The organism is Streptomyces sp. NPDC020898, assembly GCF_044333925.1.
GTDB lineage: Bacteria > Actinomycetota > Actinomycetes > Streptomycetales > Streptomycetaceae > Streptomyces.
In genome coordinates, this window is sequence record NZ_JBIRRV010000020.1 from 1 (window position 1) to 115343 (window position 115343).

At 70.5% G+C, this 115343-nt stretch carries 102 protein-coding genes (1 of these 102 running past the window's edge); 48 read left to right on the plus strand and 54 right to left on the minus strand.

Annotated elements, in window-relative coordinates; genetic code table 11:
- On the plus strand, positions 1–262 hold a 262-nt coding region (locus ACH4TV_RS40140), incomplete at its 5' end, for a hypothetical protein (protein ID WP_398406293.1).
- Between the two features lie 174 nt (positions 263–436).
- On the opposite strand, the gene ACH4TV_RS40145 is transcribed toward ACH4TV_RS40140, so the two are convergent.
- The gene (locus tag ACH4TV_RS40145; protein WP_398406294.1) at positions 437–1444 is read right to left on the minus strand and encodes a stage II sporulation protein M; all 1008 of its coding nucleotides are present in this window, start codon (positions 1442–1444) and stop codon (positions 437–439) included.
- Positions 1445–1574: 130 nt separating this feature from the next.
- On the opposite strand from ACH4TV_RS40145, the gene ACH4TV_RS40150 reads away from it, so the two are divergent.
- Complete coding sequence (locus ACH4TV_RS40150) at positions 1575–2555, plus strand: RDD family protein (protein ID WP_398406295.1); 981 nt, start codon at positions 1575–1577, stop codon at positions 2553–2555.
- On the opposite strand, the gene ACH4TV_RS40155 is transcribed toward ACH4TV_RS40150, so the two are convergent.
- The 9 genes from ACH4TV_RS40155 to ACH4TV_RS40195 form a co-directional block, all read right to left on the minus strand.
- Complete coding sequence (locus ACH4TV_RS40155; RefSeq protein ID WP_398406296.1) at positions 2552–3169, minus strand: hypothetical protein; 618 nt, start codon at positions 3167–3169, stop codon at positions 2552–2554. The genes ACH4TV_RS40150 and ACH4TV_RS40155 overlap by 4 nt on opposite strands.
- A 161-nt stretch (positions 3170–3330) precedes the next feature.
- Positions 3331–4788, minus strand: a complete 1458-nt coding sequence (ahcY, locus tag ACH4TV_RS40160; protein ID WP_398406297.1) for an adenosylhomocysteinase — start codon at positions 4786–4788, stop codon at positions 3331–3333.
- Between the two features lie 317 nt (positions 4789–5105).
- Positions 5106–6083, minus strand: coding sequence for a cation diffusion facilitator family transporter (locus tag ACH4TV_RS40165; protein WP_398406298.1), 978 nt, complete (start codon positions 6081–6083; stop codon positions 5106–5108).
- A 137-nt stretch (positions 6084–6220) separates the two neighbouring features.
- Positions 6221–7372: a mannose-6-phosphate isomerase, class I gene (gene manA, locus ACH4TV_RS40170; protein WP_398406299.1), complete on the minus strand. Its 1152-nt coding sequence runs from the start codon at positions 7370–7372 to the stop codon at positions 6221–6223.
- Positions 7373–7447: 75 nt separating this feature from the next.
- On the minus strand, positions 7448–8578 hold the full coding sequence (locus ACH4TV_RS40175; RefSeq protein WP_398406300.1) for an SIS domain-containing protein: 1131 nt from the start codon (positions 8576–8578) through the stop codon (positions 7448–7450).
- 29 nt (positions 8579–8607) lie between these two features.
- A complete protein-coding gene (locus ACH4TV_RS40180; RefSeq protein ID WP_133928598.1) occupies positions 8608–8778 on the minus strand; it encodes a Trm112 family protein in 171 nt (56 codons plus the stop codon).
- A gap of 315 nt (positions 8779–9093) precedes the next feature.
- Positions 9094–10461 carry a phosphomannomutase/phosphoglucomutase gene (locus tag ACH4TV_RS40185; protein ID WP_398406301.1) on the minus strand — a complete coding sequence of 456 codons (1368 nt, stop codon included), beginning with the start codon at positions 10459–10461 and terminating at the stop codon, positions 9094–9096.
- A 150-nt stretch (positions 10462–10611) separates the two neighbouring features.
- Positions 10612–12228 carry an L-lactate permease gene (locus ACH4TV_RS40190; protein ID WP_398406302.1) on the minus strand — a complete coding sequence of 539 codons (1617 nt, stop codon included), beginning with the start codon at positions 12226–12228 and terminating at the stop codon, positions 10612–10614.
- Positions 12229–12369: 141 nt separating this feature from the next.
- Positions 12370–12795, minus strand: a complete 426-nt coding sequence (locus ACH4TV_RS40195; protein ID WP_398406415.1) for a DUF3499 domain-containing protein — start codon at positions 12793–12795, stop codon at positions 12370–12372.
- A gap of 274 nt (positions 12796–13069) precedes the next feature.
- On the opposite strand from ACH4TV_RS40195, the gene ACH4TV_RS40200 reads away from it, so the two are divergent.
- Complete coding sequence (locus tag ACH4TV_RS40200) at positions 13070–13519, plus strand: metallopeptidase family protein (RefSeq protein WP_398406416.1); 450 nt, start codon at positions 13070–13072, stop codon at positions 13517–13519.
- Positions 13520–13528: 9 nt separating this feature from the next.
- Here ACH4TV_RS40200 and ACH4TV_RS40205 read toward each other — a convergent pair whose 3' ends face one another.
- The 3 genes from ACH4TV_RS40205 to ACH4TV_RS40215 form a co-directional block, all read right to left on the minus strand.
- Positions 13529–15016: a DUF5719 family protein gene (locus tag ACH4TV_RS40205; RefSeq protein WP_398406303.1), complete on the minus strand. Its 1488-nt coding sequence runs from the start codon at positions 15014–15016 to the stop codon at positions 13529–13531.
- On the minus strand, positions 15013–18687 hold the full coding sequence (locus ACH4TV_RS40210; protein WP_398406304.1) for a glycosyltransferase family 2 protein: 3675 nt from the start codon (positions 18685–18687) through the stop codon (positions 15013–15015). The genes ACH4TV_RS40205 and ACH4TV_RS40210 overlap by 4 nt, the downstream gene beginning before the upstream one ends.
- 174 nt (positions 18688–18861) lie before the next feature.
- The gene (locus ACH4TV_RS40215; RefSeq protein WP_010034659.1) at positions 18862–19125 is read right to left on the minus strand and encodes a WhiB family transcriptional regulator; all 264 of its coding nucleotides are present in this window, start codon (positions 19123–19125) and stop codon (positions 18862–18864) included.
- A 686-nt stretch (positions 19126–19811) separates the two neighbouring features.
- Here ACH4TV_RS40215 and ACH4TV_RS40220 point away from each other — a divergent pair.
- The 4 genes from ACH4TV_RS40220 to ACH4TV_RS40235 all read left to right on the plus strand — a co-directional run bounded on the left by ACH4TV_RS40220 (position 19812) and on the right by ACH4TV_RS40235 (position 23791).
- Positions 19812–20312: a cysteine dioxygenase gene (locus tag ACH4TV_RS40220; RefSeq protein ID WP_398406305.1), complete on the plus strand. Its 501-nt coding sequence runs from the start codon at positions 19812–19814 to the stop codon at positions 20310–20312.
- Positions 20313–20371: 59 nt separating this feature from the next.
- On the plus strand, positions 20372–21331 hold the full coding sequence (gene cofD, locus ACH4TV_RS40225) for a 2-phospho-L-lactate transferase (RefSeq protein WP_398406306.1): 960 nt from the start codon (positions 20372–20374) through the stop codon (positions 21329–21331).
- Positions 21328–22689, plus strand: a complete 1362-nt coding sequence (locus ACH4TV_RS40230; protein ID WP_398406307.1) for a coenzyme F420-0:L-glutamate ligase — start codon at positions 21328–21330, stop codon at positions 22687–22689. The genes cofD and ACH4TV_RS40230 overlap by 4 nt, the downstream gene beginning before the upstream one ends.
- A 115-nt stretch (positions 22690–22804) precedes the next feature.
- Entirely contained in the window at positions 22805–23791 is a 987-nt protein-coding gene (locus ACH4TV_RS40235; RefSeq protein ID WP_398406308.1) for a DNA-3-methyladenine glycosylase family protein, read from the plus strand.
- A gap of 175 nt (positions 23792–23966) precedes the next feature.
- On the opposite strand, the gene ACH4TV_RS40240 is transcribed toward ACH4TV_RS40235, so the two are convergent.
- Together ACH4TV_RS40240 and ACH4TV_RS40245 are read right to left on the minus strand one after the other, a co-directional pair.
- Complete coding sequence (locus ACH4TV_RS40240) at positions 23967–25049, minus strand: sugar phosphate nucleotidyltransferase (protein WP_398406309.1); 1083 nt, start codon at positions 25047–25049, stop codon at positions 23967–23969.
- Positions 25050–25157: 108 nt separating this feature from the next.
- The gene (locus ACH4TV_RS40245) at positions 25158–26576 is read right to left on the minus strand and encodes a peptidoglycan recognition protein (protein ID WP_398406417.1); all 1419 of its coding nucleotides are present in this window, start codon (positions 26574–26576) and stop codon (positions 25158–25160) included.
- Between the two features lie 110 nt (positions 26577–26686).
- Here ACH4TV_RS40245 and ACH4TV_RS40250 point away from each other — a divergent pair, with 110 nt between their 5' ends.
- From ACH4TV_RS40250 to ACH4TV_RS40265, 4 genes are all read left to right on the plus strand, one after another.
- A complete protein-coding gene (locus tag ACH4TV_RS40250) occupies positions 26687–27445 on the plus strand; it encodes a TIGR03089 family protein (protein ID WP_398406310.1) in 759 nt (252 codons plus the stop codon).
- A gap of 178 nt (positions 27446–27623) precedes the next feature.
- Positions 27624–28853: an LCP family protein gene (locus ACH4TV_RS40255; RefSeq protein ID WP_398406311.1), complete on the plus strand. Its 1230-nt coding sequence runs from the start codon at positions 27624–27626 to the stop codon at positions 28851–28853.
- 223 nt (positions 28854–29076) lie between these two features.
- Complete coding sequence (locus ACH4TV_RS40260) at positions 29077–30828, plus strand: LCP family protein (protein WP_398406312.1); 1752 nt, start codon at positions 29077–29079, stop codon at positions 30826–30828.
- A 165-nt stretch (positions 30829–30993) separates the two neighbouring features.
- A complete protein-coding gene (locus ACH4TV_RS40265) occupies positions 30994–32682 on the plus strand; it encodes an LCP family protein (RefSeq protein WP_398406313.1) in 1689 nt (562 codons plus the stop codon).
- A 69-nt stretch (positions 32683–32751) separates the two neighbouring features.
- On the opposite strand, the gene ACH4TV_RS40270 is transcribed toward ACH4TV_RS40265, so the two are convergent.
- Positions 32752–33801: a glycosyltransferase family 2 protein gene (locus ACH4TV_RS40270; RefSeq protein ID WP_398406314.1), complete on the minus strand. Its 1050-nt coding sequence runs from the start codon at positions 33799–33801 to the stop codon at positions 32752–32754.
- Between the two features lie 150 nt (positions 33802–33951).
- Here ACH4TV_RS40270 and ACH4TV_RS40275 point away from each other — a divergent pair, with 150 nt between their 5' ends.
- The 3 genes from ACH4TV_RS40275 (at position 33952) to ACH4TV_RS40285 (ending at position 37128) form a co-directional block, all read left to right on the plus strand.
- Entirely contained in the window at positions 33952–35412 is a 1461-nt protein-coding gene (locus ACH4TV_RS40275) for an LCP family protein (RefSeq protein ID WP_398406315.1), read from the plus strand.
- 155 nt (positions 35413–35567) lie between these two features.
- Entirely contained in the window at positions 35568–36872 is a 1305-nt protein-coding gene (locus tag ACH4TV_RS40280; RefSeq protein ID WP_398406316.1) for an LCP family protein, read from the plus strand.
- A 58-nt stretch (positions 36873–36930) separates the two neighbouring features.
- Complete coding sequence (locus ACH4TV_RS40285; protein WP_398406317.1) at positions 36931–37128, plus strand: hypothetical protein; 198 nt, start codon at positions 36931–36933, stop codon at positions 37126–37128.
- A gap of 133 nt (positions 37129–37261) precedes the next feature.
- On the opposite strand, the gene ACH4TV_RS40290 is transcribed toward ACH4TV_RS40285, so the two are convergent.
- The 3 genes from ACH4TV_RS40290 to ACH4TV_RS40300 form a co-directional block, all read right to left on the minus strand.
- Entirely contained in the window at positions 37262–38302 is a 1041-nt protein-coding gene (locus ACH4TV_RS40290; protein WP_398406318.1) for a tyrosine-type recombinase/integrase, read from the minus strand.
- On the minus strand, positions 38268–38846 hold the full coding sequence (locus ACH4TV_RS40295) for a hypothetical protein (protein WP_398406319.1): 579 nt from the start codon (positions 38844–38846) through the stop codon (positions 38268–38270). The genes ACH4TV_RS40290 and ACH4TV_RS40295 overlap by 35 nt, the downstream gene beginning before the upstream one ends.
- A gap of 161 nt (positions 38847–39007) precedes the next feature.
- Positions 39008–40165 carry an acyl-CoA dehydrogenase family protein gene (locus tag ACH4TV_RS40300; protein ID WP_398406320.1) on the minus strand — a complete coding sequence of 386 codons (1158 nt, stop codon included), beginning with the start codon at positions 40163–40165 and terminating at the stop codon, positions 39008–39010.
- 212 nt (positions 40166–40377) lie between these two features.
- Between ACH4TV_RS40300 and ACH4TV_RS40305 the strand changes: the two genes are divergently transcribed.
- The 6 genes from ACH4TV_RS40305 to ACH4TV_RS40330 all read left to right on the plus strand — a co-directional run bounded on the left by ACH4TV_RS40305 (position 40378) and on the right by ACH4TV_RS40330 (position 46873).
- Positions 40378–41721, plus strand: a complete 1344-nt coding sequence (locus tag ACH4TV_RS40305; RefSeq protein WP_398406321.1) for a UDP-glucose dehydrogenase family protein — start codon at positions 40378–40380, stop codon at positions 41719–41721.
- 489 nt (positions 41722–42210) lie between these two features.
- Positions 42211–42954, plus strand: coding sequence for a hypothetical protein (locus tag ACH4TV_RS40310; RefSeq protein ID WP_398406322.1), 744 nt, complete (start codon positions 42211–42213; stop codon positions 42952–42954).
- Positions 42951–44294, plus strand: a complete 1344-nt coding sequence (locus tag ACH4TV_RS40315; RefSeq protein ID WP_398406323.1) for a copper resistance CopC/CopD family protein — start codon at positions 42951–42953, stop codon at positions 44292–44294. Before ACH4TV_RS40310 ends, ACH4TV_RS40315 begins: the two co-directional genes overlap by 4 nt.
- A gap of 27 nt (positions 44295–44321) precedes the next feature.
- Complete coding sequence (locus ACH4TV_RS40320; protein WP_398406324.1) at positions 44322–45458, plus strand: plastocyanin/azurin family copper-binding protein; 1137 nt, start codon at positions 44322–44324, stop codon at positions 45456–45458.
- 123 nt (positions 45459–45581) lie between these two features.
- Complete coding sequence (locus ACH4TV_RS40325; protein WP_398406325.1) at positions 45582–46091, plus strand: hypothetical protein; 510 nt, start codon at positions 45582–45584, stop codon at positions 46089–46091.
- A complete protein-coding gene (locus ACH4TV_RS40330) occupies positions 46088–46873 on the plus strand; it encodes a plastocyanin/azurin family copper-binding protein (protein ID WP_398406326.1) in 786 nt (261 codons plus the stop codon). The genes ACH4TV_RS40325 and ACH4TV_RS40330 overlap by 4 nt, the downstream gene beginning before the upstream one ends.
- Positions 46874–46877: 4 nt before the next feature.
- Here the strand turns inward: ACH4TV_RS40330 and ACH4TV_RS40335 are convergent, their stop codons facing one another.
- A complete protein-coding gene (locus ACH4TV_RS40335) occupies positions 46878–47387 on the minus strand; it encodes a CGNR zinc finger domain-containing protein (RefSeq protein WP_398406327.1) in 510 nt (169 codons plus the stop codon).
- A gap of 114 nt (positions 47388–47501) precedes the next feature.
- On the opposite strand from ACH4TV_RS40335, the gene ACH4TV_RS40340 reads away from it, so the two are divergent.
- Both ACH4TV_RS40340 and ACH4TV_RS40345 read left to right on the plus strand, forming a co-directional pair.
- A complete protein-coding gene (locus ACH4TV_RS40340) occupies positions 47502–47861 on the plus strand; it encodes a VOC family protein (protein WP_398406328.1) in 360 nt (119 codons plus the stop codon).
- A 35-nt stretch (positions 47862–47896) separates the two neighbouring features.
- Positions 47897–48301, plus strand: a complete 405-nt coding sequence (locus tag ACH4TV_RS40345) for a VOC family protein (protein WP_398406329.1) — start codon at positions 47897–47899, stop codon at positions 48299–48301.
- Between the two features lie 37 nt (positions 48302–48338).
- Here ACH4TV_RS40345 and ACH4TV_RS40350 read toward each other — a convergent pair whose 3' ends face one another.
- Positions 48339–49544, minus strand: a complete 1206-nt coding sequence (locus ACH4TV_RS40350; RefSeq protein WP_398406330.1) for a membrane dipeptidase — start codon at positions 49542–49544, stop codon at positions 48339–48341.
- A gap of 358 nt (positions 49545–49902) precedes the next feature.
- On the opposite strand from ACH4TV_RS40350, the gene ACH4TV_RS40355 reads away from it, so the two are divergent.
- Complete coding sequence (locus ACH4TV_RS40355) at positions 49903–50757, plus strand: helix-turn-helix transcriptional regulator (protein ID WP_398406331.1); 855 nt, start codon at positions 49903–49905, stop codon at positions 50755–50757.
- A gap of 331 nt (positions 50758–51088) precedes the next feature.
- Here ACH4TV_RS40355 and ACH4TV_RS40360 read toward each other — a convergent pair whose 3' ends face one another.
- The 5 genes from ACH4TV_RS40360 to ACH4TV_RS40380 all read right to left on the minus strand — a co-directional run bounded on the left by ACH4TV_RS40360 (position 51089) and on the right by ACH4TV_RS40380 (position 54597).
- Entirely contained in the window at positions 51089–51367 is a 279-nt protein-coding gene (locus ACH4TV_RS40360) for a hypothetical protein (protein WP_398406332.1), read from the minus strand.
- Positions 51368–51402: 35 nt separating this feature from the next.
- The gene (locus ACH4TV_RS40365) at positions 51403–51621 is read right to left on the minus strand and encodes a DUF397 domain-containing protein (RefSeq protein ID WP_398406333.1); all 219 of its coding nucleotides are present in this window, start codon (positions 51619–51621) and stop codon (positions 51403–51405) included.
- 123 nt (positions 51622–51744) lie between these two features.
- Positions 51745–52923, minus strand: a complete 1179-nt coding sequence (locus ACH4TV_RS40370) for a dipeptidase (RefSeq protein WP_398406334.1) — start codon at positions 52921–52923, stop codon at positions 51745–51747.
- A gap of 4 nt (positions 52924–52927) precedes the next feature.
- Positions 52928–53461 (minus strand): 5-(carboxyamino)imidazole ribonucleotide mutase, encoded by a 534-nt coding sequence (gene purE, locus ACH4TV_RS40375; protein ID WP_398406335.1) that lies wholly within the window; start codon positions 53459–53461, stop codon positions 52928–52930.
- On the minus strand, positions 53458–54597 hold the full coding sequence (locus tag ACH4TV_RS40380) for a 5-(carboxyamino)imidazole ribonucleotide synthase (RefSeq protein ID WP_398406336.1): 1140 nt from the start codon (positions 54595–54597) through the stop codon (positions 53458–53460). Before ACH4TV_RS40380 ends, purE begins: the two co-directional genes overlap by 4 nt.
- A 154-nt stretch (positions 54598–54751) precedes the next feature.
- Between ACH4TV_RS40380 and ACH4TV_RS40385 the strand changes: the two genes are divergently transcribed.
- Positions 54752–55297, plus strand: a complete 546-nt coding sequence (locus ACH4TV_RS40385; RefSeq protein WP_398406418.1) for a GtrA family protein — start codon at positions 54752–54754, stop codon at positions 55295–55297.
- Positions 55298–55308: 11 nt separating this feature from the next.
- Here the strand turns inward: ACH4TV_RS40385 and ACH4TV_RS40390 are convergent, their stop codons facing one another.
- Both ACH4TV_RS40390 and ACH4TV_RS40395 read right to left on the minus strand, forming a co-directional pair.
- A complete protein-coding gene (locus ACH4TV_RS40390; protein ID WP_398406337.1) occupies positions 55309–56583 on the minus strand; it encodes an ATP-binding protein in 1275 nt (424 codons plus the stop codon).
- Positions 56584–56742: 159 nt separating this feature from the next.
- Positions 56743–57420, minus strand: coding sequence for a response regulator transcription factor (locus ACH4TV_RS40395; RefSeq protein WP_318320350.1), 678 nt, complete (start codon positions 57418–57420; stop codon positions 56743–56745).
- A 480-nt stretch (positions 57421–57900) separates the two neighbouring features.
- Here ACH4TV_RS40395 and ACH4TV_RS40400 point away from each other — a divergent pair, with 480 nt between their 5' ends.
- Positions 57901–58059, plus strand: coding sequence for a hypothetical protein (locus ACH4TV_RS40400; protein ID WP_398406338.1), 159 nt, complete (start codon positions 57901–57903; stop codon positions 58057–58059).
- Positions 58060–58225: 166 nt separating this feature from the next.
- The gene (locus tag ACH4TV_RS40405; RefSeq protein WP_398406339.1) at positions 58226–58414 is read left to right on the plus strand and encodes a hypothetical protein; all 189 of its coding nucleotides are present in this window, start codon (positions 58226–58228) and stop codon (positions 58412–58414) included.
- Positions 58415–58514: 100 nt separating this feature from the next.
- Here ACH4TV_RS40405 and ACH4TV_RS40410 read toward each other — a convergent pair whose 3' ends face one another.
- The 6 genes from ACH4TV_RS40410 to ACH4TV_RS40435 all read right to left on the minus strand — a co-directional run bounded on the left by ACH4TV_RS40410 (position 58515) and on the right by ACH4TV_RS40435 (position 63783).
- Positions 58515–59813, minus strand: a complete 1299-nt coding sequence (locus ACH4TV_RS40410) for a hypothetical protein (protein ID WP_398406419.1) — start codon at positions 59811–59813, stop codon at positions 58515–58517.
- Between the two features lie 44 nt (positions 59814–59857).
- Entirely contained in the window at positions 59858–60940 is a 1083-nt protein-coding gene (locus ACH4TV_RS40415; RefSeq protein WP_398406340.1) for a hypothetical protein, read from the minus strand.
- The gene (locus ACH4TV_RS40420) at positions 60937–61782 is read right to left on the minus strand and encodes a hypothetical protein (RefSeq protein ID WP_398406341.1); all 846 of its coding nucleotides are present in this window, start codon (positions 61780–61782) and stop codon (positions 60937–60939) included. Before ACH4TV_RS40420 ends, ACH4TV_RS40415 begins: the two co-directional genes overlap by 4 nt.
- Positions 61783–61808: 26 nt before the next feature.
- Entirely contained in the window at positions 61809–62579 is a 771-nt protein-coding gene (locus tag ACH4TV_RS40425) for an LPXTG cell wall anchor domain-containing protein (protein ID WP_398406342.1), read from the minus strand.
- Between the two features lie 125 nt (positions 62580–62704).
- Complete coding sequence (locus ACH4TV_RS40430; protein WP_398406343.1) at positions 62705–63181, minus strand: ATP-binding protein; 477 nt, start codon at positions 63179–63181, stop codon at positions 62705–62707.
- 215 nt (positions 63182–63396) lie between these two features.
- Positions 63397–63783, minus strand: coding sequence for an STAS domain-containing protein (locus ACH4TV_RS40435; protein WP_398406344.1), 387 nt, complete (start codon positions 63781–63783; stop codon positions 63397–63399).
- Positions 63784–64100: 317 nt separating this feature from the next.
- Here ACH4TV_RS40435 and ACH4TV_RS40440 point away from each other — a divergent pair, with 317 nt between their 5' ends.
- The 3 genes from ACH4TV_RS40440 to ACH4TV_RS40450 all read left to right on the plus strand — a co-directional run bounded on the left by ACH4TV_RS40440 (position 64101) and on the right by ACH4TV_RS40450 (position 67847).
- Complete coding sequence (locus tag ACH4TV_RS40440) at positions 64101–65030, plus strand: RNA polymerase sigma factor SigF (RefSeq protein ID WP_398406420.1); 930 nt, start codon at positions 64101–64103, stop codon at positions 65028–65030.
- A gap of 195 nt (positions 65031–65225) precedes the next feature.
- Positions 65226–66812 carry a ricin-type beta-trefoil lectin domain protein gene (locus ACH4TV_RS40445; protein ID WP_398406345.1) on the plus strand — a complete coding sequence of 529 codons (1587 nt, stop codon included), beginning with the start codon at positions 65226–65228 and terminating at the stop codon, positions 66810–66812.
- Positions 66813–66965: 153 nt separating this feature from the next.
- Positions 66966–67847: a hypothetical protein gene (locus ACH4TV_RS40450; RefSeq protein ID WP_398406346.1), complete on the plus strand. Its 882-nt coding sequence runs from the start codon at positions 66966–66968 to the stop codon at positions 67845–67847.
- Between the two features lie 13 nt (positions 67848–67860).
- On the opposite strand, the gene hutI is transcribed toward ACH4TV_RS40450, so the two are convergent.
- The 4 genes from hutI to hutU all read right to left on the minus strand — a co-directional run bounded on the left by hutI (position 67861) and on the right by hutU (position 73629).
- Positions 67861–69117, minus strand: a complete 1257-nt coding sequence (gene hutI / locus ACH4TV_RS40455) for an imidazolonepropionase (RefSeq protein WP_398406347.1) — start codon at positions 69115–69117, stop codon at positions 67861–67863.
- 47 nt (positions 69118–69164) lie between these two features.
- On the minus strand, positions 69165–70520 hold the full coding sequence (locus tag ACH4TV_RS40460) for a formimidoylglutamate deiminase (protein ID WP_398406348.1): 1356 nt from the start codon (positions 70518–70520) through the stop codon (positions 69165–69167).
- Complete coding sequence (locus ACH4TV_RS40465) at positions 70517–71719, minus strand: allantoate amidohydrolase (protein ID WP_398406349.1); 1203 nt, start codon at positions 71717–71719, stop codon at positions 70517–70519. The genes ACH4TV_RS40460 and ACH4TV_RS40465 overlap by 4 nt, the downstream gene beginning before the upstream one ends.
- Before the next feature lie 245 nt (positions 71720–71964).
- Entirely contained in the window at positions 71965–73629 is a 1665-nt protein-coding gene (hutU, locus tag ACH4TV_RS40470) for a urocanate hydratase (RefSeq protein WP_398406350.1), read from the minus strand.
- 116 nt (positions 73630–73745) lie between these two features.
- Between hutU and ACH4TV_RS40475 the strand changes: the two genes are divergently transcribed.
- The 5 genes from ACH4TV_RS40475 to ACH4TV_RS40495 all read left to right on the plus strand — a co-directional run bounded on the left by ACH4TV_RS40475 (position 73746) and on the right by ACH4TV_RS40495 (position 77755).
- A complete protein-coding gene (locus tag ACH4TV_RS40475) occupies positions 73746–75185 on the plus strand; it encodes a diaminopimelate decarboxylase (RefSeq protein ID WP_398406351.1) in 1440 nt (479 codons plus the stop codon).
- 243 nt (positions 75186–75428) lie between these two features.
- Positions 75429–75848: a hypothetical protein gene (locus tag ACH4TV_RS40480; protein WP_398406352.1), complete on the plus strand. Its 420-nt coding sequence runs from the start codon at positions 75429–75431 to the stop codon at positions 75846–75848.
- Complete coding sequence (locus ACH4TV_RS40485) at positions 75845–76792, plus strand: transcriptional regulator (protein WP_398406353.1); 948 nt, start codon at positions 75845–75847, stop codon at positions 76790–76792. Before ACH4TV_RS40480 ends, ACH4TV_RS40485 begins: the two co-directional genes overlap by 4 nt.
- A 34-nt stretch (positions 76793–76826) precedes the next feature.
- Complete coding sequence (locus ACH4TV_RS40490) at positions 76827–77354, plus strand: roadblock/LC7 domain-containing protein (RefSeq protein ID WP_398406354.1); 528 nt, start codon at positions 76827–76829, stop codon at positions 77352–77354.
- 26 nt (positions 77355–77380) lie between these two features.
- Entirely contained in the window at positions 77381–77755 is a 375-nt protein-coding gene (locus ACH4TV_RS40495; protein ID WP_398406355.1) for a hypothetical protein, read from the plus strand.
- A 28-nt stretch (positions 77756–77783) separates the two neighbouring features.
- Here the strand turns inward: ACH4TV_RS40495 and ACH4TV_RS40500 are convergent, their stop codons facing one another.
- From ACH4TV_RS40500 to ACH4TV_RS40535, 8 genes are all read right to left on the minus strand, one after another.
- On the minus strand, positions 77784–78305 hold the full coding sequence (locus ACH4TV_RS40500; protein ID WP_398406421.1) for a hypothetical protein: 522 nt from the start codon (positions 78303–78305) through the stop codon (positions 77784–77786).
- 217 nt (positions 78306–78522) lie between these two features.
- On the minus strand, positions 78523–79434 hold the full coding sequence (locus ACH4TV_RS40505; protein ID WP_398406356.1) for a MurR/RpiR family transcriptional regulator: 912 nt from the start codon (positions 79432–79434) through the stop codon (positions 78523–78525).
- Positions 79431–81113, minus strand: coding sequence for an aromatic amino acid ammonia-lyase (locus ACH4TV_RS40510; protein WP_398406357.1), 1683 nt, complete (start codon positions 81111–81113; stop codon positions 79431–79433). Before ACH4TV_RS40510 ends, ACH4TV_RS40505 begins: the two co-directional genes overlap by 4 nt.
- A gap of 155 nt (positions 81114–81268) precedes the next feature.
- Positions 81269–81619 carry a DoxX family protein gene (locus ACH4TV_RS40515; RefSeq protein WP_398406358.1) on the minus strand — a complete coding sequence of 117 codons (351 nt, stop codon included), beginning with the start codon at positions 81617–81619 and terminating at the stop codon, positions 81269–81271.
- A gap of 114 nt (positions 81620–81733) precedes the next feature.
- Positions 81734–82327, minus strand: a complete 594-nt coding sequence (locus ACH4TV_RS40520) for a TetR/AcrR family transcriptional regulator (RefSeq protein WP_398406359.1) — start codon at positions 82325–82327, stop codon at positions 81734–81736.
- Between the two features lie 66 nt (positions 82328–82393).
- Positions 82394–83485 carry an SMP-30/gluconolactonase/LRE family protein gene (locus ACH4TV_RS40525; RefSeq protein ID WP_398406360.1) on the minus strand — a complete coding sequence of 364 codons (1092 nt, stop codon included), beginning with the start codon at positions 83483–83485 and terminating at the stop codon, positions 82394–82396.
- Positions 83486–83541: 56 nt separating this feature from the next.
- Positions 83542–84357, minus strand: a complete 816-nt coding sequence (locus ACH4TV_RS40530; RefSeq protein ID WP_398406361.1) for an oxidoreductase — start codon at positions 84355–84357, stop codon at positions 83542–83544.
- Positions 84358–84569: 212 nt separating this feature from the next.
- The gene (locus ACH4TV_RS40535) at positions 84570–85397 is read right to left on the minus strand and encodes an enoyl-CoA hydratase/isomerase family protein (protein ID WP_398406362.1); all 828 of its coding nucleotides are present in this window, start codon (positions 85395–85397) and stop codon (positions 84570–84572) included.
- A gap of 330 nt (positions 85398–85727) precedes the next feature.
- Between ACH4TV_RS40535 and ACH4TV_RS40540 the strand changes: the two genes are divergently transcribed.
- The gene (locus ACH4TV_RS40540) at positions 85728–88511 is read left to right on the plus strand and encodes an ATP-binding protein (protein WP_398406363.1); all 2784 of its coding nucleotides are present in this window, start codon (positions 85728–85730) and stop codon (positions 88509–88511) included.
- A gap of 47 nt (positions 88512–88558) precedes the next feature.
- Here ACH4TV_RS40540 and ACH4TV_RS40545 read toward each other — a convergent pair whose 3' ends face one another.
- The 4 genes from ACH4TV_RS40545 to ACH4TV_RS40560 form a co-directional block, all read right to left on the minus strand.
- Positions 88559–89479: an alpha/beta hydrolase gene (locus tag ACH4TV_RS40545; RefSeq protein WP_398406364.1), complete on the minus strand. Its 921-nt coding sequence runs from the start codon at positions 89477–89479 to the stop codon at positions 88559–88561.
- A gap of 185 nt (positions 89480–89664) precedes the next feature.
- Positions 89665–90621, minus strand: coding sequence for an alpha/beta hydrolase (locus ACH4TV_RS40550; protein ID WP_398406365.1), 957 nt, complete (start codon positions 90619–90621; stop codon positions 89665–89667).
- Between the two features lie 139 nt (positions 90622–90760).
- Positions 90761–91786 carry an NADPH:quinone reductase gene (locus ACH4TV_RS40555; RefSeq protein WP_398406366.1) on the minus strand — a complete coding sequence of 342 codons (1026 nt, stop codon included), beginning with the start codon at positions 91784–91786 and terminating at the stop codon, positions 90761–90763.
- 32 nt (positions 91787–91818) lie between these two features.
- Positions 91819–93564, minus strand: coding sequence for a CocE/NonD family hydrolase (locus tag ACH4TV_RS40560; RefSeq protein ID WP_398406367.1), 1746 nt, complete (start codon positions 93562–93564; stop codon positions 91819–91821).
- A gap of 221 nt (positions 93565–93785) precedes the next feature.
- On the opposite strand from ACH4TV_RS40560, the gene ACH4TV_RS40565 reads away from it, so the two are divergent.
- The 3 genes from ACH4TV_RS40565 (at position 93786) to ACH4TV_RS40575 (ending at position 97296) form a co-directional block, all read left to right on the plus strand.
- Positions 93786–94976 carry an FAD-dependent monooxygenase gene (locus ACH4TV_RS40565; protein ID WP_398406368.1) on the plus strand — a complete coding sequence of 397 codons (1191 nt, stop codon included), beginning with the start codon at positions 93786–93788 and terminating at the stop codon, positions 94974–94976.
- Positions 94977–94992: 16 nt separating this feature from the next.
- Entirely contained in the window at positions 94993–95424 is a 432-nt protein-coding gene (locus ACH4TV_RS40570) for a hypothetical protein (protein ID WP_398406369.1), read from the plus strand.
- A 108-nt stretch (positions 95425–95532) separates the two neighbouring features.
- Positions 95533–97296: a helix-turn-helix domain-containing protein gene (locus ACH4TV_RS40575; RefSeq protein ID WP_398406370.1), complete on the plus strand. Its 1764-nt coding sequence runs from the start codon at positions 95533–95535 to the stop codon at positions 97294–97296.
- 22 nt (positions 97297–97318) lie between these two features.
- On the opposite strand, the gene ACH4TV_RS40580 is transcribed toward ACH4TV_RS40575, so the two are convergent.
- The gene (locus ACH4TV_RS40580) at positions 97319–97864 is read right to left on the minus strand and encodes a MarR family winged helix-turn-helix transcriptional regulator (protein ID WP_398406371.1); all 546 of its coding nucleotides are present in this window, start codon (positions 97862–97864) and stop codon (positions 97319–97321) included.
- A 246-nt stretch (positions 97865–98110) separates the two neighbouring features.
- Between ACH4TV_RS40580 and ACH4TV_RS40585 the strand changes: the two genes are divergently transcribed.
- The 10 genes from ACH4TV_RS40585 to ACH4TV_RS40630 all read left to right on the plus strand — a co-directional run bounded on the left by ACH4TV_RS40585 (position 98111) and on the right by ACH4TV_RS40630 (position 111252).
- Positions 98111–98614, plus strand: a complete 504-nt coding sequence (locus tag ACH4TV_RS40585) for a flavin reductase family protein (protein ID WP_398406372.1) — start codon at positions 98111–98113, stop codon at positions 98612–98614.
- Between the two features lie 65 nt (positions 98615–98679).
- Positions 98680–100146 carry a 4-hydroxyphenylacetate 3-monooxygenase, oxygenase component gene (gene hpaB / locus ACH4TV_RS40590; RefSeq protein ID WP_398406373.1) on the plus strand — a complete coding sequence of 489 codons (1467 nt, stop codon included), beginning with the start codon at positions 98680–98682 and terminating at the stop codon, positions 100144–100146.
- Positions 100146–101591, plus strand: coding sequence for a fumarylacetoacetate hydrolase family protein (locus tag ACH4TV_RS40595; protein WP_398406374.1), 1446 nt, complete (start codon positions 100146–100148; stop codon positions 101589–101591). Before hpaB ends, ACH4TV_RS40595 begins: the two co-directional genes overlap by 1 nt.
- Positions 101588–102520 carry a 4-hydroxy-tetrahydrodipicolinate synthase gene (dapA, locus tag ACH4TV_RS40600; protein WP_398406375.1) on the plus strand — a complete coding sequence of 311 codons (933 nt, stop codon included), beginning with the start codon at positions 101588–101590 and terminating at the stop codon, positions 102518–102520. Before ACH4TV_RS40595 ends, dapA begins: the two co-directional genes overlap by 4 nt.
- On the plus strand, positions 102517–104025 hold the full coding sequence (hpaE, locus tag ACH4TV_RS40605) for a 5-carboxymethyl-2-hydroxymuconate semialdehyde dehydrogenase (protein WP_398406376.1): 1509 nt from the start codon (positions 102517–102519) through the stop codon (positions 104023–104025). Before dapA ends, hpaE begins: the two co-directional genes overlap by 4 nt.
- On the plus strand, positions 104022–105026 hold the full coding sequence (gene hpaD, locus ACH4TV_RS40610; RefSeq protein WP_398406377.1) for a 3,4-dihydroxyphenylacetate 2,3-dioxygenase: 1005 nt from the start codon (positions 104022–104024) through the stop codon (positions 105024–105026). The genes hpaE and hpaD overlap by 4 nt, the downstream gene beginning before the upstream one ends.
- Positions 105027–105222: 196 nt before the next feature.
- Entirely contained in the window at positions 105223–106191 is a 969-nt protein-coding gene (locus ACH4TV_RS40615; RefSeq protein ID WP_398406378.1) for a helix-turn-helix domain-containing protein, read from the plus strand.
- A gap of 490 nt (positions 106192–106681) precedes the next feature.
- Positions 106682–108010, plus strand: coding sequence for an MFS transporter (locus ACH4TV_RS40620; protein WP_398406379.1), 1329 nt, complete (start codon positions 106682–106684; stop codon positions 108008–108010).
- A gap of 276 nt (positions 108011–108286) precedes the next feature.
- On the plus strand, positions 108287–109819 hold the full coding sequence (locus tag ACH4TV_RS40625) for a GMC family oxidoreductase (RefSeq protein ID WP_398406380.1): 1533 nt from the start codon (positions 108287–108289) through the stop codon (positions 109817–109819).
- Entirely contained in the window at positions 109816–111252 is a 1437-nt protein-coding gene (locus tag ACH4TV_RS40630; protein ID WP_398406381.1) for an aldehyde dehydrogenase family protein, read from the plus strand. Before ACH4TV_RS40625 ends, ACH4TV_RS40630 begins: the two co-directional genes overlap by 4 nt.
- 236 nt (positions 111253–111488) lie before the next feature.
- Here ACH4TV_RS40630 and ACH4TV_RS40635 read toward each other — a convergent pair whose 3' ends face one another.
- The 3 genes from ACH4TV_RS40635 to pdxA form a co-directional block, all read right to left on the minus strand.
- A complete protein-coding gene (locus ACH4TV_RS40635; protein WP_398406382.1) occupies positions 111489–112169 on the minus strand; it encodes an SDR family NAD(P)-dependent oxidoreductase in 681 nt (226 codons plus the stop codon).
- Positions 112166–112993, minus strand: a complete 828-nt coding sequence (locus ACH4TV_RS40640; protein WP_398406383.1) for a DeoR/GlpR family DNA-binding transcription regulator — start codon at positions 112991–112993, stop codon at positions 112166–112168. Before ACH4TV_RS40640 ends, ACH4TV_RS40635 begins: the two co-directional genes overlap by 4 nt.
- Before the next feature lie 81 nt (positions 112994–113074).
- On the minus strand, positions 113075–115343 hold the 3' portion of the coding sequence (pdxA, locus tag ACH4TV_RS40645) for a 4-hydroxythreonine-4-phosphate dehydrogenase PdxA (protein WP_398406384.1). Its footprint extends 86 nt past the window's final position; only the last 2269 of its 2355 coding nucleotides appear in the window; its start codon lies beyond the right edge, outside the window; it ends in the stop codon at positions 113075–113077.

Below are 115343 nucleotides of genomic sequence, written 5' to 3' on the forward strand. Positions count from 1 at the left end.
CACGCTGTTGAGTTCTCAAGGAACGGACGCTTCCTTCGTACTCACCCGAGACAATCTCTCAGGCTTTCCTCCGGGCAGTTTCCCTTCGGTCTTGCGTTTCCAACCTTACCAGACTGTTTTCCGTTCCGTTTCCGGTCAGGATTTTGATCCAGTAGCCGTTGAAGGGGCTTTGCCTATTCGGTTGCCTTCCGGCTCCCTTTCGGCGAGTCCGACTTTATCAGAAGTTTTTGGCCGGACTAACCAGCCGTTCATTCCTGAGTAATCGGAAGATGGCCCTCAAGAATCAAAGTTCTCGAGAAACCCATAGATTTTCACTGTCGCCACCGAACCTGTCCGGCTCCAGGCAACTGCTCTAATCTACCTCCCCACCAGCTCCGTGTCAACGGCTCTTGTGGGGCGAGGAGGAGACTAGCAGCCCGGTCGGCGTGTCCGCACATCAGGCAGCCGTGGGTACAGCGGCGCTGCGCTCGATCTCCTCAAGGTCACCCGTCTCGCCGACCCGTGCCGCCCGACCGCCGAGGACATAGACGTACGCCAGGAAGGCCAGTTCGGCGACGACCCCGATCGTGATGCGGGCCCATGTGGGCAGGCCGGACGGGGTGACGAAGCCTTCTATGGCGCCCGAGACGAAGAGGACCAGGGCCAGGCCTATCGCCATTCCCAGGGCCGCTCGTCCCTCTTCGGCGAGCGCTGTGCGGCGGGAGCGTGGGCCCGGGTCGATGACGGTCCAGCCGAGACGCAGACCCGTACCGGCCGCTACGAAGACAGCGGTCAGTTCCAGCAGGCCGTGCGGCAGGATCAGGCCGAGGAAGGTGTCGAGTCGGCCCGCCGAGGACATCAGGCCGAGGCCGACTCCCACGTTGAGCATGTTCTGGAAGAGGATCCAGATGACCGGAAGGCAGAGGAAGACTCCCAGGACCAGGCACATCGCGGCGGCCTGGGCGTTGTTCGTCCACACCTGAGCGGCGAAGGAGGCGGCGGGATGACTGGAGTAGTACGTCTCGTATTCGCCGCCGGGGCGAGTGAGGGCGCGCAGTTCGTCGGGGGCCGCTATGGAGGACTGCACTTCGGGGTGCGTGCCTATCCACCACCCCAGGAGGACCGCCACCGCCGTGGAGATGAGCGCAGTGGGGACCCACCAGTGGCGCGATCGGTAGACCGCCGCGGGGAAACCGTGGGTGAGGAAACGGGTCACGTCGCGCCAGGAGGCGCGGCGGGTTCCTGTCACGGCACTGCGCGCGCGTGCCACCAGTTGGCTGAGCCGGCCGGTCAGCTGCGGGTCCGGGGCGCTCGACTGGATCAGGGAGAGGTGGGTGGCGGTGCGTTGGTAGAGGGCCACGAGTTCGTCCGCCTCGGCTCCGGTGAGGCGCCGCTGGCGGCGCAGCAGTGCGTCCAGGCGGTCCCACTCGGCGCGGTGGGCGGAGACGAAGACGTCGAGGTCCATCGTTTTTCCTGCTCCTCGGCTGTTCGTCGACTGCACGTCGTGGGTGTCGGCTTGTCGTACTGCGGCGCGATGCGCCTTCAGCTTGGCAGACTGGACGTTCCGGGGGCAGGTCAGGGGAAGGACGGCAGGCGTGAGTGAGCTGGTTACGGGTGAGGCGGTGGCGTTGGAACTACGCCCCGCGAAACTGCCCAGCAGGGCGCTGGCCGTCTTGCTCGACCTTGTCGTGGTTGTGGCGGTCTACACCGCCGTCACGATTGTTCTGGTCATATCCACGGCTTCTCTGGACGAGGCGGCGCAGGTCGCCCTGTCCATCGCCGCGTTCATTCTGGTGCTGGTGGGCGCTCCGATCGCGGTGGAGACACTCAGCCATGGGCGCTCGCTCGGCAAGATGGCGTGCGGTCTGCGGGTCGTACGGGATGACGGCGGGCCGATCCGTTTCCGGCATGCGCTGGTGCGGGGTGCGGTCGGTGTGGTCGAGATTCTGATGACGCTCGGGGTCGTGGCCTGCATCGCCTCGCTCGTTTCGGCGCGGGGGCGGCGGCTCGGTGATGTCTTCGCGGGCACGCTCGTCGTACGGGAGCGAGTGCCCGTCGGCCAGACCGCCTTTGTTCCTCCGCCGCCGCCCTGGTTGTCCGGACGGTTCGCGGAGCTCGATCTGTCGGCCGTTCCCGACGGTTTGTGGCTGGCCGTACGTCAGTATCTGACGCGGATGCGGCAGCTGGATCCGCAGGTGGGCTGGGCGATGGCCGAGCGGCTCGCTTCGGACGTGGCGGCGTGTACAGGGACTGCGGCGCCGCAGGGTGTGCCACCGGCGGCCTATCTGGCGGCTGTGGTGCAGGAACGGCAGGTACGGGAGGCTCGGCGGGCGTTCGGGGGCGGGGCGGTGTCCAGAGGGCCCGGGATGCCTGGTGGGCCTGGTTCGTTCGGGGCTCCGGCGGCGCGGCCGTCGGTTGCCGTTCCCTATCCGGTGGGCACCGCTCCGCAGCCGGCGGGTGGGGGTTCGGTCGGTACCCCGGCACCGGCCGCGGTCACCGAAGCGGCGCCTGTCACTCGGCCTCCGGGCGAGACCGGCGACCGTCGGCCCTCCAGCGGGTTCGCGCCGCCCGCCTAGTCGGCGAACGCCGACGGTGGGGACTCGAGGTGTTCCAGCTCGATGCCCGGTGCGGCGAGGACCACGTCGCCGGCGATGTGCACGGCGTGCTGTTCGCCCGTGTCCAGGGCTGTGACCTGGTATTCGTCCACGGTCAGGGGGCCGTTGTCAGTGGCGTGTGCTTCTCTCTTCACCAAGGCCCAGGACTGGTCCACGGTGCGCGGGGCGAGGACCGGGTCCGTGAGGGCGACGAGGCGTACGCGGGTCGCGGAGGAGGAAGGGGTGAGGCGCAGGAGGCGGGTCGTGGCCACCAGGAACGCGGGGGATGTACCGGTGAAGGCGTGGGCGGGCACGTTGCCTTCGGTGGCGTGAGTGCCGGTGGGGTCGGTACGGACCCAGGTGACGCCGTCGAGTGCGGCACCACGGACCTGCCAGCTCGCCGCGTGGAGTTCCAGGCGGATGGGGCGGCCCAGGTCGTCGAGGGTGAGGTCGACGGAGCCGCTGTGGTCGCCCGACGGGGTGGTCAGCTGGGAGACGTAGCGCCAGCCGGAGGGGCCGGGGGCGCAGTGGAAGTGCTCTTCTGCGAGGGGGGTGTGATCGTGCGGATCGTGGAGCGAATATCGGCCGCGGGGCATGGGGGTCCTGGTTGTTTCGGGCTGTTCCTTGAGTCTGTGAGTTCTTGAGCCTCGGCAAAGGGCAGGCCCCCGGCACGGGGGTGCGGGGGCCTGCCTCGGAGGACCTGCTGGTGGTGAGCGCGTCAGTGCACGGACGCGCTCACCACTGGTGGGGTGCGGACTCAGTAGCGGTAGTGGTCCGACTTGTACGGGCCCTCGACCTCTACACCGATGTACGAGGCCTGCTCGGGGCGCAGCGTCGTCAGCTTCACGCCGAGCGCGTCGAGGTGGAGGCGGGCGACCTTCTCGTCGAGGTGCTTGGGCAGCACGTAGACGTCGGTCGGGTACTCGTCGGGCTTGGTGAACAGCTCGATCTGGGCCAGGGTCTGGTCCGCGAAGGAGTTGGACATCACGAACGACGGGTGACCGGTGGCGTTGCCCAGGTTCAGCAGGCGGCCCTCCGACAGCACGATGAGAACCTTGCCGTCGGGGAACTTCCAGGTGTGGACCTGCGGCTTGACCTCGTCCTTGACGATGCCCGGGATCTTCGCCAGGCCGGCCATGTCGATCTCGTTGTCGAAGTGGCCGATGTTGCCGACGATCGCCTGGTGCTTCATCTTGGCCATGTCGCCGGCCATGATGATGTCCTTGTTGCCGGTCGTGGTGATGAAGATGTCGGCCTTGTCGACGACGTCGTCGAGGGTCGCGACCTGGTAGCCGTCCATCGCCGCCTGCAGCGCGCAGATCGGGTCGATCTCGGTGATGATCACGCGGGCGCCCTGGCCGCGCAGGGACTCCGCGCAGCCCTTGCCCACGTCCCCGTAGCCGAAGACGACCGCGGTCTTGCCGCCGATGAGGACGTCGGTGGCGCGGTTGATGCCGTCGATCAGGGAGTGGCGGCAGCCGTACTTGTTGTCGAACTTCGACTTGGTGACGGCGTCGTTCACGTTGATCGCCGGGAACAGGAGGGCGCCGTCGCGCTGCATCTCGTACAGGCGGTGGACGCCGGTCGTGGTCTCCTCGGTCACGCCGCGGATCTCCGAGGCGAGCTGGGTCCACTTCTGCGAGCCGTCGGTGATGGTGCGGGTCAGGACCTCGAGGACGACGCGGTGCTCGTCGGACTCGGCGGTGTCGAGGGAGGGGACCTTGCCGGCCTTCTCGTACTCGACGCCCTTGTGGACGAGCATGGTGGCGTCGCCGCCGTCGTCCAGGATCATGTTCGGGCCGCCGGTGGGGGTGTTCGGCCAGGTCAGGGCCTGCTCCGTGCACCACCAGTACTCTTCCAGGGTCTCGCCCTTCCAGGCGAAGACCGGGATGCCCTGCGGGTTCTCGGGCGTACCGTTCGGGCCTACCGCGATGGCGGCGGCCGCGTGGTCCTGGGTGGAGAAGATGTTGCAGGACACCCAGCGGACCTCGGCGCCCAGGGCGACCAGGGTCTCGATCAGGACGGCGGTCTGCACGGTCATGTGCAGCGAGCCCATGATGCGGGCACCGGCCAGCGGCTGGGTGGCGGCGAACTCCCTGCGGATCGACATCAGGCCGGGCATCTCGTGCTCGGCGAGGGTGATCTCCTTGCGGCCGAACTCGGCCAGGGAGAGGTCTGCGACCTTGAAGTCCTGTCGGGCGTCGACAGTCGTCATTACGGGCTGCTCCTCAAGGTTGGGGCGAGGTGGGTACGGCTGGTCTGCGCGACGGCGGACACAGGGGTGCCCGAAGAGGGCACAGGCATGCCCGGATACGCGCAGCGCAGTCCGTCGGAGGCCCTCTCTCCCTCGGCCGGTCCCGGTGGGACCGCCCGACCGCCATCAGCAGCGACGTCTGGCTCCGTCCCAAGCTACACCTGTCGGCCCGGCCGTCCCCAGTCCGCCTACGAACACATCAGGACAGATCAAGACTCGTCGAGGCGTCACACAGACGTGTGGGGACGCACAGCACGGCTGCGGGAGTTGCCGGGAACTCAGTGGGCGGCGGGGTGACTCGGGCCACCGGGGGCTGCTTCCTGGTCGGGGCCCTTGGCGGCTTCCGCCTCGCTGTAGATGTCCGGTTCCAGGTAGACGACGCGGGCGATCGGGACGGCGGCGCGGATGCGGGACTCGGCGGCGTTGATCGCGGCGGCCACCTCGGCGGCGGTGTCGTCGTGCTGGACGGCGATCTTGGCGGCGACCAGGAGTTCCTCGGGGCCGAGGTGCAGCGTGCGCATGTGGATGATGCCGGTGACCGTGTCACCGTCGACGATCGCCTTCTCGATCTTGACGACCTCCTCCACGCCGGCGGCCTCGCCCAGCAGCAGGGACTTGGTCTCGACGGCCAGGATCAGGGCGATCAGGATGAGCAGGATGCCGATGCAGAGGGTGCCGATGCCGTCCCAGACGCCGTCGCCGGTGGCGAGGGCGAGGCTGACGCCGCCGAGGGCCAGGATCAGGCCGACGAGCGCGCCGAGGTCTTCCAGGAGGACGACGGGGAGTTCGGGGGCCTTGGCGTGGCGGACGAAGTCCTTCCAGGACTGCTCGCCGCGCAGGGGGTTGGACTCCTTGATGGCCGTACGGAAGGAGAAGGTCTCGGCGATGATCGCGAAGACGAGGACGCCCACCGGCCAGTACCAGTGCTCGATCTCGTGCGGGTGCTGGATCTTCTCGTAGCCCTCGTAGATCGCGAACATGCCGCCGACCGAGAAGAGCACGATGGAGACGAGGAAGGCGTAGATGTACCGCTCGCGGCCGTAGCCGAAGGGGTGTTGCGGGGTCGCCTCGCGTTTGGCCTTCTTGCCGCCGAGGAGGAGCAGGCCCTGGTTGCCGGAGTCGGCGAGTGAGTGCACGGACTCTGCGAGCATCGACGACGAGCCGCTGAAGAGGAACGCCACGAACTTCGCTACCGCGATCGCGAGGTTGGCGGCGAGTGCCGCCACGATCGCCTTGGTGCCGCCTGACGCGCTCATGTGTTCGCGTTGTCCCTTCAGTACGTACGCTGCCCGGGCTTTGCCCGCCCTTTGCCGGTGGGCCATTGTTGCAGTCCCCTCCGACAACGACACGCCAGGTTGCCGAACAGGCCCGGGCTACCAGCCCTCACGTGGTGTCAGACGACGACTGTCGCCCGGAAGACCGTGCCGGGGCCGGACACTTCGGCCTTCTCGTTCGCCGGTACGAAGACCGACTGGCCGGGGGCCAGTTCGAGCTCTCCGGTACGGACCGAGCCGGCCGTGCAGAGCAGGATCTGCGGGGTCGGGAGGGTGAGGTCGCGGGCGGGCGTGCCCTCCGGGATGACGTACCGGGAGAGGCGGAACTCGTCGATGGGGGTCTCGTAGATCTCCTCGCCGTCGGGGGACGCCTCCGGGCGCAGTACGCCGGGGTCGCTCGCCTCGAAGCGGACGATGCGCAGGAGTTCGGGAACGTCGACGTGCTTGGGGGTCAGACCGCAGCGCAGGACGTTGTCGGAGTTGGCCATGATCTCGACGCCGAGGCCGTTGAGGTAGGCGTGCGGGATGCCGGCGCCGAGGAACAGGGCCTCGCCGGGCTGGAGTCGGACGTGGTTGAGGAGCATCGCGGCGATGACGCCGGGGTCGCCGGGGTAGTGGTGGGCGATGTCCGCGTACGGGGCGTAGTCGCCGCCGAGGCGGGCACAGGCGGTCGCGGCCTCGGTGACCGTGCGGGCCATGTCCTCACGGTCGGCGCCGAGTACGGCCGTCAGGACCTCGCGCAGCGCCGCCTCCTCGGGGTGGGCGCGCAGCAGGTCGACGTACGGCTTGAGGGAGTCGACGTCCAGGCCCGCGAGGAGGTCGGCCACCTGTGACGGGTCGCGGAAACCGCACAGACCGTCGAACTCGGTGAGGGCGCAGATCAGTTCGGGCTTGTGGTTGGCGTCCTTGTAGTTGCGGTGCCCGGCGCCGATCGGGATCCCGCGGTTCTCCTCGTCGGCGTAACCCTCCTTCGCCTGGGCGAGGTTGGGGTGCACCTGGAGGGAGAGGGGGGCACCGGCCGCGAGGATCTTGAGGAGGAAGGGCAGGCGGGGGCCGAACTTGGCGACGGCCGCCGTGCCGAGTTCGCCCTGCGGGTCCGCGTCGATGACCTCGACGAGCGTGCCGCGCCCGGTGCGCGAGGGGGCGCCCGGGTGGGCGCCCATCCACATCTCCGCCTGCGGTTCGCCGGTCGGCTCGGTGCCGAGGAGCGCCGGGATGGCGGTGGTGGAACCCCAGGCGTAGGGGCGGATGGTGTTGTCGAGGCGGTCCATACCGGTCTTTCTGCGTGCAGATCAAGAGCAGGTCAAGAAGGGGGTGGTTCAGCTTCGGAGGGGCGTGTACGTGGTTCAGGTGCCGGCTGTCAGTGCCAGGTATACGGCGGCGAAGTCCGTGGTGGCGATCAGTTCCGCCAGGGTCTCCAGTTCGGCGCCGTCCTCCGGTTCGAGTTCGCTGATCGCCGTGTCGTGGCCGAGGGCGAGTTCGCGGGCGGACGGCGCGGCGCTGAGGCCGCCGGCCGGGCGGTCGCGGAGCAGCACCACGCGCGCGTGCAGTGCGGGCGCCTCGGTCACGCGGTCGCGGAAGAAGTCGTCGGGGTCGGCGCCCGCGGCGAGCCGGCTCGCGAGCAGGGCACCGTGCGCGGCGAGCGCCTCGGGGAGCTCGGCGGCGAGCGCGGGACGGCCGGCCAGTTCGGCGAGGGCGGCGGCGAAACGGCGGCCCGCGGGCCCGGCCGAGGTGCCCTCCGTCCAGATCACCGGGAGCGTGTCCGCGAGTTCGGCGGCGAGGGTCTTGGCCGGATTGCTGTACGTCGCGATGGCCGGGCCACACCGTTCGGCGATGTGGTCGAGGCGGTCGGCGACCTTCTCCAGGGCGTCCGGCGGGGCGGTGAGCAGGCCGGTGCGGTCGAGGAGGGCGAGCAGCGGGGTGAGCAGGGCCCACAGGACGCCGGGGGCGGATGCGGCGAGCGGCTGGTCCTGCTCGTACGGGGCGGTCGCCATCCGGATGAACAGGCCATGGGCGGCGCCCTGCACCGTCTCCGCGAGCGGGGTGCCGGCGGGCGCGACGGCGACGACCGTGCAGCCTCGGCGGTAGGCCTGCTCGGCGAGCAGGGACAGGCCCGGCTCGGTGCCGTCGGGGGTGGCGATGAGGAGCAGGTCGACGGAGCCTGCCCAGCCGGGCAGCTCCCAGCGCAGCGCGCCTGCCGCGGGGGCGACGCCGGTGGGGGCCAGGCGGGTGACCGGGCTGGTCGCGCCGGCGAGGGTGCCGAGCAGGTCGGCGACGCAGGTCGCGGCGGCGCCGGGGCCGGCGATCAGGACGGCGCGGGGGCGGCCGTCCGGTTTCAGGTTGTTGATGCCCGCCTCGGCCGCGTGCCGCGCGGCGGTGCGGACGCGGGCGCCTGCTTCGGCGGCGCCGCGGAGTAGGCCGCGGCGGTCTGCTTCCGCCAACGCCTCGGGGGCGTCGAGCAGCGATTCGTCGAGCATGGGTGGCACCTCCGATCGCCGGGTCGGCCTTACGCGGGGCGGCGGGCCTCGTCGACGAGCAGTACGGGGATTCCGTCCCGGACGGGGTACGCCAGGCCGCAGTCCTGGCCGGTGCAGATCAGCTCGGTCTCCTGCTCCTTGAGGGGAGCGTGGCAGGCCGGGCAGGCGAGGATCTCCAGGAGGCCGGCTTCGAGCGGCATGTGGTGTCCCTTCGGGGTGCGCTGGTGTGGCCTGGTCAGGGTACCGCCGTGGGGGGCGGGGTGCCGGGGTGGGCGTGGGTGGGGTGAGGGTGGTTTCGCCCCCGCCGCCCTTACCCGTCCCATCCCTTCCTGGGGGCTGTGCCCCCAGACCCCACCTTCGCGCCGAAAGCGCTTGTCCTCAAACGCCGGACGGGCTGGATGGTGCCGGCCTGCGCTTGAGGGGTACCGCCTGGGCTGGATAAGCGGCGGGGCCGGGTGGGTGGGAAAGAAGCTGGAGGTATCCGGCCTCGGCTGGGATCGTGCAGCCCGGCAGGGTCAGGCTCGGATGATGGACAGGACCTCGTCCCGTAGCTTCGCCATCGTGCTCTCGTCGCGCGCTTCCGCGTTCAGGCGCAGCAGGGGTTCCGTGTTGGACGGGCGGACGTTGAACCACCAGTCCGTCGCGGAGACCGTCAGGCCGTCGAGCTCGTCGAGTTCGACGCCCTCGCGGCCCTCGTACTCCGCCCTGATCGCGGCCAGACGGGCTCTCTGGTCGTCCACCGTGGAGTTGATCTCGCCGGAGCCCGCGTACCGGTCGTACTGGGCCACCAGAGCCGACAGGGCGCCGTCCTGGCCGCCGAGCGCGGCGAGGACGTGCAGGGCGGCCAGCATGCCCGTGTCCGCGTTCCAGAAGTCCTTGAAGTAGTAGTGCGCGGAGTGCTCGCCGCCGAAGATCGCGCCCGTGCGTGCCATCTCCGCCTTGATGAAGGAGTGGCCCACGCGGGTGCGGACCGGTGTGCCGCCCTGCTCGCGGACGACTTCCGGGACCGACCAGGAGGTGATCAGGTTGTGGATGACCGTCCCGGAGCCGCCGTGGCGGGCCAGTTCGCGGGAGGCCACCAGGGCCGTGATCGCCGACGGTGAGACCGGGTCGCCGTTCTCGTCGACCACGAAACAGCGGTCCGCGTCGCCGTCGAAGGCGATGCCCAGGTCGGCGTTCTCCTCGCGGGCACGCTTCTGGAGGTCCACGAGGTTGGCCGGGTCGAGCGGGTTGGCCTCGTGGTTCGGGAACGTGCCGTCCAGCTCGAAGTACATGGGGACAAGGGTCAGCGGCAGGCCGGCGAAGACCGTCGGGACCGTGTGGCCGCCCATGCCGTTGCCCGCGTCGACGACGACCTTCAGGGGACGGATGGACGTCAGGTCGACGAGCGAGCGAAGGTGCGCCGCGTAGTCCTCCAACGTGTCACGCTGCGTGATCGTTCCCGGTGTCACGGGCTCCGGCTCCGGGGCGCCCGAGTCCAGCCAGGACTCGACCAGTTCACGGATCTCCGTCAGGCCCGTGTCCTGGCCGACCGGTGCCGCGCCCGCCCGGCACAGCTTGATGCCGTTGTACTGGGCCGGGTTGTGCGAGGCGGTGAACATGGCGCCCGGCAGGTCGAACGCACCCGACGCGTAGTAGAGCTGGTCCGTGGAGCACAGCCCGATCTCGGTCACGTCGACGCCGCGTGCGGCCGCCCCGCGCGCGAAGGCCCGCGACAGGCCGGGCGACGAGGGCCGCATGTCGTGTCCGATCACGATCGCGTCCGCCCCGGTCACCTGGACGAAGGCAGCGCCGAACAGTTCCGCCAGCGGCTCGTCCCACTGGTCCGGGACCACCCCGCGTACGTCGTACGCCTTCACGAGCTGCGACAGATCTGCAGACACGGCGAACCTCCTGAAAGTCCTATCGGTCGACACAAAGTACCCGCCCGCACTGACAGCACGTCGCGCGGAAGCCCGTACCCGCATCAGGACTTCGGGCCGCCACCCCCTCCGGACACGGGCGCCGTCTTCTCCCCCGTCACGCTCGCGCCCTCAGGGCAGCATCCAGCCCAGCACCACCGTGCTCTGCCCCACCACGATCAGGCACATCACCAGCAGGAGCCCCACGCTCCAGGGCAGCACCTTCCGCAGCAGGTCCCCCTCCCGGCCCGCGAGCCCGACGGCCGCGCACGCGATGGTCAGGTTCTGCGGCGAGATCATCTTCCCTAGGACACCGCCCGAGCTGTTCGCGGCGGCGAGCAGTTCCGGGGACAGTCCGGACTCGCGTGCCGCCGTCACCTGGAGGGCGCCGAAGAGCGCGTTCGCGGAGGTGTCCGAGCCCGAGACGGCGACGCCGAACCACCCGAGTACCGGTGACAGGAAGGCGAGTCCGGCGCCCGCCGCCGCCACGAAGTGGCCGATGGTGGCCGCCTGTCCGGACAGGTTCATGACGTACGCCAGAGCCAGTACCGAGGTCACGGTGAGGATCGCGAACCGCAGTTCATATACGGTCGCCGCCCATTCCTTGACCGCCACGCGCGCGTGGACCCCGATCACCACCGCCGTGCACACTCCGGCGAGCAGCACGAGCGTGCCGCCCGTCGAGACGATCGGCCAGGTGTAGACGTTGCCGCCGACCGCTTCGCCCTCCGGATCCACGACGTTCAGGAAGGGCCAGTCGTACGTCCGGGTCGCTCCGGCCAGCCAGTCCTTGACCGGGGGGATCTGCGCCACGGAGAAGATCGCGACGATCAGGGCGTACGGGGCGTAGGCGCGCAGTACTTCGGGGCGCGGGTCCTCCTCGTCGAGGTCCTCGCTGCGGACGCCGGTCAGGACGGCGACGCGTACGGGTTCGGCGGCCGGCCTGCGCGCCTGGGGTACGGCCATCAGGGCGCCCGCTCCGGCCAAGGCGGCGCCGATGTCGGCGAGTTGCGCGGAGACGTAGTTGGCGGCGGCGAACTGGGCCACGGCGAAGGCGAATCCGCAGGCGAGGGCGGGCACCCAGGTCTCGCGCAGCCCACGGCGGCCGTCGACGAGCCAGACGAGCACCAGGGGGACGACGAGAGCGAGCAGCGGGGTCTGGCGGCCGACCACGGAGGCCACGGAGTCCAGTGGCAGGCCGGTGACTTGAGCGAGTGTCACGACCGGTGTGCCCATCGCGCCGAAGGCAACGGGCGCCGTGTTGGCGACGAGCGCGACGACCGCCGCGCGCACCGGTTCGAAGCCGAGCGCGACGAGCATCACCGAGCAGATCGCGACCGGCGCGCCGAAGCCGGCGAGCGCCTCCAGGAGGGCGCCGAAGCAGAAGGCGACGACGAGGGCCTGGATGCGCGGGTCGTCGGACAGACGCCCGAAGGAGCGCCGCAGGATGTCGAAGTGGCGGGTGCGGACGGTCATCCGGTACACCCACAGGGCGTTGACGACGATCCACAGGATCGGGAAGAGGCCGAACACGGCCCCCTGCGCGGCACTGGAGAGCGTCTGGTCCACCGGCATGCCGTACGCGAGGCAGGCGACCAGGGCGGCGGCCAGGAGGCCGATCAGGCCCGCCCGGTGGGCCTTCATGCGGACGCCGCCCAGCAGGACCAGGACGATGACGAGGGGCAGGGTCGCCACGAGGGCGGACAGGCCGAGCGAGCCGGCGACGGGTTCCAGTTCCTGGACGTACACGGGCGCCTCCCCGGATTCCGCGATGCGGAAAGCGATTTCTCACGGGTGACGGAATGGTCGTGTCCGCAACAACCTCACGTCAATGCGCGTGCACCACTCAATGAAATCGCCGTACGGAGCCCGATCCCCTTGCGGGCGGGCTCAGTTGTCCGGTGAGCGCAGTACCCGCAGGTGCCCGCGGCGCGGTGCGACCTCGCGCGGGTCCGCCGTGCGTGCCCCGCCGCCGGCCTCGGCCGCCCGCCCCTGCGGACGGGCCGCCTCGCGGACCGCGTTGGCAAGCGCTTCCAGGTCGTCTCCACTGGGCCGCGCGGGAGCGGAGGAGTCCAGGAGCCGGACGACCTCCCAGCCGCGCGGCGCGGTGAGGCGCTCGGAGTGCTCGGCGCACAGGTCGTAGCAGTGGGGTTCGGCGTAGGTGGCGAGCGGGCCGAGGACCGCGGTCGAGTCGGCGTAGACGTACGTCAGCGTCGCGACGGCGGGACGGCCGCAAGCGGTGCGCGAACAGCGACGTACAGGGCTCACGACGTTGGACGGTACCGCACTCTTGAACGGGCTGCGACGACTCCCCACCAGGTCACCCACCCGTGTCGTGGTGTGAAACCGCCCACACATGTTTTCCGGGACACCTCGTTGACCTGGGGCGACATCGGGTCACGAGATACCGAACAGCCCCGATTCTGATCATCAATTGACATAAAGCGCGTCAATCGCCATCAGATCAACCCTCCGGCAGGGGTGCGAAATCGAGCCCGACCTTGGCTGAAACGATCACCTTCGGGATGCCCTACGGGCGCAGCGTGCCCGGCACCCGTGCGGTGGTCGCGGGGACTACTCTTCGTCAGTGATGGACAACCCCGTACCGCCCCGCGCCGCAGGCCCCGGCCCCCGCCGCCGTGATCGCCACGGTCGTGGCATGCGCGGCCCCGTGGCGCCGCCGCAGGTTCCGCTCTCCGCGAGCCGCGCCGAGGCGTTCGCGGATCTGGTGCAGGACTCGGTGGAGCGGCTGGAGCGGCGGTGGCCGCAGCTCTCGGACATCGACTTCCTCGTCCTCGACGTGCCGCAGCTCGAAGGCCCGCCCGAGGCGTGGGCCGACGAGACGGTCCCCCTCGGGGGCACGATTTCCGCCCGCGAGGGTCACCCCGCGCGCGTGGTGGTCTATCGCCGCCCGGTCGAGATCCGCACCAAGGGCCGCGACGAACGCGCGGCCCTGGTCCACGAGGTCGTCGTCGAGCAGGTCGCCGAGCTGCTGGGGCTCACCCCGGAGACGGTGGATCCGCGGTACGGCGAGGACTGACACCTCGGATCACTTCTGGAGGACCGACAGGTCCTGCTCCGCGTCCGGTACAGCGACCGTCCCCCGGTCGTCCGGGAGCGTCTGGATCGTGAACGCGGAGAGACCGCCCGCCGGGGCCACCAGGGTCCTGGACGCGTAGACGGCTCCCCCGGAGACATGCTCGACCGTCAGCGCGTACGTGCCCTTCAGGCCGGCCGGGACGGGGAGTTCGACGTCCTGGGTGGTGCCGCCCTTGATCGTGTACGTCTTCGTCGCCGCCGTACCGCCCTCGCTGCCCGCGGACGCCGTGACCTTGACCTGGGCGGCGCGGCCCGGGGCGGTCAGGGAGAGCGTGGTGCCCTTGGCGGCGTTGTCGGCGACCGTCGCGCGCGCGGTGACCGGGCCCGTGGCCGGGATGAACGCGGTTTCCTGATTGGCGCCCTTGCCGCGTACGACCTTCAGGGCGGCGACGACCGGCACCGAGGTGTCGGTCGGGGTGAGCACCAGGGAGCCCGCCTCGCCGCGGGTGAGGTCGCCGAGGTCGACGGCCGCGGTCATGCCCGCCTTGATGTGCAGCGTCTCGTTCCCTGCCGGGGTGATCAGGCCGGTCGGGGAGGCGAGGCGGACCTTCAGGTCGGCGTCGCTGTCGCTGGGCGTGAAGGCGATCAGGCGTACGGCGGTGGCGTCCTTGGGGATGCCCGGCAGGACCAGGCTGCCGGCCGGTTCGGTGGACGCGGTCAGCCAGTCGCCGCCGCTCTTGGCGTCCAGTGCCTGGACGGCCGCGCCGACCCGGCCGCTGCGCACGTTCACGTGCACGGTGAGGTCGGCCTGCGGTTCGTCGGTGAGCGTGGACAGCAGGATCGGCTCGCTGCCGTGGGCCGGGACCGTGATGCCCTCGCCCACCTCGGACTTGAGGTTGCCGTCCTTGCCGTACAGCTCGACGTCGACGACCGCGGCGGAGTCGTCCGGGTTGATCAGGTGCACGTAGTCCGTGCGGTCGGGGGCGGTGCTGGCGCCCGGGAACCAGAACTCGGTGTCCGGGACGGTGCAGTTGATGCCCAGCAGGCCGCGTCCGTTGCCCGCGGCGACCTGGGTGGTCTCCTGTACGGCCCAGCCCGGCGCGAACCTGCCCTCGGCGGTGCCGACGAGCGCGGGCGCGTCACCGCCGGAGACGTCCCCGGTGACCGGCTTGCCGGGCTCCTTGGGTGTGAGGACGGGCTTGGCCGCCTTCACCTTGCCCTTCGCGCCGGCAGCCGACTCCGTGGTGGCGGCGGCCAGTTCGGCCTTGCCGTCACTCCCGGTGCCCTCGGTGACGGGCGTGAAGGACGTGTACGACGTCTCCGCGAGGTCGGAGGTGCTGGGAGCCGGGCAGAGCAGGCTCGTGCGCTGTACGGGCTGCTGGGCGGCTGCCTCGGCGGTGCCCGCGCCGGCCGCGTCCGGTGTGCTCAGGGCGGCGAACCCGGTGACGGCGGCGAGCGCGGCCGTGCCGGCGATCAGGGAGATGGTGGTGCGGTTCACTGCTGGCTCCCGTCGGGGCGCTCACCCTGCGGGTGGGGCTGTGGTGGCTGCGCCGGGTCGTACGCCGTCGGGTCGTAGCCCTGGGTGTACGTCTGGTCGTACGCCGTCGTCTGGGGCGAGCCGCCGTACGCGTACGGGTCGTACTGGCCGTTCTGGTACGGGTCCCCCTGGTACGCCGGGTCGTAGGTGCCCGCCGGGTACTGCTGGGCGTTCTGGTACTGGTCGGCGCCGTAGCCGTCGTACTGGGTGCCGGCGTAGGCGGCGGTGTTCCATTCGTCGCCGTACGGCTGCTGCTGCGGGACCGCGGCCGGGCTCTCCTCCGAAGGAGGAGAGGTGGTGTCCGACGGGAACTCGCCCGGCTGGTCGGCCTGTTCGTCCTGGTCGGCCTCCGCCTGGGCGCGCAGGCGGCGGGCGCGGCGGCCCTCGCCGGTGGTGGCCTGGGCGGGGATCTCGCGCTCTTCTTCGGGGAGGTCGTCGTCGACGTCCCGGCGCCGGCCCGGCAGCGCCATGACGACAAGGACGAGGGCGAGGGCGCCCTGGGTCCACAGCCAGGCCGTGTGACCGATCGGGGTGTCGAAGGTGACGTCCAGTTTGCCTCCGGAGGAGGGAAGTTCGAAGCCCTGGGCCCAGCCGTCGAGGGTGGTGGGGGTGAGGGGCTTGCCGTCGAGGGTGGCCGTCCAGGCCTCGTCGGCGGAGTCGGCGAGGCGCAGGACGCGGCTGCCGGAGCCGGCGGGGACCGTGGTGTGGATCTCGACGGGACCGGCGGCGACGGCTACCGGTTCGCCGGAGCCGGACGCCGGGACGACGGCGGCGCGCGAGACCTGCCGGTCGACGCGCCACAGCGCGCCGCCATCCTGCTGGCTGAGCCTGCTCAGGCCGGGCGTCGCGTCCAGGACGCGGCTGACCTGGCGGGGCGCGCCCTTGTGGACGAGGACGTAGCGCACAGCGAAGCCGCCGAGTTCGTCGGCCTGGTCGGCGCCGGAGCCCGCGACGAGGTTGGCGACGACCTTGTCGAGCGCGGCGTTCTCGCCGGCCTGCGCCGCCAGCTCGCCGTCGCCTAGGCGGGCGCCGGAGCCGCGGACCAGGGTGTAGCCGACGCGGGAGGTGGAGTCACTGGCGAGGACCAGGGTGCGGGCCTGGTCGCGGGTACCGCTCTCCTCGGCGACGAACGCGGGCACCTGCACGGGGTCGCGTCGCTCCAGAGGGCCGTCCGCGCCGCGGATCATCCAGCCGGCGGCGACGAGCAGCGGGCCCGCTGCGGCGGCGAACGCGATCAGCGCGGCGACCGGCTGGCGCCAGCCGAAGCTCTGCTCGGCCACGCGCGAGCGTGCCCCGTCGGCGCCCAGCGCGGCGGCGGCCAGGAGGGCGAGGCCGTAGACGAGGGTGGCGGGTCCGGCCCAGGCCGAGCTGTTCGAGAGGACCGCGAAGACGAGCGCCACCAGGGCGACCGCCCAGGCGGTCCAGATCCCGAACTGGCGCTCCGAACGCAGCAGGGCGGCCAGCGCGGCCAGCACGACGCCGATCAGCATCAGCCCGCTGACCGTGCCGGGGCCGCCCGGGCTGGCGCCGAGGAGGTCGAGGGCGGTGGCGGAGCCGGAGCCGTACTCCAGACCGGCTTCCTGGAAGAAGCCGAACGGGAGCAGGGACAGCGACCAGGGGGCGAGGACCAGCATGGGCACGCCGAGCTGGGCCAGGAAGCGGAGGCCGTAGGCGGTGATCTCACCTCGTCGTACGGCGAGGAGCGCGACGCCGAGCAGCAGGGCGATGGGCCACACGATCGGCGTGAACGCGGTGGTGATCGTCAGCAGCAGGGCGTACGCCCAGGTGGCGCGCCAGCTGCCGCGCGCTCCCGAGGCATGCGTCAGGCCGCTCGCCGCGACGCCCGCGCGGGCCGCCAGCGGCAGCAGGACGGCGAGTACGGCGGTGCCGAGCCGACCGCCCGCCAGGGCACCCGCGGCGGCGGGCAGGAAGGCGTAGACGACGGCCGCCCACGCGCGCAGGAGCCGTGATTCGACGAGCGGTCGGGAGGCGAAGTAGGCGGTGAAGCCGGCCAGCGGCACCGAGGCGATCAGCAGGAGGGTGACCGCGAGGCCCGTCGAGCCGAACAGGGTGGAGGCGAGCATCGCGACGAGCGCCAGATACGGCGGCGCCGACGAGGTGTCGCCCGCGCCCACCGGATGCCAGGCGTCCAGATAGCGCGCCCAGAGTTCGGCGGAGTCGGCCGGGGCGGGCAGCAGCGCGCCGCCCGCGAGAGCCCCGCCGCCGAGCAGTTCGCGGCAGGCGACGAGCGAGACGAGCAGGAGTGCGACGAAGAGCACCGGGCCGGGTTTGCGGGCGATGCGCTTGAGGCGGACGAACTGCTCGACCTCCAGGAAGTCGGCGTCGTCCCCGCCGGGCCCCGACTCGACGGCCCCGCCGTGCCGTCCGGCACCGGAGGTGACCTCGGGGTCGGAGCGGCCGCCGAACTCGGCGGCGGCCTGTTCGATGGTGGCCCGCACGGTCGCGCCGGGTGGCGGGAACAGTGCGCGCAGCTCACCCTTGTCGATCTGGGACACGCCTCTGCGGCGGCGCCCGGCGATGATCCGCTCGGGGCGCAGCAAGGTTCCCAGAAGCCCGCGGATCTCGTCGACGGCCTGTCCGGGCGCCTTGCCGACCAGATACGCCACCGTGCGCAGCAGCGTGCCGAGAACCACGCGCAGCAGCACCCAGGGCAGCTGTGCCGTACGGCTGTTGACGAGCAGGGTGTAGACGGCGCCGGCCTTGTCGACCTTGTGCGGGGACGCGGAGGTGCGGCCCACGCAGTCGACGGTGCGGCGCTCGCGGGAGGATGCCTCGGCATGCCGTACGACCGCCTCGGGGGCGACGAGGACGCGGTGGCCGGCGGCGGTGGCACGCCAGCACAGGTCGACGTCGTCGCGCATCAGGGGCAGCCGGCGGTCGAAGCCGCCGAGTTCGTCGAAGATGTCGCGCCGTACGAGCATGCCCGCGGTGGACACGGACAGCACCGGGCGGACGTGGTCGTGCTGGCCCTGGTCCTGCTCACGGCGGTCCAGGCCGGTCCAGCGGCGGCCGGAGTTGGCGATGGTCACGCCGACTTCGAGGAGCTGCCTGCGGTCGTACCAGCCGCGCAGTTTGGGGCCGATGACCGCGATGTCGTCCCCGCGGCCCAGCTCGTGCTCGTGCTCCACGACCCGCAGCAGCTGGGCCAGGGCGTCCGGGTCGGGGGCGCAGTCGTCGTGCAGCAGCCACAGCCATTGGACCGGCTCCCCGTGGGGAAGCTCCGGCATGTCGTACGCGTCGTCGCGCCAGCTGCGGGTGACGGGGTCCCAGCCGCTGGGGCGCTTCAGGTACGTCAGCTCATCCGGGGTGAGGACCGGCGCGGTGCGGTTGGCCTCCTCGACGGCCTGGCCGAAGCCGGTACGGCGGGCGAGGTGCAGTACGCGGTCGGCGCCGAGGGCGTCGGTGAGCAGCTGGGCGGACTCGTCCGCGCTGCCGGTGTCGGCCGCCGTGACGTGCTGGACCGGGCGCTCCTGGCCGAGCAGCCCGGCGAGCACCTCGGGCAGCCAGCGGGCGCCGTCGTGGGAGACGAGCACCGCGGTCACCACGTGACGCGGGAACTCGGGCGTGGCGGCAGTGCCGTGGTCGGCTGCGGTATGGCTGTGCACGGACATCGAGGTACGGGCCCCGGTTCGGTGGACTGTGGTGGACGCCTGTGCCCTGTGTGAGCGGCGGGGCGTCTCGGACGAGCAGCCACACTATCGGCTGGGCAACGCGGCGGCCCGCCGCCTGTGGACAAGCCACCCGCGACGGGCCGTTCGTTACCTGCGAACCGGGTGCCGTACGCCTCAGACGGCGGCCTTCTTCAGCCGGCGGCGTTCGCGTTCGGACAGGCCGCCCCAGATACCGAAGCGTTCGTCGTTGGCGAGGGCGTACTCAAGACACTCGGAGCGGACCTCGCAGGCGAGGCAGACCTTCTTGGCCTCGCGGGTCGATCCGCCCTTCTCGGGAAAGAAGGACTCGGGGTCGGTCTGGGCGCACAGCGCGCGCTCCTGCCAGCCGAGTTCCTCGTCCGCGTCGTCGACCAGCAGTTGCTGCACCGTCTCGGTCATGTGCGCCCCTCGTCTGTCTTTCGCGTCCCCGTGAGGTTGCCGTTGCCCGATATCGGCCGAACGACACGAGTGAAATTACAAGTGTGCTGCTCCGGGCGAGTCAAGCCGAGATCTGCTATTGGGCCTCTTATTCACTCTGCGGAACCAAGGCCATGCGGAAAGTGTTCAAATCGGCATATACCTTGACAGACAAAGGAGGCCCGGGAGGACGACCGTCCCCGCACAGAGCCTGTACAGGTGAGGACGCCCAGGAGTTCGATCTCGTTCCGTCGGGATCGCAGTGAGGTCTGTGCGCCCGGTTGTGCGCCATGTGTCCCGGTGGGCACACGAACAAACCTTTCGCCTCGGAGGTGAACCGGATGGGGTGAAACATGTCCCACATACTGGGTGTCGAGTTGACAGTGAAGGTGTGAGCCGGTGTCCTTGTGGGCATGCTCGCGAACTTGGCACTCACCCCGACCCGCCCCGCGCGGTCCCTCGGTGCTGCCCGTGCTCGCTGTAGCTGTTGTTGCTGTCCCAGCTGTTGAGCCCAACGCGCTCCGGCTGCCTTTGAGTCCACCGCGACTCGGCTGCTGTTCCCCCCCGGCCCACACCAGGGCGACGCCTTTCCCGCCCGTGACCCGGGCGGACGGTACGCGACATCCAGCCAGCCCCCACACTTCTCCCGCCGAGGACCTCCGCACCCCATGAACAGCGACAGCGACCTTCAGATCGCCGGCGACATCCTCGAAGTACCGCACCTCCTCCAGGCCCCGCGCGAGCACCCGGCCACCGTCGCCGACTTCGTCGGCCTGGCCCGCACCATCGCCGCCGACCGCTCCCAGTGGGAGCACCTCGTCCAGTACGACGCCACGTCCCGCTGGTACCACCGGCTGCGCACCGGTCCCGGCTACGAGGTGTGGCTGCTGTCCTGGGTGCCCGGGCAGGGCAGCGGGCTGCACGACCACGGCCGTTCGTCGGGCGTCCTGACGGTCCTGGACGGACTGCTGACCGAGCGGACGGAGCGGGGCACGCGCGCGTTGCGGGCGGGCGCACAGCGCGTCTTCGCTCCGGGGTACGTCCACGAGGTGGTCAACGACGCCCTCGAACCGGCCGTGAGCCTGCACGTCTACTACCCGGGTCTGACCGAGATGCCGATGCACGCGGCGCGCTGCGCGCCGTCGGCCGCCGTGACCGTGACCGGCTGAGACCAGGGTCTCGCGACCGGGCCGATGCGTTGTCGTACCCGCCTGCAAGACTTGCCCTCATGCGCATTGTGGTTCTGGCAGGCGGCATCGGCGGTGCCCGGTTCCTGCGCGGTCTTCAGCAGGCCGTGCCGGACGCGGACATCACCGTCATCGGCAACACCGGGGACGACATCCACCTCTTCGGGCTGAAGGTCTGCCCCGACCTCGACACGGTGATGTACACCCTCGGCGGCGGCATCAACGAGGAGCAGGGCTGGGGGCGGGCCGACGAGACCTTCCAGGTGAAGGGGGAGCTCGCGGCGTACGGCGTCGGGCCGGAGTGGTTCGGGCTCGGCGACCGGGACTTCGCCACGCACATCGTGCGGACGCAGATGCTCGGCGCGGGCTTTCCGCTGAGCGCCGTCACGGAGGCGCTGTGCGACCGGTGGAAGCCCGGGGTGCGGCTCATCCCGATGTCCGACGACCGGGTGGAGACCCATGTCGCCGTCGAGGTGGACGGCGAGCGCAAGGCCGTCCACTTCCAGGAGTACTGGGTGCGGCTGCGGGCCTCCGTCCCGGCCGAGGCCATCGTGCCGGTCGGTGCGGAGCAGGCGAAGCCGGCGCCGGGTGTCCTGGAGGCGATCGCCGACGCCGACGTGATCCTCTTCCCGCCGTCCAACCCGGTCGTGTCCATCGGCACGATCCTGGCCGTGCCCGGCATCCGCGAGGCGATCGCCGAGGCCGGGGTGCCCGTGGTGGGCCTCTCCCCCATCGTCGGGGGCGCGCCCGTGCGCGGGATGGCCGACAAGGTGCTCGCGGCGGTCGGCGTGGAGGCCACGGCCGCGGCGGTCGCCGAGCACTACGGCTCGGGGCTGCTGGACGGCTGGCTCGTCGACACGGTCGACGCGGGCACGGTGGAGCGGGTGGAGACGGCCGGCATCCGCTGTCGCGCCGTACCGCTGATGATGACGGACGTGGAAGCGTCGGCGCGGATGGCGCGTGAGGCGCTCGCGCTGGCCGAGGAGGTGCGGGGCGCTTGAGCGGCGGACTTTCCGGAGCGGGTGGCGGGGGCGGGGATCCGACCCCTGAGGGTGCCACCGAGCAGGCCGGGTACCGGGTCTGGGCGGTGGACGGGCTGCCCGAGGTCCGGCCCGGGGACGATCTCGCGAAGCTCATCGCCGCCGCCGAGCCCGGGCTGCTCGACGGGGACGTGCTGCTCGTCACCTCGAAGATCGTGTCCAAGGCCGAGGGGCGGATCGTCGAGGCGGCGGACCGGGAGGCCGCCATCGACGCCGAGACCGTGCGGGTCGTCGCCCGGCGCGGGCCGCTGCGGATCGTCGAGAACCGGCAGGGGCTGGTGATGGCCGCGGCCGGGGTCGACGCCTCCAACACACCTTCCGGGACCGTGCTGTTGCTGCCCGAGGACCCCGACGCGTCCGCGCGGGCCGTCCGGGACGGGCTGAGAGACGCCCTTGGCGTCAACATCGGGGTCGTCGTGACCGACACCTTCGGGCGACCCTGGCGCACGGGGCTCACCGACGTGGCGATCGGCGCCGCGGGCGTGCACGTACTCGACGATCTGCGCGGGGGCACGGACGCGCACGGCAATCCGCTCTCCGCGACCGTCGTGGCGACCGCCGACGAGCTGGCCGCCGCCGGGGATCTGGTCAAGGGCAAGGCATCGGGGCTGCCCGTCGCGGTCGTGCGCGGGCTGCCCCAGGTGGTGGCCGAGGGCGACGGCGAGGGGGCGCGGGCCATGGTGCGCGACTCCCGCGACGACATGTTCCGGCTCGGCACCTCCGAGGCCGTACGGGAGGCGGTGACCCAGCGGCGTACGGTGCGGGCGTTCACGGATGAGCCCGTCGACCCCGGTGCGGTACGGCGGGCCGTCGCCGCGGCCGTGACCGCGCCCGCCCCTCATCACACGACGCCCTGGCGCTTCGTACTGCTGGAGTCGCAGCGGTCGCGGACCGAGCTGCTCGATGCGATGCGGGATGCGTGGATCGCCGATCTGCGGCGGGACGGGAAGAGCGAGGAGTCCGTCGAGAAGCGGGTGCGGCGGGGTGATGTGCTGCGGGCGGCGCCGTATCTCGTGGTGCCCTGTCTGGTGATGGACGGGTCGCACACGTACGGGGACGCGCGGCGGGACGGGGCCGAGCGGGAGATGTTCGTGGTCGCGACCGGGGCCGGGGTGCAGAACTTCCTCGTCGCGCTCGCCGGGGAGCGGCTCGGGTCGGCGTGGGTGTCGTCGACGATGTTCTGCCGGGGGGTCGTGCGGAAGGTGCTGGGGCTGCCGGCGGGCTGGGATCCGATGGGTGCGGTCGCGGTCGGGCATCCCGCGGAGGCGCCTCGCCCTCGGGTGGATCGGGATGCGGGGGCGTTCATCGAGGTGCGGTGAGCAGCTTGGTGGGGTGGAAGAGCTGAGTGGCGGGGGCGGCTGTTCCTTGTGTGCTTTTCTGTTCAGCGGGTGCCCTTTGTCCATCCAGTTGTCCATCCAGCGCTAGGAGCGGTTCGTGGCAGGACGGTTCGCTCCTCGGCCTTCCCGGCCTACGCGTACGACGGTGCGCGGTGGGCATGTCGTCGTGCCGGGGCGGACGCGGACGTGGGTGCCCGGTGTGCCGCTCGACGTCGGGCTGGTTCTGGGGCCGTTGCGGCGAGGGCCGGGCGACCCCACGTTCCGGGCGGCGCCGGACGGATCCGTGTGGCGGGCCAGCCGTACGCCTGCCGGGCCCGGGACGCTGCGGGTCGCGTTGCGGGACGGGGTGGTCCAAGGGGAGGCCTGGGGGCAGGGGGCCGAGTGGTTGCTGGAGCAGTTGCCCGAGTTGCTGGGGGCGGCCGACGATCCGGAGGTGTTCGCGCCCCGGCACCGGGTTGTCGCGCTGGCACGGCATCGGCGGCCGGGGTTGCGGCTGACGCGGACCGGGCTGGTCATGGAGTCGCTGATTCCGTCCGTGCTGGAGCAGAAGGTCACGACCGTCGAGGCTTACCGGGCTTGGCGGTTGCTCGTACGGAAGTTCGGGGAGCCTGCGCCGGGGCCCGCGAGCCTGGCCCCAGGGTTGTTCGTGGTGCCCGCGGCTCGGGACTGGGCGCTGATTCCGTCCTGGGAGTGGCATCGGGCCGGCGTCGACAACAAGCGGGCGTCGACGATTCTGCGGGCGGTTCGGGTCGCGGGGCGGCTGGAGGAGGCCGTGGGGATGGATGCGGAGCGGGCTCGGGCGCGGTTGGAAGTGGTTGTGGGGGTGGGGCCGTGGACGTCGGCGGAGGTTGTGCAGCGGAGTCATGGGGCGGCGGATGCGGTGACTGTGGGGGATCTGCATCTGCCGGGGATCGTCGGGTTCGCGCTGGCCGGGGACCGGGACGCGGATGATGACGTGATGTTGTCGTTGCTGGAGCCGTATGCGGGGCAGCGGCATCGGGCGGCTCGGTTGATTCTGCTGAGTGGGCGGGTGCCTGCGAGGCGGGGGCCTCGGATGCCTGTGGGGGATATCGGGCGGCTGTGAGTTCGGGGCGGGGGTGGTTTTTCGCCCCCGCCGCCCCTACCCGTCCCATCCCGTTCCTGGGGGCTGCGCCCCCAGACCCCCGCTTGTCGGCCTGAACGGCCTCGTCCTCAAACGCCGGACGGGCTGGAGATGCCGGTCGGAGTGGGGGTGCCGGTCGGCGTTGAAAAGTGGGTGCCTACTGGTCCGACGAGAAGCGGAGTGCTCCCGCTGGGATTCTTGCGTCGCACCAGACCCGTACGCCCTCCCTCAGTTCGTTGTCGGCGCCGATGATCGCGCCGTCGCCGATGACCGTGCCCGTCAGGATCGAGCGTTCGCCTACGCGGGCCCTCGTGCCGATCAGGGAGTTGGTGATGACCGCACCCGGTTCGACCACCGCGCCCGCCAGGATCGTGCTGCCCGAGACGCGTGCGCCCTCCGCCACGAACGCGCCCTCGCCCACCACCGTGCCGCCGGTCAGTTTGGCGTCGGGGGCCACTCTGGCCGAGGGGAGGATCAGCCGGTCCCCGCAGCGGCCGGGGACGGCCGGAGACGGGGCCCGGCCCAGGACCAGGTCCGCCGAGCCGCGGACAAAGGCGGCCGGCGTGCCCAGGTCCAGCCAGTACGTCGAGTCCACCAGACCCTGGAGATGTGCGCCCACAGCCAGGAGATCAGGAAACGTTTCTCTTTCCACCGAGACCGGGCGGCCCGCGGGGATCGTGTCGATGACCGAGCGACGGAAGACGTATGCCCCCGCGTTGATCTGGTCGGTGACGATCTCCTCCGGGGTCTGCGGCTTCTCCAGGAACGCTGTCACCCTGCCCGTCTCGTCCGTCGGGACCAGGCCGTAGGCCCGTGGGTCCGTCACGCGGGTCAGGTGGAGGGAGACGTCCGCCGACGTCGACTCGTGGGTGCGGACCAGGGCTCTGATGTCCAGGCCCGTCAGGATGTCGCCGTTGAAGACCAGGACAGGGTCGTCCGGGCCCGAGTGCAGACGCGAGGCCACGTTGCGGATGGCTCCGCCCGTGCCGAGAGGCTCGTCCTCGGTGACGTACTCGAGGTGGAGGCCGAGCGACGAGCCGTCGCCGAAGTGCGGTTCGAAGACCTCGGCCAGGTAGGAGGTCGCCAGGATGATGTGCTCCACCCCCGCCGCTCTCGCTCTCGCCAACTGGTGTGTGAGGAACGGGACCCCGGCCGCCGGGACCATCGGCTTCGGGGTGTGCACGGTGAGCGGACGCAGTCGGGTGCCCTTGCCGCCGACCAGGAGGATCGCTTCTGTCACCTGTCGTCTCTGCTTCCTGCCGGGACCGACCGAAATGTCGTTCGGTCGGCCAGTGTATGCAGACCGTTTGTATGCAGAACCGCTCTCCGGTGTTACGGATGAAAGTCCTCATCGCCCCTGGTACTTGGCCGCCGTCTTGCGCGCCGAGCCGAGCTTGCCGTAGAGCAGTCGGCCCGGGCACTCGGTGGCGAATCCGTCCCGGTGTCCGGAGATCACGTTCAGTCGTACGTTCTTTCCCTTTGGGTAGAGATTGCCACCACCTGACTTCAGGTATGTCTTTCCGTTCGGATTCACCCCGAACAGTCCGAGCTTCCAGGCGGTGAGCCGGGCGATCGCCCCCACTGCCGCTTTGGACGGCTTGGAGCTGGCGAAAGTTCCGAGGACGGCGATCCCCATGCTGTCGGTGTTGAAACCGAGCGTGTGTGCGCCCATCACGGCCTTCGCCACACCGCCGGCGCGCCCCTCGTAGATGTTCCCGCACCGGTCGACGAGGAAGTTGTAGCCGATGTCCCGCCAGCCACTGCTCACCACGTGGTAGCGGTAGATACCGCGGATGACGGACGGAACCTGCGAACACCAGTACTTGTTGCCCGAGGCCGTGTGGTGCACGAAGGCCGCCTTCACCTTCTTCGTGTAGACGAAACCGCGCTCGCGCAGCGACTCGTTGGCACCCCAGCCGCGTCGCGTGACGATCCGCGGGCGCGGGCCGATGTACGGCTTCGCCCGTTGTGCCTGCTGAGCTGCCTGGGCCGCCTGGGTCTGCTGTCCCGGCTCGGCTGCTTGCTCCGCCTGTGCCGCCTGGGCTGCCTGCCGTTCCGTCTCCTGTTTGTTCAGGGCCGGGATTTCGGTGGCGTCCAGCGGGGCGAGGTCGGCGTTCACGGCGGCCGACTCCATGGACGCGGTGGAGTACTCGGGTTCCGCCCCCCTCGGGTTCCGTGGTCGCTGCACCTCGGGTGCCGCGCCCGGGTCCACCAGTTCGAGGCGCAGGCCCGCGGGGAGGGGAGAGCGGGCGCCCGGGGCGCGTTGCTCGCCGTCCGCCCGTACCCGTACCTCCACGCCGTCCGAGTCGCCCACCCACAGCGGTGCCGTGGAGCCGCGGACCCGGCCGGAGGTGCGTTCGGCCGCGTCGGGGTCGGCCGCGTGTTCGTGGTTGTGTGTCTCGACGTCCTGCCAGCCGGACCAGCGGGCGCCGCCCACTTCCCGGGTACGGACCTGGACCCGGCCGTACAGCTCGGTGTCCGGGTTGTCCCAGACGACACCGACGAGCGAGAAGTGCCGTACGTCCGGACGGAACAGGCCCTGTTCGGCGGCGGAGCCGGGGATGCGGTTGCCGGGGCGGGGGGTGAGCGGGAGCGACTGGGTGCTGCCGGGGACGGCGGGGGACACCGCTGCCGCTCTTGCCTCGGCGGGTCTCGCCGCGGCTGAAGCCGGGGTTGTGGGCAGGGTCAACGGAAGCGCCAGGGCTGTTGCACACGTGACGCCGATCGAGGAAGCAAGATATCCACGCATGCCCCTGATCCTGGACATAGTCATACATATCTGTCCATCGCGGAATTGACGGGCCGTCGGGCAGGTTGGCCCGAACCGGTGTCCCCGACCGTCGGCCCGCACCCACGGCCACGCGTACCCTTGCGCGGGTGATTGCCACCGACCGCACCCCTGCCGACCTGCTGCGTTCCGCGCTCGCCGCGGACCCCGCGCGCCCCCTGGTGACCTTCTACGACGATGCCACGGGCGAACGAGTCGAATTGTCCGTGGCCACCTTCGCCAATTGGGTGGCCAAGACCGCGAATCTCCTCCAGGGCGAGCTGTCCGCCGAACCGGGTGACCGGGTCGCGCTGCTGCTGCCCGCGCACTGGCAGACGGCGGTGTGGCTGCTGGCGTGTTCGTCGGTGGGCGTCGTCGCGGACATGGCGGGCGAGCCCGGTGCGGCCGACATCGTCGTCAGTGGGCCCGACACGCTCGACGCGGCGCGTGCGTGCTCCGGTGAGCGGGTCGCCCTCGCGCTGCGGCCGTTGGGCGGGCGGTTTCCGCAGGCGCCGGCCGGCTTCGCCGACTACGCGGTGGAGGTGCCGGGGCAGGGGGACCGTTTCGTGCCGTACGCGCCCGTCGACCCGGAGGCGCCGGCGCTGATCGTGGCCGGGCGGGAGTTCAGCGGGGCGGAGGTTGTGGAGCGGGCGGGGGCGGACGCGGTGGGGCTGGGGCTCATGGGGCCCGGGTCACGGTTGTTGTCGGGGCTGGGGTACGACACGTGGGAGGGCGTGAGTGCGGGGTTGTACTCGCCGCTCGCGACCGGGGGGTCTGTGGTGTTGTGCCGGCATCTGGAGCGGGTGTCTGAGGATGCGGTGGCCAAGCGGGTGGAGGATGAGCGGGTTTCGGCTACGCGCCGCGGGTAGATGCTTGATTTCCGGGTGCAGCCCGGTGGGGGCTTGTCGCGCAGTTCCCCGCGCCCCTAGGTATGCCGGTGCCGGCCTGCGTTCATTCGTTCAGCCCAATAACGGGCGCCCTCACCCCGTCGTCCGCGCCATGGTCGTAGGAGCACGTACGCGTACGCCATGAGGGGTGGGCCGAGCCGTGACCGACACCATAGGCGTCCTTGGGCCGGGCACCGGTGCCACCGGGCTCGTCGGTCGGCGGCGGCGTTGGCTGCGGTGGGCGGCTCTTGGGGGTGGTCTGCTCTCGCTGGTCACCGTCGGGATCGGTCTGGCGGTCTACGCCAAGCTCGACGGGAACATCACCCCGGATCACGATGCCGCCGCCGAGCTCGCCCGGTACGAGAAGGAGCGACCCACCTCGCTGGTGCGCGGGGCGCGGAACATTCTGCTGATCGGGTCCGACTCACGGGCCGGTGACGGCAACGGGAAGTACGGGCGGGACTCCGGGACCGAGCGGTCGGACACGACCATCCTGTTGCATCTCGCCGCCGACCGGCGCAGCGCCACCGGTGTCTCCCTGCCCCGCGATCTGATGGTGGACGTGCCGGGTTGCCGGCGGCCGGACGGGAGCCGCAGCGCACCTCTGTTCGCGATGTTCAACTACGCCTTCCAGCAGGGCGGTTCGGCCTGCACGATCCGTACCGTCGAGATGCTGACGGACATCCGGATCGACCATCACATGGTGGTCGACTTCCACGGTTTCAAGGACATGGTCGACGCCGTCGACGGGGTCGAGGTGTGTCTCGCGGAGCCGGTCGACGACCGGGAGGCCGGGCTGCGGCTGCCCGCCGGGAAAGTGACGCTCGACGGCGAGCAGGCGCTCGGATATGTGCGGGCGCGGAAGTCCCTCGGCAATGGGAGTGACACCGCGCGGATGGACCGGCAGCAGCGGTTTCTCGGGGCGCTGGTCAACAAGGTGCAGAGCAATGACGTCCTGCTGAACCCGGTCAAGCTCTATCCGGTGCTCGATGCCGCGACGTCCTCGCTCACCACCGACCCGGCTCTGGCCAGTCTGCGCGGTTTGTACGAGTTGGTGCGCGGTATGCGCGACATCCCTACCGAACGTGTGCAGTTCCTGACCGTTCCGCGGGAGTCGTACGCCCACAACGCCAATCGTGACCAGCTTGTTGAGCCGGACGCGGCACGATTGTTCGCGCGGCTGCGGGCGGATGCGCCGGTCGTCGTCTCGGAAGAAGTGCCTGTTCCGGAGGAAATCCCGGTTCAGGGTGATTCCGTCGCACAAAGTAGTGAAGTGCGCCACAACTATGGATACGAGTTCGACGGAAAGGCCGCCGCCGAGCACTCCGCGGCCCCCTCCCCCGTACCCACTTTTCGCGGGAACACGGCCGCGGAGGACGCCTGCGGGTAAAGCACTCGCCAAGTCGGCGAACCTTAGTTCCAAGAAATGGGTGGATTGCCCAGTTGTAGGGACGTGGAATTTGTCACCGTCGTCACTTGACGCCCAACTGGCCGGATAGTGTGAGCGATCCGGTGCGCTAGGACACCTGTCGTGCGCGAACCGGAGACCGAGACCCGAGCGCCTTTGGAGGGGGAAAGGCGCCGCGTGGCCCCGACGGAGGATTCAGACAACCGTGGACGCGCAAGGCCGTGGGCAGGCGGGCGACATCGACCCCGCAGACCAGTGGGTGCTCAACCCGAGCACTGGCGAATACGAACTGCGACTGACTCCCTCCGCACCGCAATCAGCGGTCCCGGGACCTCGTCGGGCAACACCCGCCAACGCGGGTGCGGCGCGCGGGCGTTCGGCGGCGCCGGAGCGGGAGCAGGAACGAGAGACGCACGGGGTGCCCGGGCAGGTGCCGCCGCCGAGAAGGCGACGCGGTGTGCCCGAGGAACCGCTGCCCGGGCGGCGCCGGTCGCGCGCCCCGCAGCAGAAGAAGAAGTCGAAGGCCAAGAAGGTGCTGCTCTGGACCGGCGGGACCATGGCCTTCGTCATGGTGGCCGCCACCGGGGCCGGCTACTGGTACCTCAAGCACCTTGAGGGCAACGTCCAGACGACCGACGTCGGCACGGCGGGCAAGTCCGGGTTCAGCAAGGACGAGGCCTTCAACATCCTGGTCATCGGTACGGACAAGCGCACCGGTGCGGGCAACGAGAGCTACGGCGACGCGGGCAGCGTCGGGCACGCGGACACGACGATCCTGCTGCATGTCTCCAAGGACCGGACGAACGCGACCGCGATGAGCATTCCGCGTGACCTGATCGTCGACGTCCCGGACTGTCCGACCAAGCTGGCGGACGGGACCGAGAAGATCATCCCCGGCACCCAGGGCGTCCGCTTCAACACCAGCCTCGGACAGGACGGGCGCGACCCGGGCTGCACCATGCGTACGGTCAAGGAGGTCACCGGCATCTCCGTGGACCACTTCATGATGGCCGACTTCAACGCGGTGAAGACGCTGACCACGGCGGTGGACGGGGTCGAGGTCTGTGTGCAGAACGCCGTCAACGACAAGGAGTCGAAGCTCAAGCTGCCCGCCGGCAAGTCGACGGTGGAGGGCGAACAGGCGCTCGCCTTCCTCCGTACGCGGCACAGCTTCGGCAACCAGGGCGACCTGGACCGCATCAAGGTGCAGCAGCAGTTCCTCGGCTCGCTGATGCGCAAGATGTCCTCCAGCGACACCCTGACCAACCCGGCCAAGCTGCTGAAGCTCGCCGAGGCGGCCACCAAGGCGCTGACCGTGGACACCGGTATCGGCAAGGTCTCCACGCTCAAGGACGTGGCGCTGGAGCTGAAGAAGGTGCCGACGAAGAACATCACCTTCATGACCGTCCCGGTGATCGACAATCCGGCGGAGAAGGTCCGGGCGACGGTCGTCGTCGGACCGACGGCTCCCGAGGTGTTCAACACGATCGCGAACGACGTGTCGTTCACGGCGGTCAAGCAGCAGAAGGCGAAGGAGGCGGCTGCCGTCGCCGCCCGCCTCAAGGGAACCCAGTCCGCCGCCTCCGACGTGCGGGTGCGGATCCTGAACGGCGGCGCTGTCGCCGGTTCCGCACAGGAGACTCTCAACTATCTGCAGAATGATGAGGGTGTGACCAAGTCCGAGAACGCGGGCAACGCTCCGGCGGAGCTCGCGAAGACGACGCTGGAGTACGCGTCCGACCAGGCGGACCAGGCCCGGAAGCTGGCCGCCATCATGGGGCTGTCCGGTTCGGCCATGAAGCCCGGCAAGAGCGTGACGAACGCCCAGGGACTGCCCACCATGACGCTGACCCTGGGCAAGGACTTCAAGGGAGCCGGCGTCTCGCTCACCGCGCCGGCGAAGGCACCGACCGTGGAAGGGCAGTCCACGGCGGACAAGGCGCAGTGCGCCAGCTGAGCACGCCGTCCGGCTGAGGGACGTCCTGACTGATGGGGCGTCCTGGCTGACGGGGCGTCTGCGCCAGATGTTTTTGGTGCGCCGATCGACCTGACAGGCCTGCCTTGCGTCCTGGGACGCGAGGCAGGCCTGTTCGGCGGCGCGAGGGGTGGGGAAGGCAGGGGAATGACACAGAGCAGCGTGCAAGGGGAGGGGACGCGACCAGGCGTCCGGCCTGCTCGCGTTCCGGCGCAGAGAAAAGGCTCGCACGGCTCGTACGAGGGGGAGGGCGGCGCCGGAGACGACGGGAACGGGGAGGGCGGCGCCGGCGGTAGTGGTGACGGTCCGGGGAACAGACGCCCGCGGCCCGGCAGGCGCAAGGTGCTGCGCTGGTCGGCGGCGACCCTCTCGGTGCTGATACTCGGCACGGCCGGCGCCGGATACCTCTACTACGAGCACCTGAACAGCAACATCCAGAAGGGCAAGCGCAGCAGCGGCGACTCCAAGGCGCAGAAGACCGAGCCGAACGCGGCCGGGCAGACTCCGCTGAACATCCTGCTGATCGGCTCGGACAGCCGTAACTCCGACGCGAACGTGGCGCTGGGCGGCAGCAGGGCCAACCGGGGCAACCCGCCGCTGGGCGACGTCCAGATGCTGATCCACCTCTCCGCCGACCGCAGGAGCGCGGCCGTGGTGAGCATCCCGCGCGACACCCGCGTCGACGTTCCCAAGTGCACGGACCCCGACACCGGTGAGACGTTCGCGGCGACCAACGACATCATCAACACCTCGCTGGCCCGGGGCGGGGCCGGCTGCACGCTGGCCACCTGGCAGAACCTCACCGGGGTCTACATCGACCACTGGATGACGATCGACTTCGCCGGTGTGGTGCAGATGGCCGACGCCATCGGCGGCGTCGAGGTCTGTGTGAACCAGAACGTGTGGGACCACCCGCTGCCCAATGCGTCCGGTGGCTCCGGGCTCAAGCTCAAGGCCGGCAAGCAGAAGGTCCAGGGCAAGACGGCGCTGCAGTGGCTGCGTACCCGGCACGCCTTCTACAGCGACCTGGGGCGTGCCAAGGCCCAGCACATGTACATGAACTCGATGATCCGCACCCTGAAGGCGCAGAACGTCTTCACGGACGCCGGGCGGCTGACGAGCCTCGCCGAGGCGGCCACCAAGTCGCTGACGGTGTCCGAGGAGCTCGGCTCGGTCAAGGAGCTGTACGACCTGGGCATGCAGCTCAAGTCGGTGCCGACCGACCGCATCACGATGACGACGATGCCGACCATTGTGGACCCCGAGGACGCGAACCATCTGGTGCCGGCCGACGCCGACGCCGAGACGATGTGGACGATGCTCCGCGACGACATCTCGTTCGACGACAAGGGCGGCGCCACGGCGTCGAAGGCCCCGGCCGCCTCGGCCTCGGCGACCGCTTCGACGGACCCGGCGGCCGATCCCGGCAGGATCGGTGTGCTCGTGCAGAACGGCACGCGGACGGCGACGCTCGCCGCGGCGGGCGGCCGGGCGAGCGAGATCGGCGAGATCCTCGTGGGCAAGGGCTTCACGAACGCGGCGGCGGACAGGTCGGGTTCACTGTCCGTGGACAAGACGGTCGTCCGCTACCCGAGTGCGGACCTGGCGGGCGACGCCCAGCTCGTCGCCAAGTCCCTGGGGATTCCCACGAGTTCGGTGAAGAAGTCGACGGACGTCTCCGGTGTGACGGTGATCGTGGGCGCCGACTGGCGCGAGGGCGCGGCCTATCCGAAGCAGACCGCGCCGAAGGCCGGCCAACTGCCCGACACCGCCGACGCGGTGGTCGGTTCGGACACCGACGCGTGCATGGATGTGTACTCGCCCTACCAGTGGTAGAGGAGACGAACACATGAGTCGGGGCCTGCCGTTGGTGACGGACAGGCCCCGACTCGTTGTGGTTCGGGCTCAGTTGGCGTTCGCGCCATCTCGTACGGCGGGTCGGCGGGCCGCGATCACCTTGCGGGCAAGCGACTTGGGGCTCGTCAGGAACCCCCAGCCCCAGCACATGTGCATGGTGGCGAGGGCGACGGGGATCTGGAGCCGCGCCTTCAGCGAGAGTCCCTTGCCCGCCGGGACCGAGCCCGCCGCTATCGCCGCGAGGTAGCCGCCGGGGATCAGAAGGGCCCACGGGGTCAGTACGGCGCCCAGCAGCACGCCCGCCGCTATGGCGACCACGGCGGTGGGCGGGGCGAGGTAGCGCAGGTTGATGGAACCCTCGTGGTAGCGGGCCACGACATGGCGCCAACGCCCGTAGTCCTTGTACTGCTTGGCCAGCGCGCGCACGGAGGGCCTCGGCCGGTACGACACCCGCAGCTCGGGCGAGAACCAGATGAGGCCGCCCGCCTCGCGGATCCGGAAGTTCAGCTCCCAGTCCTGGGCGCGGACGAACTCCACGTTGTAGCCGCCCTGTTGCTCGAGAGCGGCCCGTCGGAAGACCCCGAGATACACGGTCTCGGCGGGCCCGGCAACGCCTCCCGTGTGGAAGGCGGCGTTGCCGACGCCGATCTTCGAGGTCATCGCGGCGGCGACCGCGTGCTCCCAGGCGTTCTCGCCCTCGGCGTGCATGATCCCGCCGACGTTCTGCGCGCCGGTCTCGTCGAGGAGACGTACGGCGGTCGTGATGTAGTCCGGCGAGAGCATGCCGTGGCCGTCGACGCGTACGACGACGGGGTGGCGGGACGCCTTGATCGCGGCGTTCAGCGCGGCGGGCGTACGGCCGGTCGGGTTGGCGACGGTCTGGACGCGCTTGTTCGTGTCGGCCGTTTCGCGGACCAGCTCGGCGGCGATCTCGTCCGTGCGGTCCGTCGACGGACCGAGGGCGATCACGACCTCCATCTCGCCGGCGTACTCCTGGGCGAGGATCGCTTGGACGGCTCCGCGCAGATGCCGTTCCTCGTTGAGGACGGGCATGATCACGGACACGGCGGGCAGCTGCACGTCGGGCTTGGCGTTCATAGGGGGCTCACGTTACCGCGAACGGGGGACCCCTACGCGCGCCGCCCGCCCCCTGAGCCGGGCCGCAGATCGTATGGGCCTACGGTGCTCACGGTTCCCACGTTCGGCCCCACTCCCCCCGGCCAGCAGCCTTCGCGGAGGTGTCCCCCCATGCCCGCATCACCCGCCTCCCCACGCCCACCGCAGCGCCGGCCACGGCCGTCGTCCGGACGTCCGCGTCCCCCCGTACGGCGGAAGAAGCCCCGCTGGGCCATGCGGGCGGTGACGACGCTGTCCGTCGTGGTGCTCGCCGCGGCCGGGATCGGGCACGCGGTGGTCACCAGCCTCGACGCGGACATCGCCCGCGTGGACCCCTTCAAGGACATGAAGAACCGTCCGCAGGCGGGCCACGGCATGAACGTGCTGCTGGTCGGCACCGACGCCAGGGAGAAGATCAGCGAGGCCGAGCGGCGCAAGTACCGGCTCGGCGGCGCCCCCTGCCACTGCACCGACACGATGATGATCGTGCACATCTCGGAGGACCGGCAGCGGGCGAGCGTCGTCAGCCTGCCCCGCGACTCGTACGCCGAGACGCCCCCGCACACCGACCGCACCACCGGACGCCGGCACGGCGGCCACGTCATCAAGCTGAACGCGGCGTACGCGGAGGGCGGCCCGAACCTCACCGTGCGGACGGTGGAGCACATGACGCGCGTGAAGATCGACCACTACCTGGAGATCGACTTCACCAGCTTCATGAAGACGGTGGATGTGCTCGGGGGCGTGGAGATCTGCACGACACGGCCGCTGAAGGACTCGTACACAGGGCTGGACCTGAGTGCCGGTACGCATGAGCTGGGCGGTGGGGAGGCGCTGCAGTACGTCCGTTCCCGGCACGCCGACGGCTCCTCCGACCTGGGCCGGATGCAGCGCCAGCAGCGCTTCATGGCGGCGCTGATCGCACAGTCCACGTCGTCCGGGGTGCTGCTGAACCCGATGAAGTTCCGGGACATCACGCGGGCGGTGCTCGGGTCGGTGCGCGCGGACAAGGAGTTCGGCACGGGTGAGCTGCTCGACCTCGGGCGGGCCATGCGGAACTTCTCCCCGTCGTCGTCGGAGTTCACGACCGTGCCGATCGGGCGGATGGGGTACGCCGTGAAGGGCATCGGTTCCACGTTGAAGTGGGACGACGCGAAGGCGGGCCGGCTGTTCCGCGCCCTGCGCGAGGACGAGCCGCTGTCGGTGCGCCGCGCCGCGAAGAGCAAGGGCGGGGGGCCGGTACGGGTGGAGGTGGCCCCGCAGCAGATCCGCGTCCAGGTCGAGAACGGGACGCTCACGGCAGGGCTCGGACGGAAGGTGGACCGGGCGCTGGCCGCGACCGGGTTCCGGACGACCCGGGTGCCGGTGAACGCGCCGGACCGGGAGACGCTGCGCACGGTGATCGCGTACGACCCCCGGTGGGACCGTTCGGCGAGGTCGCTGGCGGCGGCGTTGCCGGGGAGCTCGCTCCGGGTGGTGCGCGGACAGGGGGCCGTGCTGAAAGTCACGGTCGGGGCGGATTACCGGGAGGTGCGGAAGGTTCGGGTCGGGGAGTTCGGGGTGACCACGGGAGATCAGGCGGGGTGCAAGTGAGGGAGGCGGGGCGGCGCGGCGATTTTCCCAGGCCTCGGCCACGGGCCGAAAACTCCCGTACAAGTGGGCGATTTGTGTCAGCTTCGCAACAGCACTGCTCCTAATTTCCTTCGACCCTTGTATCGGGTACTGCCTGGCACTGCACACTGGTCCGCATGAACGATTGGCCCGACGCGTGGTCCGACGACAACCGAAACAACCGGTACGGACGCGGCAGCGCGAACGCACAGCCCGAGGGTGCGCGCGTGATGCGGCAGGTCCAGCGCGGCCAGGGTGGCCAAGGCGGCCAGAACCCCGCCGCCCCGCCGTACGGGGGCGGGGTCCCGCAACAGCAGCAGTACGCCGGTAGCCAGGGCTACGGCCAGGACCCGTACGGGAATCCGGGCGGGAACGACGGCTACAACACCGGCCAGGTCTACGGCGGCGGTGGCCCGGGCGGGCCCGGTGCCATGGGGGGCGGGCGTGGCGCCCGGCCCGCGCCGAACTGGCGCAAGCGCATCAAGTGGACCGCGATCACGGTGGTCACGCTGCTGGTCGTGGTGTCCGTCGGTACGTATTTCTGGGCCGACTCCAAGCTGAACCGCCAGGTCGACCTGTCCAAGGTCATCGACCGGCCGGACGCGGGCGAGGGCACGAACTACCTGATCGTCGGTTCCGACAGCCGCGCGGGCCTGTCCGACGAGGAGAAGAAGAAGCTGCGCACCGGGTCCGCCGAGGGCAAGCGCACGGACTCGATGATGATCCTGCACACCGGCGACAACGGCCCGACCCTGGTCTCCCTGCCCCGTGACTCGGACGTGGAGATCCCGACCTTCGTGGGCTCCGAGTCCGGCAAGACGTTCAAGGGCACGGGCCGGCACGTGAAGCTGAACGCGGCGTACGCGGAGGACGGGCCCGAACTGCTCGTCCGTACCGTCGAGTTCAACACCGGTCTGCGCATCGACCACTACGTGGAGATCGGCTTCGCCGGCTTCGCGAACATCGTGGACGCGGTCGGCGGCGTGGAGCTCACCATCCCCAAGGGCGGGATGAAGGACACGAAGTCCGGCGCGAACTTCACGGCGGGCAAGCAGACCCTCAACGGCGAGCAGGCGCTGGCCTTCGTCCGTACCCGGTACGCCCTCGCGGGCAGCGACCTCGACCGTACGAAGAACCAGCAGAAGTTCCTCGCGGCGCTGGCGAGCCAGACGGCGACGCCGAGCACGATCCTGAACCCGTTCAAGCTGTATCCGACGATGAGCTCGGGCCTCGACACCCTGATCGTCGACAAGGACATGGGCCTGTTCGACCTGGCCGACATGTTCTGGGCGATGAAGGGCGTCACGGGCGGCGACGGCACGTCCATGAACATGCCGATCTCGGGCTCGACCGGCGGCAACCTCGTCTGGGACAAGGCGAAGGTGAAGACGCTGGTCGACGAGCTGAAGAGCGACTCCAAGGTCACGGTCACGGGCAACTGAGCCCGGCGTGACGATTGCCGACGACCGCCATCGACTATCGACTGGAGCAGGAGCGTCCGTGTCCGGGGAAGCCATCAGTAAGCGCACCACGGCGGCCGTCCTCACCGTCGTCGCCGTGCTGCTGCTGGTCGGCGCCGTGGTGGTGTTCGTGGTCGGCGGAACGCCGCACAGAGGGGCCGCTGCCCTTCTGTCCGGGGGCGGCTTCGCCCTTCTCTGCTTCTCCCGGGCGGCGCAGGTACTGAACCGAAGTAACTGAAGTACGGGACACCGTCTGCCGGTGGAACCTGTTCGCCCCTGCCCGTCAGGCAGGGGCGAACAGGTGTGTAACAACCCGTATGGGCACGGGTCACCGGTTTACCGGTGACGGGCAGGGTCGTGGTGAGCGACTGTCACGCCACGCCGAACAGCCCTGTCGTCGGACCCGCCCCCTCCGTTGGGCGCGCAAGCCCGAGGGTGCCGTCCATGGCCAGTCGGGCGCGGTCCGGAGCATCCGGCATGAGATCTCCGTAGTACCGCTCCGTGAAAGTGACGGATGAGTGGCCGAGCCACGCGGAGACCTCGGTCACCGGCACGCCCTGGGACAGCAGAGACGCAGCGTAGAAATGCCGGAAACTGTGCGGTTTGAAGTAGTCGACGTCGGCTGCGGCCAAGGCGGGCTTCCAGATCCTGGAGTACCAGTACTGCTGGTACAACAAGCCGGTGCCTGTGACGTTGCTGAACAACAGCTCTTCCGGACCCCAGGTTTCGTACTGCCTGAGGTGCCTGCGTACGGCCATGGACACCACCTCGGGAAGCGGGACGTCTCGCCCCTTGTCCCCTTCCTCGCGCCATTTGACGTGACGAAGCTGCATCCTGCCGTACTTCCCTGATCCGGTGTCGCCGTCACAGGCGACCTGCCGGTCGACGACAATTGTCCTGTCCTTGAAGTGGATCCGGTCACGCCCGATCCCCATGGCCTCACCGAGCCGCAGGCCGCACCCTGCCATGAGCCAGAGCATTCCGCGATACCGGTCAGGCGCCGCACCGATGACAGCGTGGACCACTTCTGGGCTGGGAATGTGCACCTCGGCCCGCTGATCCCGATGCTCCCTCGCACGACTGAACGGGAGGCCCACTCCCTTGCAGGGATTGGTCGCAGCCAGACCCTCATCCATCGCCCACGCGAAAACGGACATGAGGATGTTGAAGCGGAACCTCGTCGTGGACGGTTTGTACGCCCGCGTGTGCATCATCCATGTCACCCACTCCTCGATGTCCGCCGGAACGAGCGTCCCCATGGCTCTCGTCCCGAAGAACGGGGCAATGCTTCGGCTCAGCATCGTCCTGTACTGCTTGACACTGCTGTTCTCCAAGCCACGTGTCGTCGCCCATCGCTCGAAGACCACGACAAGCAGCTCATTTCCGGTCCGGCCGGTCTCGGTTCGGCTCATGTTCTTCCCCCTCCAGACATCGCCTGGCCTTACTGGTCAGACGGTCAGCGGGCTTACCTGGCGACCCGTCGAGAAACCCCATTGCGCGCGCCCGGCGAATACGGCCGCTGATGGTGTTCCGGCTCATCCCCCACGCTGTCGCCAGCCGCGTGATCGGGCTCCGGTATCCCTGCTCCACCAAACGGATGTACTCACGGGACATCAGGGCGTAGTCGTGATCGGTCTCGACCCTGTCGAGTACGGCGCCAGCTTGCGAACCGTCGATCGAACCGCCCAGTCGCGCGCGTAGCTCTTTCGTCGTCCTGCGGATCTCCGCCATGGAGATGGACCGCATGAGTTCCGCTGTGATGCCGTCCGTTCCGACCGCGGCGTCGAGATCAGCCGGCGGATCGATACGAAGGCTGGAAGGGCCGTCCCACGGTGCACCCAGGATGCTCACCACGGTCAGCCTCCAGCCATGCAACTCGGCCTCATGGACGAGTTTCTCTCCGTCCACGCGCCATCCCTCGGGCAGTTCGACGTCGTCTCCACGTTCACTGGTCACCCCTCGAACGTAGCGCGACACACAGCAGCCGCCACGTGCCGGGTGGCCCCCGGACACACCATGAAGCGTACGACATGAAACACGACTCCATCCAGGTTTCATGTCTTTCACCCTCGCAAAAAGAAGGCGCCTGGAAGGGCGCCTTCTTTGTGCACGTCCCCTTACGGCAGGTTGCGGGCCATGACCACCCTCTGGATCTGATTCGTCCCCTCGTACAGCTGCGTGATCTTCGCGTCGCGCATCATGCGCTCCACTGGATAGTCACGCGTGTATCCGTAACCGCCGAGCAGCTGGACCGCGTCCGTGGTGACCTCCATCGCCACGTCCGAGGCGAAGCACTTGGCGGCAGCCCCGAAGAAGGTCAGGTCGCCGTCGCCGCGCTCCGACTTCGCCGCCGCCGAGTAGGTCAACTGACGAGCCGCCTCCAGCTTCATGGCCATGTCGGCGAGCATGAACTGGATGCCCTGGAAGTCGGCGATCGGCTTGCCGAACTGCTTGCGCTCCTTGACGTACCCCTTGGCGTAGTCGAGGGCGCCCTGCGCGATGCCCAGGGCCTGCGCGGCGATGGTGATGCGGGTGTGGTCGAGGGTCTTCATCGCGGTGGCGAAGCCGGTGCCCTCGTCGCCGATCATGCGGTCGGCGGGGATGCGGACGTTGTCGAGGTAGACCTCGCGGGTCGGGGAGCCCTTGATGCCGAGCTTCCTCTCCGGGGCGCCGAAGGAGACACCCTCGTCCGACTTCTCGACGACGAAGGCCGAGATGCCCTTGCTGCGCTTCGTCGGGTCGGTCACGGCCATCACCGTGTAGTACTCGGACTCGCCCGCGTTGGTGATCCAGCGCTTCACGCCGTTGAGGACCCAGAAGTCGCCGTCGCGGACCGCCTTCGTCTTCATGCCGGCCGCGTCCGAGCCCGCGTCGGGCTCGGAGAGGCAGTACGAGAACATGCCGTCGCCCTTGGCGAGCGGTGTCATGTACTTCTTCTTCAGCTCCTCCGAGCCGGACAGGATCACCGGGAGGGAGCCGAGCTTGTTGACGGCCGGGATGAGGGAGGAGCTGGCACAGACCCGCGCCACCTCCTCGATCACGATCACCGTGGCGAGGGCGTCCGCGCCCGTGCCGCCGTACGACTCGGGTACGTGGATGGCGTGCAGGTCGCCGGCGACGAGCGCGTCGTGGGCCTCCTGGGGGAAGCGGGCTTCCTCGTCCACGATCGCGGCGTACGGCAAGATCTTCGCCTCGGCCAGGGAGCGGATCGCGTCTCGGAGCATGTCGTGCTCCTCGGACGGGCGGTACAGGTCGAAATCAGCCGATCCGGCCAAGGTCTCTCACGCTCCAAAGACGCTGTGTGACGCAGGCTAACTACCGTTAAGTAACCCAAATTTTAAGGGCACACCCACGTGACTGATACGTGAGCTTGGCGACAGGGCGAGAACGCAGGGGGAGAACACTGGGGAATCTGCCCGGTGCAGGGCCCCGAAACGCCCCGACTATGCTCGCCATCGCACGTACGGCCCCCACCTCAGGAGCACCCATGGCTCTCAAGATCACCGTGATCGGCACCGGATATCTCGGCGCCACACACGCCGCCGCCATGGCAGAACTGGGTTTCGAGGTGCTGGGGCTCGATGTCGTCGCGGAGAAGATCGACCTGCTGCGGCGCGGACAGGTCCCCATGTACGAGCCCGGGCTCGAAGAGCTGCTGCGCAAGCATGTCGCGGGGATCGAGGGCTCCACCGGCCGGCTGCGCTTCACCATGGACTGGGCCGAGGTCGCCGCCTTCGGCGACATCCACTTCGTCTGCGTGAACACCCCGCAGAAGCACGGCGAGTACGCCTGTGACATGTCGTACGTCGACTCCGCGATCGAGTCCCTCGCCCCGCATCTCACCGCCCCCGCTCTCGTCGTCGGCAAGTCGACCGTGCCCGTCGGCTCGGCGGACCGGCTCGCCCGCAGGATCGCCGAACTGGCGCCCGCCGGCGAGGACGCGGAGCTGGCCTGGAACCCGGAGTTCCTGCGCGAGGGCTTCGCCGTCCAGGACACGCTGCACCCGGACCGGGTCGTGGTCGGCGTACGGAGCGAGCGGGCCGAGAAGCTGCTGCGCGAGGTGTACGCCACGCCGGTCGGGCAGGGGACGCCGTTCGTCGTCACCGACTTCCCGACGGCCGAGCTGGTGAAGACGTCCGCGAACTCCTTCCTGGCCACCAAGATCTCGTTCATCAACGCGATGGCGGAGGTCTGCGAGGCCGCCGACGGGGATGTGGCGAAGCTGGCGGAGGCCATCGGGTACGACGACCGGATCGGCAAGAAGTTCCTGCGCGCCGGGATCGGGTTCGGCGGCGGCTGCCTCCCGAAGGACATCCGGGCGTTCATGGCGCGCGCCGGTGAGCTGGGCGCGGACCAGGCGCTGACCTTCCTGCGCGAGATCGACTCGATCAACATGCGCCAGCGCGGCCAGATGGTGGAACTGGCCCGGCAGGCGCTGGGCGGCGGCCCGTTCCTCGGGAAGCGGGTCGCGGTGCTCGGCGCCACCTTCAAGCCCGACTCGGACGACGTCCGGGACTCGCCCGCACTGAACGTCGCCGGCCAGATCCACCTCCAGGGCGGCCAGGTGACGGTGTACGACCCGAAGGGCATGGCCAACGCCCGTCGGCTCTTCCCGACGCTCGCGTACGCGGACACGGCCGTGGAGGCGGTTCGGGGCGCCGACGCCGTCCTCCACCTGACCGAGTGGCGCGAGTTCCGCGAGCTGGACCCGGCGGCGCTGGGCGAGGCGGTGTCGCACCGGCTCATCCTGGACGGGCGCAACGCCCTCGACCCGGAACTGTGGCGGAAGGCCGGCTGGACTTATCGGGCCATGGGGCGCCCTACTGCCTGACGGGCGGTAAGTGAAGTTTCTGTGCGTGAAATGAGTACGTGAAATGAGTGCGTGAAATTCGGGACTCCGCCGGAATTCCCAACGGTTGGTAAATTACAGGGCGGGCGCATCCCGGAGGGGGTGCGGGCGGGAAATCCGTGACCGTCTTCCGGGCCCCGCCGCCCGGGCCCCGCCGAGCGCGATCCCCCTTGCAGGACAAGGCCTGACGGCCTCAGATGCTGGCATATGCCATCTCCTCGAAATCCCCAGAACCGGTTCGAATTCAATTCGAGTATTGTGTGGGAATCGCTGTGCCGCCTACGCGAACTCTTCACGGTCGCATTGCGCGTATTGACAGCGTTCTCGACCCATCTCACAGCGGGGGTACCCCCGAAAGAGAGGTGGGCAACAGGCCGTTAACTGGCGCGTAGCCACGCGGAATCCGTACCGCCCTCCAATGGTCCGCATTCACCTGACCGGAATGACCGGACCATGCCAGGGAGCGTGACCATGCCCTTGTTCCGCAGGGCCGAGTGGCCGAGGGATCACCGTGACGAGTTCGTCGCGGGGGCTCTCGTCGGGGCGGTGGTCATCGTGCTCGGCTACGCGTCGGGCATCGGTGTCTCCTCCGCCCCCGGCACCGCCGAGGCCGCCACTCCCCCGTTGTCGCCGCCCGCGGCCACGGCACCGCAGGACACCGCCCCGGGCGACTCGGGCGCCCAGGCACCGGGCAGCGGCACGGGGATGGACATGGGCGGCGGCTGGACGGGCCAAGTGCCGGTGGGCACCGGGGAGTTCCCGGTGTACGGCGGCCCGGGCACCGACACCGGGAACGGCGGCGCCGATCACCCGGGCCACACCGGACACGGCGCCTCCCCCACCCCGGCACCCACCCTTCCCCCCACCACCTCCCCCTCCCCCTCTCCGTCCCCCTCCGACCCCGACGGCACCGAGCCGCCGACCGGCGACGCCACCTGCGCCGACGGCGAGGTACGGCTCGTGGCCCCGCTCCTCACCGGCATCACCCAGCCCGTGTTCGGCCTTCTCAACGGCACCGACGACAGCGGGACGGACGGCAACGTCACGGACGGCAGCAGTACGGCCGACGAGGCGCCCGACCCGGCGGCCTCCCCCTGCGTCGGGCTCGCCCCCCTCTCCTCCCTGCTCGGCGGCGCCCTCTCCCCGTCCTCCTCTGCGTCCTCCTCCGGGTCCCCCTCGCCCTCCGCCTCCCCGTTGCCGGAGGCCACCCCGTGACCCGCCGTCGCGCTCTCCGCTCCCTCTTCCCACTCCTCCTCGGCGCCCTTCTCTACGGTCTGGTCGGCGCGACCCCCGCCGCCGCCCACACCGAACTCGTCCGCTCGGTGCCGAAGGACGGCGCCCACCTCGCCAAGGCCCCCGACGACCTCACCCTCACCTTCGACGAACCCGTCGACCTCGCCGACGTCCGCGCCATGACGCCCGAGGGCGACCGGCTCCCCGTGACGCGCGCACCGCACGGCCCGGCCGACACGGTGCGGATAGCCACCGGTCAGCCGAAGAGCGGCAAGCTCTCCGTCGTCTGGTCCGTCGTCGACATGGAGGACGGCCACGCCTCCTCCGGCCGGCTCGACTTCCCCGTCGGCACGGCGGCAGCGAGTACGACGGCCGCCCAGAACCGCGGCGACGAGGCCGCCGCCCCTTCCCCCTCACCCCCGGTGCGGAGGGGCCTCGTCGCCGCTCGCTGGGTCGGCTATCTGTCGCTGGCCCTGTTCGTCGGCGGGCTCGCCTTCGTCGCGCTGCTGTGGCCGCGCGGCGCGGAGGCACCCCGGGCGCGGGCGGTGCTCACGCTGGCCTGGGTGGGCGGGCTGCTGTCGACGGTCGCGGGCATCGGACTCCAGGGCGCGTACGTCTCGTTCGGCGGCCTGCGGGACGCGCTGCGCCCGGCCTCGTACGCCGACGTGCTCGTCACCGAGCCCGGGGCCGCGCTCGCGGCGCGCGGGCTGCTGTGGGTGCTCGCGGCTGTGGTGCTGAGCGCCCTGTTGCAGGGCGGAGCCCGTACCTCGCGCTCGCCCGGCTGGCGCGTGGGCGCCCTCGCCGTGGCCCTCGGGCTGCTGCGGACGACCGGTATGCGCGGGCACAACTCCGAGGGCAGCGAGCCGACTTGGGGCGCGGTCGCCGACCTCGTCCATCTACTCGGGGCTGCCCTGTGGATCGGCGGGCTGGTCATGCTGACGGTGGCCGTGCTGCCGCGCCGCGAGCCCCTCGAACTGGCGGCCGTGGTGCCCGGTTACTCGCGGCTCGCCGCCACGTCGGTCGCCGCGATCGCCGTCGCCGGGCTGGTGCTCGCCTGGCAGGTCGTGGGGTCGTACGACGCGCTGCTGCACACCTCGTACGGGCAGCTGCTGCTGGTCAAGACCGCCGTCCTCGGGGGTGTCCTGCTGGCCGCCCAGTGCAGCCGCCAGTGGGTGCGCACCCGCCTCGATCTCGCCGTGCTGCTGCGCGGCGACGCCGCCACCGTGCGGCCCTTCGGTTACTCGGTCGCGGCCGAGACGGGGCTCGTCCTCGTCGTACTCGCCGTGACGAGTCTGCTGGTCACTGCCGATCCCGGCCAGTGAACTCCCCCTCAAAATATAGGAGTTGCTTTGAAACGCACCGACGAAACCGGTGAGGCCGGCGAGCGCACCCCGCGCCGCGGGTCGCCTGCCGGGAACCGGTCCCTGCTGGTCGCGGGGCTCGGCGCGGCCCTCGCCGCCGTGCTCAGTCTGGGGCTGCTCCAGGCGGCCTCGGGCAGCACCACGGCCCCCACCTCGGACTCGGCGGCGGGCGCGGCTCAGGCGCCCGCAGCCGCGGCGGCCGAGGTACAGCAGGCCGCCGCCGCGGCGCCCGACCACCAGGTCGACATCATGAACAACAAGTTCGGCACCGGTGCCCAACTGGTCGTCGAGGTCGGCGAGACAGTGCGCTGGACCAACCACGACAGCGTGCCGCACACGGTCACCACCACCAAGGGCCCGAAGAAGTTCGACTCGGGCACGCTGGCACAGGGTGACTCCTGGTCGTACACCTTCACCACGGCGGGGACGTACGAGTACTACTGCGCGGTCCACCCGGACATGGTCGCGTCGGTGAAGGTCGTCGCGGCCGACGGCGGTTCGACGGGCGGCACGACAGGCGGGTCCACCGGAGGCTCGACGGGCGGTTCCACCGGAGGGTCCACGGGTGGCTCCACCGGTGGGACCACCGGAGGCACGACGGGCGGTTCGACCGGCGGCACCACCGGCGGGTCGACCGGCGGTACGACCGGCGGCTCGGGCTCGGGCGGCAGCAGCACCGGTGGCACCACCACGGGTGGCAGCACCTCGGGCGGCTCGACCGGTGGCAGCGCCGGCGGTTCCACCAGTGGCGGTGACGGCGGCGGCGACGAGCAGTGCGCGAGCGTCCAGGACGTGCTGCTGCCGATCCTCCAGCACATCAACGCCGCGCACCTGGAGCGGTCCCCGGGCCAGCAGGTGCAGGACGCGCTCGCGCTGGACTCGTACATCAAGCTGCACACGGTGTGGGTCGAGACGATCCTGACGCCCGCCCTCGAAGGCGGCGGCACGGTCCTCGACGACACGCTCAGTGTGCTGCTGGCCCACATCAACTCGGCGCATCTGGAGGAGTCGCTCGGGCAGCAGATCACCGATCTGCTCGACGTCGACAGCTACGTGAAGATGCACACGGTCTGGGCCGAGCACCTGCTCGCACCCACCGAGGACTTCATCACCGGCAGCTGCTGACAGCCACGCCACACCCCTGAGGGAGGACGCCGGTCCGGCCGAGGCTCAGTCGGCCGGACCGGTGCCCGCCCCATTCTCCACACCCCCGCCACACTTCGGGAACCGCTTTCCAAGGAGTCCGGGATGACAACCGTCACCCTGCCCACCACCGTCACCACGCTGCCGCGCCCCGGCCGGTACGCCGTGGCCCCCGACCGCTCGCTCGTCGAACTCACCACCTGGTACGGCCCGTTGCCCACCCGGCGCCGCCGCCTCACCCTCACCGACGCCTCCCTGACCGTCCCCGACGTCCTGGACGACCCCGGCGCCCCCGAAACCCCCACCCTCCGCTTCGAGTTCGAGGGCCTCGACCCCCAAACCGACGCCACCCCCACGGTCCTCACCTCCGACACCGTCGAACTCCTCGACGGCGGACGCCGGTTGCAGCTGACCGGCGACCTGAACCTGCGCGGCGTCCGCTTCCCCGCCCTGCTGCGCCTGCGCATCGTCGAGCACACGGACGACCGCCTGCTGGTCGTGGGCACCGCCCGGCTGCCGTACCGGCTGCTGCGCCGCGCGACCGGGTTCCGGCCGGGCCGGCTGCCGCGCCCGGCGACCCGGCTGCGGCTGCTGGTCGCCGCGGAGTTCGCATGAGGACGGCGGGCAGGCTCGTACACCCCGTACGAAGGGCGGCCCTCCTCCCCGTACTCGCTCTCGTCGCACTCCTGCTGGCCGTGCCCGGGCAGGCGTCGGCGGCCACCTACCGGGTCACCATGCAGGGGTACGCCTTCGCCCCCGCGACCCTGACCGTCCCCGCCGGCTCCACGGTGACCTGGACCAACCAGGACACGGCCCCGCACGACGTGAAGACCACCTCGGGCCCGGTCCAGATCCACTCCCCCATGCTGAACAAGGGCCAGAGCTGGAGCTTCACCTTCACGACGGCGGGTTCGTACGCCTACTACTGCACCGTGCACCCGAACATGACGGCCGGAATCGCGGTACAGGCGGCGGCACCCGCGCCGTCGGCGGCCCCGACGCACAGCCACGCCCAGACCCACACGGAGGCCACCTCGGGATCGGGATCCGGCTCAGGCTCGGAGCATCACGGGACCGGTACCAGCCAGTCGACCACATCGGGTACATCGAGTACATCGGGTGGCAGGACACCGTCGCGTACGGCCTCAGCGGCCGCACCCGGCCGCACCTCGCCGACGCCCACCACGCCGGCCGCCTCTCCGCCCTCCCCGTCCCCCGTGTCCCCGTCGGTCGCCGCGGCGGCTCCGGCTCCGCAGATGCAGTCCGCCGGCACCGGATCGGCCCGGCCACTGGACCCGCTGCTCCTCCTGACGGGGATCGTCGCCGGGATCGCCGTACTGTGCCTGCTGCTGGTGGGTTCACGGGCAGCCGCTCCGCGCGGGAGGGACGAGGCCTAGCGAGCTACTTCGCGCGATACCGCCGCATCTTCACGCGCGCCCCGCACACCGACATGGAGCACCAGCGCCGTCGGCCTGCGGGGCTGCGGTCGTAGTACGCCCAGTGGCACTCCGGCAGTTCACAGGCCTTCAGCCGCAGCCACGTACCGGCGGTGAGCGCCTCCGCGACGGCCGCCGCCACCCGCGAGAGCAGCGGCCCCTCGTCGACGGCGGCCAGGCGGGCCGAGCCGTCCCGTTCGTCGACGGTCACCAGCAGCGGTGCCCGTGCCAGCAGTCGGCCCAGCGGCGGGACGGCGCGGTGCGGTGGATGCCCGGCGTGTGCGAGGCAGACGGCCCGCAGGGACTCCCGCAGCTCCTTCGCGTCCGCCAGCTCCCGCTCACCGGCCGCCTCGATGCCGAACAGGGCACGCCCCTCGGCGGTGTCCAGCGCGTCGCTGCCCGATTCCAGGTCCAGGGTGTTCACCAGGGCCTCCACCAGGGCCAGTGCCCCGGGCGCGGACGCGTTCTCGCTCATACGGGCGACGTTACCTTCTGGCGGCGCCATGCGGTAACGGCTACCTTGGACGGCAGCCGTTACCGCATGACTGTCATCAACAGGTAACGGAGAAGGCAACCAACGGAGGAAGCCATGCCCATCGCCAAGCTCGGCGCCGTCGTCCTGGACTGCCCCGACCCTCGCGCCCTCGCCGGTTTCTACGCCGAACTGCTGGGCGGCACGATCGTGGACGAGGACGACTGGTTCGACCTGCGCCTCCCGGACGGGCCGACCCTGGCCTTCCAGGCCGCCCCCGGCCACGTACCGCCGAAGTGGCCGGCGCCCGACGCCTCGCAGCAGTTCCATCTGGACGTGACCGTGCCCGACCTGGACGCGGCGGAGCGGGAGGTGCTCGCACTGGGCGCGAAGCCGCTGGACACGGAGGACCGGGCCCGCTCCTTCAGGGTTTACGCGGACCCTGCGGGGCACCCGTTCTGCCTGTGCACCAGCTGAACCGACGTAACGGGATGTGACGAGTGGAGGACCTCATGACATCCGGGACACCCGTGGCACGTTTCCACACCGTCGCCGTCGACTGCCCCGACCCGCGCGCGCTGGCCCGCTTCTACGCGCAGGTCGTCGGTGGCACGCCCGCGGAGGAGGACCCCGGCTGGGTCGTGCTCCAGGTCCCCGGCGGGCCACGGCTGGCCTTCCAGCGGGTGCCCGGACACACCCCGCCCGAGTGGCCGCAGGCCGACCGGAACTCCCAGCAGTTCCATCTCGACCTGGACGGCGGATCGACCTGGGCGGAGTTGGACGCGGCGCAGGAGGCGGTCCTGGCGCTGGGCGCCCGCCCGCTGGACCTGGACGACCAGGACGGGAAGCGGGACTTCAGGGTGTACGCCGATCCGGCGGGGCATCCGTTCTGCCTCTGCCGGATCGAGCACCCCTGAGGTCCTGAGCCCCTTAGCCCCTGAGGTACGTCAACCGTCAGCCGTCCAGCTCCGCGATCCGCGCCGTCGACGGTTCCCTGCGCAGCTGGGCCGCCCGGGCCGTGAAGTCGGCGCTGCGGAGGACGCGTTGGACGTTGCCCCAGGTGAGGAGGGTGATGTCGGGCTCGGTCCAGCCGCGGCGCAGGAGTTCGGCGATCAGGTTCGGGTAGCAGGAGGCGTCGCCGAGTTCCTGCGGGTGGGCGCTGCCGGAGTCGTACGTGCCGGACAGGCCGACGCACTCCGGGCCCGCGACCGCACGGACGTGGTCGAGATGGTCGGCGACGTCACGGACGGACGGCCCGGTCTGCTCGGCCGTCAGCGGCACCAGGCACAGGCCCCTGGCGGCGCCCAGCTCGGCGAGCGTCTCGTCGGGGAGGTTGGCGGGGTGCGGGCGCAGGGCGCGGGCCGCGGAGCGGCTGCACAGGACGGGCGCCTTGGACACCGCGAAGGCACGGTGGAAGGTGGCCTCGGAGGCGCCGGAGAGGTCGGCCACCACGCCGAGCCGGTTCATCTCGCGGACCACCTCCTCGCCGAACCGGGTGAGTCCTGCCTCGCTCGCCCAGGACGTACCGGCGAGGGTGAGGACGCGCAGGCCCAGCGAGTGCAGGACGCGCAGGATGCCGAGCGAGTCGTCGAGCGCGGCGGCCGAGGCGGGTCCCAGGACGACGGCGACACGTCCGCAGTTGCGGGCGTCGGTGACCTGCCCGGCGGTGCCCGCGAGACGCAGTCCCTCGGGGTGGCTCCGGGCCACCGTCCGCACCAGGTCCAGCTGCTCCAGGGTGGCGCCGACGGCCCGGTCACCGGCCATCCCCTCCGGCAGGTGCAGCGCCCAGAACAGTGCGCCCACGTGGCCGCGCCGCATCCGGGGCACATCGGTGTCGACGGTGTTCTCCCCGAGCTCCAGGTCGTACCAGGGCATGTGCCGCAGCGCCCAGGGCAGCCCGCTGTAGCCGTCGGCGACGGGGTGCGCGGCGAGGATGGCGTGGGCGCGGTCGAGGGGGTCGGCGTCGGGGTCGGAGATGGGGGAGAAATCCGGGTCCGGGGACGGTCCCGGCTGGTCGGAATCGGGTGCGAAGAGGGACTCCGCCGCCGTGTGATCGTCGGGGTGGTCGTCGGGCTCCGGCAAGGGGTCCGGCGAGGAGGCCGGCGGGTCGATTTCCCCGACCTCGGCTGTGGTGTGCAGTTCGTCCTGCAGGTCGGCCATGACGGGCTCCGTACGTCGTGATCGCGGTACGGTCACCGTCGCACGGCGGCGAGGGGGCTTCCTGGTGGGTGGGGCGTTCGGGGGTACGCCCCATGCGTCCCGCTCACCTCACGCGTCGCACGCGACTCCCCTGTGCAGGTGAGCCGGGCAACTTCGCCATGCTCCAACAGCCCTTCGTCGATTAGACATGTGTCGTTCGGGTAGCCCCATACAGACAGCATCGGATGAACTACCTCTACTTGCCGTACTCCTATTGGAGTACGGGCGAATGGATGTGACGCGAGTCGACCTACTACGATGGCAAAGTTTCGGCGCGACCAGTGCCCGACCGCCGCTGTCAAGATTCTGAGGAGCACCAATGCCCACGGCCGTGGACCCGAGTCTCAATCGCCGCAAGCTGCGACTGGCGCTGAAATCAGCCCGCGACAGTCGCGGCCTGACGCAGCGTGACGCGGCCGACGCGCTGGAGTGGTCGTTGTCCAAGCTGATCCGCATCGAGGCGGGCACGGTCAGTCTGTCCGTCACGGACCTGCGCGCGATGCTCCTCGAGTACGGCGTGGAGGACCCCGAGGTCGTCGCGGACCTGGAGGAGGCGGCCCGGGGCAGCAAGGGGCAGTCGTGGTGGTCCGAGTACAACGACGTCATCAGCCAGCCGTTCAGCCAGTACCTGGGCTACGAGAGCGCGGCGAACACCATCCGGGGCTACCACCCGAGTCTCATTCCGGGCCAACTGCAGATCTCGGACTACATCTCCGCCATCTTCGAGGTCGGCGAGCCCGTGGCCAAGGCCGAGCAGCTCACCGACCTGCGACTGGCCCGGCAGGAACGGATCCTCCAGGAGGGCGGTCCCCGGGTCGAGATGATCCTGGACGAGGCCGCCCTGCGCCGTCAGATCGGCGGCCCGGCGACCATGCGGCGCCAACTGGCCTTCCTCAAGGGGCTCGTGACAGAGCAGCGCGCCACCTTGCGGGTCCTGCCCTTCTCGGCCGGCGCGCACGACAGCGTGGACAGCAGCTTCACCCTCCTGGGGTTCCGTGACGACGAGGACGTCCTGTACCTCACCGGACCCCGTGGCACGGTCACCAACCGCGACGACCGCAAGCTGGTGGCCCGCTACCAGGAGTGCTTCGAGGATCTGGAGAACAAGGCGCTCAACGAGGAGGACACGATCGCCATGTTCGACGACCTCATCGAAAACTTCCACCGCACCTGACATCCAGTCAGCGCGCATCTAGGCCCAGGGGACGCCATGACCAGCGACGACGAGAGCAAGGGCCCGGAGTTGGCTCCCGGCCGCTCTCGACTCCCTGGACCTGGTTACAACGTCTTCCTCGGACCGCCCCCGCCCGTCCGGCCGCCCGACCCCCGGCGAGGGCGGGCCGACGTCGACGACACGATCAGACTTCTGCGCACCCTCTGCGCCCTGCTCGTCTCCTCGGCCACTCTGCCTCTGGTGGCCTTCGCCGGGATCGGGATGGGCGTGCCGCCCTGGCTCTGCCTGATCGCCGCCTTCGTCGGTGGACCACTCACGACCTGGGCGTTCGTCATGACCTTCGAGTGGGTACGTCGTTCCTCGCCGCCGGACGGACCAGCAGACCGACCGTCCAGTGGCGGGCCGTAACCGGTGAGCGCACCCACCACCAGGCCGCGGCCGCGGACACCGCGACCAGCACCGCGAGCCACATCACGAGCCGCGCCCACGCACTTCCGCCCAGCAGTGAGACGCCCGCCCCGGCGGCCGTGGCGAGCCCGCCGGTCACCACGCAGTACCCGGCCAGCCCGGGATTCCTGGTCACCGTCTGCTCTCGGCGTTCGCCGCTCATCTCACATCCCGTACTCGGTCCGCTTCACCCGCACGTCACATGTGGTTCCCACCAGTGGTGTCCGGTGCGAGAAACAACGCTATCGCCGCCTGCCAGGCGTCCGCGGCGAAGCTCACCGACGCGCTGTCCGGCCGTTTGGAATCGCGTACCCGGACCGTCCCGGGGAGCACCGCGACCTCGCAGCAGGCGTCGGGATTGTCCTTGCTGTAGCTGCTCTTCCGCCAGACGACGGCACCCCGGTCCCCGGCCAACACCGCCCCCTCCCACTCCCGCCCCGCTCCGAGAAACGCTGAACGCGCCTACGGTTCTTACCCGTTGTGGCCACGGTTCAACAGACAGTCGTCTCTCTGGCGCGTTCTGAGGGGTCGGAGCACCCCTCAGCCGTCCAGCTCCTCCAACGTGGCATTGGACGCCCCACGCACCCCCTGCACCTCACGCGCCACATCCTCCGCCGCCCCCAGCACCCGCACCGCGTTCTCCCAGGTCAGCTTGGCGAGATCGCCCTTCGACCAGCCTCGGTCGAGGAGTTCCGCGATGAGGTTCGGGTAGCCGGAGACATCCCCCAGCCCGTCCGGGGTGAACGCCGTGCCGTCGTAGTCGCCGCCGATGCCCAGATGGTCGATTCCGGCCACCTCGCGCATGTGGTCCAGGTGGTCGGCGACCGTCGAGACCGTGGCGACCGGGCGCGGGTTGGTCTCCTCGAAGGCCTGGTGGACCTTCATCGCCTCGGGGGTCGTGGCGAGATGGTGGAAGCCGTGGGCGCGCATGTTGTCGTCCGCGGCGGCCGTCCAGTCGACGGCGGCCTGGAGGACGAACTTCGGTACGAAGGTCACCATCGCCATACCGCCGTTGACCGGCAGGCGTTCCAGTACGTCGTCCGGGATATTGCGCGGGTGGTCGCACACCGCGCGCGAGGAGGAGTGGGAGAAGATCACCGGCGCGACGGACGTGTCCAGCGCGTGCCGCATCGTCGTGGCGGCGACATGCGAGAGGTCGACCAGCATGCCGAGGCGGTTCATCTCCCGGACCACCTCGCGGCCGAACTCCGACAGCCCGCCGACACCCGGCTCGTCCGTCGCCGAGTCCGCCCACGCCACGTTGTCGTTGTGGGTGAGGGTCAGATAGCGCACGCCCAGCTCGTACAACCCCCGCAGGGTGCCGAGGGAGTTGGCGATCGAGTGACCGCCCTCGGCGCCCATGAGGGAGGCGATACGGCCCTCAGCCCGCCCCGCCTCCATGTCGGCGGCCGTCAGCGCGGGCCGCAGATCACTCCCGTACCGTGCGATCAACTGACGTACGCAGTCGATCTGTTCGAGAGTCGCGGGCACCGCGTCCGGCAGGTCCGAGCGGACGTAGACCGACCAGTACTGCGCACCGACCCCGCCCTCGCGCAGCCGCGGGAGGTCGGTGTGCAGGTGGGCGTGCTGGGCGGTGGCGATGTCGCGGGCGTCGAGGTCGTAGCGGACCTGTTCGCGCAGTGCCCACGGGAGGTCGTTGTGGCCGTCGACGACCGGGAACTCGCGCAGCAGTTCCCGGGCTTCCTCCAGGGAGCTCACGACGTCACTTCCCGAAGCCGAAGCCGTTGCCGCCGCCCGCGCCGCTGTCGACCTTGGCGCGCAGCCGCTTGCCCTTCTCGGTGGCCTGGTCGTTCAGCTCCTGCTGGAACTCCCGCATGCGGCCGAGGAGTTCCTCGTCGTGCGTCGCCAGGATGCGGGCCGCCAGCAGGCCCGCGTTGCGCGCGCCGCCGACCGAGACCGTCGCGACCGGCACACCCGCCGGCATCTGCACGATCGACAGCAGCGAGTCCATGCCGTCGAGGTACTTGAGGGGGACCGGGACGCCGATCACCGGGAGCGGGGTCACCGACGCCAGCATGCCGGGCAGGTGGGCCGCGCCGCCCGCGCCGGCGATGATCGCCTTCAGACCGCGCTCGGCGGCCTGCTCGCCGTACGTGATCATCTCGCGCGGCATGCGGTGCGCGGAGAGGACGTCGACCTCGTACGCGATCTCGAACTCGTCCAGGGCCTGGGCGGCGGCCTCCATGACCGGCCAGTCGGAGTCCGAACCCATGACGATGCCTACAACGGGGCTCATTCGGTGATCGTGCCTCTCAGATATCCGGCTGCGTGACGGGCGCGCTCCAGCACGTCGTCGAGGTCGTCGCCGTAGGTGTTGACGTGGCCCACCTTGCGGCCGGGCTTCACGTCCTTGCCGTACATGTGGATCTTGAGCTGGGGGTCGCGGGCCATGCAGTGCAGGTACGCGGAGTACATGTCGGGGTAGTCGCCGCCCAGGACGTTCGCCATGACCGTCCACCTGGCGCGGGGGCGCGGGTCGCCGAGCGGGAGGTCGAGGACCGCGCGGACGTGGTTGGCGAACTGCGAGGTGATCGCGCCGTCCTGGGTCCAGTGGCCCGAGTTGTGCGGGCGCATCGCGAGCTCGTTGACGAGGATGCGCCCGTCGCGGGTCTCGAACAGTTCGACGGCCAGGTGGCCGATCACGTCGAGTTCCTTGGCGATGCGCAGCGCCAGTTCCGTGGCCTGGAGGGTCAGCTCCTCGGCGATGCCGGGCGCCGGGGCGATGACGGTGTCGCACACGCCGTCGACCTGCTGCGACTCGACGACCGGGTACGCGACGGCCTGACCGTGCGGGGAGCGGACGACGTTCGCCGCCAGTTCCCGTACGAAGTCGACCTTCTCCTCGGCCAGGACCGGGACGCCGGCCCGGAAGGGGTCGGCGGCGTCCGCCTCGGAGTGGACGACCCACACGCCCTTGCCGTCGTAACCGCCGCGGACCGTCTTGAGGACGACCGGGAAGCCGTCCCCCTCGGCCGCGAAGGCGACGACATCGGCGGGGTCCGTCACGATCCGGTGCCGTGGGCACGGCACCCCGATCTCGTCGAGCCTCGCTCGCATCACGCCCTTGTCCTGGGCGTGCACGAGCGCGTCGGGGCCGGGGCGGACCGGGATACCGTCCGCCTCCAGGGCCCGTAGATGCTCGGTCGGGACGTGTTCGTGATCGAAAGTGATCACATCGCACCCCTGCGCGAACGCACGCAGCGTGTCCAGGTCGCGATAGTCGCCGATGACGACATCGCTGACGACCTGCGCAGCGGAATCCTGCGGGGTGTCACTGAGAAGCTTGAATCTGATGCCGAGCGGGATGCCCGCCTCGTGTGTCATACGAGCGAGCTGCCCCCCGCCGACCATGCCGACTACCGGGAACGTCACCCTCCAAGAGTATCGGCCCGGCCGTCGCGGCCTGATTACACGTCTGTGACCCGGCACGCACAGGCGAGCCCCCGAGGGGGTGGTTAGCATGGCTGGGTTGACGAATTCCCGCTCCACCACCTCGACGATTCCTACAGACGGGGGCCGGCAGGCCATGGGCAGTGGTTCCAAAGGTCTTCATACGACGCCCCGGAGCGCCGTACGCCAGCGCTTCGACCAGCTCGTACGCGAGATGGCGAAGTTCGGGGCGGTGGGCGGGGCGGGGCTTCTCGTCAACCTGCTCGTGTTCAACCTGGTGCGCAGCGCGACCGACCTCCAGGTGGTCCGGGCCAGTGTGATCGCCACGGTCGTCGCGATCTGCTCGAACTACATCGGCTTCCGCTACTTCACGTACCGTGACCGCGACAAGAGCGGCCGTACGAAGGAACTGACGCTGTTCCTGCTGTTCAGCGCGGTCGGACTGGTGATCGAGAACGGTGTGCTGTACACGGCGACGTACGGCTTCGGCCTGGACAGCCCGCTGCAGAGCAACGTCTTCAAGTTCGTCGGGATCGGGATCGCGACCCTGTTCCGGTTCTGGTCGTACCGTACGTGGGTGTTCCGTACGCTTCCGGCGCGCGAGGCGGTTGCCAGCGCCGAATCGTTCCTGGTGGGACAGACGATCCCCGAGGGCCGGGCCCGGCGCCAGCACGTGGGATAACGCGGCTCGGCTCAGCGAACCGTCCGCTCCTCGTCGCCGTCCTGCGCCTTCTTCAGCGGGTTCCGGGACAGGAACAGGCCGAAGACAGGCGGCTGCTGCTGGAGCAGCTCCAGACGGCCCGCGTCGGCCTCCGCGAGGTCGCGGGCGACGGCGAGACCGATGCCCGTGGAGTTGCGGCCGCTGATCGCGCGCTCGAAGATCCGGGCGCCGAGGTCGGCCGGGACGCCGGGTCCCTCGTCCGTGACCTCGATCACGGCCTGGTTGCCGATGACCCGGGTGCGCAGCGCGACCGTGCCGCCGCCATGCATGAGCGAGTTCTCGATCAGCGCGGCCAGCACCTGGGCGACCGCTCCCGGGGTGCCGACGGCGTGGAGGTGGCGCTTGCCGGAGCTGACTATGGCCCGGCCCGCGCTGCGGTAGGCGGGGCGCCACTCGGCGAGCTGCTGCTGGATGACCTCGTCGAGGTCGAAGGAGACGGCGGAGCCGGTGCGCGGGTCGCGGGCGTTGGTGAGCAGCCGTTCGACGACGTCCGTGAGGCGCTCGACCTGCGTGAGCGCGATCGTCGCCTCCTCCTTCACCGTGTTCGGGTCGTCGGTGAGGGTGATCTCCTCCAGCCGCATGGAGAGGGCGGTGAGGGGGGTACGGAGCTGGTGCGAGGCGTCGGCGGCGAGGCGGCGCTCCGCCGTGAGCATCCGGGCGATGCGTTCCGCCGAGCTGTCCAGCACATCCGCGACCCGGTCGAGCTCCGGCACGCCGTACCGCTTGTGGCGGGGGCGCGGGTCGCCGGAGCCGAGGCGTTCGGCGGTCTCGGCGAGGTCGGTGAGCGGCGAGGCGAGCCGGTTCGCCTGCCGTACGGCGAGCAGGACGGCGGCGATGACGGCGAGCAGCGCGACGGCGCCGATGATCAGCAGGGTGCGGCCGACCTCACGGGTCACGGAGGAGCGGGGTTCCTCGACCCGGACGGTCTCGCCCTCCTCGCCGTTCTCCTCGGCGGAGATGACATCGCCCACGGGCTTGTCCCCGACCTCGATCGCCGCGCGCCCGGGGATGCGCACGACGGCGTACCGGTCACCGGTGACGAGGCCGTCGAGCACCTTGGCGTTGATCTGCTCGTCCCCGAGGATCCGGCTGTCCACGATGCTGGCCAGCCGCACGGCCTCGGAATCCACCCGCTCCTGGGCACTGGCACTGATGGTCCGCGTCTCGACGATGACGAGAGACACACCAAACACGGCGATCACGACGAGCACGACCGCGAGGGTGGACTGAATAAGACGACGACGCACGGCCCCTCCGGGCGCAATGGCAGATGAACGACGAGCACGCGCCCCTGGAAGCCGCCCCGCAGGGGCGCGCTTCCAGGGGCGCGGGGAACTGCGCGAGAAGCCCCACGGGCCGGCAGCCGCACACCACGCACAAGCCCACGGCGTTACGCGCGCAGTCGGCTAACTCTTCTCGAACCGGAAACCGACGCCCCGGACAGTCGCGATGTACCGAGGGTTAGCCGCATCGTCGCCCAGCTTCTTCCGCAGCCACGAGATGTGCATGTCGAGCGTCTTGGTCGACGACCACCACGTCGTGTCCCAGACCTCCCGCATCAACTGGTCGCGCGTGACGACCCGCCCGGCGTCCCGCACCAGCACCCGCAGCAGGTCGAACTCCTTGGCGGTGAGCTGGAGTTCCTCCTCGCCCATCCAGGCGCGGTGCGACTCGACGTCGATGCGCACACCGTGGGTGGCGGGCGGCTGCTGCGGCTCGGCGGCGCCGCGCCGCAGCAGGGCCCGGACACGGGCGAGCAGTTCGGCGAGCCGGAAGGGCTTGGTGACGTAGTCGTCGGCGCCCGCGTCGAGGCCGACGACGGTGTCCACCTCGTCGGCGCGCGCGGTCAGGATGAGGATCGGCACGGTCAGGCCCTCGGCGCGCAGCCGACGGGCCACTTCGAGGCCGTCCATGCCGGGCAGTCCCAGGTCGAGAACGACCAGGTCGATACCGCCCTGGATGCCGGCGTCGAGCGCGGTGGGTCCGTCCTCGCGCACCTCGACCTCGTAACCTTCCCGGCGCAGTGCGCGGGCCAGCGGCTCCGAGATGGACGCGTCGTCCTCAGCGAGCAGTACACGGGTCATGACCTGATGGTAGACCGCCCTGGACACCGCCTGGGGTGTGACCAGGCGTTCCTGATTCTTACCTTCGGACGCTAGGACCAGAACCCTTCGGCAGGCGGAGCCGAAGCCAGGCGCATGCCACGCCCTCAACCTGTGCCCCTATGGGGGAACCTTGACTCTTACCTTCGAATGGCCAACCGATGCCCCTCACCGCCTGCGATCTGCACCCCAAGTCGCATTATTTATGAGGGTGACATGCAGTATGGGGACTGATCACTTTTAGCCACATATGGAACCTTTGGCATGTTTGATGCCGAAGGTTCTTTTTATGCAGGACCTTCTTCGACACTCGCTTCCCGTGGTGACTGTGAGTGATGTTGGCCGATGCGAGGCATCGAAGAAATCCGGCCCTGTCCACGCGGTTTCCGGGTTGTTCACGCGTCATGCTCGTCCTGTGTGAACACGCACCGTGATCCGGCGCCCACCGAGGAGTGAATCCGCATGACGACGAACACCCTCCCCCGTCTCCCCCGCCGCACCCCCACCGCCCCCGACCGCCCCGCACCGGCCCCCTCCTGGACCCCGTCGGGCTCCTGGGCGGCGCCGACCCCCGAGGTGCTGCGCTCGCTGGAGGCGGCCCTCGCACGGTGGTCGGTGTGACCACGGTGCCGACGACTCCCGCGAACCCGAAGGCGCCGCCCTGTGACGTGTGCGAGGCACTGGCCGCACAGCGGGACGCGGCGCTCGAGGCCGGTCGTACGGGTGAAGTCGGTGACTGTGAGCGCGAGTTGAGGGAGCACGGCCGACACGGACGAGGGTGTGCGCCATGACACCGCGCCGACCGGTCCGCCCCGCGCACGAGGAGTACCGCCCGCCCGTACCGGTGGACGGCTGCCCGCGCTGCCGGGAACACGCCGCGAGCCGGGACGCGGCGCGGGCCGTCTTCGACTACAGCGCGGTCAGTGACGCGAACGTACGGCTGCGGGCCCACCTGCTGGACGCCCACCGCGCGTAGGAAGCACACGAAACAGATACAACAGATACAGAGGGGAACGCCGGACCCCGCCCGATGACGCTCTCTGGAGCGGGGTCCTCACGTTGCCCGGTGCGGCCGCTCAGCGCAGGCGCCGCCTTCCCGGCATGAACGTGAACACCGCCACGCCCGCCAGGATCACCGTTCCGGCCACCAGACCGAGCGCCTTCAGGGCTCCTCGGTCCTCGGCGCCCGTGTTCGCGAGGCCGCCGCTGGTCGACGTACCGCCGGAGCCGGAGGTCGTGCCGCCCGACGTCGACGAACCGCCCGCCGCTCCGCTCGCCTGTTCCTCGGTGTCCAGGGTCAGGGAGACCATCGACTCGGCCGGGGTGCAGGTGGTCGTCGTGCCGAGGGCGTTCACCGTCAACACGCCTGGTGACAGGGTCGATTCACCGGTCGCGCCCGGCTTGTAGGTGCCCGTCATGTCGGAGATCGTCATGGCGTCGCCCGTCTTGATCGGCTCCGTGTTGGCCGGGCCCTCGACATGGACCGTGCCCGTGTCCGAGCCGCCCAGGACGACCTCCATGGACGGCTTCACCGAGTCCGCCGGGAGGTCCGCCGGGCTGTCCATCACCGAGCCCTTGAACTGGACCGTGAGGTCGTAACTCCCGCCGCTCTTCTTGGCGTTGATCTGGATGGGGGAGGTCACGTCCTTGTCGCCGATGGGCGTCACGCATGTGTACGGGACCTGCACGAGTTTCCCGGTGAAGTCCGTCTGGCCGTCGTCGCCACTCTCCGTCGGCGACGGGGTCGGGCTCGGACTCGGCTCCGGGTCCGAGGTCTCCGTCGAGGTCGGGGTCGGGGTCGGGGTCGGTGACCCCGTGGGTGTCGGTGTGCCCGTGTCCGTCGGTGTCGGTGTCGGTGAACTGCCGTTGCCCGCCGTCACTTTGATCGTCGCCGACGGCTGTACCGCCTCGGTCGGCGCGCACTTCGTGTCCGTCGAGAAGGCGTTGATCGTGTACGCGTCCGGCGTCAGCGTCACGTCTCCCGCCGTCGTCAGTTTCACCTTGCCCTTCATGTCGGACAGGACCATCGCCCCGCCCTTGGGGATCGCCGGGTTCTCGCGCGGGCCCTGCATCGCGACGTCGGCGGTCTGCGCTCCGGCCGCCTTCAGCACCCCGCTCGGCTGGACCGAGTTGGCCGGGAGGTCGATGAGGTCCGGGTTCTTGGACGCGGCCTGGGTGAACTTCCAGACCACCTCCACCTCGTCGCCCACCTTCGCCGTCGCGGGCGCGGTGATCTGCACCTTCGTGGTGCCGTTGACGGGGTCCAGGCCGGAGGCCGCCGGCGGCACGCACTTCGTCGCGTACGACACCTCGGCCGCCTGGGCGGGCCCCGCCGCGGCCAGGCCCAGCAGGACACCGCCCGCTCCGCCGAGCAGCAACAGGGCCCCTGCCGCACTCGCGCTCCGTCTCCGTTGCGTTCTCACGTGTTCCCCTTCGAGTTCGTCGTGTTCATCGCGTTCGTCTCCGGAGTGCTCGCGCCCGGGTCGGCGCCCGGGGTGAACCACGGCAGGGTCCCGGGCGCCGGGGGCGGGGCGGTGGTCTCCGCCCGCGTGCCCGGCTTCGGCATACGCAGGGTCAGTTCGGGCAGTCGCAGGCCTCTGCCACGACGTACCGGCGCCTGTCCGCGTCCGCGTGGCCGTACCCGGTCCACCACCGCCATTCCGATCCGGAACAGCGCCGCCGGTACGACGACACCCGCCAGGACCCAGAACAGGGTCACGCCCCATGGCCTGCCCACGGCCCACGGCTGCTCCGCGAGCACCTTGTCGCCGTACTTCAGCGAGACCGTGTAGTCACCGTGCGCCCCGCCGGGAAGCTCCACCGGCAGCTCGACTCGGGCCTTCCCGCCCGGCTCGATCGTGCCGCGCCACTGCTGTTCCTGCCACTTCGGGGCGAACACCCCGTGGGAGGTGCCGACTTGGAGTATCGGATCCTTGACCGCCGCCGTCCCGAGGTTGCCGACGGTGAGGACGAGGGTGCGCGCGGGCGGGGCGCCGAACCAGGTCAGCAGCCCGCTCGAACCGTCGAGCCGTGGGTCCGTGAGGACCGAGAGGCGGCCCCCGCCGGCCGGTGTGGGCAGCGGTTCGACCGGGTGCCCTGCCACCTGGAACACCGCGTCGGCCGCCGCCTCCGACGCTCCGGTCACCGTCGCCACGTGCACCACGCACGGACACGGCACCGGCGGTTCGACCACCGGCAGGCTCTTGCTGAAGCCGCCTTTCGCGTCCGTGGTGACGGCTCTTCCGTCCGCGTTGGCACAGGAGTTGGTGCCGCCGATCACTCCCCGGGACGGCACGGACCGGCCGCAGATCAGCATCATCAGCAGCGTCTTCGCCGGCCATCGGGACCCGGTCACGGTGACCGAATCCCCGGTGCCCGCTTGGGACTTGGAGAGCTTGACGGTCGGCCCGTCGGCCGCGGTGGCGGTCGTGGACAGCAGGGAGACGGGCAGCAGGAAGGCGAGCGCCAGTGCCGCGACCAGTGCAGGGATCCGCAGCTTCACGTCATCGCTCCCGTCAGATCGTCCGCCAACTCCTCGCGGCCACGCGGCTGTTCGTCGATCTCACGGCGCCCGATACGTCGTACGGCCAAGAGGGCGCCACCCGCCGCCAGCGCACCCGCGGCGCCCGCCACCCAGCCCCACGGCACGAACCGGGCCGACGCGCTCGCCTCGTCGCGTGCCGTTCCGTCCGCCGCCGTGACCGTCAGACGTACGTCGACCGCGTCGAACTCCGGGCGCTCGGGCCACGGTTCGGTGAGGGCGACGCGTCGGCCCGGAGGGAGGCGGACGGGCAGGGTGCGCGGGGCCCGGTCGAAAAGCGGGCCGAGGATCCCGTCCGCGCGGACGGTGAGGGTCGGGGTCAGGTCGGTGGTGCCGCGGTTGACCAGTTCGTACGCGATGCGGTCGCCGCGTACCGTCACGTGCTCGATCGCCAGCGCCGGCAACCGGGGTCCGCCGACCCGGAGTCGGAGGCGCACCGTCTCGGTCCGGCCCGACGCGCGGGCGGTGATCGTGGCGGTGCGGTCGCCGGGAGGCGTGCCGGCGGGGACGCGCACCGTGAAGGGCACGTCGGCGCGGGTGCGGGCCGGGACGTCGACCTCGGGGGCGGCGAAGGTGACCAAACTGCCGCCGGACAGCCGTACATTGAGCCTGCCCGCCGTCGGGTTGCGGACGGAGAGCGTGTCCTGGAGGACCGTTCCGGGCGTGCCCTCGGCGTAGAAGTGCGGCCGGCCGGTGCCCAGGGGCGCGACGGACCAGCCCTCGCCGGCCGCGGCCGGTGTCCCCGTGGACAGCAGCGCGACGAGGCAGAGGCCGGCGCAGAGGCTGAGGCGTCGGACACGCATCGGCGGCTCCCGGAGTCCCGCGGTCCTCAGCGGCGTACCGTCGGCTGCCGTCGTACCGTCTGGTTCCTGCGGGTCAGCCACAGCGCGCCCGCCGCGCCCGCGAGCAGCACCGTGCCGCCGAGCGTGCCCAGCGCGATCACGGAGTCCTCGGGGCCGGTCTGTGGGAGCTCGGCACCGGGGTCCTTACCGCCGGTGCTGCCGGAACCGCCAGTGGTCCCGCCGGTGCCGCCGCCTCCGTCCGCCGCCGTGACGTCGAGGGTCAGGGACGGGCCGGGGTCGTTGGTGGGCGTGCACGTGGTGGTCGTACCGAGCGCCTTGATGGTGAGGACGCCTGCCGTGAAGGTGACCTTGCCGGTCTTCGACGGCTTGTACGTGCCGCTCAGGTCGTTGATCTTTATCGGGGTCTCGGCGGGGATCGCGGCCTCGTTCGCGGGCCCGGTGACATTCAGGGTGCCGCTGTCCGCGCCGCCCAGTTCGATCGTGGCGCTCGGGTTCATCGCGCCCTTGCCCAGTTCCACCGGGCTGGAGGAGACGCCCTTCTGCCAGGACATCGTGACCTGGTAACCGCCGTCGCTCTCCACCGCCTTGATGTCGATGGGCGAGAGGGCGCTCTTGTCACCGATCGGCGTCTTGCACTGGTAGTTGACGTCCACGACCTCCGCCCGGGCCACGGGGGCGGCCATCAGCACCGCCGATCCGGCCAGGGCCGCGACGGACGCGAGCGCGGCGCTTCGTTTCGGGTGGGCCCGGCGGTTCGTGCGGTGGCTCACCCCGTGGTTCGTCCGGTGGTACGACATCGTCGTCCCCCATTCCTGACGGCACATCAGATCGGCAGATCGGCCGTCAAGGTACGCCGGGGGACCAGCAGAAGGAAGACACAGCACACACCGGATCGGCGGGAAACAGACGGGACAGACGGGAACTACGCCGGAGCGCCCAGTTCCGCCCACACCTTCTTGCCCGCGACGCCGGGCGTCCGTACGACACCCCAGTCCAGACACAGGCGCTGCACGATGAACATGCCGTGGCCGCCCGGGCGGCCGGCTCTGTGCGGGGTGCGCGGGGCGGGCTGGCCGGCGCCTCGGTCCGAGACCTCCACCCGGATCACCTTGTTGTCGCAGCTGATCCACATCTCGTCGGGACCCTCGGCGTGCAGGCAGGCGTTGGTGACGAGTTCGGAGACGACGAGCAGTACGTCCTCGGCGGCTGCCCGCCGGTCGGCGCTCGCGGCGGGCAGCCAGCCCCACGCGTACAGCGCCTGCCGGGCGAAGTCGCGGGCGAGCGGGACGACGCCGCTCTCACCGCCGAAACTCAGACTGCGGGCCTGAGGGCCCCCGGAAGCGCCGCTGGACTCCGGGGTCTCCGGGGAGCCCGGCGAGTCAGGCCGGGTGGTGCTCATCAGCGCTTCACCTCACCGATTCACCAGTTCGCGTACACGGTCGTCGTTCTTCACTGCCACGGTTCAACACAGCTCATTACGCACGCCCTTGTGCGCATATTCAGGATGACTCCTGCCCGACGGAACCGACAGAACACCCCCTGAACGGGCCTCCTTGACGGGGAGTCGACACGCGAGGTGTCACACCCGCCGGGCCGACCCGGCCACCCGGTCCGCTAAGGCGACTCGGGAGGCTCGTCGGCCAGGGCCGCGGCGAGCGACTCGTGCACGGTGAAGACCGCGTCCGCCCCGGTGATCTCGAACACCCGGGCAACCACCGGCTGCATTCCCGCGAGATGCACTCCGCCCCCCGCGGCCTCCGCCTTCAGGCGGGCGCCGAGGAGCACGTTGAGTCCGGTGGAGTCACAGAAATCCAGGCGCGCGCAGTCCACGACGAGCCGTGAGAGGCCCTTCGCGAGGCAGTCCTCAAGGGGTTCACGCAACAGATCGGCGGTGTGGTGATCCAGCTCACCCACCGGAGTCACCACGGCGCTGGAGCCCTCTCGCCGCACCTCGACCAGAAGCCGGCCAGACTGTGCGCTGCCGACCGTCCCGCGGTCCATGCCGTCTCTCTCCCGAGGTGGTGGCTGCTTCCGGCGCACACTCGCGCCCTCTTGACGTCCTCGAACACTACGCCTTCCTCACACTCTCCGACACCCGAACTAACGCCCATAAGTGGACATACAGGAAGGGAACGCACTTGCGGTGGGCTCGGGAAAGCGGGTAGGGCTAGTACGAGACCGGTTCTCGTACGTCTCGCACTTGTCGTACGGAGCCGGTCGGAGACACGTAACCGACACGGCCGGCATTGGAGGCGCCGCACACCGCAGTGCACGCACCCGGCTTCGGCAGCCTTATGCCGAGAACCATGGAGGACACCATGTCACCCCGGCTCGACGCATCGCATACCCAGAGGGCGACGTCGACACCCCCTCCGGAACACACGGACTCCCAGCAGGACCAGCACCACGCGCCGCACCTTCCGGGTCCGCGGCTTCCGGACGCCCTGGAGGGGCTCCCCGAGATCCCGCCGTACGACGAGGTGGGGGCGGTCGACGCGCGGGCCCTGTCCAAGACCCTCTTCGCGCGGCTGGAGTCCCTCGAAGAGGGCACGCACGACTACTCGTACGTCCGCAACACCCTCGTCGAGCTCAACCTCGCGCTGGTCAAGTTCGCCGCCTCCCGGTTCCGCTCGCGCAGCGAGCCCATGGAGGACATCATCCAGGTCGGCACCATCGGCCTGATCAAGGCGATCGACCGTTTCGAGCTGAGCCGCGGGGTGGAGTTCCCGACCTTCGCCATGCCGACGATCGTCGGTGAGATCAAGCGGTTCTTCCGCGACACGTCGTGGTCCGTCCGCGTACCGCGCAGACTCCAGGAACTCCGGCTCGACCTGGCCCGGGCCGGCGACGAACTGGCCCAGCAGCTCGACCGCGCCCCCACCGTGGGCGAGCTGGCCGACCGTCTCGACCTCTCCAAGGACGAGGTCGTCGAGGGCATGGCGGCGTCAAATGCCTACACCGCCAGCTCACTTGACGCCCAGCCCGAGGAGGACGACTCCGAGGGCGCGCTCGCGGACCGGATCGGGTACGAGGACCACGGCATCGAAGGCATCGAGTACGTCGAGTCGTTGAAGCCGCTGATCGCCGAACTCCTGCCCCGGGACCGGCAGATCCTCTCGCTGCGGTTCGTCGCCAACATGACCCAGTCGGAGATCGGCGACGAGCTGGGCATCTCACAGATGCACGTGTCGCGACTGCTGTCACGGACGCTGCAACGGCTGCGGAAGGGGCTGACGGTCGAGGACTGACGCCGTCGGAGGACTGACGGGCATCGAGTACTGACGGGCATCGAGTACTGATCGTCCCGCTGGGGAGAGGTTTCCGGTTACCCACGGAAACCTCTCCCCTCTTTTCCCAAAGGCCCCCTGCGCCACCGACACCGCCTGCAAACTGGCTGCCACGTCAGGACCGGGACGGGGTCGGGGGTGCGAGGAGGCGGACGGATGTCCCAGGACACCGGTGACACCAATGACACCGACGGGGCGTACGGGGTGTACACGGGCGCGTCCGACGCGCGCCTGACCGAGTTGCTGCGCACCGACTCCCCCACCGCGTACCCGGCGTTGCAGGAGCTCCGTGCCCGCCACCGCGCGTCGGTACTCGCCTACGCCCGCCTGTGCACGACGAGCGACTCCACGGCAGGGCAACTGGCGGCCCAGGCGTTCGCGGCGGCGGCCCGGGACATGGCACGCGGTGCCGAGCCGGGGGTTCCGTGGCGCCACCAGCTCCTGCTGCTGACCGCCGGCCTGGCGGCCACGTGGGCGACGGACGAGCGCGCGGCGGGCCTCGACACGAGCCTGCTCCTCGTCCTGAACACACTGAACGCGGCGGGCGGAGTCAGCCCGTCCCCGCCCATGCTGGGCCCGTTCCAGTCGCTCCCGTCCCGGGCCCAGGGCCTCATCTGGTACGGGATCGTGGAACGGGAGGCCGAGGAGCGGACCGCCGGCCTCCTCGGCCTGACCCGCGAGGACGTGACCCACGAGACGCAGCCGGCGCTCCAGGCACTGGGCCAGTCCTGTCTGCGCTACCGTCTGGCCGCCTCCGACGACCCGCGCTGCCAGGACTTCCGCCGGCTGATCGAGGAGTCGGTCCGCCCCAACAGCCCCCGCCACAGCGCGGATCTGCGCGACCACATGGCCTACTGCCCGCACTGCACGGCGGCCTACGAGGAACTCTCCGCCCTGCGGGACACCCCGCGCACGGCCCTGGCGGAGGGCCTGCTGCCGTGGAGCGGCACGGCGTACGCGAGGGACGCGCCGGCGAGCCCGTATCTCGACTTCCCTCCTCCGGACGGCAGTTCGTCCAGGTCGCTGCCGTCAGCGCCGTCGCGCCGACGCTTCGCGCTGGCCTCGGCGGTACTGGGCGTGACGCTGGTCCCGCTGCTGATCGTGCTGCTGTCGCCGGGCGACGACCCGTCGGCTCCGCAGGGTGCGGCGGGCACGGTCCCGGTCACCGCCGTCCCCAGCCGGCCCGAGGTGACGGCGCCGGACACCTCGCCTCCCCCGGCCACCAAGTCCCCGTCCCCGTCGCCGACTTCACGTCCGCCGACCGCGCCGGCCCCGACTCCGAGCCCGACCGCCACGGCCAGACCCACGCCCACGCCCGCACCCGCGTTCCGCCCGCCGGGGGCCTCCTTCGCCCAGGTGGTGAACGTCGCCTCGGGACGCTGCCTGGACATCCGGGACGGTGTGCTGGAGAAGGGTACGGACGTCCGTATGGCACCCTGCTCCGCGACGTCCGACACCCAGCGCTGGAGCGTCGACGCCGACCTGGGCGTGCTCCGCTCGGCCGCCGACTCCGACCTGTGCCTGGACAGCCGGGGCGATGTGGACAAGGGCGTCGGCATCTGGGAGTGCGCGTCGGTGAACGGCGACAGCGGCGACAACCTGCGCTTCACCGTGGACGACGACGGCGTGATCCGCCCGGCGATCGCCTTCGCGACAGGGCTCACCCCGGACGGCGACGGCGGCCTGACCTTCGTAGCGCTGACGGGCGGGGCGGGGCAGCGGTGGCGGGCGGGCGTTAGCTGAAAATCCCGTACTCGCCAACCTCCTTTCGCGGTGGCGCGATTCACTCCGCCGCACGGAAGGGGCGTGAAAAGCCGCCGGGGCGGATCCGGCAACCCCGCAGGCGATCGGCGCCGACCCGAGGGTGAATTCCGTACCCCACAGAGGGAGTTCACCATGCGCAAGCACATCGCACGCCTCTTGGCGGTCCTCGCCTCGCTGGCCGCACTGATCGCCGCCCCCGGTCTGCCGGCGGCGTTCGCCGCGCCCGCCGGGACGACGGCACAGGTGCGGGCCGCCGCCGAGGACTGGAACCCGCCCGCGAACCTCGTACAGCCGCTGAACGAGGTGTGGAACCACGTGTCGTCGACCTACCCGGACCTCTACGGCTTCCGCAACTACGGCTGGGACCAGATCATGGCCAACCGGGGAAGCGTCAACTACTGCGTCCGCTGGGAGTCGGACGCGCCCGTGAGCACCGCCCTGCGCGACCGGATCCACACCGCGCTGAAGAAGCAGTTCGGCAAGTGGATGGCGGCCATGGTCGAGAACGGCCAGGGACACAACGCCTGGCCGTACGCCAGCGTGCCGGTCAACATCGTCGGCTGGGCCGTGAAGAACCGCTCGACCCTCCAGTGGACCGACAACTCCGTCGACATCTACGCCGGAAACCTCGACGGCGGCGGCGCCCCTCAGTGCGCCCCGGACTGCGGACGCTTCTTCCACCAGGACGGCAACTACTCACGCTGCCCGGGCGGTGCGGCCCGCCACTACGACCAGTCGCTGTGGCTGACGAAGGGGTTCCAGGGCGGCGCGGGCGGCGACTGGGGCCAGCGGGTCGGACAGGAGTACTTCACCAGCACACTGGACCAGGAGAACATCCACATCTATCTGCACGAGGTCGGCCACACCTTCGGGCTCGACGACTTCTACGACTGGAGTCCGACCGGCCAGTGCTGCTTCATCATGAAGGCGGGCAGCGCCACCCAGATCACGGAGTTCGACAAGTGGATGTTCCGTGACTTCTGGCGCCATCTGAAGAACCGCTACGGCCTCTGACCAGGCCGTCCGTTCAGACGACCCGCACGCCCCGCCGCCACACCCCGCTGACCAGCGGTACTCCCGGCCGATAGGCCAGGTGTACGTGGCTGGGCGCGTCCAGGAGCGTCAGGTCGGCGTACGCCCCCGGCGCGATACGCCCGACGTCATCGCGCCGGAGGGCTCGCGCGCCCCCCGCCGTGGCCGACCAGACCGCCTCGTCCGGGGTCATGCCCATGTCCCGTACCGCGAGGGCGACACAGAAGGGCACGGAGGAGGTGAAGGAGGATCCCGGGTTGCAGTCCGTGGACAGCGCGACCGTGACACCGGCGTCGAGGAGCCGGCGGGCGTCCGGCCACTGGGCCCGGGTGGAGAACTCGGCGCCTGGCAGCAGGGTCGCGACCGTGTCGCCGTTCGCGAGGGCGTCCACGTCGGCGTCGGTGAGGTGGGTGCAGTGGTCGGCGCTGGCGGCGTCGAGTTCGACGGCGAGCTGGACGCCGGGGCCGTACGTGAGCTGGTTGGCGTGGACGCGCGGATGCAGCCCCTTCGCCTTCCCCGCGGTGAGGATCGCGCGCGCCTGGTCGCCGTCGAAGGCACCCTTCTCGCAGAAGACGTCGACCCAACGGGCGTACGGGGCACAGGCGTCGAGCATCTCGCCGGTGACCAGGGCGACATAGGCGGCCGGGTCGTCGGCGTAGTCCGGGGAGACGATGTGGGCGCCGAGGTAGGTGACCTCGTCGGTGTGGGCGGCGGCGATACGCAGGGCGCGGGCCTCGTCCTCGACGGTCAGGCCGTACCCCGACTTGGTCTCGAAGGTCGTCGTGCCCTGGCGCAGGGCCTCGCGGAGGTAACGGGTGAGGTTGGCCTCCAGTTCCTCGTCCGTGGCGGCACGGGTGGCGGCGACCGTCGTACGGATACCCCCGGCCGTATAGCTGCGCCCGGACATGCGGGCGTTGAACTCCTGGGTCCGGTCGCCCGCGAAGACGAGGTGCGAGTGGGAGTCGACGAAGCCCGGAATGACGGCCTGACCAGCGGCGTCGACCCGATTGTCAGTGGCGGGTGCTTTGCTTGATTCACCGGTCCAGACGACGCGGTCGCCCTCTATGACGACGGCCGCGTCCAGGACCAGTCCCAGGGGGGATCCGTCGCCGAGAGAGGGGTCGTTGGTGACCAGGCTGCCGATGTTCGTGATGACAGTCGTCGTGCCGGTGGTGGTGTCGGTCGTGCTGCCGATAGCACTGTTCGTCCGGTTCGGGCTGCTCGGACTGCTCGGCGTGCTGGGACTGTTCATGGCGTCCTCGTGGGTGGCGGGGCGGAGGGCCGGTGCGCGTACGGGGGTCAGCCGCGCAGGGCTTCGACAGCGGCCGCAAGCGCCTGCGGCACCTCGGGGACGAGGGTGTGCGCCCCGTCGCGGACAACGTGCCGACCGCCCACGACCGTATGGCGCACATCCGCTGCCGACGCTGCGAATACCGCCGTCTCCGCGCCAAGACGAGGCACCGGTCCCGCTGTTCTGACCGAGTCGAGCGCGACCGTCGTGAAGTCGGCGAGCGCGCCCGCCTCCAGGGTGCCCGCGTCGCCCCAGCCGAGGGCCGCGTGACCGTCGGCGGAGGCCGCCCGGAGCAGGGCCGCTGCCGTCCAGTGTCCCCGGGTACGGGTGCGCAGGCGCTCGTTCAGCTCCATGGCGCGGGCCTCTTCGAGGAGGTCGATGACGGCGTGACTGTCGGAGCCGAGACAGAGCGGTGAGCCCGCGCGCTGGAGGGCGACCGCAGGGCCGATGCCGTCGGCGAGGTCGCGTTCGGTGGTGGGGCACATGCAGGTGCCGGTGCCGGTGCTGCCGAGCAGGGCGATGTCCTCGTCGGTGAGGTGCGTGTTGTGGACGCCGGTGGTGCGGGGGCCGAGGACACCGTGGTCGGCGAGGAGTCGGGTGGGCGTGCATCCGTGGGCGGCCCGGCAGGCGTCGTTCTCCGCCGTCTGCTCGGACAGGTGCACATGGAGGGGGGCCCGCCGCTCCTCGGCCCAGCGGGCCACGGTCGCCAACTGGCGGGCGGGCACGGCTCGTACGGAGTGGATGGCAGCGCCGATCCGCGCGTGATCCCGTTCCTTGAGAACTGAACAGCGTTCCGCCCAGGCGTCGGCCGTGCCGTCGGAGAAGCGGAGCTGGTGCCGGTTCGGGGCCTGTCCGAAGCCTGCGGAAAGGTAGGCGGTGTCGAGGAGGGTGATGCGGATTCCGGCGTCGGCGGCGGCTGCGATGAGGGCCTCGCCCATCGCGTTCGGGTCGGCGTACGCGGTGCCGCCCGGGGCGTGGTGGACGTAGTGGAACTCGCCCACGGCGGTCACCCCGGCCAGCGCCATCTCGGCGTACACGGCACGCGCGAGGGCGTGGTACGTGTCCGGGGTCAGCTTGTCGGCGAAGGAGTACATGACCTCGCGCCAGGTCCAGAAGGTGCCGCTGCCGACCTGGACGGTGCCGCGCAGGGCACGGTGAAAGGCGTGCGAGTGGGCGTCGGCGAGCCCGGGGAGGGTGAGCCCGCGGAGGATCTCGGCGCCGGGCGGCGGGGCGTCGACCCGTGTCCGGACAGCGGCGATCCGGCCGTCCTTGACGTCCAGGGCCACACCGGGCTCGACGTTGGTGTCGAGCCAGGCGTGCTCAAGCCAGTAGGTGAGCTGCGTTTGCGGCTGCGGGTGCGTCACGTGCAGGCCAGCCCTTCCAGTACGTCGGCGAGTGCGGTCACCCCGGCCACGCAGTCGTCCTCGGCGGCGTACTCCGCCGGGGAGTGCGAGACGCCCGTGGGGTTGCGCACGAACAGCATGGCGGTCGGGACGCTCCCGGAGAGGATCCCGGCGTCGTGTCCGGCACCGGTGCCGAGGACGGGGACGGTGAGAGCGGTGTCCTTGCCGAGGACGCGCGCGAGTTCGTCGCGCAGAGCGTGGTCGAACTCGACGACGGGGGTGAACGACTCCCGGACGACGTCGAGATCGACGCCGTGCGCCTCGGCGTACTCGCGGGCCGCCTTCTCCACGGCGGAGACGACGGTGTCGAGGGCGTCCTGGTCGGCGGCGCGGGAGTCGAGCCAGCCGCGTACGAGGGAGGGGATGGCGTTGACGCCGTTGGGCTCGACGGCGATCTTCCCGAAGGTGGCGACGGCACCGGCGAGCTGCGCCTCACGCCGGGCGGCGAGGACGGTCTCGGCGTACGACAGCATGGGGTCGCGCCGGTCGACGAGGCGGGTGGTGCCGGCGTGGTTGGCCTCGCCGCGGAAGTCGAACCGCCACCGTCCGTGCGGCCAGATGGCACTGGCGATGCCGACGCGGTCGCCGCTCAGATCGAGCGCCCGGCCCTGCTCGACGTGCAGTTCGACGAAGGCACCGATGCGGGCGAGCCGCTCGGGGTCGGGCCCGATGGTGTCCGGGTCGTACCCGGCGGCTTCCATGGCCCGGGGCAGCGTGACCCCGTCGCCGTCGGTCAGCAGCCGCGCCTGCTCGACGGTGACCGCCCCGGCGGTGAGCCGCGACCCGACACAGGCGAGCCCGAACCGGGCGCCCTCCTCGTCCCCGAAGTTGACGATGGCCAGCGGCTTGGTGAACCGCACACCCCGGCCCCGGAGTTCGTCCAGGGCGGCGAAGGAGGAGACGACCCCGAGGGGCCCGTCGAAGGCCCCACCATCCGGCACGGAATCAAGATGCGACCCGGTGACAACGGCATCCCCCTCGGCGGGATCCCCGAGCCACGCCCACTGGTTCCCGTTCCGGTCCACCTCATAGACCAGCCCCCGCCCCTCGGCCTGCTCCCTGAACCAGCCCCGACATTCAAGATCGACACCGGTCCAGGCATAGCGGCGATAGCCGCGCGAGTCAGGGTGCCGCCCAATGGGCGCCAACTCCCGCCACATCTCCTGAAAGGAAACGCCCCCCGGCTGTGGGTTCCCGCCGCCCCCAACAGCCTGCCGGGCTCCGGCAGACTCAGGCTCAGGCGCCGACCCGCCCGACTGCGGGCAGGCGTTCCGCAGGGCGATGGGGGTCCCCCCGCTCGAACGAAGTTGAGAGTGGGGGAGGGTGGGCACAGTCGGACCGGCAGACGGCGACGACCCGCCCGCCCCCACCGAAGAGTCGCCGCCCCGCCCGCCAGAGGCCTCACTCACGCGTCGTCCCCCTCACGCATAGGCACCCGCACGCCCCGCTCGTCGGCAACCGACTCCGCGATGTCGTACCCGGCGTCCACGTGCCGGATCACGCCCATCCCGGGGTCGTTGGTCAGTACCCGGCGGATCTTCTCCCCCGCGAGCTGCGTGCCGTCGGCCACCGTCACCTGGCCGGCGTGGATGGAGCGGCCCATGCCGACGCCGCCCCCGTGGTGGATGGAGACCCACGACGCGCCGGACGCCACGTTGACCATCGCGTTCAGCAGCGGCCAGTCGGCGATCGCGTCGGAGCCGTCGAGCATCGCCTCCGTCTCCCGGTAGGGAGACGCGACGGACCCGGCGTCGAGGTGGTCGCGGCCGATCACCAGCGGCGCGGCCAGCTCACCGCTGGCCACCATGTCGTTGAAGCGCTCGCCGGCCTTGTCCCGCTCGCCGTAGCCGAGCCAGCAGATCCGTGCCGGGAGGCCCTGGAAGTGGACCCGCTCCCCGGCCATCTTGATCCAGCGGTGCAGGGATTCGTTCTCGGGGAACAGCTCCAGCATCGCCTTGTCCGTCTTCGCGATGTCGGACGCCTCGCCCGACAGGGCCGCCCAGCGGAAGGGGCCCTTGCCCTCGCAGAAGAGGGGGCGGATATAGGCGGGGACGAACCCGGGGAAGGCGAACGCCCGCTCGTATCCGGCCAGTTGGGCCTCGCCCCGGATCGAGTTGCCGTAGTCGAAGACCTCCGCACCGGCGTCCATGAAGCCGACCATCGCCTCCACGTGCCGGGCCATCGACTCGCGCGCCCGGGTCGTGAAGCCGGCCGGGTCCTTCGCCGCGTAGGAGGCCATGTCGTCGAAGTCGACGCCGGTCGGCAGGTAGGCGAGCGGGTCGTGGGCCGAGGTCTGGTCGGTCACGATGTCGACGGGGGCGCTCTCGGCGAGCATGCGCGGGAACAGCTCGGCCGCGTTGCCCAGCAGGCCGATGGACAGGGGGCGGCGGGCGTCCCGTGCCTCGACGGCGAGTTGGAGGGCGTGCTCCAGGGAGTCGGCCTTCACGTCGAGGTACCGGTGCTCGATGCGGCGCTCGATGGCACGCGGGTCGACGTCGACACAGATCGCGACGCCGTCGTTCATCGTCACGGCGAGGGGCTGGGCGCCGCCCATGCCGCCGAGGCCTGCCGTGAGGGTGATCGTCCCGGCCAGAGTGCCGCCGAACTTCTTGGCGGCGACCGCGGCGAACGTCTCGTAGGTGCCCTGGAGGATGCCCTGCGTGCCGATGTAGATCCACGAACCGGCCGTCATCTGCCCGTACATGGTCAGGCCGAGGGCCTCCAGGCGGCGGAACTCCTCCCAGTTGGCCCAGTCGCCGACCAGGTTGGAGTTGGCGATCAGGACGCGCGGGGCCCACTCGTGGGTCTGCATGACACCGACCGGGCGGCCCGACTGGACGAGCATCGTCTCGTCCTGCTTCAGGGTCCGCAGCGTACGGACCATGGCGTCGAAGGAGCGCCAGTCACGGGCGGCCTTGCCGGTGCCGCCGTAGACGACGAGCTTGTCGGGGTGTTCGGCGACCTCGGGGTCCAGGTTGTTCTGCAGCATCCGCAGGGCGGCCTCCTGCTGCCATCCCAGGGCGCTCAGTTCCGTACCGCGCGGGGCTCGTACGGGGCGGGGTCCTGACATGGTCTGCCTCCCAGCGGACTATTTACAGTCGATATTCACATCCTGACTTCATGAATAGAACTAGTCAATACCCTCTCGCGCCAGCATGCGCGCACCGCGGATGTTTGGCTTGAGCCATGGACGCGGACTTCGACACCACGGGGGACATGGTGGACCACAACGGGACCAAGAGGGCGAACCGACGGGACGACGCCGTGCGGGCCGCCGTCGAGCAGGGGCTGCTCGGTCCCGACGCGCCCCTCGTCGGGCTGCTGGACGTGACCGGTATCCGCGAGTCCGCCGCCGAGCTGCGCGCCGCCTTCGACGCGGCCCTGGCACCCGGCACGCCGGTGCTGCACGCCTTCGCGGTGAAGGCGACGCCGCTGGTGCCCGTACTGCGGCTGCTGCGCGAGGAGGGGATCGGGGCGGAGGTGGCGAGTCCCGGGGAGCTGGCGCTGGCACGGGCGGCCGGGGTGCCGCCGCACCGGACGGTGCTCGACTCGCCCGCCAAGACGCCCGCCGAGCTGCGCGAGGCGCTGGCCCTGGGCATCGCCGTGAACGCCGACAACCCGCAGGAGCTGGCCCGGATCGACGCTCTGATGCTCCCCCATAGCCCTAAAGGCATGGGAGGTACCCCCATCGCGAGCAGCCGGTCCCCCATCGGGATACGGGTGAATCCGCAGGTCGGCGGGGGCTCTATCGGGGCCACGTCCACGGCGACGGCGACCTCGAAGTTCGGGGTGGCGCTGCTGGACGAGGGGGCGCGTGAGTGGATCGTGGGGGCGTACGCCGAGCGTCCGTGGCTGACCCGGATCCATGCGCACACCGGGTCGCAGGGCATCCCGCTGGCGCTGATGGTGCGGGGCGTGGCGGAGACGTACGCGCTCGCCGAGGAGATCAACGGGCGGGTCGGGCGGCGGCAGATCGACACGATCGACATCGGCGGCGGGCTGCCGGTCGACTTCGCGTCGGACGCGACGAGTCCGACGTACGCGCAGTACGTGCGGCTGCTGAGCGAGGCGGTGCCGGGGCTGTTCGGGGGGCGGTACGGGCTGGTGACCGAATTCGGGCGGTCGCTGCTGGCCAAGCACGGCACGGTGGTGGCGCGGGTCGAGTACGCGAAGAGCGCCGGCGGGCGGCCGGTCGCGGTCACGCACGCGGGCGTGCAGGTCGCGACGCGGACGGTGTACGCGCCGGGGTCGTGGCCGCTCAGGATCGCCGCGTACGACGGGAAGGGGCGGCCGAAGACCGGGCCCGAGGTCGTGCAGGACGTGGCCGGGCCCGCCTGCTTCTCGGGTGACCTGCTCGCCGAGGGACGGGCGCTGCCGCTGCTCGAACAGGGCGACTTCGCGGCGGCGCTGGACACGGGCGCGTACTACTTCGCGCACCACTACGCGTACAACTCCCTTGCCCGGCCCGGGATCTACGGCTTCGTCCGGAACGGCGGCGGGGGCACCGCCTTCGCGGTCGTACGGGAGGCGCAGACCGTCGACGAGATCGTGGCCGAATCCGGCGGGGCGCACGCCGCCGCGCTCACCACCCTCCCCGCGACCGGCTCCCCCTCCGCACGCCCTTGACGAACCCCGGCGGACATGAAGGTCAACTGCCCTGAAAACGGGCTCAGTCGACCTACCTTAGTCGCCCCGCGGCATGTTCCGCTGGAAAATGCCAGATCCCTCACCCCTCACGCACACGTTGCGTAGCGTCTGCGTCACTCAGCCGAACACCAGGTTGGCCGAACATCCGTCGGCCGAACCCCTGGCTGGGTGACCGAACACCGGCCGGACAGACGCGAGCGGGACAGGCGGGAGGGGCCAAGGGTGCCCGGAATCGACGAGTGCTTACTGGAAGCCATGCGGCTGCCGGGTGCCCGGGGCGCCTCGCTGGTCGACTGGACCAGCGGGCTGGCACTGGGCACCGTCGGGGATTCCCCGGGCGGTGATCCGGAGACGATGGCGGCCGAGGCGGCGGAGCTGGCCCGGCTGGCCGCCGAGCACCGCGCGTTCGCCCCGGAGGGCGACGACGGGGACCTCGACGAGGCCGGCGGCCGGGCCGGGCAGGAGCCCCCGGTCGAGGACCTCATCATCAGCAACCGGGACAGCTATCACGTCCTGCGGTTCGTCACGACGACCTTCGACAGCAGTGTGTTCCTGCATCTGTGGCTGGCCCGCGCGGACGGCAATCTCGCGCTGGCCCGCATCCGGCTCGGCGAGATGGCCGGACGGCTGGTGCTGGGATGACAGCTCTGAGGACCACTGCGACGACACCGCCGCCGCGCCTGCCGGTGCGGGACAGGGCGGCGGCCCGGCAGCGGGCGTGGGGCGGGGTCTCGCCGATACTCGGCCGGCTCGCCACCGAGAAGGCCACCGGGGTCCTGGTCCGGGAGTACGGCTCGCTCTACCTCGCCGACGGTGAGGTGGTGCACGCCGAGAGCCCGGCCGTGCCCGGTCTCGACGTCCTGCTCACCGCACGCGGCACGCTGGACGCCGACGGCTGGCGCGACGCGGTCGCCGAGGCCGGCGAGCGGCACGGCGTCGGACGGTTCCTGGTCGAGAGCGGCCGGATCAAGGTGGGCGCCCTGGAGGTGTGCCACCTGGGGGCGCTGTACGACGCGGCGTACTTCGCCCTCGCGCCCAGCAGCACGCCGGGGCACTTCCGGTACGGGGACCGGCACTGGCTCGGTCCCGTGCGCCCGGTGCCGGTGGCGGCGCTGGAGCACGAGACCCTGCGCCGCCGCGCCCTGCTGCACCGCATCTGGCCCGACCCGGCCCCGGACAGCGCCCCGCTCGTCCGGTCCGACAGCCCGGCCGCACCCACGATCACGGCCCGCCAGCGCGCCGTACTGGCCCTGGTCGACGGTGTCCGTACGGCGGCGGACATCGCCCTGGCGCTGGCCCGCCCGACCTTCCACGCCCTGGTGGACATACGGCGCCTGGCAGCCGCGGGCGTCGTGGCCCCGGCCACCGCCCCCACGCTCCCTTCCGCACTCCCCTCCACGCTTCCTTCCACGTTTCCGCCCACACCCGCCGCCGTACCACCGGCGGTCCCGGACCGGCCACCCGCTTCCTCCGCGTCCTCCGCGTCCTCCGCGCCGCCGGCTCCCCCCGGAACGCTGCCGCCCTCCTTCACCGACCCCGATATCACGCTGCTGAAAAGGCTCAGGGATGCGCTGGAGGCCCTTTGAACGGCAACGCCCGCGTGCCGAGAGGAGACAACTCATGGCAGCCGAGGCCGAAGTCATGGACGAACTACGCCGGTTGCGGTCCCGGGTGCCCCAGCTCACCGGCGCACTCGCGGCCAGCGTCGACGGGCTCGTCCTCGTCCAGGACACCCCCGGAATCGAACCGGAGACGCTCGCGGCGCTCACCGCCACCGCGCTCAGTGTCGCCGTGCGAATGGCGGACGCCACCGGCCAGGGCGACTTCCGCGAACTGCTCGTCCGCGGGACGTACGGCTATGTGGCGACGTACGCGGCAGGCCGCAGCGCGGTCCTGACCCTGCTCGCCCAGGACCGTGTCAACGTCGGCCGGCTGCACCTGGAGGGCCGCCGGGCCGGCCTCCGCATCGGGGAGCTGGTGGACGCGGCGGCCGACGCGGAACGCGCCCAGGCCGCACCAAGGCCGACCGCCCCGCCCACGACCAAACCCGCCCCCACCCCCACGTCCATGCCCACCCGGACCAGAACACCGCGCGCGCCACGCACACCGTCAACCACGCCCAACGCGCGTACCACCACGGATAGTTGAACCGGAAGCAGGAGAGGAAGACCGTCATGGCCAACACCGAGACCGCACTCAAAGAGGCGCTGACCTCCATCGAGGGTGCCACCGGAGTCGCACTCGTCGACTACACCAGCGGCATGGCCCTGGGCACGATGGGCGGCAGCAAGACGTTCGACCTGAACGTCGCCGCCGCCGGCAACACCGATGTCGTACGCGCCAAGATGCGCACCATGGAGCACCTCGGCCTGAAGGGCGAGATCGAGGACATCCTGATCACGCTCTCCAGCCAGTACCACCTGATCCGGATGATGAAGGGGCGCGGCGGCAACGGCCTCTTCCTCTACCTGGTGCTCGACATCAGCCGCTCCAACCTGGCGATGGCCCGCCACCAGCTGAAGAAGATCGAGGCGGACATGGAGATCTGAGCCCGCGGAGCCGGACCGGCCGAACCGGCTAGACCAGGACGTCGCCGCGGCGGCGCGCCCCGCCCGGGGTCGCGTCGCCCGCGGCGATTCCTGTGGCCCGGTAGGCCTTGACGGGCTCGCCCGCCGGGGCTCCGGAGCGCGGGCCGAGCCAGTCCACGCGTACCCACAGCAGTACGTCGTCGGCGCGCTCGCGCCGGCCCAGCCAGGCGGCCTTCACCCACAGCCCGGTACCCGCCCCGGCGAGCAGCAGCCCGCCCGCCGCGGGCACCGCGAACGAGCTGCCCAGCGCGGCGGCGAAGGCGAGCAGCAGCCACCAGCGGTGGCCACGGCGCCAGTTGCGTACGGTGACGGCACGGTCCTGGAGCACGTCGTGCTTGCCGGCCCGGGCGACGCCGGCGGCGAGCGCGGTGTAGCGCCGGCGCCGCAGATACGCCACGACGGCCACCGTGACGATGAACAGCGCGGCCCCCGCCATCACACCGATCCGGCGGCCGGTGATGCCCGGCAGCAGAACGCCGACGCCCGCCGCCAACGCTCCGAGCCACCACATGGGCGCCGCTCCGGCCCGTACGACCACGGCCACCCGGGCCAGTCCCTGCCCTCCGCGAACTCCGCCCACTCCGCGTGCCACGTCCGCCTCCCGCTTTCCTCGTCCGGCACAGTCTCGTCCGGCACAGTCTCGTCCGGCACAGTCCTGTCGGGGCGGGAGAGTAGCGAGCGAATGTGAGACGAGAATGAGAGCCCGCGACGCCCTGGAAGGGCCGGGCCTACTCGACGAACAGGCCCCGGGCCGCCGCCCGCGCGTCGAACTCCTCCAGGCGGGCCTGGGCGTCCGGCAGGTCGTCGCACATGGCCTCCAGCAGCACCCGGCCGAGCAGCATCGGCGCGCAGACGGTGTCGAAGGCGAGCCCGGTGCCGACGGCGGCGGGCAGCAGCAGGTCGGAGACCTTCGCGACCGGCGCGAACGCCGAGTCGGCGACGGTGACGACGGTCAGCCCCGCCTGCCTGGCGTAGGTGAGGGTGTCGACGACCTCGCGCGGATGCCGGGGCAGCGCGAAGCACAGCAGGGTCGTGGCGCCCGCCCGGACGGCCGCGTCGATCCGGTCGTGGATCATCGTGCCGCCCTCGTGCAGCAGCCGTACGTCCGGGTGGACCTTGGCGGCGAAGTACGCGAAGCCGTACGCCTGGGAGGCGGCGGCGCGCAGCCCGAGGACGGGGAGGGGCCGGGACGCGGCGAGCAGCCGTCCCGCCCGCTGGACGGGGCGCGGGTCGGCGAGCACCTCGGCCAGGTGCTTCAGGTTCTCGATCTCGGCCTCGACGGCCTGCTGGTACTCGTTGTACGAGCCCTGCGCGGCGCTCTGTTCGGCGGGCGCGACCTCGCGCAGGTGCTTGCGCAGCGCCGGGTAGCCGTCGAAGCCGAGGGCGACGGCGAAGCGGGTGACGGAGGGCTGGCTGACGCCGGCCAGTTCGGCCAGCTCGACGCTGGAGAGGAAGGGCACGTCGGCGGCCCGGCGCACCATGCTGTGCGCGATGCGGCGCTGCGTCGGGGTGAGCCGGTGCCCCTCGAAGAGGGCCTGGAGGCGGCCGGCGGGACTGTCGGGCGGGTTCCCGCTCGCACCCGCGTCCCCGCCCACACCCGTACTCGCGCCCCTGCTGTCGTCCGCGCTCGGCGTGCTCATGCCCCGCTCCCCCTCCAGATCTCCGTGAACCGGTCCAGTAGTCCCGCCGCCGCCGTCACGTCGTCCGTGAGCGGCCGGTCGGCCGAGTCCGCGTCGAGGACCGACTCGGCCAGCTCCAGCGCCCGGCCCACCGGCAGTTCCGGGTCCGGCCGCAGGTCGCGCTGGCGCAGCGCCCGTACGGCGGCGACCAGTTCGCAGCCGACGACGAGACGGTACGCGTCGCACGCGCGCAGTGTCTGACGGGCGGCGAGCGAGGCGAAGCTGGCCTGTTCCTCGACGCCCCGGGAGAGTACAGCGTGCCCGAGCGAGGCGGGCGCGGAGAAGGCCCGCAGGTCACCCAGGGCCGCGCCGGCGGCGTACTCCAGGATCATCACCCCGGAGGCGGCGGGCTCGTGGTCGGCGAGGAAGGGGCGCAGGCGGGTGAAGGCGGGCTCGTTGAGGGTGGAGAGCCGTGAGGTGGACAGGCGCGCGACCTGGGTGACGGCCAGCCTGAAGTGGTCGAGGGCAAGGGCGAGTTGGGCCTGGTAGAAGCCGCCGTGGTGGTAGGCGGTCAGGTCCTCGGGGCAGATGAGCGGGTTCTCGGCGGCGGCGTTGATCTCGATCGCGAGGACCCCCTCCAGCGCGTCCGCCGCGTCGTGCGCGGGCCCGTGGATCTGCGGCAGACACCGGAAGCCGTACGGGTCCTGGATACGCCCGAGGGGAGGGGTGGGCCGGTCGGCACTGCCGATCAACTCCCGCATCCGGCGGGCGACTTCGACCGTTCCCCGGTGCGGACGGGCGGCGTGCACGGGCGCGGCGTACGCCTCGTGCGAACCGTCGACGGCGAGCAGCGAGAGGGCGGCGACGACCTGCGTGGCGACGATGAGCCCGCGCAGCTCGTGCAGGGCGAGCGCGGCCTGCCCGAGGGTGAGCGCGTTGCTGCTGATCAGGGCGAGGGCGTCGTTGTTGTCGAGGGCCTGGGGCGCGGGAGCACCGGTGACACCCGGGCCGCGGGAAGCCACTGATCCGGGCGCCGAGGGCACGCCGGGAGACGCACCGGAAGCCTCCGCCGCCGACCGTCCCCGGCCGACCACCGGCTCCGTCGTCGGCCACCTCTCACCGGCCCCGGCATCAGCCCCCGGCCCGGCGGGCCGTTCGGCACCCCGCCACGGGTGCTCCCCCGCCAGTGCCAGCCCCATCTGCGCCAGCGCGGCGATGTCGCCCGTACCCACCGATCCGAACTCGTTCACCACGGGGTACACCCCGTTCTCCAGCGCCTCGCACAGGGCCGTGACGACCCCGGGGCGGAGGCCGGCGCCCCCCGCGAGGAGCTGGTTGGCGCGGACGGCGAGCATCGCGCGCACCTGGCGGGCCGGCAGTTCCGCGCCGATGGCGCCCGCGTGGCTGCGCAGCAGGCGCAGGCCGTGGTCGGCGGCGGCCTCGGTCGGGATGTCCTCGTTGCGGTTGGCGCCGACGCCCGTGGAGCGGCCGTACACGCGCCCGGTCGCGGCGATCTGGCGGGCGACGTCCCAGACCTCCTCGACGCGCTTCATCGCCTCGGTGCCGGGCACCGGCCGCGCGGCGCCGTCGGCGAGGCGTACGACGTCCTCGACGCCCAGGCCGATGCCGTCCAGGACGACGAGGCCGGCGGACGACGGGGGCGACACCGGAGGCGATGCATCCACGATCCGAGACGACATAGGCGCGTACTCCCATCAAATCGGACACCCAATCCGGCTTGCTGGACGTCCGTCCCCTCGGGTTACCACCAGAGTATTGACAATCTATTCAGATACGAAGAACTCTGCATGACGCCATACAGTCCCGGCAAGGGGCAGGCCACGATCGAGGACGATCAGACCGTCGCGAACCCCAGCACCAGCGGCGCCACGGCAAGGAGCATGATGGCGCCCGGGGTGGCGCTTCCCTTCTTGTCGCCGCCACGGACGTGCGTGATCACGGCGCCCAGGAAGTACAGGACGACACCGATCGCCGCCGCGATGCCCAACGGCCGGTAGGCGATGCCGGCGAGCAGGCCCAGAGCGCCCGCGATCTTGACCAGGCCGAGCGGCAGGAACCAGCTGTCGGGCACCCCGAGCGCCTTGAGCCCGTCTGTGATCTTCGGGTCGCGGGTGATGTCGGGAACGGCGGAGAAGACCAGTAGCAGGGACAGCACGCCGGCGAGGACTACATAGGCGATGAACACGGAGAGCTCCGGGGGTGGGAGAGGGAAGGGGACCGTCGATCGGTCCAGGAATCCAGGGCGGCAAGCGGTGAGCCGCGAGCCGCGGTCATGTCCCGCTCTTGCGTCGGCGGACGGTCAGGCCGGGTTGTGCTGCTCGGCGTCCAGGAGGGCGAGGGCGTTGCGGATGCCCTGATCGAGGAGCTGGTCGGAGAGTTGGCGGTCGGTCAGGGCCCGGGAGAGTTGCAGGGTGCCGGCGAGCATGCCGAGGAGGCCGAGAGCCCTCAGGCGTGCCGAGGACGGGTCGTGGGGTGCCAGGCGGGCGGCGAAGTCGTCGACGAGGACCAGCACGCCGTCGGTGTACGCCTGCCTGGTGGGATCCGCGGCGCGTGCGATCTCGTCGAGGAGGGCGGCGTTGGGGCAGCCGTCGTCGATGCTGTCGCGCTGCTCGGGGGAGAAGTACCAGCGGATCAGCTGTTCGAGGCCGGCTCGGCCGGGTGCCACGTGGGCGACGATGTTGGCGTGCTGTGCGCGCATCTGGTCGGCGACCGCGCCGGCGACGAGTTCGTCCTTGGACGTGAAGTAGGCGTAGAGGGTGCCGTTGGTCAGGCCGGCGTCCTTCATGAGCGTCGCGACTCCGGAGCCGTCGATGCCGTCCCGCTTGAGCCGGCGGCCGGCCGTCTCGATGATGCGCTGCCGTGTCTCCTGCTTGTGTTCCTTCGTGTACCGCACGGTGTGTTCCTCCGTCGCGGCCGGCAGCCGGGGCTCGCGCCCCGGCTGCCGGCCTGGTCAGGTCGGTCAGTGCGCCGCGCCGGCAAGCAGAGCGGGGAAGTTGATCCTCCCGGTCTGCACCTTCGCGTCGTGGGGCTCGGGGAGCCCGCCGTTGGTGATGTACAACTGGTTGCCGCGAATCGCGGTCGCGGTGGGCGAGGCGAGACCGTCCGCGCCGGTCAGGACGGGCTTGTAGGTGCCGTTCGGATAGATGACCACAATCCTGTCCGGGCCCTTCCGCGAGGAGGTGCCGTTCTGGGCCGCGATCAGCACGTCGGACCAGGGGGCCGGGAAGCTGAAGTCGTCGAGGTTGGTCAGGCCGTCCGTGACAGTGCGGATGGGACCGGCCGCGCCGGTGGCGGTGACCGGTACCCGCAGCAGCGTTCCCTGGTTGAAGTTGCTGATCCACAGGGCGCCGTTGTGGAACTTGAGCCCGTTGGCACCGAGTTGCACCGCTTCGGTCGGTATCCGCTCGAGAGCGGCACCGGTCAGCCACGGGGTCACCGGTCCGCCCGAGACCGGAACGGAGTAGATGATGCCCTGCAGGCTGTCCGCGATGTAGAGGGTGCGTCCGGCCGGGTCGAGAGCCAGCCCGTTGGGGCCCGAGTCGCCGGGCAGAGCGGCGATGCGCTGAGAGGTGCCGTCCGGGAGCAGCTTGTACACGCCGTTCCTGGCCAGGTCGCCCCGGGCCCACACGCTGTAGTAGACGGTGCCGTCATCGCCACGCGTGTTGCCGCTGATCGCCTCGCCCACCTGCCCGGTGGCGAGCACCGTGCGCTCGCCGGACGGGGAGACATGTATCAGCTGCGGCTTCTGGGTGCGCTCGCATCCCACGCAACTGCCGAGCATCGACAGGTTCATTGAGCCGTCGCGGTTGACGTGGATGTTCTCGGGGATCTCACCGGCGTCGAAGTCGAACTTCTCCGTGGTCCGTACGTCGGTGACAATCGCTCCGCGATACGCGTGTCCCGTCTTTCCTGTCCCGGCGGACGCGGACGGCGCCGCCGCCACGACGGCCACCGTCGCGGTGACCGCCAGCGCGATGCCGACGTTCTTCTTCAGGAAACGCCGTGCGCTCGATGCACTGCGCCGGGCCGTTTGCTGGTGTTGCTGCTGCATGACTCTCCTCGGCAAATCCTGATGAATACGGGTAAATGCGGTAAATCGGCGAGTGGTCAGCCGGGCAGGTGGTTGCTCTTACGGATCTGCTTGTCGAACGTTCCGGCGGGGAGGATGCGGCGGCTCGCGCTGACGAGTGCGGCCCGCGAGCCGGCGGTGTAGCGCAGCTTCGGCTTCTTGTCGGTGGCCGCGGCGACGATCACCTTGGCGACGACGGCGGGGTCGTCACCGTCCGTCATCGCCTGCGTCATCATCTCGTCGAAGTCGCGCCGTCGCTCCGCGTACAGGGGCAGCGGGGTGTCGGGCTGTGCGGCGTTGGTGTCGAAGCCGGTCTTGGTGTAGGCGGGCTGGACGAGGAGCACCCGCACGCCGTGCTCGCGGACCTCGTGGTCCAGGGACTCGGAGTAGCCCTCGATGGCGTGCTTCGACGCGACGTACAGGGCCATGAAGGGCTGAGGGACGAGCCCCAGGACGGACGAGATGTTGATGACGCGTCCACCTCCCTGAGCGCGCATGTGCGGCAGGACGGCCTTCGTCATACGGATGACACCGAGGACGTTGATGTTCAGGACGTTCTGGGCCTGGGCGACGGAGTTCTCCTCGACGGCGCCCGCCGAGCCGAGGCCCGCGTTGTTGACGAGGACGTCGATGCGCCCGAACCGGTCGATCACCTCTGCGACCGCGGCGGTGGCCGAGTCGTCACTGCCGATGTCGAGATCGAGGTACGTCACACCGTCGGGCGGGGTGAGCCCGGAGGTCTTGCGGCCGGTGCCGATCACCTCGAAACCCGCCGCCACCAGGGCACCGGCCGTCTCCTTGCCGATCCCCGACGAGGCACCTGTCACGAGCGCCACCGGCCGAATCGCTGCCATCACGGACTCCTTCTTTTGAATTACAATCGTATGCCATACGTTCGTACGACCATATGCCGGTCGTCGGTCGATGGCAAGTGGTCACGCCCGGCGATCCGGGAGAGATCCGGGAAACGCAGGGAGTGGAGGCCGCCGCGCTCGGGGTGCTGCAGGTGATCCCGGAGGCGTCATCCGCGGGTCGCGAACGGGTCCTCGCGGTCGGTGTTCACCGGCTACTCCTGGCGTGCGATGCCGAGGTAGTGGCCCAGGCGGAGTTCCAGCTCTTCGGGGCCCTTTTCGGCGGCGAGCTTCTCGAACCGGGGCAGGAATGCCTGGACCTCCGGCCAGGTCATGGAGGTCAGGAACTGTGTGTAGGCCGCTCGCAGGTCGGCCTCGGGCGGGAGTGTCGCCCGGTTGACCTGGGCCTTGGCGGCTGCCAGCGCCGTCTTGTCGAAGGACGCCAGCCGGGTCGCCATACCGTCCACGAAGCCGTCCAGTTCGGCGTCGGCGACGGTGCGGGTCACCCATCCGTAGCGTTCCGCCGTGTCGGCGTCGTAGTCGTCGCTGCTGAGGATGGCTTCGAGTGCCCGGTCCCGTCCGATGAGCCGGGGCAGGTGTTCCGTGCCCCCGCCGCCGGGCAGGATCCCGCCGCCGACCTCGGGCTGGCCGAACACCGCGTGCTCACGGCTGGCGTAGCGCAGATCGCAGGCCAGGGCCAGTTCGTCCCCGCCGCCCCTGGTCCGCCCGCGGATGGACGCGATGCTGATGAACGGAGCCGTGGACAGCCGTATCACGAGATCGACCCACGCCGGCGTCGCCTCCAGGTCGGACGGAATGAAGTCGGTGGCCCGGCCGAGGTCGAAGTGGTTGAAGAAGTAGCCGGGCGTACTGCTGGTGAAGACGACCACGTGGACCTGCGGGTCCTCGCTCAGTTCCGTGACGATCTCCAGCAGTCGGGACACGGTCTCCCCGACGATGAGATTCACCGGCGGATTCGAGAAGGTGATCGTACGGATGCCCGGCGCCGGCCGCTCCACGCTGATCGTGCTGGGTTGCGTCATCGTTCGCTCCAAGGTGATCCTGACGGTCTGTCAGGGAGGCGTGTTCGTGGGGGCACCCTGCTGCTTGCCGAGGGGCGGGTGGGGCGATGCGGCGTGACGGGCTGAGCCACTGTCCTGCCGACGCTCCCGACTCCGGATCGCCGTCACCATGCCTTCCCCCTGCGGTGGGGCGCGAGTGCACTCATCACGCCCGACGCTACGAAGGAAGCGAGGAAAACGGATCCGTCACCGTGTCCGTCACCGCGTCCGTCAAGATTTTGTGTGGAGTCGTTGAACCCAGGTGGCCGGCAGTGGATCCGGGCGACCGCAACCCATTAAGCTTTCAAGCAAATGGACCTGTACGGACGGCGCCAGGAACAGGCAGCCCTTGACCGGATCCTTGATGGCGCCCGTCAGGGATCCGGCGCGACCATGATGTTGTGGGGTGACCCCGGCATCGGCAAGACCGCCCTGCTCGAATACGTGGCCGAGTCGGCCGCCGCGGACTTCACCGTGCTGAGCTGTCGCGGTGCTCGTCTCGAGTCGGAGCTGGCCTTCGCCGCTCTGCACGAATTGCTGTGGCCAGTGACGGACCGGATCCGTACGCTCCCGGAGCCGCAGGCCAAGGCCCTGAACGGGGCTCTCGGGATGAGCGGCGACGCGGCGGACCGGTTTCTGATCGGCGTGGCCGTGCTGACGCTCCTCGGCGAACTGGCCAGGGAACGGCCGGTGCTCGTCGTCGCCGACGACGCCCAGTGGCTGGACGAGCCATCAGCACAGTGCCTGACTTTCGTTGCCCGCCGACTGCGCAACGAGCCTGTGGTCATGCTCCTCACCGGGCACGACGATCCCGGCGACGGGCCCTGGGAGAAACTGGCGGCCATGGAGGTCCGGGAGCTGGGCGACGAGGATGCCCGGCTCCTCGCCCGTGCCGTCGCTCCGCACGCGGACGAGGCGGTGATCCGCCACACGGTCTGTGCGGCGGCCGGAAATCCCCTCGCACTCCAGGAGCTGACCACGTCCGTGGCAGCCGGCGACATCTCGACGCACCCTCTCGCCGATGAGCCGATCGCCGTCGGGCCACGCCTGCGCCGCGCCTTCCGCGCCCGGATCGAGCGGCTGTCCGCGCCCGCCCGCACCGCGCTCCTCCTCACCGCCGCCGAGGACCGCGGCGATGGCAACAGCGTGCGCCAGGCCGGTGGTGTGCTCGGCCTCGACGCAGCCGCGTGGGACGAAGCGCTGCACTCGGGCCTGCTCACCACGCACTCGGACGGGCGGATCCGCTTCCGCCACCAGTTGATGGGAGCGGTGGTCTACGAGGAGGCACCGGCCGCGGACCGCCAAGCCGTTCACCATGCGCTCGCCTCCGTGCTGACCGGTGAGAACGCCGACGAGCTGCGCCCCTGGCACCTCGCCGCAGCCGTGGAAGCCGCGGGCCGACCCGACGAGGAGGTGGCCCGGCTGCTGGAGGAGTCGGCCCACCGTTCCTGGGCGCGCGGTGGTTGTGGCACTGCGGCCCGTGCCCTGCGGCGGGCGGCGAAGCTGTCCCCCTCCACGGACGACGCGGCCAGACGGCTGGCGCACGGAGCGAGGGCGGCCTGGGAGGCAGGCCACGTCGACGTCGCGCGGGGGATGCTGGAGCGGGCCGAAAGGTTTTCCTCCGCGTCCACGGTCGCGGATCTCAGCGAGGGGCTGCGCGGGCTGATCGAGTTCGCGCACGGCGATCTGGAGACCGCCTGCCGGCAGCTGATCCGGGACATGGAGCGGGTGGCCGATCCCGGGCAGGCATTCAAGCTCGGCAGCATGGCGCTGCGGGCGGCCTGGGCGGCAAGTGAGGGCGCGCTGCAGCGCGAGGCGCTCCAGCGGCTCGAACGGCGGCTCCCGCAACGGGACTTCCCGAACGCCGATCTGTTGCCGTTGCTGCGCGCATGGTGGACGGAGGACCGGGGCGACGGCGCCGACGACCGCGAGCAGTACGACCATGTGATGGCACCCAGCGCTGAAATCCTCACCCGACTCAGCGGCAGTTCCTGGCTTGTGATGCCACCGTCACCGCTGGCGGTGGCCTGGGGCATCGAGTCCGCCCTGGGGGAGGCTCTCCGCCACGAGACCCACACGCTGCGGCACACGGACCAGGTCACCGCCCTGACCCAGACGCTGGCCCAGACCGTGGCGCTCGACATCGCGCAGGGCTCCTGGACCTCGGCCGAGGCGAACGCCCTTGAGGGGCTCCACGTGGCCGAGGGGACCGGCGACGACCACTTGGCGGCGCAGTGCCTCGCCGGTATCGGATGGCTGGCAGCCGCGCGAGGCGATGAGCAGACCGTCGCGGAACACACCGCCCGGTTCAACGAGGTATGGGTGCCGCGTGGAGTGCGCGTCTTCAGCGCCTGCGCGGAATGGAACCACGGCATGTCGGCGCTCTTCGCCGGCCGGGCCGAGGAGTCGCTGGACCGCCTGGTCCGGCTGAGCGAGCCCGGACACTACGCGGTGAACGCCACCGTCGCGGTGCTCGCCGCGCCGGACACCGCCGAGGCCGCCCTCCAGGCCGGACAGCGGGCGACGGCCGAGGAACAGGCGCGGCTGCTGCGGCGGTGGGCCGAGCGGACCGACGCGGCGTGGGCGGTCTCCGCGACCCACCTGGTCCATGCCCTGCTGGCATCGGGAGCGGATGCGGAAAAGCAGTTCCGGCTCGCGTTGGATGTCCCCGGAGCCGCGTCCCGTCCCTTCAACCACGCCCGCACACGCCTGCTGTACGGCGAGTGGCTGCGCCGGGCCGGCCGCCGTACCGACGCCCGGACACAGCTGGCCGAATCCGCGGAAACCTTCCGGCGACTCGACGCGGCGCCCCTGCTCGCCCGTACCCAGGCCGAACAGGAGCTGGCCGGGCAGCAACCGCGCCGCGACTCGGCACCGGCGGCCCGGGACACCGCAGCCATCCTCACGGCACAGGAGTCGAGAGTCGCGCGGCTGGCCGCGCAGGGGCTCACCAACCGGGAGATCGGGGCCCAGCTGCTGATCAGCCCTCGTACGGTGGGCCATCACCTGGCCAACGTGTTCCCCAAGCTCGGCATCGTCTCGCGCGCCGACCTCGCGCGCATCGACTTCGAGGACGGGTTGCACCTGATCGGCTGACCAGCGGTCTGCCGTCGCTTTTGGTCATGGACCGACGCAGGTCGGTCTCACAGTGCGCCCTTCAGCGCCTGTGCCTGCCGGCGCCAGAAGTCCCGCGAGACCTCGGCCTTGGCGAACAGCACGTCGAAGCCGTGGAAAGCGCCGGGGACGATGTGGAGTTGGCAGGGGACGCCGCCGGCATTCAGCCGGCGCGCGTACTCGACGTCCTCGTCGTGGAAGAGATCGAGGGTGCCGACGCCGATCCAGGCGGGCGGGAGGCCGGTGAGGTCCTCGCGGCGTGCCGCGGCGGCGTACGGGGAGACGTTGGGGCCCGCGACGGATTCGCCGAGGTAGGACGACCAGCCGTAGCGGTTGCTCTTGGGTGTCCAGACGCGCACCTTGAGGGTGTCCAGGTCGGTTCTCGTCGTCGTGCGGTCGTCCAGCATGGGATAGATGAGCAGCTGGAACGCCGGGCGGATCTCGCCCCGGTCATGGGCGAGCAGGGCGAGGGCGGCGGCGAGTCCGCCCCCGGCGCTGGCACCGCCGATCGCGATGCGGTCGACGTCGATGTGCAGGTCGCCCGCGCGCTCGACGAGGCCGCGCAGCCCGGCGTAGGCGTCCTCGACCGCGGCGGGCGCGGGATGGTCGGGACCCAGCCGGTAGCGGACCGCGGCGACTGTGATGCCGAGCTCACGGACGAAGGCGATGTTCGTACGGTCGTCCTGCTCGGGCGCACCGAAGATCAGCCCGCCTCCGTGGATCCAGAGCAGCGCCCCAGCCGCTTCCTTCAAACCGGCCGGCTGGAACACACGGAGCGACACGGACGGCGCGCCCTCCGTGCCGGGCACGGTGATCTCCTGGACCGTGACGCCCGGCCCCGGATCGGTCGGACGCCACTTCACTTTCCGCACGAGGCGCGACGTCAGCCGCCCGTAGGACACGTTGGGGATGAAGCGACCTCGTGCGAGATCGGGGTGGAAGACGCTCATCGGGTCCTCGCGCTTTCCCCCGACCACCCGGCGGGTGGCCGGAGTCGAGAGTGGGGACGGTTGTGAGGCCTGTGCACCGGAGCCTACGGGGCAAGGCCGGCGCACAGCTACACGAAACCCTCATGTAATAGACCAGGCCAGACTAAACCTGACCAGGCCGGGCAGCGAGACGTCGCTGCCACCACTCAGTGCGTGCCCTTGCCCAGATGGGTCTCGAACCAACGGGCCGCGGCATCGGTGACAACATCCCGGGAAAGGTGAGGCCAGTACACCCCGTAGTGCCCCCCGGAGATCATCATCAGCTCCTTGGGTTCGAGCGCCGCGTCATACGCTTCCAGAGCGAGCGAGGGCGGAGTGGTCTGGTCGTCCCCGGCGACGACCATCATCAGAGGCGTCGGGCTGATGCGGCGCATGAACGGACGCACGTCGTACGCCAGCGCCCGTCCCGTCGATCGGATGGTCACGCTGTTGATCCATCCCTCGGAGGGCCCTTGGGGACCACCCACGAGGTACTCGTAGTCCGCCTGATCCTCGAAGAGGACAGTCTGGTCGGCCGGGTCGGTCGGCATCCGCACCAGCTGGATACGGCCGGGCTCCTCCCCCTTGAGCCGTCCTTGCCTGTCCTTGTCCATGTTGTCGTTGATCGCGGCGAGCGCGCCTTCGCCGTTTCCCAGGACGAACTGGTCGTACCCGGAGATGAAGGGCACCTGGCTGACGACAGCTTTCACCCGGCGGTCCATGGCGGCCACGACGAGCACGTTCGCCCCGCTGTAGCTGGAGCCCCACAGGCCGATGCGGTCGCTGTCGAGCGCCGGATGCTGCTCCACGAAGGACAGGGCCATCTGCATGTCCCGGTCCTGCGCGACAGGATCGACGTCCTGGCGCGGCTCCCCGTCGCTGCTGCCGCACGTCCGCTGGTCGTACAGCAGGACTCCGAACCCCCGGGCGACGAAGGCGTCGGCGACAGTTTCGAGGCGGGTGATCGACGAGGAGAATCCGGGGGTCATCACGATGGCGGGATGCGGGCCCTCGGAGTCCGGGGTCATCACCCAGCCACGCAGCACGACCCCGTTGTCGGCGCGGAACTCGATGTCTTCCTTCACCGACGTGGCCTCAGCCACATCCTGGTTCTTCAGGCTCATTTCTTCATCCCTCCGGTATGACGATTGTCGGCAGCTCGGGCGAGCGCCGATGTGTTGGGCGGGCGGCCCCGGCCGGTTCGGGCAGGGACGTCACGCGGACAGGTCACAAGTCGCCGGTCGCCGGTCGCCGGTCACACGGTCACAGGTCAAGGAGAACTTTTCCGACGATTCCGGACTCCACTGCCCTGTGGGCATCCGCGATTCGCTCCAGCGGATAGTGGTGGACGGGCAGCCCTCTGGCTTCACCCACGCCGATCACCCCGGCGGCCAGGGCCCTGTCGATGGCTGCGACGGCGTTGTCGAGAACGGCGTCGGTCATCTTGTACAGCAGGACGAAGTGCCAGGTGACGCTCTGGTTCATCTGGGATCGGACCGGCATGGTGACGTCGTCGCCGCCGTTGTTGGCGTAGACGACGATCAGCCCGTGCGGCGCGAGGACCGCGAGGTCCAGGCCGACGTTGGTGGACGGCGACACCTCGACGACGATGTCCACCCCGCCCGGCGCGAGTCGCCGGATCTCGGCGGCTGCGTCCTGCGTCCGGTAGTTCACCACCATCGGGGCGCCGGCGGCCTTCGCGAGGCGGGCCTTGGCTGCACTGCTGACGGTCGTGATCACGGTCGCACCGGCCCACGTCGCCAGCTGGATCGCGGCATTCCCGACGGCGCCGGCTCCCCCCGCGACCAGCACGGTGACCCCTTCGAGCGCCCCCGGTGCGAGCTGAGTGGGGCCCCCGGCACGGAGTGTCAGCGCGTGATGGGCGGTGATGAAGGGGACCCCGAGGCCGGCACCCAACTCCAGGGAGGCCGTGTCGGGCAGCGGGCGGACCAGTCGGGCCGGAACCGTGGCGTATTCCTGCGCGGTCCCCTCCAGTCGCTTGAAGGCGACGAGCCACAACCACACCCGGTCCCCGGGTACGAGGTGCTCGGCCCCCGGGCCGACGGCGTCCACGATCCCCGAGCCGTCGAGGTGCGGAACCTGGACCTGCCCGTCCGGAATCGGCATGTGGATGCCGCCGATGCGGGTCTTCCAGTCGGTCGGGTTGACGCCCGAGTAGTGGACCCTCACCCGGACCTCACCTGCGCCCGGATCCCGTAGGGGGAGGTCGACGATGCGGAGCACGTCGTGGCCTCCGGTGGCTGCGTAACCTGCGGCTCTGATCTTCATCACTCCTTTTTCCAAGTCCTCTTCGCGGGGACTCAAGTCCTTGTCGCGGGGACTACCGGGAGGCGCAGAAAGGATGTGTGCTTGCCTCCCAGATGAATCGAAGTGCGTCCACTGAAGACGGACGCCGGACGATCCGACGGATCGTTGTGCAGGAACGGTCCCGAACCCTGCATCGCATTCTTGAAGTTGGAGAGTCGAGTCTCCGGCGCCGAGTCGTAAACCCAGTCGGAGCCCCGCAGGGTCAGGCTGAGACGCCAGCCCGGCGGCAGGACCACACTGGTGGGCCACAGTTCGACATCGAGCTGGTAGATCTCGTAGGGAACGACCTCGATTGCCCGCTCATGTGAATGGAACGGCCGGTGCGGCGTACTGAGGCGCTCATCGGCCTCCCGGTGCGACATGCGCAACCACCCCTTCGTCACCGCGCTGAAGGGGTCGATAGCACCTTGGAACACGTGCTCGTTCCCAGCCGGGTCGAAGGCGCGCAGCACTGCGAAGATGTCCGCGTCCGTGGAGGTGGTGGAGACGAAGAGCCGACAGGAAACCGGTCCCGTGATCTCGGTGGCCTCCTCCATCGGTTCGGTGGTCCAGGAGATGCCTTCGCCATTTACGTCAAAGGAAACGACCGATTCTGTGGCGGCACCGGGGTGCATTCGATCGATGTCCAGCTGCAGATCGGTCCAGACCGTCCCGGGAACCGGCCATGCGTCTTCGTGTCGCACCTCCGTCGTTCCATCGACGTGCCGGACCTTCATCTGAATGCGGGGCTGTTCGTCCCAGCCGTTGTCCTCACCCTTGAGGAAGTGATCGAAGAAACGGCGCTGGAGGTCCACCCCGTAGTCGGTGTAGAACTCCACCCAGTGTTCACCGTCATGGATCTCAAGCCATTTCTGCGTCGAGGACGCCCTGCAAAAGCCTTCGATGTTGCCGCGAAGGTGCAGTCCCTGCCCGCCCCAGTTGCCGGCCGACAACAGCGGCACCTCGACTTGGGACAGATCGGTCTGGCGGTCACGGTAGGCGGCGACGAACTCGTTGTCGCGGTGGAACTTCGGCAGGTCGGCGCGGTTCGCGGCGAGTTCGGATTCGCTCAGCGTCCGGTCGCCGCAGACCAGTTCACCGGTTGCGGCGCTCCGCGGTCCCGCCTCCCCCAGTCCGTGCTGGACCGACAGCACCTGCATCTCGTACCAGTTCAGCAGCATCATGCTCAGGACGCCGCCATGGCGTGCGGCCTCCCTGTAGAAGTCGGAGGCGCCCTCCCATACGCAGATCGCCGCGAGAGACTCCGGCTTCAGCGCGGCCACCCGCCACTGGTTCATCCCGTAATAGGAGATTCCGTTCAGGCCGACCTTGCCGTTGCTCCACTCCTGCCGGCCCGCCCATTCGATGCTTTCGCGAAAGTCCTCGTCCTCTCGCGCGGAAAACGGATCCAGAAAGCCGGGCGACCGGCCGGCGCCACGGGAGTCCACGCGAACGATGACATAGCCATGGGGAACCCATTTCTCCGGGTCCGCCACCTCCCAGCACTGGTGGACGTTGGTCGACCCCGTCACCGTGTCCGGATGTTCCTCGGACATCTTCTTCCATGCCGTCGGATATCCGTCGGCGAACGCCAGCCCTTTCCCATAGGGCCCGTAGGTCATGAGCGCTGGATGTGCCAAGCCGTCATCGGGACGGAAGACGTCAGCGCGCAGAACGATGCCATCGTCCATTTCGATCGGCACGTCTCGTTCGACAAGCATCGTCTTCGCCACCTCTTCTGCCATCAGGAACTCGCTCACATCGTCGACACGCTCAAGACATCTCCGCGGCGAATTCCGCCGCAGACCGAGGTCAGACCAGAATGCCTCGGGGAACGACCCGGCGACATGTGCTCACTCACACTGTGGGCGGCGTGTGATGTGTCCCTGAACATGGAATCGGTCGCGCCGTCCTCCGAGACTGAATGCCTGAGGCATCGAGCAGGTGCGCCGATGTCTTCCGCAACCGGGGAGGTCGACGCATGCGTGAATCCGAGTCCCGTCAGGCAGTCGTCGTCGGGGGATCGATCGGCGGTCTCACCACCGCGCTGCTGCTGCGCGACCTCGGCTGGGACGTCGACGTCTTCGAGCGGTCGACCCGCGACGACGCCCGCGGCGGCGGCATCGTGCTGCAGCCGGACACGGTCCGCTGGTTCACCGAACGCAGTACGCAGGCGCTGGAGAGCCTCACCACCTCGACACATCTCGTCCAGTACCTGGGCAGCGACAATCACGTGGCCCACCGCGAGCACGCCCAGTGGTCCTACAGCTCGTGGGCGACCCTCTACTCGGCGCTGCTGAGGGATTTCGGGGCCGATCGTTACCGGCGCGGACACCGTGCCGTGGCGGTCACACAGGGCGCGTCGACTGCGACCGTCGAGTTCGACAACGGCAGCTTCGCAACCGGCGACCTCGTGGTGTTCGCCGACGGGGTGAACTCGGTGGGCCGGCAGTACGTCTCACCGAACACACCCGTCCGGTACTCCGGCTATGTCGGGTGGCGCGGTCTCGTGCCGGAGCGTCTGTTGAGCAGCGAGACGAGTGCGGTGCTCGAGAACTCCGTCACCTACGCACTGATGCCGGACTCGCACATCGTGATGTATCCCGTACCCGGCCCGCTAGAAGACGGCGTGACCGAGAGGCTGATGAACTTCGTCTGGTATCGCAACGTTCCGGCGGGACACCGACTCGATCAGTTCGTCGGGGGTGCGTCCGACGGGGTTCTGTCATTGCCTCCGGACCAGGTTCCGCACATCGAGGTCGAACGGATGCGGACCGACGCGGCTCGCGACCTGCCCCCCGCAGCAGCCGAGGTCGTGTCGCGCTGCGACGCTCCCTACGTCCAGGTCGTCAGTGACATTCGCGCCGCACAGATGGTCCGAGGCCGGGTCGCGATACTCGGCGACGCCGCATGCGCCGCACGCCCGCACGCGGCGGCCGGCACCGCCAAGGCCGCTGCCGACGCGTGGAGTCTGGCCTCGGCGATCGAGGCGATCGAAAAGACGGGCGGCAGCCTGGACCAGGCCCTTCAGGTCTGGGAGCCGGTCCAACTCGCCCTGAGCGCTCAGCTCGAGTCGCGCGTCCAGGCCATGGGCGAGCGTTCACAGTTCGACAACTCCTGGCGCCCGGAGGATCCCGAACTCCGGTTCGGCCTCTATGGGCCCGGCGTCTGACGGAGAGGGAAGAAGCATGATGAGCAGCCTTGATCTGCCCCTGGCAGGCGAACTGATCGGCAGCGATTTCGCCGGCTGGACCGATGAGCTGGTCGACGAATTCCGCGTTCACGCGCAGGACGGACATGTGGGTTCGCGTCTCCTCAGCGAGGACTCCCGTGTCCGGGTCTGGGAGATTCGGCTGGCGCCCGGCGAACGATGGCACGCTCATCGCCACGTGCTCGATTACTTCTGGACAGCTGTCGTGCCCGGCCGCAGCATTCAGCACACGCACGACGGCACGACACGCGCCGTGGAGTACGAAGCAGGCGAAACGCGTCATTTCCGATTCGCGCGCGGCGAGTTTCTGCTCCATGACATCGAAAACGCGGGTGAAGCCGATCTCGTATTCACGACTGTCGAACATCTCGACAGCGAGAACCCACCCCTGCCGATCGAGTCCGACTGAGCACACCCTCCAGCCCGGCGACCTGGGGTTTCTGCCATACCCTTGAACCGGGATCACGGGTATGACAGTCACCTGCGGCTCGTCAGGCTCCAGGCTGGAGGGCACCTCTTGAGCAAGCCGATGCCCCGCGAAGTGACGCCGACCACTGTGTGGATCGCGGCGCTCGAACTGCTGGCCCGTCAGGCCGGGGCGGGGAGTTCGGCCGAAGACCTGCACCAGAGGCTGGTCGCGGTCGGTCGCCAGCTCACCGGATTCGACTTCTGCGCGGTGCTTCTCCCCGACGAGTCGAGAACCCAGCTGCTCATCCGTGCCTGGGCGGGCCTGGACACCTTCTACGTCGAGCAGATCAACTCCCGGAACCCGTTGACGCTCGGCAGCACCGCGAGACAGTCACCCTCCAGCAGGGCGTACACCTCCGGCGTTTCCGTCTGGGTGTCCGACATCACGCAGCATGCCGACTTCACCCAGTGGTCCGGTCCGGCGAGGGCGCAGGGTTATCGGACACTGCTGGCTGTGCCGCTGCGAGCGGGTGACCAGATCGTCGGGACCTTCAACTGCTACAACAGAGAGGTCATCGCCCCGGATCCCCAGCTTCGCCACCTGGTCGAGGCCCTGACGGACTTCGCGAGCGCGGCCCTCGAAATCACGCGGCTCCGCCAGACGGAGACCGGCCGGGTGAATCAGCTCGAGGATCTCAACAAGGAACTACGCGACCGCCAGGCGCGGGACGAGCGCTCCCAGGAGTTGCATCGTCGCCTGACCGACGTGGCGCTCACCAACTCGGATCTCGCCCACCTCGCACAGGAGTCGGCGCAGATGGTGGGCGCCGGATTCCTGAGGATCGTCGACGACTCAGGATTCGTCCTGGCGCAGGCGGGCTCCGACCCGGTCGACGACCTGACGCCGGACGACTCGGACCCGTACTCGAACTCGAACTCGGCGGTGGTTCTCCTGCACGGCGAGGTGGCCGCACGTATCGAGGCCTTCGGCGCGACCCTCGACCCCGACATGGCAGCCCGCGCACTGGAGCACGCGGCGACCGTCTGCGCGCTCCTGCTGCTGCGCGACCGGACAGCGGCCGAATCCGAAGCCCGGTTCAGGGACGATCTGATCGGAGATCTCTGTTCCGGCGACCCCGAGCGGCGCGCTGCGGCCCGGCAGCGCGCACTGCGAGCGAACCTGCTCGTCGACGAGGTTCAGGTGGTCGTGATGAAGGATCACGGCGAAGGCAGTGCCGCGAAGGTCGACAACTCGCCGCTCGGACGCCGGATGCGATCCGTTTCGAGCCGACGGCCCCGCCTTGTGTGCGGCCGGCTCGGCGACTACTGGGTCGCTCTCTGGCCGAACGACGAAGGCACGGACGACATTGCTGCCACCCTCACGCACGGCGCGACCGGCTCCCAGGCGCACGCGGTGGTGGCTCCGGCCGGCGGTTCGGAAGACCTGGCCAGGGTGTTCCGGCTGGCACGAGGCGCGCTTGAACTCGGCGGTCCCCAGGCTCCGTTGGTTCGCACCGTCGAGGACCTGGGGGTGATGGGCCTGCTGCTTCAGCTGGAGGACCACAGGGCCGTCGCGAGCTTCAGTGATCGCGTGCTGGGCGCCCTGCGCCAGAGCGATCTCAAGCGCTCGACGGACCTGATCCTCACCCTGCGAACCTACTTGGCCAACGACTGCCGCGCCGATGTGTCCGCTCAGGAGCTCTTCGTGCACAAGAACACGATCTCCCAGCGGCTTCGGCGCATCGAGAAGCTGACGGGCCTGTCTCTCGCAAGTCCTTCGGACGTCCTGCAGTTCAGTGCCGCCTTGGCGGCCGACGACATCCGGACGGCAGCGGCCCCTACGGCATCGGCCCCTTCGACAACCGACCGTTAGCCCGTCGCCCTGGGAAAGGGCCTCAGGTCCGGTGCCGGACGTCGAAGTGCGCGGAGTGCGCGGTCAGCTTGCCGAGCAACTCGATGAGGGTCTGCTGCTCGTCCTCGCTGAGGGCGCCCGCCCACTCCTGTTCCCGTGCGTTGTGTGCCTGGAAGGCAGTGGTGATCGCCTGCACGCCGGCCTCGGTGAGGCCGAGCTGGACCGCGCGCCCGTCGTAGGAGGCGCGCTCCTTGCTCACCAGGCCGTCCCGTTCCAGCGTGTTCACCAGCGCCGACACGGCGGCCCGGCTCATGCCGGACAGCTCCGCGACCTTCTTCGACTCGACCGGGCCCGACAGCCAGATGGCGAACAGCACCCGGAAGCCGGGCCATGACCAGCCGCGAGGCCGGTGCACGGCGGATTCGAGGTCGTAGACGAGCATGTTGGCCGCGCGGTGGAGGGTGAGCACCAGCCGCATGGCGAGCGGATCGATGCCGGGGAGTTCCCGCGACGTCCGGTCGACGGCGTGGTCGATGAACGACCAGAAGTGCAGGTGGTCGGCGTCCAGCGGTTCCGGTTCCTGGGTCACAGTCGGAGTGTAGGTCGGGGTCCAGGCAGGTCGGCCAAGTAGGTCGGTCAGGTTTCCGGACCGTGAAAAACCTTCGCCCGAGGGCTTCCCCAGAGGTGCCGACGGGAGTACGGTCCCCAATTAATCAAAGCATTGATTACATGCTCTGAGTATCAGTCGTCCCGCTTTGTCCCCTGGGTCCGCCGAGGGGGCAGGTCTCCTCCCGGCCGTGCGTCGCGATGTGCGATCGATCCCAAGGAGCCTCGTATGCCCGAAGCATTCGCTCCCCCCAGTCCCGGCGCGCTGCGTGCCTGCATGTCCCGTTTCGCCACCGGCGTCACGGTGGTGTCGTACGCCACCGACAGCGGTCCGCGGGGCGCCACCATGAACTCCTTCACGTCTGTGTCCGCCGAGCCGCCGCTCGTGCTGGTCAGCGTCGCCCGCCGGGCCCGCTGCCACGACCAGCTGGCCGACGGGCCCTTCTGCGTGAACATTCTCGGCGCCGAACAGGAGCCGTTGGCCCGGCTGTTCGCGGGGGCCCCGAGCACCGTGGAGCCCCGCTGGGCGGAGGGCGCGCGCGTCCCCCGGCTGGCCGACCCGCTCGCCTGGGTGGAGTGCGAGCCCTGGCGTACGTACGACGGCGGCGACCACACCCTGGTCGTCGGCCGCGTCACCGACCTCGGTCACCGCGACGGCGACGCCCTGACCTACGCCTGGAGCCGTTTCGCGTCCACGACCGAGTCGACCGACGGCATCGAGCACCTCTTCTGAAGCTCTCCTCCGCCCGGCCCGCTCCCCCCTCCCTCGAACCCCACCGCACTCCCAGGAGAACCACCATGGCCGCACGCACCGGCAAGGAATTCCTCGAACGCCTCTCCCAGTCCCGTCCCACCGTGCACATCCAGGGCGAGACGCTCACCGGAGGAATCCAGGAACACCCCGCTTTCCGCAACGTGGTGCGGACCTACGCCGAGCTGTACGACCTCCAGCACAGCGACGCACACAAGGACGTCCTCACGTACGCGTCCCCCACCTCCGGTGAGCCGGTCGGCACGTCCTTCCTCACCCCGCGCACCCCCGACGATCTCGTCAAGCGCCGTCAGGCGTTCAAGGTGTGGGCCGACCACAGCAACGGCATGCTGGGCCGCACCGGCGACTACATGAACAGCTCCCTGATGGCCCTCGCCTCGGCCGCCGACTGGTTCGCCCAGGCCAATCCCGCCTTCGGCGAGAACATCCGCCGCTACTACGAGAAGGCCCGCGAAGAGGATCTGCTGTGTACGCACACGCTGATCCCACCGCAGGTCAACCGGGCCGTGGCGGGCACCCAGCAGGCGGGCGGCAAGCTCGCGGCACGCATCGTCAAGGAGGACGACAACGGCGTGGTGATCCGCGGGGCGCGGATGCTCGCCACCATCGCCCCCTTCGCCGACGAGATGCTCGTCTTCCCCTCGACCGTCCTTCGCGGCACCCCCGAGGACAAGCCGTACTCGTACGCCTTCGCCATCCCCAACGACACCCCCGGCCTGCGCTACATCGCCCGCGAGCCCCTCGACTACGACCGCCCGCGCCACGACCACCCCCTCGCCTCCCGCTTCGAGGAATCGGACTGCGTCGTCGTCTTCGACGACGTGCACGTGCCCTTCGAGCGCTGCTTCGCCCTCGGTGACGCCGAGCTGTGCAACGGCTTCTACTCCCAGACGGCCTCCGTGGTGCACATGACCCACCAGGTCGTCACCCGCACCACCGCCAAGACCGAGTACATCCTCGGGCTGGTGACCCTGCTCACCGAGGCCATCGGCATCGAGCAGTTCCAGCACGTCCAGGAGGACATCGCCGAGATCATCACCACCCTGGAGACGCTGCGCGCCTTCCTGCGCGCGGCGGAAGCGGACGCCGAGATCAACGAGTACGGGGTGCTGACCCCGGCCTGGGCCCCCCTCAACGCCGCCCGCAACCTCTACCCCAAGCTCTACCAGCGCTTCCCGCAGATCCTGCGCAAGCTCGGCGCCTCCGGCCTGATGGCCACCCCGACCGAACTCGACATCACCGGCCCGGCGGCCGCCGACATCGAGGCCTACCTCCAGTCGGCCACCCTCACCGGCGCCGAGCGCGTGAAGCTGTTCCGTCTCGTCTGGGACACCTGCATCTCCGCCTTCTCCAGCCGGCAGGCCCTGTACGAGTACTACTTCTTCGGCGACCCGGTCCGGATGGCGGGCGCGTACGTGAAGTCGTACGACCGCGACCCGTACAAGGCGAAGGTCCAGGGCTTCTTGGATCAGCACGGCCTGGAGCGCTCCTGATGACGCACCCCCTGGGGAACCCCCCGTCGAAGATCATCGCCGTCCATCTCAACTACCCCAGCCGGGCCAAGGAGCGCGGCCGGATCCCGGCCCAGCCCTCCTACTTCCTCAAGCCCCCCTCGTCGCTGGCAGGCACCCAGGAGGCCATCGTCCGCCCGGACGGGTGTGAACTCCTGGGCTTCGAGGGCGAGATCGCCCTGGTCGTCGGCAGCCGCGCCCAGCGGGTGCGGCCGGAGGACGGCTGGTCCCACGTGCGGTGGGTGACCGCCGCGAACGACGCCGGCGTGTACGACCTGCGGTATGCCGACCGCGGCTCCAACCTCCGCTCCAAGGGCGCCGACGGCTTCACCCCGCTCGGGCCGCGACTGCTGGACGCCCGCCAACTCGACCCGGACGCACTGCGGTTGCGTACCTGGGTCAACGGCGAACTCGTGCAGGACGACACCACCGACACGCTCCTCTTCCCCTTCGGACAGCTCGTCGCCGACCTGTCGAGACTGGTCACGCTGGAGCCCGGGGACGTCATCCTTACCGGGACTCCGGCCGGCGCTTCCGTCGTCTCCCCCGGCGACACGGTGGAGGTCGAGGTCACCGGCGGCGGGCAGTCCACCGGGCGGCTGCGCAACCCCATTGCCTCCGGGCCCGCCCTGGAGACGTACGGGGCGATGCCGAGGACGGATGCGGCCGAACGCGAGGCCGCTCACGGAGCCGCGTACACCCCCGAGCCCCTGCTCGACGAACGCATCGAGGACGGCCTGCGGTCGGTCGCGGTCGCCACCCTCAGCGCACAGTTGCGGGGGCGCGGACTGCCGCACATGTCCATCGACGGGGTACGTCCCACCCGGCCGGACACGAAGATGGTCGGCGTCGCCCACACGCTGCGCTACCTGCCCCTGCGCGAGGACCTGTTCAAGCGGTACGGCAACGGCATGAACGCCCAGAAGCGGGCCATCGAGCAGCTGCGGCCCGGCCATGTGCTGGTCATGGACGCCCGCCGGGACACCTCCGCCGGCACCATCGGCGACATCCTCGCCCTGCGCGCCCAGCAGCGCGGCGCCGCCGGCGTGGTCACCGACGGAGGGCTGCGCGACAGCGGCGCAGTCACCGAACTGGGGCTGCCCGTCTACCACGGCGGAGCCCACCCCTCCGTCCTCGGCCGCCGCCATGTGCCGTGGGACACGGGAGTCCCGATCGCCTGCGGCGGAGCCCTCGTGCAGCCCGGCGACCTGCTGGTGGGAGACGCGGACGGCGTGGTCGTCGTACCGCCCGAGCTGGCCGAGGACCTGATCACCGACTGCCGGGAGCAGGAAGAGAAGGAGCGCTTCATCACCGAACAGGTGCGCGCCGGGCACGACATCGACGGCCTGTATCCCCTCGGGCCCGACTGGCACGAGACGTACGAGCGGTGGCGCAAGCAGCGCAGCACGCAAGGAGAGCACTCATGAAGTTCCGCAGCGACCCGTCCACCATCCGCGGCTCCATCGCTCCCACCATCACCCCGTTCACCTCGGACGGAGCCGTCGACCACGACAGCCTGCGCGCGCTGATCCGCTTCCAGTTGGAGTCCGGCTCGCACGGCATCTCGCTGGGCGGCTCCACCGGCGAGCCCAGCTCGCAGAGCGTGGCCGAGCGGATCGCGGGGATGCGGACGGCGGTCGAGGAGATCGGCGACCGCGTGCCGTTCCTGCCCGGGACCGGCTCCCACAAGATCGACGAGACCCTCGAACTCACCGCCGCCGCAGCGGAGTTGGGCGCGGATGCCGCGCTCGTCATCACGCCGTACTACGCGCGCCCCACGCAGGAGGCGCTGTACCAGTGGTACGCCACGGTGGCCCGGGAGTTCCCGGACCTGCCGATCGTCGCCTACAACGTGCCCTCGCGCACGGCCGTCGACATCGCTCCCGAGACGGTGAAGCGGCTGTTCACCGACTTCGAGAACTTCGTCGGGGTGAAGGAGACCACGAAGGACTTCGAGCACTTCTCGCGCGTCCTGCACGCCTGCGGGCGCTCACTGCTGGTGTGGTCCGGCATCGAGCTGCTGTGCCTGCCGCTGCTGGCGCTCGGCGGAGCCGGATTCGTCTCCGCCGTCGCCAATCTCGCGCCCGGTGCGGTGGCACGGATGTACGAGCTGTGGGAGGCGGGCGATTTCGACGGTGCCCGCGACATCCACTACCGCCTGCACCCGCTCGTCGACCTCCTGTTCGTCGAGACGAACCCGGCGCCGGCGAAGTGGGTGCTGCACCAGCAGGGACGTATCGCGTCACCCCATGTCCGCCCGCCGCTGATCACCCCCACCGACGCGGGCCTGTCGAAGATCCGCGCGCTGCTCCGCGAGGGCGGAGACCTCACCCAGCAGATCGGAGCCGCGCAGTGAGCACCACCCCTGAGCACCTTCCCACCACCCCTGAGCACCTTCCCTCCGTGATCCGGCACTGGATCGGCGGCGAGCTGGTGGACGCGGCCGACAGCCGCACGTTCGACGTCGCCGACCCGGTCTCCAACACGGCCTACGCACAGGCCGCGCGTGGCTCCGCGGCCGACGTGGACCGGGCGGTGACGGCTGCCCGGGGCGCGTTCACGGAGTGGGCCGGGCTGTCCAACCGGGCCCGCGCGGGGGTCCTGTACCGGATCGCCGACGCCGTCGAGGCCCGTCATGACCGGCTCGCCGCCTTCGAGTCGTACGACTCCGGGCTGCCCATCACGCAGGCCCGCGGCCAGGCGCGCCGGGCCGCCGAGAACTTCCGCTACTTCGCGGATGTCATCGTGGCCCTCGGCGAGGAGGCGTTCCGGCAGGGCGACGACCAGTTCAGCTATGTGGTGCGCACCCCGGTCGGGGTCGCCGGGCTGATCACTCCCTGGAACACCCCTTTCATGCTGGAGAGTTGGAAGCTGGCCCCCGCGCTGGCGTCCGGCTGCACGCTGATCCTCAAGCCGGCCGAGTGGACCCCTTTGTCGGCATCCCTGTGGCCGGAGATCTTCGACGAGGCAGGCGTGCCCGCCGGCGTGGTCAACATCGTCCACGGCATCGGCGAGGAGGCCGGTCAGGCCCTCGTCGACCATCCGGACGTGCCGCTGATCTCCTTCACCGGCTCCTCCGACACGGGCCGGCACATCATCCGCTCCTCCGCCGAGCACCTGAAGACGGTGTCGATGGAGCTGGGCGGCAAGTCCCCGGTCGTCGTCTTTGCCGACGCCGACCTCGAAGCCGCCCTGGACTCGGTCGTGTTCGGCGTGTTCTCCCTCAACGGCGAGCGCTGCACGGCCGGTTCACGGGTCCTCGTCGAGCGCCCGCTGTACGAGGAGTTCACCCGGCGACTGGCGGAGCGGGCCGCCGACGTACGCGTCGGGCTCCCTTCCGACCCGGCCACGGAGGTCGGCGCGCTGGTCCACCCCGAGCACTACGAACGCGTCCTGAACTACGTCGAGATCGGCAAGAAGGAGGCCCGCCTCGTCGCCGGCGGCACCCGCCCCGCCCACCTCGCCGACGGCAACTACCTCCAGCCCACCGTCTTCGCCGACGTCGAACGCGACGCCCGTATCTTCCAGGAGGAGATCTTCGGCCCGGTCGTGGCCGTCGCTCCCTTCGACGACGAGACCGAGGCCGTGGACCTCGCGAACGCCACGCAGTTCGGTCTGGCCGCCTACGTCTGGACCTCGGACCTCAAGCGCGGCCACCGCATCGCGCACGCGGTCGAGTCCGGCATGGTCTGGATCAACTCCCACAACGTCCGTGACCTGCGCACCCCCTTCGGCGGGGTCAAGGCCTCCGGCGTCGGCCGCGAGGGCGGCGCGCACAGCATCGACTTCTACACCGAATCGAAGATCGTCCACGTTGCCCTCGCCGAGGTGCACACCCCCCGCTTCGGAGCCACCTCATGACCACCTCCCACGCCCCCGACGTCGTCCGCTCCGCCTACGCCCAGCTCGCCGTCACCGACCTCGGCGCCGCCCGCTGGTTCTGGGTCGACATGCTCGGCTTCCACATCCAGTACGAGGACGCCGAGTCGCTGTACCTGCGCGGCACCGACGAACTCACCCACCACTCGCTGGTGCTGCGCAAGGGCGACCTGGCGGCCCTCGACCACATCTCCTATCGCGTCCGTACCCCCGAGGACGTCGACAAGGCGGAGAAGTTCTTCGCCGACCTCGGCCGTCCCGTCCGGCGCGTGAAGAAGGGCGAGGGAACACACGGCATCGGCGACGCGGTCCGCGTCATCGACCCGCTCGGCTTTCCCGTGGAGTTCTTCTACGAGATCGACCGCGCCGAGCGCCTCATCCAGCGCTACGACCTCCGCCACGGCGCCGAGATCGCCCGCCTGGACCACTTCAACATCTGCACCCCCGACATCCCGGCCGCCTACGCCCACTACCGGTCCCTCGGCTTCGGCTGCTCGGAGACCATCGAGGGTGACGAGCACGAGCTGTACGCGGCCTGGATGTACCGCAAGCAGACCGTCCACGACGTCGCCTTCACGGGGGGTGCCGGGCCGCGCCTGCACCACGTCGGGGTGGCGACCCACGAGTCCCACCAGGTACTGCGCGCGGCCGACCTCTTCGGCTCGCTGCACAAAGAGCACCACATCGAACGCGGCCCCGGCCGGCACGGCGTCTCCAACGCCTTCTACCTCTACCTCCGCGACCCCGACGGCCACCGCGTGGAGATCTACACCTCCGACTACTACACCGGCGACCCCGACCACGAGACGTACCGCTGGAACGTCCGCGACGACCGCCGCCGCGACTTCTGGGGCAACGCCGTCATCGAGTCCTGGTACAAGGAGGCCGTCCCTGTCCTCGACCTGGACGGGCGTCCGCAGCCGGTGACCGACACCGTCCTCGACGAGTCCGCGGTCCAGGTGGGTGCGGACGGCCTCGGCTGATGCCACGGGGGGACCGGGAGGTGCTCCGCGCCCTTCCGGGCCCCCTACACCGCACCCTCGACAGACACGGAACCTGGGACCTTCCCATTCACCTCATTCATCGCACTTCATGAAAACCGGATACAGCGGTTAGTATCCGGCGGCACGCCTACCTGACGGCTTGCCGAAGGGCCCTCAGAGGAGACCCATGCCCTCGATGACGACTCCGTCGGACGACACCTCCGCAGGACGCTTCGAGTTCTGGCGGGAAGCGGTCGGCCGGAGTTTCGTGCCGCTGGAAGCGCTGCCGCGCGAGGTTCCCGACTTCCGCGCCTCCCTGCACACCGCCCAGCTCGGCGCGGTGCAGGTGTCGGTCGTGGCCGCGGATCCGCACGGCGTCGCCCACACCCGTAGGCACATCGCCTCCGACCCGGCCGATTTCGTCAAGGTGAGCCTTCAGCTGGCCGGGCGGTGCATGCTGACCCAGGCGGACCGCCAGGCCCTGCTGGAGCCGGGCGAGCTGGCCGTCTACGACACCCGGCACCCGTACACACTCGACTTCGACCAGCCGTACCGCACCCTCGTGCTGATGTTCCCGAGGGTCCTGCTCCGGCTGCCCGAGCGCGACCTGACCCGCATGATCGCCACCACCGTGTCGTGCGGCGACGGACTGGGGCCCGTGGTGCACCCGTTCCTGTGCGGACTGGCCGGGCAGGTGCGGCAGCTGGACGCTCTCGGCACGCAGCGGCTCGCGGACAGCGTGGTCGACCTGGTCGGCGCGATGCTCTCGGAGCGGTGCGCCGCGCACGTGACGCCGGCGGACGACGGGCGGGAGCTGCTGGCCCAGCGGATCCTCACGTACATGGAGCAGCGGCTGTCCGAGCCGGGGCTCGGCCCCGACCGGATCGCGGCCGCCCACCACATCTCGCGGCGCTTCCTCTACAAGCTGCTGGCCGAGCGGGGGTACACGGTCTCGGGCTGGCTCCGGGAGCGTCGCCTCGCCGAGTGCCTGCGCGACCTCGCGGACCCCGCGCTCGCCCATACGCCCGTCGCCGCCGTCGGAAACCGCTGGGGCTTCCCCGACCCCGCCCACTTCAGCCACGCTTTCAGGAGCGCCTACGGCATGAGCCCGTCGGAGGCACGCTCGCAGGCACGCGGGGGCGGGCGCACGGCGCTGGGCGCATAAGCGCTCCGCTGGAAGGACGGTGATGAACCCGCGGGCCGGTGGGGGCTGGTCGCGCAGTTCCCCGCGCCCCTTACGGGGGCGCGGTACCGCACCAGACTTCACCAAGGCCGCTCAGCGAGCGCTCAGCGGCGGTCATGCGGTCTCGCCGCCCTTTCGCCTCCCGCCGTCGTACGTCCCGACCACGGCGGCGCCGATCGTGCCCGCCCCCGCAAGGGCCGGTGCACCATCACGCAAGCCGGAGTGGGCCGCCGGGGTGCACCCTCCGGTCGTGAGAGAGAGCCGCACACTCCTCACGGGCCCGCCTCGCGGGCGCCGGTGAGCGGCTTACGCAGGAACATCCACGGACACAGGATCGGGCTGACGTCCCGGCCACCCCCCAAGGCCGAAGCGCATCACCGCGCTGATCGACAGCCCCGCCCTGTCCCTTCTCCCCACGGCGCTTTCCCTTCCTGCCTCTCCGGCTCCCGCTCATCCGACGAATGAGGCATTCATGCTGAGAAAGCGATCCGCCGCGCCCCCTCCGCTCAGTGGCGCCGACCCCGACGCCCGCCGCTACGAGAACAAGCTGCTCGTCATCCTCTTCCTGGGCTTCGGCCTCGTCTTCTTCGACCGGCAGGCACTTCTCTTCCTCGTCCCCTTCATCAACGAGGACATCCCCCTCTCGAACACCGCCCTGGGCACGCTCTCCGGAGTCCTCGCCCTGACCTGGGCCCTGTCCGGAATGATCTCCGGACGCCTGTCCGACCGGCTCGGCCGTCGTAAGCCCGTGATCATCATCGCGGTGGTGCTCTTCTCCTGCCTCTCGGCGTCGAGCGGGCTGGTCACCGGATTCGCCGCACTGTTGGCAGCCAGGGCGCTGATGGGGCTGGCGGAAGGTGCCGTACTGCCGGCGTCGCAGTCCCTGATGGTGGAAGCGTCACAGGAGCACCGGCGCGGGCTGAACATGGGCCTGCTGCAGGGGTCCTCGGCCGGGCTGCTGGGCGGCATCCTCTGCCCGCTCGCGGTGGTGTGGATCGCCACGCAGTACAGCTGGCGACTGGCGTTCGTCATCACCATCGTCCCGGGCCTGCTGCTCGCCCTGTGGATCTGGCGGTCGGTACGGGAGGAGCCGCCGGGTGGCTGTGTGATGACGGAGCCCGTGACGGAATCCGTGGATGCCTCGGCCAAGCCGAGCATCGGCAGCATCCTCCGGCAGCGCAACATCATCCTCTGCGTGCTGATCGCCTGCGCGTACATGACCTGGTTCTTCGTCATCATCACGTTCGCGCCTGTCTACATGACCTCGGTCAAGGGCTTCTCACCCGCGACGATGAGCGGCGTCGTGACCTGCCTCGGGGTGGCCTGGGTCGTGTGGGGCTTCGTCACACCGGGGATCTCGGACCGGTTCGGCCGCAAGAACACACTGATCGTCTTCACTGTGATGGCCGCGTTCTGCCCCCTGGCCGTGGTGTATGTGAGCAGCCCTGTGGTGCTCGGCGCAGTGGTCGTGCTCACGTACACGGGTCTCGGCTGCTTCACCCTGTTCATGGCGACCATCCCCGCGGAGACCGTCCCCCGCGGCGCGCTGGCGACCGCCCTGGGCCTGGTCATGGGCATCGGTGAGCTCGCCGGCGGTTTCCTCGCTCCGGTGATCGCCGGGTGGGCCTCCGACAACTGGGGGCTCGAGACGGCCATGTACATCTCGGCGGCGGGTGCCGCGGTGGTCGTCCTGCTCGCGCTCGGGCTGAAGGAGACGGCTCCCGCCGTCCTGCGCAGGAAGAACGCGGCGGCGGTCCGCGCCGGCGCCACGGAGCCGACCACGAGCGCCGCCGTCTCCTGACTGGGCCCCTTTGCCACGACCCCCGCGACGGCCAGGACCACAGAGGTGGTCCTGGCCGTCGCGTGCTGCCCGGGGACGAGCCGGGCGCCCGCGCGGTCCGGGGCCCGGGGCCCGGTCACCCAAGCAGCTGCCGGGCCACCCATCGGCCGGTAAGGGCAAAGCGCGACCGGTCAGGGGGCCGTCCCGACCCGCACTCCAGCCGTTCGTGCCCGCCCCCGCAAGAGACGGTGCACCGCCGCACAAGCCGGTGGCCCGTCCGTCTGTGAGCCTCCCGGCATGCGAGCAACACACACCGTTTACGACCACATCGTGGTGGGCGCCGGATCCGCGGGCTGTGCGCTCGCGCGCAGACTCGTGGACGCCGGCCGGACCGTCCTGCTGATCGAGATGGGCGACCGGGACGACAACCCGGCCATCCACGACCCGGGGCGCCTGTGGGAACTGTGGGACTCCCCGCAGGACCACGCGTACACCACCGAACCCCAGCGGCACGCCTCCGGAACCCAGGTGTTCTGGCCGCGCGGCAAGGTCCTCGGCGGCTCCAGCGCACTGAACGGCATGATCTACGTCCGCGGCAACCGGGCCGACTACGACAGCTGGGCCTACCAGGGAGCCGCGGGCTGGTCGTACGACGAGGTGCTGCCGTACTTCAAGCGCTCGGAGGACTTCGAGGACGGCGCGTCGGACTACCACGGCGCCGGCGGCCCGCTGCCCGTCAGCCGGAACCACTCCCCCAACCCGGTCACCACCGCCTTCATCGAGGCCTGCCAGGACTACGGGATCGCGTACAACGACGACTGCAACGGCCCCGACCAGCTCGGCGTGAACCTGATCCACCGCAACATCCGCGACGGCAAGCGGGTCAGCGCGTGGACCGCCTTCATGGAGCCGGTGCTCGACAGCACGCTGCTGACGGTGATGACCGGCACGGCGGTCACGCGCGTCCTGGTGGACGGTGGCCGGGCGCGGGGCGTCGAGCTGCTGCGCGAAGGCCGTACGACGGAGGTCAGCTGCGAAGGGGACGTGATCCTTTCCGGCGGCACCATCGGCTCGGCCCAGCTGCTCCTGCTCAGCGGTGTCGGGCCGGCGGACGAGCTGCGTGCCCTGGGGATCGAGTCGACCGCGGACCTGCCGGGAGTGGGCGCGAACCTGCACGACCACACCCTCGCCCCGGTGGTGTGGGAGTCGGCCCGGCCGGTGCCGCAGGGCACGGCCAACAAACTGGAGGCCCACTACTTCGCCAAGTCCGACCCGGCGCTGGCCGTGCCGGACCTGCAGCCGCTGATGTCACACCTGCCCCTGCCGGTGCCCGACATGAACGTCCCCGAGGAGGGCCACGGCTTCTCGGTCCTCGCCGGGACGATCCGTCCGCTCAGCCGGGGCCGCCTGTGGCTGCGCTCGGCCGACCCCACGCAGGCTCCCGCCCTGGACCCCGGCTACTTCTCCGAGCCGTCGGACCTCGACTCCATGGTGCGGGCCGTGCAGCAGGTGCGGGAGATCGGCCAGGAGAAGTCGCTGGGCGACTGGCGGGCCCGCGAGGTCGCACCCGGACCGTACGTGCGTACGGACGTGGAGATCGCCGCGTACATCAAGCGGACCCTCCTCAGCTATCACCACCAGGTGGGCACCTGCCGTATGGGCATCGACCGTATGGCGGTCGTCGACCCGCAGCTGCGCGTCCACGGCGTGGCCGGGCTGCGCGTCGCGGACGCCTCCGTCATGCCCTCCGTCACCTCCGGCAACACCCACGCACCTGCCGTCATGATCGGCGAGCGCTGCGCCGACCTCATCCTGGGAGCACAGCTGTGACCAACACCCTTTTCATCGGCGGCGAATGGCAGGCCGCGTCCTCCGGAGCGGAGTTCGAGACCCTGGACCCGGCGACGGGCAGCCCGCACGCCACCGTGTCCGACGCCGGAGCAGCGGACGCCGACGCGGCCGTACGGGCCGCCCGCGCCGCCCTCGAGAACCCGGAGTGGGCGGGACTCACCCCGGCCGCGCGCGCCCGGATCCTGTGGCGCATCGGCGACCTCATAGAGGAACACGCCGAGGAACTGGCCGAGTTGGAGACGCGCGACCAGGGCCAGCCGCTCGGCATCTCCATGGCGGTCAGCGTCGCCACCGCCGCCGAGCACTTCCGCCACTACGCGGGCTGGGTCACCAAGATCTACGGCGAGACGGCGCCCCTCTCCATCCCCGGCGTGCTGCAGTACACCAAGCGCGAGCCGGTGGGAGTGTGCGCGCTGATCACCCCGTGGAACTTCCCGCTCATGATCGCGAGTTGGAAGATCGCACCGGCCCTCGCCTGCGGGAACACCGTGATCGTCAAACCCGCGGAACAGACCCCGATGACCACCGTGCGGCTCGTCGAGCTGTGCCGGGCGGCCGGTGTGCCGGACGGCGTCGTCAACCTGCTGACCGGTGGTCCGGAGGCCGGCCGGGCCCTCGTCGAGCACCCCGGCGTGGACAAGGTCTCCTTCACCGGTTCGACCGAGACCGGCAGGGACATCGTCCGGGCCTCCGCGGGCAACCTCAAGCGGGTCTCGCTCGAACTCGGCGGCAAGGCACCGAGCCTCGTCCTGCCCGACGCCGACCTGGACGCGGCCGTGGCGGGCTGTCTTCAGGGCGCGCTCCTCAACAGCGGCCAGGTGTGCGCCGCCTACACGAGGTTCCTCGTCCACCGCTCCCTCGCCGACGAGTTCGCCGAGCGCTGCGCCAAGGCCGTCGGCGGGATGCGACTCGGCGCGGGCAGCGCGCCCGGCACCGAGCTCGGCCCCCTGGTCACCGGCGAACACCGTGACCACGTCCACGCACTCGTGCGCAGCGGGGTCGAGGAAGGCGCCCAGCTGCTCGCCGGCGGGGCCCCCGTCGACGATCTGCCGGGCTTCTTCTACCGGCCGACCGTGTTCACGGGCGTACGGGACGACATGCGCATCGCCCGCGAGGAGATCTTCGGCCCGGTGCTGTCGATCCTGCCGTACGACGAGGAGGACGAGGCCGTCGCCCGTGCCAACGACAGCGAGTACGGCCTGGCGGCGGCCGTATGGACCCGCGACGTGGGCGCGGCGCACCGTGTGGCGGGCTCCGTCCGCGCGGGCACGGTGTTCATCAACATGCCCAACCCGGTGGACGCCGCCGCCCCCTGGGGCGGGTACAAGGCCAGCGGCTGGGGCCGGGAGATGGGCAGCGGAGCGATCGACGCGTACACGGAGGTCAAGAGCGTGTGGACCTCGCTCGCCTGAGGTGCGGTACGTCGCGGACAGGCAGCTCTCGCAGGTTCGGACCGCACGACGAACCTTCGGACGATGCGCGGCCTGTCCGTCCGGACGCCCGGATGCCTGGGCGTCCGGACGAGGGGCGGCGAAGCTCCCGCCGCCATCGCCGAGGTGGTCGTCGCGGCAGCGACCGACCGGAAGCCGAAACTGAGCTGTCACCGCGGCCTTCCGGCGCGCAGACGTCGTAGCAGATGTCCTGGACGTCAGAGTGAGGCACCGGCGCACTGGACGATCTGCTGCCCGGTGATCGCTCCGCCGTCGGGGCCGAGGAGGAACGAGGTCAGGCCGGCGACCTCGTCGGGAGAGACGAACCGGCCGAGGGGCGGGTGTGCCGGGGGCGTACGGGCGCGGCCGGGGTCGGACAGCATCGGAGTGTCGGTCGGGCCGGGGGCGATCACGTTGACGGTGATGCCACGGCCGGCCAGTTCCGCGGCCCAGGAGCGGGCGAGCGCGGGCAGGGCTGCCTTGGTCGCGGCGTACTGGCTCTTGCCGGGTACGCCGGTGGCGGTGCGGCTGCCGACGAGGACCACGCGGGCCCCGTCGGGCAGCCGGTCGGCGAGCCTGTCGACCAGGATCGTGGCGGCCTGGACGTGCACCCGCCACATCAACTCGCCGTCGTCGGCGGACAGTTCACCCAGCGGTGCCGAGCGCTGGAGCCCGGCGGCGTGCACGACGGCGTCAGGGGTGGGTACGCCGTCGAGGAGCCGGACCAGTTCGGTGGGCTCGGCCAGATCCGCCGGGAGCCAGGTCAGCCCCGGCGCGGGTACCGGACGGCGGCGGCTGATCCCGGTGACCTGCCATCCCTCCCGCAGCAGGCGACCACTGATCGCCTCGCCGATTCCCGAGCTGACACCGGTGACCAGGGCGTGCCGTGTCTCCGTCACGGCGCACCCGGCCCGCCCCGTGTGCCGGTGTGCTCCGGGTCGGTGGACGCCGCCACCTCGGCCAGCACCACCTCGACGCCGCGCCCGCGCAACTCGGCCACGATCGACGGGTCGGCGCCGTCGTCGGTGACGAGGGTCCAGCCGTCCGGGAGTTTCGCCCAGGCGTGGAAGGGGCGGCGGCCGAGCTTCGCCGCGTGGGCGAGGACGTACACATGGTCGGCGCGGCGGGCCATCAGTTCCTTCAGCCGCGTCTGGCGCAGGTCGGCCTCGCAGATGCCGTGCTCGGGCGAGATGCCGTCGGTGCCGAGGAAGACCCGGTCGAAGGTCATCCGTTCCAGCGCGGCCTCGGTCAGCGGACCGACGAAGCCCTGGCTCAGCGGCCGCAGCGTGCCGCCGAGACACTCGACGTGCACGGTCTCGGCGTCGGAGAGTTCCTGCAGCGCCGTCAGCCCCGTGGTCGCGACCGTCAGTTCCTTCGCGGAGCGCAGTTCGTGGGCGAGGGCGCCCACGGTCGATCCGGCGTCCAGCAGCACCGTCTCACCGGCGCGCACCTCGGCGGCGGCCCGGCGCGCGATGGCCCGCTTCTCCTCGAACGCCTCGCCCGTACGCTGCCGGAGCGACGCCTCGGGATGGGCGGTCAGCGCCATGGCGCCGCCGTAGGTGCGGGCCAGCCGGCCGTCGGCGGTCAGCCTGGCGAGGTCCCGGCGGATCGTGGAGGCCGTGACACCGAAGCGCTGCGACAACTCCTCGACGCTGGTGAGGCCGGTCGTGGTGGCCACGTGCAGGATCCGTTCGCGCCGGGCCTTGGATCCGAGGGGAGGCATCTGTCGTGTAGTCCTTCTCTGCGCGGACTGCGGACTGCGGGCGGCAGACTCTACGGGCGGCGGACTCTGCGGGCGGCTGTCTCAGCGGACCGCTACGGACGACATCTCGGCTGCCTGGCGCATGGCCTCGACCATGCTACCGGCCTCGGCCACGCCCTTTCCCGCGATGTCGAAGGCCGTTCCGTGGTCCACCGAGGTGCGGATGACGGGCAGTCCCACGGTCAGGTTCACGCCCGCCTCGATGCCCAGCACCTTCACCGGGCCGTGCCCCTGGTCGTGGTACATCGCCACGATCAGGTCGTAGTCGCCGCGCCCGGCGAGGAAGAAGGCCGTGTCGGCCGGAAGGGGGCCACGGGCGTCGATGCCGTCCGCGCGCAGCACTTCGAGCGCGGGGACGATCTTCTCCTCCTCCTCGCCGTAGCCGAACAGTCCGTTCTCACCGGCGTGCGGGTTGATGCCGCAGACGCCGATCACCGGCTTCGGGACACCGGCCCGCACCATCGCGTCGTGACCGCGGCGCACCGTGCGCTCGACCAGGCCGGGCTCGATGCGCCGGATAGCGTCGATCAGACCGATGTGGGTGGTCACGTGAATGACCTTCACCCGGGGCGTCGACAGCATCATCGACACCTCGTCCACACCGGTGAGGTGGGCCAGCAACTCGGTGTGGCCCGGGTAGAGGTGCCCGGCGGAGTGCAGGGCCTCCTTGTTGAGCGGCGCGGTGCAGATGCCGTCCACGGCGCCCTTCATCGCGAGGTCCGCGGCCACCCGTACGTACTGGTAGGCGCCCTCTCCGGCGAGGGCGGACAGCTCGCCCCAGGGCAGGTCGGCCGGGAGCAGACCGAGGTCGACGACGTTGACGCGGCCCGGTGGGAACTCGGCCTCCGCCGGGGCGGTCACGGAGACGATGTCGCAGTCGACGCCCAGGATCGCGGCGGCCTGCCGCAGCCGCCCGGCATCCCCGATGACGACGGGACGGCAGCGGGCGAGGGTGTCCGGGTGCAGCAGCGCCGGGACGATCACCTCGGGGCCGATGCCCGCGCCGTCTCCCATGGTCACCGCGATGAGCGGCAGCGAACGGTGGTTGTCGGCGGTCGGGATCGCGTTCACCGGGAGGTCTCCTTGCGGGGGAAGAAGGTGGGGAAGGGCGGGGAGATGAGGAAGGCCGGGGAGGTGCGGAAGGTGGGCGAGGTCCGGCCGGAGCGCCGTGGCGATCCGCAGCAGGGAGTCGGTGTCGCCGTAGCTGCCGGGCCGGGTGACGACATGGCGTCCGTCGGGTGTGAGCGCGTGGACGGCGCCGTGCTGGATCTGACCGAGCGGCACCAGGTGGGGAACGCCGAGCGCGTCGAGGACGCGGCGGGCGGTCTCCCCACCCGTCAGGACGAGGTCGGCATCGCCCGCGCGCTCGGCGGCAACGCGAGCGAGCGCGGACACCAGCCGGCGCGCCGAACCGGGCCGGACACCCGGGCCGCTGTCGATGCTGAGGACGGTGACGTCTACGCCGGAGTCCTTGACGTCGGGTCCCATGACGCCCGAGTTCAGAACGTCCGGGTTCACGGACACATGGCGCGCGCCGCGCTCCGTGAGTTGCGCGATCTGCGCAGGCGCCGAGGGATCGGCGGTCCCGACGACAACCAGGAGGGGCTGTCGCCGACGTCTCCCGGCCGGGGCCGGCGTCGCGTATCCCGCCGTGGTCGCGGCCGACGCCCCGCCCGTACGCCTCAGCAGGCGGCCGACCGCAGCGGCGAGGCCGCTCGTGCCCGTCAGGCGGACGCCGGGCCCGCAGGCGAGCGCCGCCCCCGCGATCAGGTCCAGGTCGACGTCCGTCTCGGCGTCGCACACCGGAAGGCGTCCGGCGCCGATCGCCGCGCGCAGCACCGCGGGCAACGCGTCTCCCCGAACCGCCTCCAGCGGGACGAGCGTCGTGCGGGCGTCCCCGAGCGCGGCGGAGACCGACGGCGGGGGCGCGGTGCTCTCCGCCCGCCAGGCGTCCGTGGTGTGCAGGGGGACGCCGTCGAGATGGACGACACCGCCACGGACCGTGCGGCCGAGGGCGGGCAGGGCGAGGGCGACCACCATGCCCTGCCCGCCCTCGGCGCCCTCGGTGCCTTCGGCGCAGGCGGCCGTCTCGGCGGCGAGGTTGCCCCGCAGCAGCGAGTCGGCCTTCTTCAGCACCAGTACGTCCGGGGGCACGGCTCGCAGTTCCTCGCGTACGCGCCGGGCAGCGTCGGCCGCGGGCAGGCACCGGCAGTCGAGGTCGACCACGACGGCCTCGCCGTACGCGTGCGGGTCCAAGGGCGCCGGACCGAGCACGATCCGGCCCGGCACGCCGAGCGCCACGGCGGTCTCC

What these genes read in the sequence shown, in the direction of transcription:
- ACH4TV_RS40145 (WP_398406294.1), bottom strand. Translation starts at nt 1,444, where the DNA reads ATGGACCTCGACGTCTTCGTCTCCGCCCACCGCGCCGAGTGGGACCGC.
- ACH4TV_RS40155 (WP_398406296.1), bottom strand. Translation starts at nt 3,169, where the DNA reads ATGCCCCGCGGCCGATATTCGCTCCACGATCCGCACGATCACACCCCC.
- ahcY (WP_398406297.1), bottom strand. Translation starts at nt 4,788, where the DNA reads ATGACGACTGTCGACGCCCGACAGGACTTCAAGGTCGCAGACCTCTCC.
- ACH4TV_RS40165 (WP_398406298.1), bottom strand. Translation starts at nt 6,083, where the DNA reads ATGAGCGCGTCAGGCGGCACCAAGGCGATCGTGGCGGCACTCGCCGCC.
- manA (WP_398406299.1), bottom strand. Translation starts at nt 7,372, where the DNA reads ATGGACCGCCTCGACAACACCATCCGCCCCTACGCCTGGGGTTCCACC.
- ACH4TV_RS40175 (WP_398406300.1), bottom strand. Translation starts at nt 8,578, where the DNA reads ATGCTCGACGAATCGCTGCTCGACGCCCCCGAGGCGTTGGCGGAAGCA.
- ACH4TV_RS40180 (WP_133928598.1), bottom strand. Translation starts at nt 8,778, where the DNA reads ATGCCGCTCGAAGCCGGCCTCCTGGAGATCCTCGCCTGCCCGGCCTGC.
- ACH4TV_RS40200 (WP_398406416.1), top strand. Translation starts at nt 13,070, where the DNA reads ATGGACAACCCCGTACCGCCCCGCGCCGCAGGCCCCGGCCCCCGCCGC.
- ACH4TV_RS40210 (WP_398406304.1), bottom strand. Translation starts at nt 18,687, where the DNA reads ATGTCCGTGCACAGCCATACCGCAGCCGACCACGGCACTGCCGCCACG.
- ACH4TV_RS40215 (WP_010034659.1), bottom strand. Translation starts at nt 19,125, where the DNA reads ATGACCGAGACGGTGCAGCAACTGCTGGTCGACGACGCGGACGAGGAA.
- ACH4TV_RS40220 (WP_398406305.1), top strand. Translation starts at nt 19,812, where the DNA reads ATGAACAGCGACAGCGACCTTCAGATCGCCGGCGACATCCTCGAAGTA.
- cofD (WP_398406306.1), top strand. Translation starts at nt 20,372, where the DNA reads ATGCGCATTGTGGTTCTGGCAGGCGGCATCGGCGGTGCCCGGTTCCTG.
- ACH4TV_RS40245 (WP_398406417.1), bottom strand. Translation starts at nt 26,576, where the DNA reads ATGTCCAGGATCAGGGGCATGCGTGGATATCTTGCTTCCTCGATCGGC.
- ACH4TV_RS40265 (WP_398406313.1), top strand. Translation starts at nt 30,994, where the DNA reads ATGACACAGAGCAGCGTGCAAGGGGAGGGGACGCGACCAGGCGTCCGG.
- ACH4TV_RS40270 (WP_398406314.1), bottom strand. Translation starts at nt 33,801, where the DNA reads ATGAACGCCAAGCCCGACGTGCAGCTGCCCGCCGTGTCCGTGATCATG.
- ACH4TV_RS40275 (WP_398406315.1), top strand. Translation starts at nt 33,952, where the DNA reads ATGCCCGCATCACCCGCCTCCCCACGCCCACCGCAGCGCCGGCCACGG.
- ACH4TV_RS40280 (WP_398406316.1), top strand. Translation starts at nt 35,568, where the DNA reads ATGAACGATTGGCCCGACGCGTGGTCCGACGACAACCGAAACAACCGG.
- ACH4TV_RS40290 (WP_398406318.1), bottom strand. Translation starts at nt 38,302, where the DNA reads ATGAGCCGAACCGAGACCGGCCGGACCGGAAATGAGCTGCTTGTCGTG.
- ACH4TV_RS40305 (WP_398406321.1), top strand. Translation starts at nt 40,378, where the DNA reads ATGGCTCTCAAGATCACCGTGATCGGCACCGGATATCTCGGCGCCACA.
- ACH4TV_RS40310 (WP_398406322.1), top strand. Translation starts at nt 42,211, where the DNA reads ATGCCCTTGTTCCGCAGGGCCGAGTGGCCGAGGGATCACCGTGACGAG.
- ACH4TV_RS40325 (WP_398406325.1), top strand. Translation starts at nt 45,582, where the DNA reads ATGACAACCGTCACCCTGCCCACCACCGTCACCACGCTGCCGCGCCCC.
- ACH4TV_RS40330 (WP_398406326.1), top strand. Translation starts at nt 46,088, where the DNA reads ATGAGGACGGCGGGCAGGCTCGTACACCCCGTACGAAGGGCGGCCCTC.
- ACH4TV_RS40335 (WP_398406327.1), bottom strand. Translation starts at nt 47,387, where the DNA reads ATGAGCGAGAACGCGTCCGCGCCCGGGGCACTGGCCCTGGTGGAGGCC.
- ACH4TV_RS40340 (WP_398406328.1), top strand. Translation starts at nt 47,502, where the DNA reads ATGCCCATCGCCAAGCTCGGCGCCGTCGTCCTGGACTGCCCCGACCCT.
- ACH4TV_RS40345 (WP_398406329.1), top strand. Translation starts at nt 47,897, where the DNA reads ATGACATCCGGGACACCCGTGGCACGTTTCCACACCGTCGCCGTCGAC.
- ACH4TV_RS40350 (WP_398406330.1), bottom strand. Translation starts at nt 49,544, where the DNA reads ATGGCCGACCTGCAGGACGAACTGCACACCACAGCCGAGGTCGGGGAA.
- ACH4TV_RS40355 (WP_398406331.1), top strand. Translation starts at nt 49,903, where the DNA reads ATGCCCACGGCCGTGGACCCGAGTCTCAATCGCCGCAAGCTGCGACTG.
- ACH4TV_RS40360 (WP_398406332.1), bottom strand. Translation starts at nt 51,367, where the DNA reads ATGAGCGGCGAACGCCGAGAGCAGACGGTGACCAGGAATCCCGGGCTG.
- purE (WP_398406335.1), bottom strand. Translation starts at nt 53,461, where the DNA reads ATGAGCCCCGTTGTAGGCATCGTCATGGGTTCGGACTCCGACTGGCCG.
- ACH4TV_RS40385 (WP_398406418.1), top strand. Translation starts at nt 54,752, where the DNA reads ATGGGCAGTGGTTCCAAAGGTCTTCATACGACGCCCCGGAGCGCCGTA.
- ACH4TV_RS40395 (WP_318320350.1), bottom strand. Translation starts at nt 57,420, where the DNA reads ATGACCCGTGTACTGCTCGCTGAGGACGACGCGTCCATCTCGGAGCCG.
- ACH4TV_RS40400 (WP_398406338.1), top strand. Translation starts at nt 57,901, where the DNA reads ATGACGACGAACACCCTCCCCCGTCTCCCCCGCCGCACCCCCACCGCC.
- ACH4TV_RS40405 (WP_398406339.1), top strand. Translation starts at nt 58,226, where the DNA reads ATGACACCGCGCCGACCGGTCCGCCCCGCGCACGAGGAGTACCGCCCG.
- ACH4TV_RS40420 (WP_398406341.1), bottom strand. Translation starts at nt 61,782, where the DNA reads ATGCGTGTCCGACGCCTCAGCCTCTGCGCCGGCCTCTGCCTCGTCGCG.
- ACH4TV_RS40425 (WP_398406342.1), bottom strand. Translation starts at nt 62,579, where the DNA reads ATGTCGTACCACCGGACGAACCACGGGGTGAGCCACCGCACGAACCGC.
- ACH4TV_RS40430 (WP_398406343.1), bottom strand. Translation starts at nt 63,181, where the DNA reads ATGAGCACCACCCGGCCTGACTCGCCGGGCTCCCCGGAGACCCCGGAG.
- ACH4TV_RS40435 (WP_398406344.1), bottom strand. Translation starts at nt 63,783, where the DNA reads ATGGACCGCGGGACGGTCGGCAGCGCACAGTCTGGCCGGCTTCTGGTC.
- ACH4TV_RS40440 (WP_398406420.1), top strand. Translation starts at nt 64,101, where the DNA reads ATGTCACCCCGGCTCGACGCATCGCATACCCAGAGGGCGACGTCGACA.
- ACH4TV_RS40445 (WP_398406345.1), top strand. Translation starts at nt 65,226, where the DNA reads ATGTCCCAGGACACCGGTGACACCAATGACACCGACGGGGCGTACGGG.
- ACH4TV_RS40450 (WP_398406346.1), top strand. Translation starts at nt 66,966, where the DNA reads ATGCGCAAGCACATCGCACGCCTCTTGGCGGTCCTCGCCTCGCTGGCC.
- hutI (WP_398406347.1), bottom strand. Translation starts at nt 69,117, where the DNA reads ATGAACAGTCCCAGCACGCCGAGCAGTCCGAGCAGCCCGAACCGGACG.
- ACH4TV_RS40465 (WP_398406349.1), bottom strand. Translation starts at nt 71,719, where the DNA reads ATGTGGCGGGAGTTGGCGCCCATTGGGCGGCACCCTGACTCGCGCGGC.
- hutU (WP_398406350.1), bottom strand. Translation starts at nt 73,629, where the DNA reads ATGTCAGGACCCCGCCCCGTACGAGCCCCGCGCGGTACGGAACTGAGC.
- ACH4TV_RS40475 (WP_398406351.1), top strand. Translation starts at nt 73,746, where the DNA reads ATGGACGCGGACTTCGACACCACGGGGGACATGGTGGACCACAACGGG.
- ACH4TV_RS40485 (WP_398406353.1), top strand. Translation starts at nt 75,845, where the DNA reads ATGACAGCTCTGAGGACCACTGCGACGACACCGCCGCCGCGCCTGCCG.
- ACH4TV_RS40490 (WP_398406354.1), top strand. Translation starts at nt 76,827, where the DNA reads ATGGCAGCCGAGGCCGAAGTCATGGACGAACTACGCCGGTTGCGGTCC.
- ACH4TV_RS40495 (WP_398406355.1), top strand. Translation starts at nt 77,381, where the DNA reads ATGGCCAACACCGAGACCGCACTCAAAGAGGCGCTGACCTCCATCGAG.
- ACH4TV_RS40500 (WP_398406421.1), bottom strand. Translation starts at nt 78,305, where the DNA reads ATGTGGTGGCTCGGAGCGTTGGCGGCGGGCGTCGGCGTTCTGCTGCCG.
- ACH4TV_RS40505 (WP_398406356.1), bottom strand. Translation starts at nt 79,434, where the DNA reads ATGAGCACGCCGAGCGCGGACGACAGCAGGGGCGCGAGTACGGGTGTG.
- ACH4TV_RS40510 (WP_398406357.1), bottom strand. Translation starts at nt 81,113, where the DNA reads ATGTCGTCTCGGATCGTGGATGCATCGCCTCCGGTGTCGCCCCCGTCG.
- ACH4TV_RS40525 (WP_398406360.1), bottom strand. Translation starts at nt 83,485, where the DNA reads ATGCAGCAGCAACACCAGCAAACGGCCCGGCGCAGTGCATCGAGCGCA.
- ACH4TV_RS40530 (WP_398406361.1), bottom strand. Translation starts at nt 84,357, where the DNA reads ATGGCAGCGATTCGGCCGGTGGCGCTCGTGACAGGTGCCTCGTCGGGG.
- ACH4TV_RS40535 (WP_398406362.1), bottom strand. Translation starts at nt 85,397, where the DNA reads ATGACGCAACCCAGCACGATCAGCGTGGAGCGGCCGGCGCCGGGCATC.
- ACH4TV_RS40540 (WP_398406363.1), top strand. Translation starts at nt 85,728, where the DNA reads ATGGACCTGTACGGACGGCGCCAGGAACAGGCAGCCCTTGACCGGATC.
- ACH4TV_RS40545 (WP_398406364.1), bottom strand. Translation starts at nt 89,479, where the DNA reads ATGAGCGTCTTCCACCCCGATCTCGCACGAGGTCGCTTCATCCCCAAC.
- ACH4TV_RS40550 (WP_398406365.1), bottom strand. Translation starts at nt 90,621, where the DNA reads ATGAGCCTGAAGAACCAGGATGTGGCTGAGGCCACGTCGGTGAAGGAA.
- ACH4TV_RS40555 (WP_398406366.1), bottom strand. Translation starts at nt 91,786, where the DNA reads ATGAAGATCAGAGCCGCAGGTTACGCAGCCACCGGAGGCCACGACGTG.
- ACH4TV_RS40565 (WP_398406368.1), top strand. Translation starts at nt 93,786, where the DNA reads ATGCGTGAATCCGAGTCCCGTCAGGCAGTCGTCGTCGGGGGATCGATC.
- ACH4TV_RS40570 (WP_398406369.1), top strand. Translation starts at nt 94,993, where the DNA reads ATGATGAGCAGCCTTGATCTGCCCCTGGCAGGCGAACTGATCGGCAGC.
- ACH4TV_RS40585 (WP_398406372.1), top strand. Translation starts at nt 98,111, where the DNA reads ATGCCCGAAGCATTCGCTCCCCCCAGTCCCGGCGCGCTGCGTGCCTGC.
- hpaB (WP_398406373.1), top strand. Translation starts at nt 98,680, where the DNA reads ATGGCCGCACGCACCGGCAAGGAATTCCTCGAACGCCTCTCCCAGTCC.
- ACH4TV_RS40595 (WP_398406374.1), top strand. Translation starts at nt 100,146, where the DNA reads ATGACGCACCCCCTGGGGAACCCCCCGTCGAAGATCATCGCCGTCCAT.
- dapA (WP_398406375.1), top strand. Translation starts at nt 101,588, where the DNA reads ATGAAGTTCCGCAGCGACCCGTCCACCATCCGCGGCTCCATCGCTCCC.
- hpaD (WP_398406377.1), top strand. Translation starts at nt 104,022, where the DNA reads ATGACCACCTCCCACGCCCCCGACGTCGTCCGCTCCGCCTACGCCCAG.
- ACH4TV_RS40615 (WP_398406378.1), top strand. Translation starts at nt 105,223, where the DNA reads ATGACGACTCCGTCGGACGACACCTCCGCAGGACGCTTCGAGTTCTGG.
- ACH4TV_RS40620 (WP_398406379.1), top strand. Translation starts at nt 106,682, where the DNA reads ATGCTGAGAAAGCGATCCGCCGCGCCCCCTCCGCTCAGTGGCGCCGAC.
- ACH4TV_RS40625 (WP_398406380.1), top strand. Translation starts at nt 108,287, where the DNA reads ATGCGAGCAACACACACCGTTTACGACCACATCGTGGTGGGCGCCGGA.
- ACH4TV_RS40640 (WP_398406383.1), bottom strand. Translation starts at nt 112,993, where the DNA reads ATGCCTCCCCTCGGATCCAAGGCCCGGCGCGAACGGATCCTGCACGTG.